This window comes from Amycolatopsis sp. NPDC104587 (assembly GCF_055583645.1).
Window position 1 is genome coordinate 81,732 of sequence record NZ_JBVJNO010000005.1, and the last position, 114,229, is coordinate 195,960.

Below are 114,229 nucleotides of genomic sequence, written 5' to 3' on the forward strand. Positions count from 1 at the left end.
GCGCCGCAAGCTAGAAGCCGACGGCGAGCCACGACTGCTACACCCCCCCCCCCCCCCCCCTCACCCCCCCCCCCCCCCCCCCCCCCCCCCCCCCCCGAAGCGGGGTCAGCGGGGGGCCAGGCCCCGCACCTGCTCGAACGGATCCCCGCCGGTCGGGAGCAGCGCGATGACCGGCGTCGTCAGCCCGTTGTCCACATAGGACTGGACCTGCTCGCGGCACGACTCCACGCTGCCGTGGATCACCAGCTCGTCCACCACCGAGTCCGGGATCACCTGGTTGGCCTTCTGCCGGTCACCCGCGGCCCACGCCTCGTGCATCGGGGCCAGGGCCTCGCCGCGGCCGAGCCAGTCGTGGAACGCCGCGTACACCGGAACCGTCAGGTAGCTCGAGATCAGCATCCGGCCCAGGCCGCGCGCCGCCTCGGCGTCTTCGGTGGGGCAGACGAAGATCCGGGCCGCCAGCTCGACGTCCGGGCCGACCACCGACCGCACCTGGGGCACGTCCGTGGCCGCCAGCCAGTTCGTGATCGCGCCGTCGGCTTCGCGCGCGGCCAGGCGAAGCATGCCCGGCCGCAACGCCGCCAGCATGATCGACGGCGGCGGGTCGGCCGGGCGCTCCAGCCGGAACTTCGAGACGGCGAACGTGTCGTACTTCTCGCTGACCTTCTCCCCCGCCAGCGCGGACCGCAGGAACCGCAGCGTGTCCCGCGAGCGCGCGAACGGCTCCTCGAAGGGCGCCGCGTTCCAGTTCGAGACGATCACCGGGGACGACGCGCCGATGCCGAGCACGAACCGGCCCGGGGCGAGCTCGGCCACCGTCGCCGCCTGCATCGCCAGCAGACCCGGCCCGCGGGTGTACACCGGGACGATCGCCGTGCCCAGCCGCAGCTGCGGCGCCCACTGCGACGCCAGCACCAGCGGCGTGAACGCGTCCGTGCCCGCCGTCTCGGCGGTCCACGCGTCGGTGTAGCCCAGGTCCGGCAGCTGCTCGACCAGCTCGCGGTGCGCCGTCAGCGGCACCCCGGTCAACGGGATCGTGAGGCCCCAGCGGCTCATGCGCGGCCTCCGCTGACGCTCGGCCCGGCCTGAGCCGGAAGCGCAGTGTTCAATGGTTCGTTCGCAGGCTCACTCACGCGGTCTCCTTCTCGACGGCGGAAAGCTCGCGCAGCAGCCAGTCCACCTGCGTGCGCATCAGGTTCTCCGCGACCTCTTCGGCCTGCGGCGTCATGTGGGTCGCCCCCGCCAGCGGCAGGAAGACGTGCGGCCGGCCCTTCGCCAGCAGCGCCGACGACAGCCGCAGCGCGTGCGCGACGAACACGTTGTCGTCGGCCAGCCCGTGCACGATCAGCAGCGCCCGGCTCAGCTCCGCCGCGCTCTCGATCAGCGAGTTGTGCGCGTAGCTCTCCACCTCGTCCTGCGGCTTGCCCAGGTACCGCTCGGTGTAGTGCGTGTCGTACAGCGACCAGTCGGTGACCGGCGCGCCCGCGACCGCCGCGTGGAAGACGTCCGGGCGGCGCAGCACCGCCAGCGCGGACAGGTACCCGCCGTAGGACCAGCCGCGGATCGCGACGCGTTCCGGATCCAGTTCGGGATAAGACGCGGCCGCCGCCTGGAGCGCGTCCACCTGGTCCTGCAGGGTGACGTCGGCGAGGCGGCCGTGGATCTCGCGCTCCCACACCGCGCCGCGCCCGGGCGTGCCGCGGCCGTCCGCGACGAGCACCGCGAAACCCTGGTCGGCGAGCCACTGCGAGGTCAGGAACGCGTTGCGGCTCTGCAGCACGCGCTGGGCGTGCGGGCCGCCGTACGGGTCGAGCAGCACCGGCAGCTTGCCTTCGCTCGGCTCGTACCCGCGCGGCAGGAGCAGCGCCGCGCGCAGGCCGCGCTCCCCCAGCGTCAGCCAGGTCAGGTTGGGCACGATGTCCGGGTCCACAGTGGACGTCGCGATCGACGCGACCGCCGAGCCGTCTCGCAGCACCGACACGCGCGGCCCGCTGTACTCCAGGCTCCACGAGGAAAGCACGGTGACCGCCGCGGATCCGGCGCCGAGGTGCACACCGTCCACAGTGGACAAGCGCCGCACGGAACCACCCTCGGTCCGGAACACGTGGATCTGCGTCGGGTCGTCCTCGGACGCGCTGAAGAGGATCTCGTCGCCGACGTCGAGCACGGCCCGCAGCTGCACCCCGGGCGGCGTGACGGCCTCGCCGCCGACGAAGAGCCGGTGGTCACCGTCGACCATGCCTTCGGTGACCAGGCGGCCGTCGGGCGTCCAGGCCGGGACGCCACCGACGATGTCGATCCAGTGCTGGTCGGTGGCGGTGTGCACGACCGACGTCGAGCCGTCGGTGACGTCGACCGTGAGCACGTCCATCCGCGTCTGGTCGCGCGGCTCCACGGCCAGCAGGGGCGCGCCGCCGGCCGACCAGTGCACCGAGGCGAGGTACTCCCAGTCGCCGTCCGCGACGTCGACGCGGGAGCCGTCCAGGCCCAGCACGGAAAGGGACACGAGCGCGTTCGTGGTGCCCGCGGCCGGGTAGGCGACGACGTTCGCCGGGTGCTGCGGGTTGGCGGGGTCGGCGATGGTCCAGCGCGGGACGGGGCCGCGGTCGGAGCGCTCGGCGAGGATGCTGCGGCCGTCGGGGGCCCACCAGTAGCCGCGGGTGCGGTCCATCTCCTCGGCGGCGATGAACTCGGCGAGGCCCCAGGCGATGTCTTCGCCGTCCTCCTCGACCAGCACGCGGTCGTCGCCGGTGGCCAGCTCCATCACGTGCAGCCGCCGGTTCTGCACGTACGCGACGTGCGTGCCGGTCGGGTTCGGGCGCGGGTCGACGACCGAGCCGTCGACGCGCAGGGTCACCTCGCCGGTCGCGAGGTCGAGCGTGTAGAGCTTCCCCGAGAGGGAGAACGCCGCGACGGTGAAGCCCGCGTCGACGCCGTAGTGCACCACGCCGCCGCCGGTCTCGCGGGCGCGTTCCCGCCGCGCCCGCTCCTCGGCCGGCAGCTCCTCCTCGCCCGGCAGCAGCTCGACGGCGTCGACGAGCTTCGTCTCGGCGCCGCTCGCCAGGTCGGCCGACCAGAGGCTGTGCCGGGGGTCGGTGCCCGACTCCGCGCGCAGGAACAGCACGCGCGAGGCGTCCGGCGCGACCCGGAACTCCTTCGGCGCGCCGAGGGTGAAGCGCTGGGTGCGGGCCTGCTTGCGGAGGAACGGGAGGTCGTCGACATCGGTCACGCCCGCACTCTTTCAGACGATCACGCGGGTACGCCAACACCCTTCAGCTTCGCCAGCTCCTCGGCGACGTCGAAGCCCGGTTCGGGGAACGCGGGGTCCAGTTCGGCGAGCGTCTCGATCAGCAGCTCGGCGACGGCCCAGTTCCGGTACCACTTGTGGTCGGCGGGCACGACGTGCCAGGGCGCGTGGTCCGTCGAGGTCTTCTTGAAGATGTCGGCGTAGGCCTCGGCGTAGGCCGGCCAGTGCGAGCGGGCTTCGAGGTCGCCCGGGTTGTACTTCCAGTGCTTCTCGGGGGTCTCCAGCCGGGCCTTCAGCCGTTTGAGCTGCTCCTCCGGCGAGATGTGCAGGAACACCTTGACGACGGTCGTGCCCGCGTCGGCCAGCTCCTTCTCGAAGGCGTTGATCTCGGTGTAGCGGCGGCGGCGCTCGGCCGCGGTCAGCAGGCCGGTCACGCGCGGGACCAGGATGTCCTCGTAGTGCGAGCGGTCGAACACGCCGATCTGGCCGGCCGAGGGCAGCTGCTTGCGGATGCGCCAGAGGTAGGGGTGCCGCCGCTCGGCGGCCGTCGGCGCCTTGAACCCGGCGTAGCGGACGCCCATCGGGTTGACCAGGCCGAGCACGTGCGAGACCGTGCCGCCCTTGCCCGAGGTGTCCATGCCCTGGAGCACCAGTAGCACGCTGCGCCGCCCGCCGCCGACGCCCTCGGCGTAGAGGGCTTCCTGCAGCCCGGACAACCGCGAGGCGGCGTCGTCGAGCTTCGCGACGGCCTTCGGCTTCTTGCCGGGCCCCACCGGGGTCGAGCCCGGGTCCGGCAGTTCCGCGCCGACGCGCAGCGCGTCCCGGACCCGGCTTCCTGTGTCCTTCTTGGCCATCCGCTGACGATAACGACTCAGGCGGCGGCTTTCTCGGCGAACAGTTCCAGCAGCCCGCCGTGTCCTCCCTCAGTGGAGACGCCGTCACGGACCTTCCGCGCGGTTTCGCCGTGCCGCTCGAAGTGCCGGTGCTCCAGCTCGACGCGCGTGCTGCGCGGCCCCTCCTCGACGAATCTGACCTCGATCTCGCTGGCGTGCGCGGGATCGGGGTCGACCTTCCAGTCTCCGTCGATCCGCCACGACAGGACCACCCGGGCGGGTGGCTCCCAGACGAGCACCTCGCCCCACTGGCACTCGGTGCCTTCGGAGGTGCGCTCGTACCAGCGCCCGCCCTGCTTCGGCTCGAGGACGGCTTCGGCGAGGTCGCCCGCGCCGATGTGGTGCTCGCGCGGCCACCAGCTGTCGAAGGCCTCGGTGTAGGTCTTGAACGCGTGCTCGCGCGAGCACGCGACGGTGATCGTCCGGCGGATCGGCTCCAGCGTCATTCCCGCTCCTCTTCGGTGGACTCCGCCCGGTCGGCGAAGGACTTCAGCGCGTCGGACCACATCCGGTCGAGGTAGGCGCGCACCGCGGCGATGCCGTCGGGCTCGAGGCGGTACAGCCGCTTCGTGCCCTCGGCCCGGTCGGCGACCAGCCCGGCCGCCTTGAGCACCTTGAGGTGCTGCGACACGGCCGGGCGGCTGATCGGCAGGTCCGCGGCCAGCTCGCCGACCGCGCGCGGCCCGGCGCGCAGCGCTTCGACGATCGCGCGCCGCGACGGGTCGGCGAGGGCGGCCAGCTGATCGCTTCCGTAAGTCGCCACGAACCGTAAGTTACGGCTTACCGATGGTCGCGTCAACCGCCTCGCAGCATTTCGGGGGTCGGAGCCGCGCATTGCGCAACGAACAACGGGTGAAAGCAACGATTCCCGGCTGAACTCTGCGTCTTCTGCCTCTAACCTGAACAGATGACGACGTTCGCCGGCCGGGAGACCGCCGCCAGCTTCATCGAGCTCGACGAGCAATGGAGCACGCACAACTACCACCCGCTGCCCGTCGTGATCGCCGAGGCCGAAGGCGCCACGGTGACCGACGTCGAGGGCAAGTCCTACCTCGACTTCCTCTCCGGGTACTCGGCGCTGAACTTCGGGCACCGCCACCCGGACCTGGTCGACGCCGCGGTGGCGCAGCTCGGGCGCGTCACGCTGACGTCGCGGGCGTTCCACCACGACCAGCTGGGCCTCTTCTGCCGCGAGCTCGCCGAGCTGACCGGCACCGAGCTCGTCCTGCCGATGAACTCCGGCGCCGAAGCCGTCGAGTCGGCGGTCAAGATCGCCCGCAAGTGGGCGCACCGGGTCAAGGGCGTGCCGGACGGCACCGCCGAGATCATCGTTGGCGCTGAGAATTTCCACGGCCGGACGACCACGATCGTGTCGTTCTCGACCGACGAGACCGCGCGCGCCGACTTCGGCCCGTTCACCCCGGGCTTCGTCACCGTGAAGTACGGCGACGCCGCCGCGCTGCGCGACGCGATCACCCCGCGCACCGCCGCCGTGCTCCTGGAGCCGGTGCAGGGGGAAGCCGGCGTCATCGTGCCGCCGGAGGGCTACTTCGCCGACGTCCGCGCCGCGTGCGACGAGCACGGCGTGCTGCTGATCGCCGACGAGATCCAGTCCGGCCTGGCCCGCACCGGCACCGTGCTGGCGCTGGACCACGAAGGCGTCCGCGCCGACGTCTACACCCTCGGCAAGGCGCTCGGCGGCGGCATCCTGCCGGTGTCGGCGGTCGCCGGCCGCCGTGACGTGCTGGGGGTGCTGAAGCCGGGCGAGCACGGCTCGACCTTCGGCGGCAACCCGGTCGCGTGCGCGGTCGGGCGCGCGGTCGTCCGCCTGCTGAACACCGGCGAGTTCCAGCAGCGCTCGACGGAGCTGGGCGCCCACCTGCACGAACGGCTGACCGCGCTGATCGGGAACGGCCTGTCCGAGGTCCGCGGCCGCGGCCTGTGGGCCGGGCTCGACATCGCCCCCGGCGGGCCGTCGGGCCGCGAGGCGTCCGAGGCGCTGGCGAAGCGCGGCGTGCTGTGCAAGGAGACGCACGAGCGCACCCTGCGCGTGGCGCCGCCGCTGGTGATCACCCGCGAGGAGCTGGACCGCGGCCTCGACGCGATCGCCGAGGTCGTCCGCCCCTGAACCACCGGATGCCGCCGGGTGAGCCTCCCGCCCCGGCGGCATCCGGAGCACAACGGGCCCCGGCCGGGTGACGTCCGGGAGCAGAACGTCCCCTTCGGTCGTTGTGCCGGGTATGGGATCAGGGGAATGGGTGGAGCGGCCGCTGGCGGGCACGGACAGTGTCACCCCGGCCGAGTTGTACGACCAGGGGAAGCGGCTCCGGGAGAAGACGCCCGCCGCCGCGCACGACCACGAGGCCGCCGCGAAGGACCGGCCGAGCCCGAAGCGGTACTTCGAGACCAGCACCACCGGGCGGCTGCCGGAGCTGGTCGAGCTGCGCCGGGAACGCATGCTCGCCTCGCCGTTCACCTTCTTCCGCGGGGCCGCCGGGCTGATGGGCGCCGACCTCGCGGGCACGCCGGACGCCGGGCTCACCGCGCAGCTCTGCGGCGACGCGCACGCGGCCAACTTCGGGCTCTACGGCACGCCCGAAGGCAAGATCGTGATGGACATCAACGACTTCGACGAGACCGTGCCGGGGCCGTGGGAGTGGGACCTCAAGCGCCTCGCGGCCAGCCTGGTGCTCGCCGGCCGGGAGGGCGGCATCGGCGAGTCCGGCTGCCGCGAAGCCGCCGAAGACGCCGTGAAGTCGTACCGCCGGACCATCCGGGCGCTGGCCGATCTGCCCTTCCTGCGGTCGTGGAACGCGCTGCCGGACTCGTCGGTGCTCTCGAAGGCGCGGGCGGACGAGCTGATCGACGACTTCGCCGACGCCGCCGAGAAGGCGCGCAAGAACGACAGCGCGAAGGTCGCGGCGAAGTGGACCGAGCGGGTCGACGACCACCGGACCGGCCTGGCGCGCCACCGGTTCGTCGAGGATCCGCCGGTGCTCACGCACGTCGACGAGCGGACGGCCGAAGCCGTCGCCACCGGGCTGACGTCCTATGTGGACACCCTGCGCGAGTCGCGGCGCACGCTCATTTCGCGCTACCGCATCGCCGACGTCGCGTTCCGCGTGGTCGGCACCGGCAGCGTCGGGCTGCGCAGCTACGTCGTCCTGCTGCACGGAAACGACGAGGAAGACCTGGTGCTGCAGGTGAAACAGGCGCAGCCGCCCGCGCTCGCGCCGTACCTCGACCTGCCCGAGGTGGCGCACGAAGGCCAGCGGATCGTCGACGGCGCCCGGCTCGTGCAGGCCGAGACGGACATCCTGCTCGGCTGGACCACGATCGACGGGGTGCCGTTCATCGTCCGCCAGTTCCGCAACCTCAAGGGCGACATCGACCCGGCGGAGCTGGAGAAGGACCACCTCGACGACTACGGCCGCCTGGCCGGGGCTCTGCTCGCCCGGGCCCACACGCGGTCCCTGCACCCGAAGCTGCTGGCCGGCTACTTCGCCGACGACTCCGAGCTGGACGAAGCGATGGGCGCGTACGCCGTGCGGTACGCCGACCGGACCGAAGCCGACCACGCCGAGTTCTCAGCCGGCTGAGCCGACCAGCTCGGCGACGTCGGCCGCGCAGCCCCAGGCGAGGGTGATGCCCGAGCCGCCGTGGCCGTAGCAGTGCACGATCGCGCCCGCCCGTTCCAGCCGCACGATGGGCCGGAACGGGCGCAGGCCGACCACCGACCGCAGGACCTGCGCGCCCGCCAGCGCCGGGACCAGCTCGCGACAGCGCCGGACGATGTCCGCCGTCACGCCCGGGTTCGGCTCGACGTCGCCGCGGCCCGGCTCTTCGGTGCCGCCGCAGACCACGTGGCCGCCGTGCGGGATGACGTACGTGACGCCCGGGCCTGTCTCGTCGACCACGAACTCAGGCAGGCCCGGGTCGGCCAGGTGCACCACCTGCCCGCCGACCGGGACCATCGAGCCGTCGCCCGCCAGGCGGCCCGCGCCGAGACCCGCCGCGTTGACCACGACGTCGGCGTCGACGTCCGCAAGGGACGTCAGCGACCGGTACTCGAAGCGCACGCCGAGCGCCTCGACGCGCGTGAGCAGCCAGGCCAGGTACACCGGAGTGTCGACCAGGGCCGTCGTGAACTCCAGCCGGTCGCCGGCGCGCACGGGGTCGATCATCGCCGGCAGCCACTGCGGCTCCGGCTCCCCCTGGGCTAGCAGGACCCGGCCGCGGCGGAACCGCACGCCCGGCGCGTCCTGCTCCCGCAGCTGCGCGAGCGTCGCCGCGGTCCAGCGCACGATCCGCTTGTCCGGGCGGCGCACCGGCGGGTACAGCACCCCGCCGGCCACCGCCGAGGTCGACTCCCCCGGGCCGGCCGCCGCGACGACCGTCACGTCGTGTCCCGCACCGGCCAGCCGGTGGGCGCAGCTCAGGCCGATGATCCCGGCCCCCGCCACTGTGATCCGCATCCGTTCCTCCCTCCCCGCATGGTGGCAGACGGAGCCGTCACGAGATCGCGGCTACCCTCGCGCGGGTGAGGACGATGTGGGTGCCGGCCGCGGTGTGCGGCGTGCTCGCGCTGCTGCTCGGGCTGCCGTTCGCCGGCGAGCGCGCGCCCGGCGCCGTGGACACGACGGCCGCGGGCTGGACGGCACACCTGAGCCCCGGTGTGCTGCGGGCGCTGGTCTTCCCGACCGAGCCCGTCGTCGTGATCGCGCTGGGTGTCCTGGCCGTCGTCCTCTGCCTGCGCGCCGGGAAACGGGTCGAGGCCGCGCTCGCGCTCGGCGCGCCGCTGCTCGCGATCCTGCTGACGAGCTGGCTGCTGAAGCCGCTCTACGACCGGTGGAAGAACGACACCCTGGTCTACCCCAGCGGCCACACCGTGAGCCTCGTCGCGGTGCTGACGGTGCTGGTGCTGGTCACCCGGCGCGTGGTCGTCGTCGTGCTCGCCGCGCTGGCCCTGCTCGCGGCGGCCGCGGGGCTGGTCGGCCTCGGCTACCACTACCTGACCGACGTCGCCGGCGGGACGCTGTTCGCGGTCGCCGTGGTGCTGCTCACGTGGCCGGTGCCGCGTCCCGCGCCAGCGCGGTCAGCCGGCTGACCGCGCGCAGGTACTTCTTGCGGTAGCCGCCGTTCACCATCTCCTCGGTGAACAGCGACGGCAGCGGCTCGCCGGAGACGACCACCGGGATGGCGCGGTCGTAGAGCCGGTCGGCGAAGGCGACCAGCCGCAGGGCCACGTTCTGGTCCGGCGCCGGGTGGACCCCGCGCAGGTGCACGCGCGTGACGCCGTCGAGCAGCCGCCCGTACCGCGACGGGTGCAGGGAGGCCAGGTGCTCGCACAGCGCGTCGAAGTCGTCCACAGTGGACCTTTCGTGCGCGGCGACGGACTCCTCCAGCACCTCCGGGGACACCGGTGGCGGCGCGTCCGGCAGGCCGCGGTGGCGGTAGTCCGGGCCGTCTACGCGCACCACGCCGAACCGGGCCGACAGCGACTGGATCTCGCGCAGGAAGTCCTCGGCGGCGAAGCGCCCTTCGCCGAGCTTCTCCGGCAGGGTGTTGGACGTCGCCGCGATGTGCACACCCGCGTCCATCAGCTCCTGCAGCAGCCGGGTGACCAGGGTCGTGTCGCCCGGGTCGTCCAGCTCGAACTCGTCGATGGCCAGGATCCGGTGCTCCGCGAGGCGCCGCACGGCCTCGGCGAAGCCCAGCGCGCCGACGAGGTGGGTCAGCTCGACGAACGTCCCGTACGCCTTGGGCGACGGCGAAGCGTGCCACGTCGAGGCGAGCAGGTGGGTCTTGCCGACCCCGAACCCGCCGTCGAGGTAGAGCCCCATCGGCCCGGCCGGCTCGGGTGAACCCCCGAAGAGCTTGAAGCGCTTCTTCTTCGGCTGGGCGCCGACCCTTTCGGCGAACGCCGAACACGCCTCGACCGCGGCGGCCTGGCTGGGCTCGTCCGGGTTCGGGAGGTAGGTCCCGAACCGGACGGCGTCGAAGCGCGGCGGCGGCACCAGCGCGCCGATCAGCTCGTCGGCGCCGAGCTCGGGGCGGCGGTCGGTCAGGTGCGCGGGCATGGTCGCAGAGCCTAGCCACGCCCGCGCCCCGGCCGGGTGGCCCTGTCCCCCGGTGGAGACGTGGTTCACGCCCGTGCTGGGATTGTCCCGTGCGGAGCGTGTGGCCCCTTTCGACGGGCGAACTGACCGGGGCAGACCTCGAGGAGATCTACGCCTACCCGGACGGCTTGACCGGCCCCTGGGTGCAGGTCAACTTCGTCGCGTCCGCCGACGGCGCCGCCGAGGTCGACACGACGTCGGCGGGGCTCTCGCACGCCGCCGACCGCCAGGTCTTCCTGCTCGGGCGCGACCTCGCCGACGTGATCCTGGTCGGCGCCGGGACCGTCCGCGCCGAGAACTACCGCGGGGTCGTCCCGAGCGCGAAGCGGCTGGAACGCCGTCACCGCCTCGGGTTCGGCGGGGTCCCGCCGATCGCCGTCGTGACGCGCACCGCCGGCCTGGACCCCGCTTCGCGGCTGTTCACCGAAACCGCCGTGCCCCCGATCGTGGTCACCACCGAGACCGCGCCGACCGGCCCCCTCGAAGCCGCCGGGGCGGAGATCCTGCGCGCCGGCGACGACGACGTCGACGTGCCGCGGGCTCTCGACCTGCTCGCGGCCCGCGGTCTGCGCCGGATCGCCTGCGAAGGCGGGCCGGCGCTGTTCGGGCAGCTCGTCGCCGCCGACCGCGTCGACCAGCTCTGCCTCACCGTCGCGCCGCTGCTCGTGGCCGGGCCCGCCGTCCGGATCGCCACCGGTCCCGAGGCCGTGCCGCGGCGGCTCGCCCTGGCGTCGATCCTGGTCGAGGACGGCTTCACGCTCCTGCGCTACCGCAGAGCCGCCGGATGAGCGACGACGCCGACCTCGTCGCGCGGGCCGCGGACGGCGACGAGGCCGCGTTCGGCGCGCTCGTGCGGCGGCACACGCCCCGGATGTACCGCGTCGCGCTGCGAATCACCGGCAGCGCGGGCGAAGCCGAGGACGTCGTGCAGGAGTCGTGGCTGGCCGCGTGGCGCGCCCTCGCCGGCTTCCGGAACGAGTCCGCGGTGTCGACGTGGCTCTACCGCGTCGTCACCAACAGCGCGCTCGCCCTGCTGCGCCGGCGCCGGCCCACGATCTCCCTCGACTCGCCGGAACCCGACGGCCAGTCCACTGTGGACAGCGCGTTGCTCGCCGGGGCCGACCCGGGCCCCGAAGGCCGCGTGGTGCGGGCCGAGGAGGTCGACGCGGTGCTGCGCGCGATCGGCCGGCTGGAGCTGTCCCAGCGGGTGCCGCTCGTGCTGCGCGAGCTGGAGGGGCTGAGCTACGACGAGGTCGCCGAAGTGCTCGACGTGAACGTCGGCGCCTTGCGCTCACGGCTGCACCGGGCCAGGGTGGCGCTGCTCGCCGAATTGAGGGAGCGGTGATGACCGAGCCGCAGGACCCCGAGGGGGACCCCCGCTGGGACGCCGTGCGCCGGGTGGCGGCCCGCCGGGTGCCGACCCCGCCCGGCCTGGTCGAACGGGTGCTGCGGGCGGTCGCGCGCAGCCGCCGGACGGCCGTGGAGGTGCCCGGCGACGCGGGCAGCCTGCGCGTCACCGAAGCCGTCGTGGGGCGGCTGGCCCACACGATCGCCGCCAAGCGCGCGCCCGGCGGGGTGCGGGTTTCCGCCGTCGCGGTCGAACACGACGTCGTGCAGGTGCTGGTGTCGGTCCGCTTCGGCGTCGCGGCCGAGGAAGCGGCCGAAGCGCTCCGGCGCGCGATCACCGCCGAGCTGTCCCGCCAGCTCGGGGTCGCCACGACGGTGAACGTGCACGTCGTCGACGTCCACCCCGGTTAAGGTTCCCCCGATCGGGGGATCTTGCGTGAGGGTCCGGCGTCGCCGGGCATCGTAAGGGCGAGAGACCCCGCGAGAGGAGCCTTCAGGCATGCATCCGGAACGGACCGAAAGCCCGGGCACGGTGACCCCGCTCAACGAGGAGGGCGCCGCCGGCCGCACCACGATCTCGTCAGTGGTCGTGCAGAAGGTCGCCGGCCTGGCCACCCGTGAGGTCCCCGGCGTGCACACGCTGGGCGGCGGCGGGGTCTCGCGGGCGCTCGGCGCGCTGCGCGAGCGGATCCCCGGGTCCGGCACGGTCACCACGGCCGGTGTCTCGGTGGAGGTCGGCGAGAAGCAGACCGCGATCGACCTCGACGTCGTCGTCGAGTACGGCGCGCGCATCACCGACGTCGCCCGCGCGGTGCGGCGCAACGTGATCACCGCGGTGGAGCAGATCACCGGCCTCGAGGTGATCGAGGTGAACATCGCCGTCAACGACATCCACCTGCCCGGCGAGGAGGAGCCCGAATCGACGCGGGTGGAGTGACCGGGCGCGACGACCCGGAAGGCCGAGCGGCCTTCCGGGCTTTTGTGCGCGCCCACCACCCCGACGCCGGCGGCGACCCGGCGGAGTTCGCGGCCGGGCTGGCGCGGTTCCGCGCCAAGCAGTCCGATGCGGACTCCCGCTTCGACGCCCCGGTGAGCTTCTCCGTCCGCCGCCGCGGGTTCGCCGCGCTGGTGGCCCGGTTCCGGCGCCGCCGCCGGCCGCCCCGGGTGCGCTGACCGCGCCGCCGGGGCAAGCTCTCTTCCGTCCAAGCCGTCCTAGCCGTCCCAGGAGGACATGTGAACGCAACGCAGACCGGGCTGCTGGCCGGGCTCATCCTCGGCCTGGCCGCGACCCAGGGGTTCACCGCATTCCTGGTGACCCTGGCCGTCGGGATCATCGGCCTGGTCGCCGGCCGGGTCCTCGACGGCGAGCTCGACCTCGGCGAGCTCTTCGGCAAGGGCCGCGACAAGTGAGCCGCGCCCTCGACGTGCCGCGCGAGCTCGCCGAACCGGCCGAGCGCGGCACCCTCACCATCGGGCATTCGGTGGTGCGCAAGGTCGCCCAGCACGCCGCCGATCAGGTGCCCGGCACCAACCGGGACGGCAGGAAAGGCGCGAAGGCGAAGGTCGGCGGCCTCGACAACGACGTCGACCTCGCGCTGGACCTCGCCCTGAACTACCCGGCCGCGGTGAAGGCGGTCGTCGGTGACGTGCGCGCGAAGGTCGTCGAAGAGGTGGAGCTGCTCACCGGCTACCACGTGCGGACGCTGGCGGTCACGGTGTCGGCGCTGCTGCCGGACGTGCCGCCGAGGGTGCGGTAGCCGTGCGCCCGTTCGTCCGCGTCCTGTCCACCCTGCTCGGCCTGGCCTTCGCCGCCGCCGGGGCGCTGCTCGCGCTCGAGGTCGGCTGGCACTGGTGGCGGCCCGGGGCCGGGCCGCTGGTGGTGCCGTGGCCGCGCTGGCAGGCGGAGCTGACGGCGCTGGGCTGGGACGCCTACACCGTGCGGGTCGCCGCCGGGGTGCTCGCCGCGGCGGGCCTGGTGCTGCTGCTGTGCGCGCTGGCCGCCCGCAGCCGCGCAGTCCGGCTGACCGACCCGGCCGGCGCGGTGAGCGTCTCGACGTCACCGCGGTCGCTGGCCCGGCTGGTCGGGCTCACCGTGCGCGCGCAGGACAACGTCGCGGCCGCGACGGTCACCGCGAGCGCCCGGCGGGTCCGCGTCCGCGCGAAGTCCACGCTCGAAACCGAGGGCGAGCTGCGGCCGCGGCTGCTGGCGACGGTGTCGGAGCTGCTCGACGAAGTCCCGCTCGTGCGGCGGCCGAAGGTGTCGGTCGTCGTCGACTCGCCGAAGGACCGCCGATGACCAAGTCCGTCTCCGCGAAGGCGCTTTCCCGCTCGTACGCGGGTGAACGCACCCTGACGTTCCTCGTCGGGCTGTTCGCCCTGCTCGGCGGGGCGCTCGCCCTGGTGGTGGGGTTCGGGGTGCTCGGCGAGTTCCGCGGCCGCCGCCCGCTGCTCGACCCGATCGCCGTCGGCTGGCTCGGCGGGCACGCGACGCCGGCCCGGATCGTCGCGATCGTGCTCGGTGTCCTGCTGTTCGTGCTCGGGCTGCGCTGGGCCCTGCGCTCGCTGCGCCCGGAACCGCGCCCGGACCTGGACCTCGACCGCACGGAAGGCGCGGAGCTGGTGGTCACGGCGTCGGCGATCTCCGACGCGATCCAGGCCGACGCGGAGCAGCTGACGGGGGTGAGCCGCGCCCGCGTCCGCGCGGTGGGCTCGCGGACGTCCCCGGCGCTGCGCCTCACGCTGTGGCTGCACGAGGGCACCGACCTCAAGAGCGTCTGGGCGGAGCTGGACTCCCGCGTGCTGACCCGGGCGCGGGAGTCGCTCGGGCTCGACGTGCTCCCGACGGCCGTCCGGCTCGAACTCGACACGAGCGCGGCGAAACGCGTGCGCTGAGCGGCGTCTTTCCGCAGAATGCCCGCATGCCCCTACCGCTGCAGCCGCCGCTGAAGCCGATGCTCGCCAAGCCCGCCAAGGCCATCCCGGACTCCGGGGGCCTGCTGTTCGAACCGAAGTGGGACGGCTTCCGCTGCATCGTCTTCAAGGACGGCGACGAGCTGTACCTGCAGTCGCGCGCGGAAAAACCGTTGAACCGGTACTTCCCGGAGGCGGTCGCGCGGCTGCTGGAGATCCTGCCGCCGCGGGTGGTGCTGGACGGCGAGCTCGTCGTCGCGCGGGACGGGCGGCTGAACTTCGACGCGCTCACCGAGCGGATCCACCCCGCCGAAAGCCGCGTCACGCTGCTGGCCGCCGAGCAGCCCGCCGAGTTCGTCGCCTTCGACGTCCTGGCGCTGGACGACGAGTCCCTGCTGGACGAACCGACGTCGGCCCGCCGCGAGCGGCTCGCCGAGCTGGCCGGCGACCGGTTCCCGCTCACCCCGGCGACCACCGACGCCGCCACCGCGCGGCACTGGTTCGAGCTGTTCGAGGGCGCCGGGCTCGACGGCGTCATCGGCAAACCCCTGGACGAGCCCTACACGCCGGGCAAGCGCGTCCTCCACAAGTACAAGCACCTGCGCACCGCGGACTGCGTGCTCGCCGGGCTGCGCTGGCACGTCGACGGCGGCCCGGGCGACCTGGTCGGCAGCTTTCTCCTGGGCCTGTTCGACGAGGCCGGTGTGCTGCACCACGTCGGCACCGTCGGGTCGTTCCCGAAGGACCGCCGTCGTGAGCTGGCCGAAGAGCTGGCGCCCCTGGTCACCGACGGCGAAGACCACCCGTGGGGCGGCAAGGCGACCGGCGAGGCCCAGCGGATCCCCGGCGGCATCACGCGCTGGCGTGCCACCGAGCACGAATGGGTGCCGCTGAAGCCCGAGCGCGTCGTCGAGGTCGCCTACGAAAACACCGAAGGCGGCATGCCGTCGCGCTTCCGGCACAACGCGCGGTTCGTGCGGTGGCGCCCGGACCGCGAACCCGCGTCGTGCGACTACAGCCAGCTCGAGGAGCCCGCCCGCTACGACCTCGACGCCGTGTTCCGCGGCCAGGTCGTGCGGACCCGCTAACCCGCGTCCCACACCGGCCGTGCGAAGCTCGGTGCCCCGCCCTTGATCGACGTGAGGACTCCGCCCGTGCGCCGCCGCCGTACCCGTCTCCTGGTCGCGCTGCTCGGCCTGGCCGCCGCCGCGGGGTGCGCCGCCGGGCCGTCGGTCCGCCCGGCGCTGGTCGAGAACGACGGGAAGCCGACCGGAAGCACCCCCGCGGGCAGCCCGTCGGTGCCGCTGCCGCCGCTGACCGAGCCGCAGTCGCCGTCGCTGCGGTGGGCCGACTGCGACGACGACACCCGGCAGCGGATCGGCACCCCGGCTGTCCCGGACACGCTGCACTTCACGTGCGCCCGCGTCACCGCGCCGCTCGACGCGCCCGGCGAGGCGCGGCGCTCGGTCGTCCGGCTGCTCGCGGTGAAGGTCGGCAGCGGGCCGATCCCGCTGGTCGTGGTCAACGACATCGACGGCGAGCCGGGCTCGGTGTACGCCGCGCGGCTGGCGGCGACGCTGCCACCGGCGTTCCTGGAGAAGTTCTCGCTGATCGGCCTGGACCGGCGCGGCACCGGGCTCTCGGGCGCCGTCCAGTGCGTGCCCGCCGACGTCCGGCACGACCTGATCGACGCCGACCCGGCCGAGGGTGACCTGCAGGGCGTGCTGGACGCGGCCCGCAAGGCCGGCCAGCAGTGCGCGATCGAGCTCGACGACTCCCAGACGGCGCTGGACAGCTGGCGCGGCGCCGGCGACCTCGAGGAGCTCCGCAAGCAGCTGGGCCTGGAGCGGCTGAACGCGCTCGGCCGCGGGGACGGCTCGAAGGTGCTGTCGCAGTACGCCGTGCGGTTCCCCGGCCAGGTCGGGCGGATGGTGCTCGACGGCGTCCCCGACCCGGGCCCGGACACCGCGGCGGTGCTCGACGCGGTCGCCGCCGGCGCCCAGTCCACCTTGGACGCCTTCGCCACGGACTGCGCGGCCCGCGGCTGCGCGCTCGGCGACCCGAAGGCCGCCCTGACCGCGCTCACCGGGCAGCTGCGGCAGAACATCGCGCCGCTGACCGACGACGGCGTCGCGTTCGGGCCGGGGGTCGCGATGTACGCCGTCTACTCGGGCCTCGCGCAGCGGTCGCGGTGGCCGGAGCTGGCCGACGCGATCGCGGCGGCGCGGTCGGGGAACATCCGCCCGCTGGCGGCCTTCGTCACGCCGGTGCTGCACGACTCGCGCGCCCAGCCGTCGCGGATCGACGCGACCATCGCCACCCGCTGCAACGACAGCCAGTCTCGGCTCTCGGCCGACCAGCTCGACCAGGTCGTCGGCGGGATGCGCACGAAGTACCCGCAGTTCGGCGCGGTCGTCGCGCAGCAGCTGGCCTGGTGCGGGCCGTGGCCGGTGCGGACCGAGCCGCTGCCGCCGGCGGGCGCGTCGGGCGCGCCGCCGATCCTGGTCACGGCGACCGCGGCCGACCCGGTGACCCCCCAGCTGGGCAGCACCCGCGCGGCCGACCAGATGCCGTCCGCGGTGACCATCACCTGGCAGGGCGCCGGCCACGGCGCGGTCGGCGCGTCTCCCTGCGTCACCGACGCGGCCCGCGCCTTCCTCATCGACGGCAAGGTCCCCGCCAACGGCACCCTCTGCCCCGCGTAAAAGGGGCATCACGCGTGATCAGAGGGGCATCACGCGTGATTGGCGGGGCATCGCGCTGAAGCCCCCTCAATCACGGGTGATGCCCCTCCAGACACACGTGATGCCCGCCAGATCACGCGTGATGCCCCTCGGCGCACGCGTCGACCGGGGTTACTGGCGGTAGGACTCGACCTCGGAGATCGGGCGGGCCGCGGCGTCGTCGGGGTTCTCGTGGAACTCCGTTTTCGCGCGGCGCTGCCGGAGCAGGTCCCAGCACTGGTCGAGCTGCTGCTCGACCGCGGTGAGGCGATCCTTGTCGCCGCCGCTCAGCCCCACGCCGACCGAGCGCGACCGGAGCTCGTGCTCCTCCGCGATCAGCTCGTCGATCCGGCCCAGGATTTCGCCGTCGGCCATCGTGTTCCTCCTCTTACGGGTTGCTCGCGTAAGACGCTACCCCGGCCCCGGGAATTCCCGTCGCACCCACGTCGTTGACCTGCTCATGAGCACCGTTGAGCTGACTGCCGAGAACTTCGACCAGACGGTAAACGACAACGAGTTCGTCCTGATCGACTTCTGGGCGAGCTGGTGCGGACCGTGCCGCCAGTTCGCACCGGTCTACGAGAAGGCCTCCGAGAAGCACGAAGACCTCGTGTTCGCGAGCGTCGACACCGAAGCGCAGCAGCAGCTGGCCGCCGCCTTCGACGTCCGCTCCATCCCGACGCTGGCCATCATCCGCGACAAGACGCTGATCTACGCCCAGCCAGGCGCGCTGCCCGAGCCCGCCCTCGAAGAGCTCATCAAGCAGGCTCGCGAGGTCGACATGGCCGAGGTCAAGCGCAAGGCCGCCGAAGCCGAGGCCGACCAGGCCTGACCACCACCGCATGACTGAGGCCGCCCCGCGGGGCGGCCTCAGTCATGTTCAGGAGCGCGTCGCGAGCCCCCGCAGGAAGAACGCCAGGTTCGCCGGCCGCTCGGCCAGGCGGCGCATGAAGTAGCCGTACCACTCGTCGCCGTAGGGCACGTAGACGCGCATGCGCGAGCCCGAAGCCGCGATCCGCGCCTGCTCCTCCGGCCGGATGCCGTAGAGCATCTGGAACTCGTGGTCGTCGTCCGTGCGCCCGTTCTCCTCCGCCAGCGCGGCGGCGATCTCGATCATCCGCGGGTCGTGCGACGCCACCATCGGATAGCCCTGGCCCGCCATCAGGACGCGCAGGCAGCGGACGTAGGACTTGTCCACTTCGGACTTCTCCTGGAACGCCACCGACTCCGGCTCCGCGTACGCACCCTTGCACAGCCGGACCCGCGAGCCCGGGCCCGACAACGAGCGGCAATCCGCCTCGGTCCGGTGCAGGTAGGCCTGCAGCACCGCGCCCACCCACGGGTACTCGCCGCGCAGCTCGCGCAGGATGCCGAGCGTCGAGTCCGTGGTGGTGTGGTCCTCCATGTCGAGCGTCACGGTGGCCCCGACCGCGTCCGCCGCCGCGCAGATCTTCCGCGCGTTCTCCAGCGCGACGTCCTCGCCGTTCGACGGCAGGAACTGCCCCACCGCCGACAGCTTCACCGAGACGTCCGCCCCCGAAGCCAGGCCTTCCGCGGCCAGCGCGGTCAGCACGGCTTCGTAGGCCGCGACGGTCGCCGCCGCCTGCGCGGCGTCGGTGGTGTCCTCACCCAGGTGGTCGAGGGTGATCCGGCGGCCGTCCGCGGCCAGTTCGCGCGCGACGCGCACGGCCTCGGCGGTCTCGGACCCGGCGACGAACCGGCGCACCACGGATCGCGTGGCGGGCACCGCTTCGACGAGCCGCCGGATGCCCTTCGAGCGGGCGGCGGCGAGCAACGGGGCACGCAGCATGACGGTCTCCCTCTCAGCCCTGGTGCGGGTAACGGACGCTGGTCGGCGGCACGAACGTCTCCTTGATGGAGCGCGGGCTCGTCCACCGCTGCAGGTTGAAGATCGACCCGGCCTTGTCGTTGGTGCCCGAGGCCCGCGCGCCGCCGAACGGCTGCTGGCCGACGACGGCGCCGGTCGGCTTGTCGTTGACGTAGAAGTTGCCCGCGGCGAACCGCAGCGCCTCGGACGCCTTCGCCACGGCCGTGCGGTCGTTGGCGATGATCGCGCCGGTCAGCGCGTACGCGGCCGTCTCGTCGACCAGCTTGAGCACGGCGTCGAAGTCGCCGTCTTCGTAGACGTGCACCGACAGGATCGGGCCGAAGTACTCGGTCGAGAAGATCTCGTGCTTCGGGTTGTCCGAGACGAGGATCGTCGGCTGGACGAAGAAGCCGTCGGTGTCGTCGGCCGTGCCGCCGGTGAGGACCTCCACCGAAGCGTCGCCCTTGACGCGGTCGAACAGCTCCGCGTGCTTGGTGAACGCGCGCCGGTCGATCACCGCGCCGCCGAAGTGCGACAGGTCGGTGACGTCGCCGTAGGACAGCGCCTCGGTCTCGGCGACCAGGCCGTCCTTCACCTGGTTCCAGACGCTGCGCGGGACGTACGCGCGCGAAGCGGCGGAGCACTTCTGGCCCTGGTACTCGAAAGCGCCGCGGACCATCGCGGTGCGCAGGACGTCGACGTCGGCGGACGGGTGCGCGACGATGAAGTCCTTGCCGCCGGTCTCGCCGACGAGCCGCGGGTAGGAGCGGTAGCCGGCGATGTTCGCGCCGACCGTGGCCCACAGGTGCTGGAACGTCGCGGTCGAGCCGGTGAAGTGGATGCCGGCCAGGTCGCGGTGGGTCAGGGCGACCTCGGAGACGGCCTTGCCGTCGCCCGGCAGCAGGTTGATGACGCCCGGCGGCATACCCGCCTCTTCCAGCAGCCGCATGGTCAGGTGCGCCGCGAACGACTGCGTCGGCGACGGCTTCCACAGGACCGTGTTGCCCATCAGCGCGGGCGCGGTCGGCAGGTTGCCGGCGATCGCGGTGAAGTTGAACGGCGTGATCGCGTAGACGAAGCCTTCGAGCGGGCGGTGCTCCATCCGGTTCCACACGCCGGCCGAGCTGGCCGGCTGCTCGGTGAGCACGCGGCGGCCGAACTCGACGTTGAAGCGCCAGAAGTCGGCGAGCTCGCAGGCGGAGTCGATCTCGGCCTGGGTCGCGGTCTTGGACTGGCCGAGCATGGTGGCGGCGTTGAGCGTGGCACGCCACGGGCCGGTCAGCAGGTCGGCGGCGCGCAGCAGGATGGCGGCGCGGTCGTCGTAGGACAGCGCGCGCCACTCCGGCGCGGCCTTCGCGGCCGCGGCGATGGCGTCGGTCGTGTCCTGCTGGGTGGCGCTGTGGATGGTGCCCAGCACGTGGCGGTGGTTGTGCGGCTGGACGACGTCGATCTTCTCACCGCCGCCGGGGCGCTGCTCGCCCCCGACGGTGACCGTGAGGTCGACGGGTTCCGCCTGGCCCAGCCGCTTGAGCGCACCCTCGAGCTCGGCACGCTCGCCGCTGCCCGGCGCATACGTCAGCACCGGCTCGTTCTTCGGGGCGGGGGTCTGGGTCACGGCGTCCACGGCGGCTCCTCTGCTTTACGTCCGGATGCCCCGAACGGTAACTCCGGACACGCCTCGGCGGCTTGTTCAACCGGCTAAAATCGATCGGGTGACTTTGGCCGATCCGATAACGTCGTTGCGGCACGTGCTGGCGACCCTGGGCGAACCGCTCGTCGAGGTCGTCGTGGCGCCGCACGGTCTGGGCGTCCCGGTCACCGACGTGGTGATCCTCGACCCCGAAGACCCCCTGGAGGCGTCGCCCGGCGACCTGGTGCTGGTGATCGGCGCGCGCGGCCGGGCGGCGGCGCCCGCGATCCGGGCGGCCGGGCGGGGTGGCGCGGCCGCGGTGGCCGTCAAGGGCGCGACGGGCGCCGACGTCGCGGCCGACGCGGGTGTCGCACTGCTGACCGTCGGCAGCGAAGCCCGCTGGGAGCAGGTCGAGTCGCTGGCCCGCGAAGTCGTCGACGCGGCCCGCGCGGGCGGCGAAGCGGCCAGCGGTGAGGTGCTCGGCGACCTGTTCGCCCTGGCCCAGACCATCGCGACACTCACCGGCGGCCTGGTCAGCATCGAGGACACGGCGAACCGCGTGCTCGCGTATTCGCGGGCGGGCGACGAGGTCGACGAGCTGCGGCGGCTGTCGATCCTCGGCCGCGAAGGCCCGGAACGCTACCTCGCGATGCTCCGCGAATGGGGCGTCTACCAGCGGCTTCGCGCCGGTGAGGGGATCGTCCGGATCGACGAGCGGCCCGAGCTGGGCATCCGCCGCCGGATCGCGGCGGGCATCCACGCGGGCAAGCAGCCGCTCGGCACGATCTGGGTCCAGGAGGGCGCCCAGCCGCTCACCGAACGCGCCGAAACGGCCCTGCTCGGCGCGAGCCGCACCCTCGCGCCGCAGCTGATCCGCGCCCGCACGCTGCCCAGCCCGGAACTGCGGCTGCGGGAGGACCTCCTCGCGAGCCTGCTGGAAGGCCGGCTCGACGCGGAGTCCGTCGCGGACGACATCGGCGCGGACCCGGCCCGGCCGGCGCAGGTGCTCGCGTTTTCGCTGGAGCGCTCGGACAACCGGCAGCTGCGGCGCGCCGAGCTGGTGCACCTGATCGCCGTGCACACCGCGGCCTACCGGCGCAGCGCGCTGGTGAGCGTGATCGGCGGACGTGTCTACGCGCTGCTGCCGGACCTGCCCGAGCACTCGGACGCGGCGGTGCTGGCGCTGGCCCGCGAGATCGCCGCCACGGCGCGGCGGCACCTCGACGTCCCGGTGCGGGCGGCACTCGGCGGCGTGGTGCCGCAGCTGTCGGACGCGGCCGCGTCGCGCGGGGACGCCGACCGCGTCCTGGCGGCGATGGCGCGCGGGCACTGGGCCGCCGACGTCGCCTCGCTGGCCGACGTCCGCGCGGAGGTGCTGCTGTCGGAGGTGCTGGCGTTCCTGGGTTCGCAGCCCCGCATCCGCGACCCGCGCCTGACGTCGCTGGTGGCGCACGACGCCGAGCACGGCAGCATCCTGGTCCCGGCGGTGCTGGCGTGGCTGGACGCGTTCGGCGACGTCCGGGCGGCGGCGCGGGCGCTGAACATCCACCCCAACACGGTCCGGTACCGCGTCCGCCGTGCCGCCGAAGTGTCCGGAGTGGACTTCGACGACGCGGCGCAGCGCATCCTTACTCAGCTGCAGCTGAGGCTCTGACCCTGCTAGCTTCGCCGCGTGGATCTCTTTTCGCGCACGTGGGCGGCGTTGCGTCTTGCGGTGGCCGCTCTCCCCGACGCCGCGTTCGCCGAGCCGTCGGGCTGCCGGGGGTGGCTGGTCCGCGACCTGGTGTGCCACCTGGTGATCGACGCGCAGGACGTGCTGATCACGCTGGTCACCCCGGCTTCCTCGGCAGTGACGCACAACGCCGTGACGTACTGGGCGGTGGCTTCGTCGCCGCCTTCGGGAGACGACCCCCTGGACGCGCTGATCGTCCGCCTGGCGGCGGCGTACGAGGACCCGGCGCTGCTGAAGTTCCACCTCGACGACGTCGGCGCGGCGGCGGGCCGCGCGGCGGACCTGGCCGACCCGGGTCTGCCCGTGTCCACACAGGACATGGTTCTCACGGCGGGCGACTACCTGTCGGCGTACGTGCTGGAGTGGACGTTGCACCACCTCGACCTGGTGGCGCACGTGGCTTCGGTGCCGGGACCGCCCGCGGAGGGACTGGCACGGACGCGGGAGACGCTGGAGAAGATCGCGGGGACGGCGTTCCCGGCGTCGTTCTCGGACGAGGACGTGCTCCTGGTGGCGACGGGCCGCCGTGAGCCGACGGACGCGGAGACCACGGCACTGGGCGACCTCGCCGGGCGGCTGCCGTTCGTGCTCGGATGATCGCCTGGCCCCGGCCGAGCCGCGCCGCCGATCCAGGAAGGTCTCCGATGCCCGAACGGCGAATCATCGCCTTCGAGATCTACCGGGACCGGAAAGGACCGGTCGCCCGCCGCGCGGCGGGCGACCGGCGGGTCACGGCTAGGCCGGGACCAGGCTGAACCGGCGGCGCTCCACGTCGATCCGCTCGATGCGGACGCTCAGCCGCGTCCCCGGCTCGGGGGCGGCGTCGGTCACCAGGAGACCCTGCTGCCCGTCGACCTCGACAAACGCGCCGAACGGGACCACCCGGGACACCACGCCGTCGAGCACCCCGCCCTCGGCGTGGGCCGCGACGAACTCGTGCCATTCGGACATGCGATTTCACCTCCTTCCCGCGCACGTTCCGATGTCGGAAGACGTGCGGGAGGCGGCGGGCCACGGGCCCGCCCGGAGGTCACGGCACAGCCGGGTACCCCGTCTGCTCACGGCTCGAGGCCGACCCGGCAGTCACGCGGAAACCGTACCGCGGCGGCCGGAAAAGGCACCACCGGTAATGATTCGACACGGTGCCGCAGTACTCCGATATTGAATCACCGACCCAGTGCGCGGAGAATTCGCCGATCCCTCACGAAATGGGGACCCGGAGCCCGGCGAGTTCGGCGAGGGCCGCGAAAGAATCGAGCCGCGCGGATTGGTCGAAGGCGGCGGTCGTCGCGAGGACTTCGTCGGCGTCGACGGCCCCGACGAGGTTCCCCAGCCGGTCGGCCACCTCGGCGGGCGTGCCGGAGATCTGGCCGTCCAAGGTGTCCTCGAGCCGGCGTCGTTCGCGGTCGGTCATCGGCCGCGCCAGGACTTCCGCGGGCGGCTCCAGCGGCGGGAAGACGCCGTGGGAGCGCGAATGGACCGTCGCCCAGGCTTCCGAGACGAGCAGCCGCCGCGCGTCCGCGGCCGAGTTCGCCACCGCGATCGCCGTCGACACCACGACGTACGGCTCCCGCGCCCAGCCGCTCGGCCGGAAGCCGTCGCGGTAGCGCGTCACGGCCTCGGCCAGCGCGCGTTCGCCGCGGACCGGCGCGATGACCAGCGGCAGCCCGAGCTCGGCGGCGAGGTCCGCGCCCGAGCCGGTGGCCAGCAGGAACGGCGGCACGCGCAGCCCCTCGGCGGGGTAGGCGTGGACGCCCGGATAACCGTGCTCGCCGGTGAAGAACCCGAGCAGCTCCCGCACCTGCGCGCCGAAGTCGTCGGCGGCCTCCTTGCCGTGCCCGAGCGCCGCGCGGACACCACCGGTGAAGCCGACCGAGCGGCCCAGCCCCATGTCGATCCGGCCCGGATGCAGCGCTTCCAGGACGCCGAACTGCTCGGCGACGACCAGCGGCCGGTGGTTCGGCAGCATCACCCCGCCGGTCCCGACGCGGATGCGCGCGGTCGCCCCGGCGACGGCGGCGGCCAGCACGGTCGGCGCGGACCCGGCGACCCCGGGCACGCCGTGGTGCTCCGAGACCCAGAACCGGTGGTAACCCAGCCGTTCGACGGCGGCCGCGAAGGTGACGGTGTCCCGCAGCGCCCGCGCGGTCCGCTCGGGTCCGCCGTCCCGCCGCACCGGCGAACGGTCGAGCACGGAGAGCTTCACCCCGGGTGCAACGCCCGGCGCGCGCCGGGATTCCCGTCAGGGACGCCAGCGCTCGCTGTAGTCCGGGTGGTCGGTGTAGGGCAGCGCGAGCAGGCGCAGGGTGAGGCACCAGTTGGAGCCGGCCTCGTCGGCGGGCACGTGGCAGGTCTCACACCAGTATTCGCTGCCGTAGAGCGGAAACCCGGGGACCTTCTCGGAGACGGTGGTGCGGTGGGCGAGCAGGATCCGCCGGGTCGCCTCGATCTCGTTGATCATCTGGTTGACCGCGTCGAGGTCGAGGTCGGTCAGCCCGCGGATCCGCTGCTCCACGGCGACCTTCGTCTCCCCGCGGTTCATCGTGTCGCCGGCTTGCGCCTTGTTGACGGCCTGCATGATCAACGCCTGCCGGGCGCCGACGCGCGCGGCGAGGAATGCGATCAGGTCGTCCACGAAGGGCCTTCCTCTCGTCGAACCGCCCCCGGTCGTTGTCCCGGGGAGTCGTCGATTCGGGACCGCACGTTACGCCGTCCGAGACCATGATCGTGACGCCGAACTCGGCCGTGCAACATTTGTGACCCGAAAGGCGACAGCAAGTGGACGCGCGATCACTCCGCGTTCCGAGCCTCCCGTTTGTCCGGCCGGAGCCGGTGAATTCCGGAGATTCGCGTCTCCCGATGCGGTGGGTCACCGGGCGGGGTGCGGGGATTTCGATTGCCGCTCATCGGTACCGCGGGAGTCGCTGCGCGGGCACGCTTCCCGCTGGAACGCCGCATGTCGCCGCGGGTCACGTCGTGCGCGTCGTCTTCCCCGCGCTGACGGTCGGCGTCGGGCAAGGCCGTCGAGCCCAAGCTCCACGCGAGCACCATGCTTTGGGAACGCGCCGTCGCCTGCATCGGCTCGGGCGGCTCCTCCTACCGCGAGCGGCGCGCTCAGCTCTCCGGGCGGGCCTTGCTCGGCTGCACCCGCTTCGGCTCCCCCGGCATCTTCGGATAGTCCGGCGGATACGGCAGCTCCCCCAGCCCGTGGTCCCGCTCGTCACGCTCGTACCACTCCAGCGCCGTCTCCAGCCCGAACGGCTCCTCGTCCATCGGCGCGTGCAGGTCGCCGTGGGAAGCCAGGAACTCCGGGATCGTCAGGACGTCGAAGTCGTCCGCGTCGACCTCGGTCAGCAGGTCCCACGTCAACGGTGTCGACACCGTGGCCCTCGGGGTGCCGCGGACCGACCAGCTCGAGGCCACCGTGCGGTCGCGGGCCGCCTGGTTGTAGTCGAGGAACACGCGGCCGCCGCGTTCCTCCTTCCACCAGGCGATCGTCGCCTTCTCGGGAATCCTGCGCGTCACCTCGCGGCCCAGGGCGATCACCGCGTGGCGGACCTGGATGAAGTCCCACTCCGGGCGGATCCGGACCAGCACGTGCACCCCACGCCCGCCGGAGGTCTTCGGGTAGCCCGTCAGCCCCGCGTCGGCCAGGACGTCGCGGACCACCTGGGCCACCTCGACCGCGTCGGCGAAGCCGGCCCGGTCGGGCGGGTCGACGTCGATGCGGAGCTCGTCCGGGTGGTCGACGTCGGCGCTGCGGACCGGCCACGGGTGGAAGTCGAACGTGCCCAGGTTGGCCGCCCACGCGAACACGGCCGGCTCGGTCGGGCACACCTCCGCCGCCTTCCGGCCGGACGGGAACGTGATCTCGGCCGTCTCGAGCCACTCCGGCGCGCCCTTCGGCACGCGCTTGGCGTAGAACCACTCGCCTTCGACGCCGTCGACGTAGCGCTTCAGCGTCGTCGGCCGCTCGCCGATCGCGCGCAGCAGCGGCGCGCCGACCGTGATGTAGTGCTCGACGACCTGGCGCTTGGTGATGCCGCGCTGGGGGAAGTACACCTTGTCCGGGCTCGAGACGCGGACCGTGCGCCCGCCCACCTCGTACTCGACCGGGTCACCGTGCTTGGGCATGCGGCCACGCTAGCGGTTCACGGACCCGACGGCCGAGCCCGTAGCTTTCCCGTGAAAGCTCCCACCTGGGCCGTAGCTTTCACGTGAAAGCTACGCCGGTACGCTGGACCGGGTGTCCGGCCGCACCAAGCTGATCGTCGCGCTCGCCGTGCTCGCCCTCTTCGCGGCGGCCGCGGTGCTGCTGCCGATCCCCGGTCCGGCCGACCTGCGCGCCTGGGCCGCGGCCACCGGCCCGGCCACGCCGCTCGTGCTGCTCGTCGCGTACTCGCTGCTCACCGTGGCGCCGATCCCGCGCACGGTGTTCAACCTGGCCGCCGGCCTGCTGGTCGGCACCACGGCCGGGATCACGATCGGCCTGGTCGCCACCACCATCGCGGCCGGCCTCGCCTTCGGGCTGGCCCGGCTGCTCGGCCGGGACCTCGTCACGCGCCACCTGCACCGCTCGGCCGTCCGGACGGTCAACGACCGGCTCTCCGGCGGCGGGGTCCTCGCGATCACCTCGCTGCGGCTGATCCCGGTCGTCCCGTTCGCGCCGTTCAGCTACCTCTGCGGCGTGTCGGCCGTGCGACTGGTCCCGTACCTGGCCGGTACGCTGCTGGGCAGCGTGCCCGGCACCGTCGCCGTGGTCGTCCTCGGGGACGCACTGACCGGCGACACGCCGCCGGCGCTGCTCGTCTGTTACGGCGTCTTCGCGCTGGCCGGGGCGATCGGCCTGGTCCGGGTGTTCCGGAAACGGACACCGGTGGCGCCGGCGCCCGAACCGGAGCCCGCCGGACCGGCTGGCTGACGCGAACTGCACCGGGCCGACCGCTACACTCGATCGGGTGCGCGAAGCGGAAACGCGCTGAGCAGGGCCACCACCACCGGGAATTTCGTCAGGAGCAGTCGCCATCGACACCGGTCAGCTGATCGCCGGGCACTACCGCCTCGTCGAGCACATTGGTAGCGGTGCCATGGGAGTCGTGTGGCGCGCGACCGACGTGCGCCTCGAGCGCGACGTCGCGATCAAGCAGATCCTTCCCCAGCCCGGCGTCTCCGAGACCGAGCGCGACAACATGCGCCAGCGCGCCATGCGCGAGGCCAAGAACGCCGCCCGGTTCCAGCACCCGAACGCGATCGTGGTGTTCGACATCGCCGAGCACAACGGCGACCCGTGCCTGGTGATGGAGTACCTGAACGGCCCGAGCCTCTCGACGATCCTGTCCCAGGAGGGCACGCTCCCGCTCGGCCGGGTCGCCCGCCTCGGCGAGCAGGTCGCCTCCGCGCTGGTGGCCGCGCACCGCGCCGGGATCGTCCACCGCGACGTCAAGCCGGGCAACATCCTCATCGACGAGACCGGCACCGCGAAGATCACCGACTTCGGCATCTCGCGCGCGGCCGGCGACATGACGCTGACGGCGACCGGCCTGATCGGCGGCACCCCCGCCTACCTGGCGCCCGAGCTGGCGCGCGGCGCCGACCCGGTGCCCAGCTCCGACGTCTTCGCCCTCGGCGCGACCCTCTACCAGGCGATCGAGGGCACCACGCCGTACGGCAACACGACCAACCAGCTCGCGCTGCTGTACGCGGCGGCGAACGGCCAGATCAACCCGCCGGTGCAGGCCGGCGGCGCCACCGCGCTGCTGATGAGCCTGCTGCGCAGCGAGCCGGGCGAGCGGCCGTCCATGGCCGAGGCCCGCGAACGGCTGGCCGCGCTGGCCCGCACCGAGCCCGGCGGCATGTCGGCGTCCCCGCCGCTGCTCTCCGGCGGCGCGGGCCGCAAGCCGGCCGCGCCCGCCGAGGGCGGCGAGCGGCCGCCGTGGCAGCGGACCGACCAGCCCGCGCCGTCGTCACCGCCGGTCGGCACCCCGGTGCCGACGGCCAAGGCGGCGTCCAGCCCGCCGCGCCCGACGGCGGCGTTCATGCCGATGCGGTCGCCGGCGGCGCCGCCGAACACCCCGCCCAGACCGATGCCCGCGGCGACGCCGTCGGCCCGGGCCCCGCAGTACTCGTCGAGCACCGCGAAGCCGGACAACAAGCGCAAGTACGCGATCTTCGCCGGTGCGGGAGCCGCGGTCGTCGTGGCCGCGGTGATCCTGTTCCTGACGCTCAACTCGGGCGACGGCGGCACGGGCGGCACCCAGGTCGGGCAGTCGCCGGGCTCCCAGCCGAGCACGGGCCAGACCACCCCGAAGAGCAGCAGCTCCGACGACGCCCCCGCGGCGTCGGCCAAGCTGGGCGAGACGCCGTCGGAAGGCAAGATCACCGACTACGGCCAGGCGGGCCGGCTGCTCGCCAACAGCTACTACCCGAACGTCGAGAACGGCTGGGGCCTGCTGACGCCCGCCGCGCAGGCCGTCTACGGCTCGCAGGCCGAGTACCAGTCCTACTGGGCCCAACACAAGGGCGAGCTCGGCGGCTGGAAATCGGCCACGGCGGCGGGCAGCGGCAACGACGGCTCGCTGAACCTCACGATGGAGCTGAACGGCTCCCGCCGGAAGTACCACATCGTGCTCGTCGGCGGGCAGCTGCTGATCGACAGCAACACCAAGCTCGACGCGAACCCCGACACCGGTCTGTAGAGACTTAACGCGCCGCTGGTGGGCTGACGGGCCCGGATGGCCTACCGTGGAGCCATGGCCGACAACGGAGCTTCGCTGCCGGGCCAGAATCCTCGCTTCCACGAGGATCTGGTCGGCCTCGACCCGTACGACCCGGAGGCGCGCGCGTTCGCGGAGCACCTCGACCGGATCGAGCGATCCGGTCCCAACTACACGATCGAAGCCGCGCTCGACGGCGTGTCCGACTTCGCCGACTCCAGCAACCGCCTCGGCGGGCTGCGGTACTGGGTGTCGGCGCTGATCGTGGTCCTCATCGTGCTCGGCGTGATAGTCGCCGCATGGGACATCGTGGTGCACGCCCTGGCGTGGCTCGCGGCGTAACGTGGAACGGGTGAAAGGTATGAAACCCGTTGTCGGCGCCACCCCGCGCGTCGTGAAGTCCGAGCAGGAATGGCGGGCGGAGCTGGGCCCGGAGGAGTACGCGGTGCTCCGCCAGGCCGGCACCGAACGGCCGTTCACCGGTGAGTACACCGACACCAAGACCACCGGTGTCTACGAGTGCCGCGCGTGCGGCGCCGAGCTCTTCCGCAGCGACACGAAGTTCGAGAGCCACTGCGGCTGGCCGTCGTTCTACGACCCCGCCGACTCCGACGCCGTGCTGCTGCGCGAGGACCGGACCATGGGCATGAAGCGCATCGAGGTCCTCTGCGGCTCCTGCCACAGCCACCTCGGGCACGTCTTCGAGGGCGAGGGGTACGCCACCCCGACCGACCAGCGCTACTGCATCAACTCGATTTCGCTGAAGCTGGTGCCGCAGCCGTAGAACCGCCAGCCTAAATCCTCCTTAAGCCGACAACCCACCGCCCTTCCTCGGACGTAACCTCCGCACACGGACGAGGGAGGGCGGAGTCATGACCGACACGTGGGGCATTCCCGGACCGGTTTTCGCGGGCCTCTACCTGGGCCTGCTGCTCGTACCGGCGATCTACGCCGGGTTGCGCACGGTCCAGCTGCGGCGCGGCCGCGCGGGTGACGCGCCGAACCGGGCCGAAGAGCTGGCCCTCCTGACCGGCGGCCGGTCGCGGGGTGGCGAGGTCGTCCTCGCGCGGCTCCTGGACCAGCAGGCCGTCCGGCTCGACGGCACCGGCCGGCTTTCGCGCGTCAAGGGCTCGGCGTCCGACGACCTGGGCCGCGCCGCGTTGCTGAAGATCGGCAAGCACGGCAGCTCGGTCGACCGGGTGCGGGCGACGGTCGCCGACCACCCGGCGATGCGGGCGCTGGAGGACGCGCTGATCGGCCGGGGCCTGCTCGCCGACGCGCGGAAAGCACGGTCGGCCTGGGTGGCCGCCGCGGTGGTGTACTGGCTGCTCGTGGTCTTCGGCGTGGTCCGGCTGATCGCCGGGTCGAGCACCGGGCACCCGGTGGGATACCTGCTCGGCCTGCTCGCGGTCGCGCTGGTCGTGGCGATCGTCGTGACCGTGAAGGCCCGGAACCAGCCGCCGGTCAAGGCCACCGCGGCCGGCCGGGCGGCCGCCGAAGAAGCTCGCCGCGTCGGCACCTTCGTCACGGGGCCCGTCGCGGCGGTCGCGTCGAGCGGCTTCGAGGCCCACCCCGACAAGGACGTCCGCCTGGCGGTGAGCCGCGCGACGCAGCGATCGGTGGCCGGCCACTACCGCGCGACCCGGACGCGCTGGGCGAGCGCCGGGGGCGGCGGCGCGGTCGGGTACTTCGGCGGCAGCTCGTGCGGCGGGGGCGGCAGCTCCTGCGGTGGCGGCGGAGGCGGCTGCGGTGGTGGTGGCGGCGGCGGGGGTTGCGGCGGTTGAAACGCCGACGCGAGCCGCGACGTCTCACAGCTACGGTAAGCGCACTTCACTGAGGGGAGACGGGCGATGGACGACCCGTGGGGCATCTCCGGACCGAATTTCGTGGTCCTCTACATCGCGCTGCTGGGCGCGGTCCTGCTGATCAGGCTCATCGTCGCCGGTGTGGTGGCCAGCCGGGCGCTGCGGTCCGACCAGGCGCAACCCGGGCCGCCGCCGACGGTCTACCAGCTGGCCTTCCTGGCCGGCGGGCCCGACCGGGCGGTCGACACCGCGATCGCCGCCCTGGTCGAACGCGGCCGGCTGCGCGTCAACAGCTACAAGCAGGTCAGCCAGGCCGGGACCCGGCCGGGTGAGCCGCTGGAGCAGGCGATCTTCGACGCGGCGCAGCTGAAGACGACGGCGACGCTGCGGGCCCACGGCCGCCGGTCGGCGGCGATGCGGGCCCTGGAGGACGGGCTCGAGCAGCGCGGGCTGCTGGCGTCGGCCGCGGCGAAGCGGCAGTCCAGGACGTTCGGGCTGGTCCTGCAGCTGGCCGTGCTGGTGCTCGGGATCGCCCGGCTGGTCAACGGCATCTCGCTCGGCCGGCCGGTCGGGGTGCTGGTGTTCCTGGTGCTGGTCGCGGCGGTGCTGACGATCATCGCCGCGGTCCGGCGGTCGAAGACCGGGCCCCGGCAGCCGAACGCCGCCGGGCAGCGGGTCCTCGGCCAGGCGCGCTCGGCGGCGTCCGGGCCGGTGCCGGGCGGGGCGCTGGCCGGCGGGGTGCTGCTGGGCGGCGCCGCGGCGGCGGTCGCGCTCGGCGGCTGGGCGATGTACCCGGACGAGGAGCTGAGCGCGGCGCTGATGCCGCCCGCGGGCTCCTTCGGCGGCGGCGGTTCGTCGGGCGGCTCCTCGTGCAGCAGCGGGTCGTCGTGTTCGAGCTCGTCGTGCAGCAGCGGGTCTTCCTGCGGTGGCGGGTCGTCGTGCGGCGGAGGTGGCTGCGGTGGGTGAGCTCGGCATCGGGATCGGCTGGCGGCACGAGCTCGACCTGTCCATCGCGCGCCTGCCGGGCGTCGACTGGGTCGAGGTCGTCGCCGAGAACCTGCACCACGACCACCTGCCGGAGACGCTCGTGGCGCTGCGCCGGCGCGGGATGCCGGTGCTGCCGCACGCCGTCTCGCTGTCGCTCGGCGGGGCCGAGCCGCTCGACACGGGGCGCGTCCAGCACCTCGCGGAGGTCGCGCGGGCGCTGGACGCGCCGCTGGTCAGCGACCACGTGTGCTTCGTGCGCGCGGGCGGGCTCGACTCGGGGCACCTGATGCCGCTCCCCCGCACGCGCGAGGCGCTGGACGTGCTGGTGGCGAACGTCCGGCTGGCCCAGTCCATCGTGGACGTGCCGTTCGCGCTGGAGAACATCGCGGCGGTGCTGGAGTGGCCTTCTTCGGAGCTCACCGAAGAACAGTTCCTCACCGAGCTGACCGAGCGCACGGACTGCCGGCTGATCATCGACGTCGCGAACCTGTACGCGAACGCGCGCAACATCGGCACGGACCCGGAGGCGTTCCTCGACGGCATCCCGTGGGAGCGCCTGGCGTACGTGCACATGGCGGGTGGCGTCGAGCGCGACGGCGTCTACCACGACACGCACGCGCACCCGGTGCTGCCGGAGGTCCTGGCACTGCTGGCGGAGCTCCGGCGCCGCACGGACCCACCGGGGGTACTGCTGGAACGCGACGACGACTACCCGAGCGACGACGAACTGGCGGCGGAGCTGGCGGCTTTGCGGGCGGCGGTGACGGTGTGAGCCGCTCGGACCTGGCCCGGCAGCAGGCCTCGCTGCTGCGGGCGTTGCTGGCGGGCGGGCCCGCCCCTGACGGTTTCGACCCCGCCCGGCTGCGGGTGGAGGCTTCGGTGCTGCGGCGGAAGCACGGGCGGGTGCTGGCGCATCAGCGGCCCGAGCTGGCGGACGAGCTTGGGGAGCGGTTCGGGCCGCTGTTCCTGGAGTTCAACGCGGGGCGGCCGAAGCGGGACACCGAGCGGTCGGGGGCTTATGCGGATGCGTTTGTGGAGTGGCTGATCGCGGGTGGGCATCTGCCGAAGCCTCGGCGGGGGTTGGTTTCCCGGCTTAGGCGCCGGTAGTCCACAGGGGCGTGGGGGTGTGGACTACCGGGCTCGGACCAGGCCTTTTGTCGGGGGGTGCCGGTAGACTGGGTGCGGGGGCATCCCCCGGGAAGGGCGGGCCGCGCTCGGCTGCGCCGTGTCAGGGGGTCCAGGTCGGTTTGTCGACTCCCGGCAACCGCGTCCCGAAGTCCCAGTGGGGCTCCGCTCCCGGCAGCCCGCCCGCCATCCGGACCCGCGTCAGCCGGCCGTAACCGCTGTCCGTCTCCTCCAGCAGGTCCCCGAAGTCCACTTGAACAGCGCCAGGATCCTTGCGCCCCAAGGAATCCAGCCAATGGCCCGTGCCCGCCAAGGACAGCCGCACCCGCCAGGTGCCGCCTTCGGTGACCTGCCGGCGGAGCGCCGTCATGATCGCTGCTGCCGCGAGCCAGCCTGTTGCGTGGTCCAACGCCTGGAGCGGCAACGGCGCCGGGTCCGGGCCCCACGCGATGCCGTTCGACATCTGGACCAAACTGTCGAACCCGCGTCGGCGGGCCCATGGTCCTTCCCAGCCGTACGCGCTCAAGTCCGCGATCACCAGACCCGGCCGCAACGAGGCCAACTCCTCCGGCCCGAACCCGATCCGGGCCAGTGCGCCCGGGCGGAACGACTGCAGCAGCACGTCCGCGCGGCTGATCAGCTTCTTCAGCCGCGCGCGACCGCCCTCGGTGTCGAGCGCGACGAACGTCGACCGCTTGCCCTGCCCCGTGTCGCGCGCCAACGCTTCGACGCGTGGCAGGTGCGCCGCGCCCACGTGCAGGACGTCGGCGCCGTGTGCGGCCAGGACCCGGCCCGCCACCGGCCCCGCGAGCACGTGGGTCAGCTCCAGGACCCGGACGCCGCCCATCGGGCGGTCCGAGTAGAACAACGTCCGCTTCGGCGCCGCCCCCACCGGCTCCAGCGAAACCAACGGCAGCGAGGCCACCGCTGCCCCTTGCGGGTGCGCCGCCCAGTCCTCGGGAGAGCGCAGCTGGGCCGCCGCTCCCCCGGCCGACACCACCGCGTGCTCGACCTCCCGCGCGCCCCGCCCGGCGACCGCCTTCTCGACGGCTTCGCGGGTTCCGGGCACTCCGAGGCCCCAGCACACCGCCGCTTCGTGGCGCGGGTAGTTGCAGTGCAGGCGCACCCAGCCGTCGGCCGTGCGGTAGTTGCCCGACAACGGGGCCCACACCGGCTCCGGTGAAACGCCCTCGACGTGCCCCAGGCCTTCGCTCGCGAACGCCGCCGCCGCGTGGCGCGTGTCCGCCGTGACGACGCCGGGCTCGATTTCACGCAGCTTCAGCAGTTCTCCGGCGGCCAGGGTCGCCGCCGCGACGGACGCCGTTGCGGCCGCCGCCACCCGGTACGGGCCGGGCAGGACGTCTTCGGCGCCGGTCAGCTCGACCGGTCCCGGCTCTTCCCCGGTGAGGGTGCGCCAGACGCCGTCCAGGATCCCGTCCACTAGGGCAGGGCCGCGACGAGCTCGGCGGGCGGCACGCGGGTGCCGGTGTAGAACGGGATCTCCTCGCGCACGTGCAGGCGGGCCTCGGTGCCGCGCAGGTGGCGCATCAGGTCGACGATCCGGTGCAGCTCGTCGGCCTCGAAGGCGAGGATCCACTCGTAGTCGCCCAGCGCGAACGACGCGACGGTGTTGGCGCGCACGTCAGGGTAGTCGCGGGCCTCCTTGCCGTGGTCGGCGAGCATCTTGCGGCGCTCGGCGTCCGGCAGCAGGTACCACTCGTAGGACCGGACGAACGGGTACACGCAGATGAACTTGCGGGCCTCTTCGCCGGCCAGGAACGCCGGGATGTGGCTCTTGTTGAACTCCGCGGGCCGGTGCAGCGCGGTCTGGCTCCAGACCGGCGTCGACGCGCGCCCGAGCGGAGTGCGGCGGAACCCGGCGTAGGCGGCCTGGACCTGCTCGATCTCCTCGGCGTGCCACCAGATCATGAAGTCGGCGTCGGCACGCAGCGCGGAGAGGTCGTAAACACCGCGGACCGTGACCCCCTTGGCCTCCAGGCCGTCGAGGTACTCGGTGGTCTCGCGCCCGGCCGTTCCCCGGTCCTCGCCCAGCCGCCCCGGCTCGATCTTGAAGACCGACCAGGTCGTGTACCGGATGGTGTCGTTGAGCTCGTTGTAGTTGACCCGCGCCATGCCTCCATCCTGTCACCGCGACGGCCGCCACGGCCGCCAGGGTCGGGTGAGAGCACTCACGCGAAGGAGCGGCTCAAGCCGTCAGGTGCGCCGCGATCCGGTGCGCCGCCGCTTCCGCCGTCGCCACGCACGCCGGCAGCCCCACGCCGTGCAGCGTCGCGCCGGCGACCGCCAGGCCCGGCACGCCTTCGACCGCCTTCTCGATCCGCTCCACGCGCTCCAGGTGCCCGGCGCCGTACTGCGGCAGCCCGCCGCCCCAGCGCGTCACCAGGGTCTCGACCGGGTCGGCCCTGATGCCGGTCAGGCGCGCGAGGTCGGCGCGGACCACGCGGACCAGCTCGACGTCGTCGGCCTGCAGCGCGCCCAGCTCGCCGAAGCGCCCGACCGAGCCGCGGACCAGCACCGGCCCGGAGCCGAAGTGCGCCCACTTGCGCGAAGAGAAGGTGAACGCCTTCGCCGCGTACGGCACTCCGGCGGAGTCTCGCTCGCCCTGGCCGATGAGGATCCCGGACGCCTCGGGCAGCGCCGTGCCCGGTGGGAGCGCCAGCGCGACGACGGCCATCGAGGCCAGCTCGACCTCGCCGAACGCCGCCGACGCGGCCGGCACCAGCTCGGCGAGCAGCCGCCGGGCCGACGGGGCCGGCACCGCGAGCACCACCGCGTCCGCTTCGACGGTGTTGTCCGCGGGCGCGTGCGCGGTGGGCGCCGCGCCGATGCGCAGCCGCCAGCCGGCGCCGTTCCGTTCGACGTCGCAGACCGGCAGCCCGGTGCGCAGCTCGGCGCCGGACAGCTCGGTGAGCCGGTCGATCACCGTGCCCAGGCCGCCGGGGACGGTGCCGAACACCGGCGCCGAAGACGGGTTCGCGGGCAGCTGCGCTTGGGCGGCCGCGGTCAGCGACCCCGCGCCCGCGGCCACTGCGGCGGCCAGGCCCGGCATGGTCGCGCGCAGACCCAGGCCGTCCGCGCCACCGGCGTAGACACCGCCGAGCAGGGGGTCGACGAGCCGGTCGACCAGCTCGTCGCCGAAGCGCTCACGCAGCAGCGGTCCCAGCGGCAGGTCGCCGCCCGGCAGCCGCAGCTCCGGCAGTGTCACCTCGGCTTCGACCGCGCGCCGCCCCGCCTCCGACAGCACGCCGGCCACCGACTCCGCCGACGCCGGAACGCCCATCACGGTGCCCGGCGGCAGGCCGGTGACCCCGCCGCCGGCGTGGATCTTCGCGCGGGCCGCCGTCGGGTGGACGACGTCGAGCCCCAGCTCGCGGACCAGCCCGAGCATCTCGGGCCGGCGGACCAGGAAGGCCTCCGCGCCGACGTCGTAGGGCACGCCGGCCAGCTCGGCCGTGCGCAGCTTCCCGCCCGGCGTCTTCGTCTTTTCGAACACGACGATCTCGACGCCGTCGCCGAGCAGCCGCCGCAGCCGGTACGCCGCGGTCAGCCCGGAAACACCGCCCCCGACGACGGCGACGCGCTTCACAGCTCGTGCACCAGCCCGACCACGCGGGTCAGCACCTCGGGGTCGACGCCCGGCAGCACGCCGTGGCCCAGGTTGAAGATGTGCCCGTCGGCCGCGCGGCCCTCTTCGACGATCCGGCGGACCTCGGCTTCGAGGACCGGCCAGGACGCGTGCAGCAGCGCCGGGTCGAGGTTGCCCTGCACGACAGCGTGTCCGCCGAGCCGCCGGACGGCTTCGTCGAGGGGGATCCGCCAGTCGACGCCGACGACGTCCGCGCCCGCGTCACGCATCGCGGCGAGCAGCTCGCCGGTGCCGACGCCGAAGTGGATCCGCGGCACGCCGTACTCCGCCACGCCGGCGAGAACCTTCGCCGAGTGCGGCAGCACGAACTCGCGGTAGTCCCGCTCGGACAGCGCGCCGGCCCAGGAGTCGAACAGCTGGACCGCGTCGACCCCGGCGTCGAGCTGGGCACGCAGGAAGGTCAGCGCGACGTCGGCCAGGCGGCCGGCCAGCTCGTGCCAGACCTCCGGCGACGAGTGCATCAGCGCCTTGGTGTGCTCGTGGTTGCGGCTCGGCCCGCCCTCGATGAGGTAGCTGGCGAGGGTGAACGGCGCGCCGGCGAAGCCGATCAGCGGGGTGCCGCCGAGCCGCTCGACCAGCAGGCGGACGCCGTCGGCGACCGACGCGACCTGGTCGGGAGCCAGCTCCGGCAGGGCCTTGACGGCGGCGAGGTCGCGGATCGGCGCCGCGGCCACCGGGCCGGTGCCGGGCACGATGTCGATGTCGACCCCGGCGGCCTTCAGCGGCACGACGATGTCGCTGAAGAGGATGGCCGCGTCGACGCCGTGCCGGCGGACCGGCTGCAGCGTGATCTCGGCGAGCATCTCGGGGTCGAAACAGGCGTCGAGCATCGGCACGCCCTCGCGCAGCGCGCGGTACTCGGGCAGCGAGCGGCCGGCCTGGCGCATGAACCAGACCGGCGTGCGGGCCGGGCGGTCACCGCGCGCGGCGGCCAGGAAGGGGGCTTCGGGCAGCTCGCGGCGGCCGGACGGGGCGGCGCGCTGCGGCAGGGGCGTGGTCGGAGACATCGCCGTCAATCGTGCCACGAGCCGGGGGCCGCGGTTCCATCGGCGCGCCTGCGCCCGCAACAGGGCGTGCCCGCCCTAAAGTCGGTGCGTGACCGCGATGACGCCAGTGCCCGAACTCTTCCGTGAAGCAGTTGTGGCGCTGCAGTCCGTCCGGCCCCGCCGGGAGGTGCTGCTGGAGCCGATGCGGGCGCCGCAGCGGCTCGCGCCGTGGTCGTACGCGGTCAGCTGCGAGGTCTCCGGGCCCGCGGACGTGCTGGCCTCCGGCCGACTGGTCCTGCTGCACGACCCGGACGGCCAGGACGGCTGGGACGGCGTGCTGCGTCTCGTCATGTACGTGCGCGCGGAGCTGGACCGCGAGCTCGCGACCGATCCCTTCCTGCCGGCGGTCGGCTGGTCGTGGCTGACCGACGCGCTCGAGGTGTCCGGCGCGAGCTGGAAGGCGCTGGGCGGCACGGTCACCGAGACGTCGTCGGCCCGCTTCGGCGACATCTCCGGCCCGGCCCGCACCGACGACCTCGAGCTGCGGGCGTCGTGGACCCCGACCGACGCCGGGCTGCTGCCCCACGGGCAGGCTTTCTGCCAGGTGATGGCCAGCGTCGTGGGCCTGCCGCCGGTCGGCGTGACGCTCTTCGGGCAGCGCCAGAGCTCCTGAGCCGCGGCGTCCGGGCGATCATCGGTCACGGATCGGCAACGGCGAGTGCCTGGGAGTCGCCTCTCGGGTCACCTCTTGTACGGATGTGAGCAAATTTCACATCCGCTGAACGACGTCCAACATCGGCCGCGCCACTCCGGCGGCGGCCGAGCGCCTCGCTGCGGACGCGAAGTGGTCCGGACAACTACGGACCCCCGAGGACCACCTGCGCTGTTCCTGAGGGTGTTTCACGTCCTCGGCGCGTGCCCCCGTTCGTGAACGCGAGGCCGTCACGCACCGCTACAAGATCAACTTGCGCCGCGCGGCCCGGCACCGGCCCGCGAGCGATACGGACAGTCACCGTTTCCGGTCCGAAAATCGCCGCCGGGACCCTTCGGAAAAGTTGATCATGCCCCGGCCGGGGCCACATTCCGGGCCTCCGGGACCGCCATCCGGACCCTCGTCACTACGCGCACCGGCAGCTGCACACATCATCTGCACGGCCATTTGGTCGCCGGTAACTTCTTTGCATCGTGTTCGCTGGGCTATCCGTTAGCAACCGGCCGTGTACTAGCCCGATCGTGTTACTACGAACCCACTGAGTGACTGTTCGTTTGAGATAGATACCCATTCGATCCCCCCGCGAAGGGCTCCGGGCGGCTACAGTGCCTTCGACGACACCACTTTCGGTCTAAAGCTGGCGCGGCTGAACGGCCGAAGGTCCCGGTGCCGGTCGGGGGGCACGACCGACTCCAGGGAGGTAGTGACGTGGCTACCGTCGGCATTTCTCAGGCCGTCCGATCCACGCCAGCCGGTGCATTGCCGGCGAGCATGGTTCCGCACCCGCGGGAAGAGCTTTTTTCCGTGTTGGTGGTCGATGACCACCCGCTGTTGAGGGAGGCAATCGCAGCAAGACTCGCACAGATGGGTGCGGGTACCGTCCACGAAGCCGCCACGGTGGCCGAAGCGAGGGCGCGAGCACAGGCCACTGGGCCTTGTGACCTGGCGATCCTCGATCTCGGACTGCCGGACGGCAGCGGTATCGAGCTGGTTACGGAACTCCGTAGCCACGGCTGGCCGCGCGTGGTCGTACTCGCATCTTCGGACGACCCGTACGCGGTGCGTTCGGCCTTCCAGGCCGGGGCCCAGGCGTACCTGCTGAAGTCCGCGTCGCCGGTCGTCGTGACCGACGGCGTGCGGCGTGTGCTCGAGGGCGGCGTCTACGCCGACCCGAGCGTGGCTCCGGTGCTCGCCACCGGGACCCGCGTCGCGGGCACCGACAACACCCCGCGCGAGCTTTCCGCTCGTGAGGTGGAGGTGCTCCAGCTGGTCGCCGACGGACAGTCCAACAAGGAGATCGGCGAGGAACTTTCCCTCTCCGCGCTCACCGTCAAGTCCCACCTGTCCCGGATCGGGCGCAAGCTCGGCACGGGCGACCGGGCTCAGATGGTGGCGCTGGCCATGCGGGCCGGCGTCATCCGCTGACACGAGCGACATCCCCGCGGGGCGGGCGCACCAGGCGCGGTACGCCCGTCCCGTAGGGTCGCACACCATGGGAAGCACAGAGGCCGAGGACACCGGGATGGAGATCGAGTCCACGGGCGGCCCGGTGCTGCTACGCGAGCCCGCGGAGGGCACACCCCCGGTGGTCGCCAGTCAGTCCGCGCTGGTCGAAGCCTGCGCGCGGCTGGCCGCGGGCACCGGCGCGGTCGCCGTCGACACCGAACGCGCGTCCGGCTACCGCTACTGGCCCAAGGCCTACCTCGTCCAGCTGCGGCGCGAAGGGTCCGGCACGGTCCTGGTCGACCCGACCGAGCTGGACGACCTCACGCCGTTGAAGAACGTCCTCAACTCCCTGGAGTGGGTGCTGCACGCCGCCTCCCAGGACCTCCCCTGCCTCGCCGAGCTGGACCTGTACCCGGCGGCCCTGTTCGACACCGAGCTGGCCGGCCGCCTGGCGGGCTACGAGCGCGTGGCCCTCGGGACGCTGGTCGAGCTGCTGCTCGGCTACACCCTCGAAAAGGGCCACAGCGCGGCCGACTGGTCCAAGCGGCCGCTGCCGGTCGACTGGCTCAACTACGCCGCTCTCGACGTCGAGCTGCTCATCCAGCTGCGGGAAAAGCTGGAAGCGGAGCTGGGCGCCCAGGGCAAGCTGGAGTGGGCCCGGCAGGAGTTCGAAGCGGTCCGGACGGCCCCGCCGCCCGCGCCGCGGGCCGAGCCGTGGCGCCGGACGTCCGGGGTGCACAAGATCCGCAACCCGCGTGGCCTCGCGGCGGTCCGCGAGCTGTGGCAGGCCCGCGACGAGCTGGCCCGCAAGCGCGACCGGGCGCCGAGCCGCATCCTGCCCGACAGCGCGATCATCAACGCCGTGACGGCGGACCCGAAGACGGTCGAGGAGTTGCAGGCGCTGCCGGTGTTCAGCGGCCGCGTCCAGCGGAAGTACACGGCGAGCTGGCTGCGGCACCTGCAGGCGGCGAAGGCGCTGCCGGCATCGGAGCTGCCGTCGCCGTCCCAGCCGACGGACGGCCCGCCCCCGGTGAACCGCTGGGCGGACAAGGACCCGGACGCGGCGGCGAGGCTGTCGGCGGCCCGCGCGGCCCTGACGGCGATCGCGGAGGACCGCCGGCTCCCGGTGGAGAACCTGCTGCTGCCGGACCTGGTCCGCCGCACGTGCTGGCGCCCTCCGGCCGAGACCGACGAGGACACGGTCGCGGAGGTCCTGAGGGCGGGAGGGGCCCGCCCGTGGCAGGTCGAGCTGACCGTCACGGCGCTGAGCAAGGCTTTGCAGGCGACGGCGGCCGCCTGAGCGAGCCCGGCGGGACTGCGGAGGTCGGCAGAGGTCGGGCGGGCGGCGACAGCCGGGCCCCGAGGTCGGCTCGCGGCGGCCGAACCTGACCGCCGCCTGAACGAGCCCGGCGGGGCCCGCGCCGATCGGCCGAGGCCAGACGGGCGGCGGCTACGCCCGCGCCGATCGGCTCTCAGCGGGTCGCGGCCAGATGCCTGCGGAACCTCGCCGCGTGCTCATCCAACGCCGCGTCGATCCGGGCCGCCACCGGAGGATCGGCCGTGGTCACCACGCCGTGGATGAACACCGGGGCCGCACACCCCGCGATCTCCTCCCGCAAAATCGCCTCGAACTCCTCCGCCGACGCCGTGCTCCGGACCCGCGCGTACCCCGACGCCGACGCCCAGCCGCACAGGTCCGTGCGCGTCGAGGGCACCAGCTGGCCGCCCGTCGACGCGTACCTGCCGTCGTCGAGCAGGACGTGGACCAGCGGGAGGTCGCTCAACGCCCCCGCCGTCACCAGGCCGACCGGGTTCATCAGGAGGGCTCCGTCGCCGTCCACCACCACCGTGGTGCGGCCCGTCTCGCGGGCCACGCCGATGCCGATCGAGGACGCCAGGCCCATCGAGCCCGTCATGTAGAAGTGGCTCGGCCGGTCCGCGATGCCGCGTGCGATGCGGCACGAATAGCCCGTGGTGAAGACGACCGGCTCGTGGGTGGTCGCCGCGATCACGGCGCTGATCGCCGCCGTCTTGTTCATGCTCGCCAGCCGAACACCGCCGGGGGCACCAGCAGGGCCGCGGGGCGGCGGTCCGCCGCCACGATGCGGTGCACCCGCTCCACCTGGGGTCCCCGCGGCCGGTCGCCGTCCAGGGTCAGCGCCTCGATGCCCAGCTGGGCCAGCAGCGGCTCGGTGAGCCGGCCCATCACCAGGTTCTCCTGCGTGGGGTCCAGGTCGGTGCCGCGCATGCTGATCACGAACAGCATCGGGATCCGGTACGGCTCGACGAGCGAGGCGATCGCGTTGATCGACTGCCCGAACCCGGAGTTCTGCATGAGGACCACCGGCAGCCGCCCGGCGAGCGACGCCCCCGCGGCGATCCCCACCGCGTTGTCCTCGCGGGCGACCGTGAGCAGGCCCGCGAGCTCGTCCAGCGCGGTGAACATCGGCGAGAGGATCCCGCACGGCGTGCCGAGGAACGGCCCGAAGCCGGCGGTGACCAGCTCGCCGCACAGGTCCGTGGCGACGTCGACGTCCTGGAAGTAGGCGGTCATCACGCGGCCTCGGCTTCGTCGAGGTCGAAACCGACGGGGGTGGTGACCCGGTCGAGGCCGGCGAGGAACTCGTCGAGGTCGATCACTCGGGACTCTTCGATGCCCGGGCCGGTGCCGACGATCCGGGTGTGCGGGGGCCGGTCGGCGTCGGCGAAGTGGACGGCGGTCAGCTTCCCGGCCTCGTCGACGGCGATCACCGGCGTGAAGACCAGGAAGTCCCGCACCGCGTCGGTGTCGCGCAGCACCCGCAGGTGCAGCCGCTTGTCGCGGAAGTGGTCGGTGGGCAGCTCGGTGAGCGGGTGCAGGCGCCGCTTGAACTGGTAGACACCCTTGCCGGGGAACGGCTCGCCGCCCGACATGTCCATCTGCTGGATCTTCTCGTGGCCGACCGAGCACTCCATGCCGAGGTACCAGAGCGCCTTGACCGCGCCGCTGCGGTAGTGCGTCTCGTCGCCGTCGAGCACGCCGAGCAGCCGCGCGCGCAGGATGCGGCGATCGTCGTCGAGCCGGACCAGAACCCCGGCGACGCGCTTGCCGCCTTCGGTGACGAAGAACAGCGCGCCACGCTGGAACAGGCAGTTCACCGCGGTGTCCCAGTCGGCGCTGCGGGTGGCCTTGCCGTGCCGGAAACCCATGGTGGGCAGGTGCATCCGCTCGTAGAAGAACTCGAGGTCGGCCATCGTGTGGCCGCGTTCCCACGCCCAGTCGTTCTTGGCGCGCAGGTTGGCGAACTGCTTGCGCTCGTTGCGGGAGACCTTCTTCGACATGGCCTCCATGTCCGGCAGCACCTCGAGGATCTGCTGGATCCGGAACGGCAGCACGAGCGAGTTGGCCTGAGGCAGCGCGGCGGCCTGGCGGCTGCCGCAGCCGGTGAACACGATGTCGGCGTCCACTGTAGACAGACGGCGGCCACGCCGCTCGGTCTGGGTGATGTCGTCGCAGGTGCGCTCCAGCTGCTCGCGCAGAAACGGCAGCACGTGCCGCCCGCCCGCGGGGAAGCCCCGGTACCCGACGGCGAGCCGAGGCTCTTCGCGGACCAGCAGGCCGTCCAGCCGCTCGGCGAACGGCGAGGTGTCGGCCAGCTGGCGGGCGGCCGCCCAGGCGCCGGTGCCGTGGTCCCACTTGTAACGCAGCTGCGACACCATGTTCCGCGGCGAAAGAGCGGCCATCAGATCGCCTCGCCCGAAGCGGCGGCGAGGATGACCTTCTTCAGGTCCGCGCCGGTGTCGACGGCGTGGAGCCGGTGTTCGGGGATCGGCGTGAAGTCGTCTTCGGAGTAGCACCCCGAACCGTGCACGACGACTTCGTCGGCGGTCAGCAGGCCGCGGTCGATCGCGTTCAGCACCCCGGTCAGAGCCATCACCAGCGACCACTCCCGCAGCTTCCACGGGTCGGCCGGGAGCCGGACGCCGGAGCCGGCCAGCAGCGTCCGGATCCGCGGGTAGCGCTCGAGGCACTCCTGCCGGGAGACGACGATGCCGCCACCGCCCTGGCGCCGGATGATCTCGTTCATCACCGGGGACGTCGCGGGCGAGCGGGTGTAGAACGTCGGCTCGAGGTTCTCCGCCGGGTCGAACGTCGTCGCCGGGAACCACGGGTCCGCGTCCTGGCGGTACAGCCCGGTGTCCGGATCGTGGTGGTACTCGGGCACTTCCGTGCCGTACAGGCTCGTCACCATGTCCGGGGTCGCCAGGTGCTGGACGAGGAAGTACTGCGACGGGAACTCCGCCGGCGGCAGCATCGACGTGCCGAAGTGGTGGCCCAGCAACCCGAACGCGCTGGACACCGAGTGCGCGTGCGCCCGGGTGGTCCCCGGCGCCTGGGGCAGGAACTCCCGCTCCGCGAACGCGCGGGCGGCGTCGGCGCCGCGGTAGTTGGCGAGGTCGAGGGTGTACCAGAGATTGACGCCGAACCCGGACTTCAGCTCGGCCGCCGCCTCGGGGAACGCCTCGGTCGCGGTCAGCTTGACGTCGGCCGGGACGTCGCAGTGCCGCACGCACATCGGGTTGCGGGCCGCGAGGTCCGGGTCGGCGGTGAGCGCCGAGGACCACAGCTTGCCGCGCGCGACGTCGGGCACCAGCGTGACGATCTGCAGCTCCTCCGGGGTGACCAGCCCGGCCCGGTGCGCGCGCAGGACCGCGTCGCGCAACGCGGTCGCCTTGTTGGCCGACGACGGCGTCAGGATCATCACGCGCTCACCGGTCTCGCGGATGTAGCGGACCGCGCGGGCGACCATGACGAGCGAGCCGAACGTCTTCGTCGTGCGCGTCCGGGGGTTGCGCATCATGTCGAGCAGCACCAGCCGCGAACCGTGGTGCGCGCCCAGCTCGGTGAAGCCGATTTCCGCCACCGAAAAGAAGTCCCGGAGCTTCGAGTCCACCACGGGGAGCTCGAAGCCCGGGTTGAACGCGCCGGAGGGGGCGCTTTCGGCACGGCAGCGGTCCAGGGCCAGCCGGAGCCGGTCTTCGAACGCCGTCAGGGTGTTCACGCCTTCGATGATGTCCGCAGTCATGGCCGTCCCTGGTCGCCAGTCACGAGTCGCCTTCTTCCCAACGGGGGTACGCGGAGCTTCCCGGGCACCGATGGTGTCAGGCGACCGACCGCGTCCGCGTCTCTTCGGCTGCGGCGCCGGTGCGGACGCCGACGAGCAGCCCGCGCCCGGTGAGGCCGCCGGTGTCCCAGGTCGCTTCGACGCCGGCCAGCGCGGCCGCCTCGATGAGCTCTTCACGGGTGAACATCGCGACCTTGTGGCGTTCGGTGCGCGCGGTGATCTCGCCGTCCTGCGCGGCGACGTAGTGCATGATCAGCTCGGTCAGCTGACCGTGCACCCGGAAGATCCGCACCCGGACCAGCTTCATGTCGGGGTCCTCGATGACCACGACCGCGCTGCTGCCGTCGACCCAGTTCTCCTCCTGGTCGACGATCATGTCCGGCTGGATCCACGGCTCGACCACGAGGACGCCGCCGGGTTCGAGGTGCCGGGCGAGGCACCGCATCGCGGCCTGCATGCGTTCGACGGTCTGCACGTACGCGATCGCGCTGTACAGGCAGGTCACGACGTCGAAGCGGCGGCCGAGGTCGAAGTCGGTCATGTCCCCTTCGCTGAACGGGATCCCGGGCAGCCGGTCGCGCGCGACCTCGAGCAGGCCGGGCTCGACGTCGACGCCTTCGCAGGAGTACTGCGCGCCCAGGTGCCGCAGGTGGCCACCGGTGCCACAGGCGACGTCGAGCAGCGTCCGCGCTCCCGGGTGGTTCCGGCGCACGTGCTCGACGATCTGCCGCGACTCCGCGGCGTAGTCCTTGTTACGGTGCAGACGGTCGTACCAGGACGCGGATTCGGTGTACATGCCCCGGAATTGTTCGCCGCCTCCCGCCCGCGGCGCATCTCCCGTCGTGGCAAGGTCGCAGCGCAGTCCGGAAGAACGGCGAGCAGGGCAGAAGACGCCCGTGGATCACCGTGGATCGGAAGATGGTTTCGACTGATGTTCGAGCCGGGTTCAGTCGTCACCGCGATCCGACACCAGGGGACAGAGTGGCTCAAACAGAGCGGACAGCCAAGGGATTCGAGGAGGGCCGCACAGCCGAGGCGGGCTGGTTCGGCGAGCTGACCCGGCGGCGCAGCGCGGGTCCGGTCTCGCCCCAGCACCGGGTCCTGCCCCGGGAGATCTCGCCGGAGACCCTCGCCGTGCACGCCGGGACCTACGAGGACCCGGTCACCGGGAGCGTCGGCACGCCGATCTTCCAGACGAGCACGTTCCTGCTCGACGACGCCAGCTACGGCGCGTTCTCCGACGGCGCGCTGCGCGACGTCCCGATCTACACCCGCTACGGCAACCCGTCGCAGTGGTCGGTGCAGGAGAAGATCGCCGCGCTCGAAAACGCCGAGAGCGCGCTGGTGACCTCGTCCGGGATGAGCGCGATCGCCAGCACCATCTACGCGCTGACGAACTCGGGCAGCCACATCATCTCCGCCTACGACGTCTACGGCGGCACGTACAACCTGCTGCGCGAGGACATGCCCTCGGCCGGGCGCGAGGTGACGTTCGTCGACCCGACCGACGTCGACGCCGTCCGCGCCGCGGTGCGCGAAGAGACCCAGCTGCTGTTCTTCGAGACGCTGACCAACCCGCTGCTCAAGGCGCCCGCGATCCGCGAGATCGCCCAGGTCGCGCGGGAGACCAACGCGTTGCTGGTGGTGGACAACACGTTCCTGACCCCGGTGATGTCGCAGCCGCTGGCGCAGGGGGCGGACATCGTCGTGCACAGCGCGACGAAGTACCTCGCCGGGCACAGCGACCTGACCGCGGGCGCGGTCGTCGGGCGGCGCAAGTTCCTCGACCGGATCTGGGCGCAGGCGCTGCGGTTCGGCGGCACGCTCGAACCGCTCTGCTGCTTCCTGCTGGAGCGCGGGCTCAAGACGTTGCCGCTGCGCATCCGGACCCAGAACGAAAACGCGCGTGAGATCGCGAAGTTCCTGGCCGGCCACGACCGGATCGCCGACGTCCACCACCCGGACCTCGGCGGCGACCGCTACGCGAACCTGCGGCGCGCGGACTACGCGGGCTACGGCGGCATGGTCAGCTTCGAGGTCAAGGGCGGGGACGAAGCCGCGCTGGCCTTCATGAAGAACCTGAAGATCCCGTACGTCGCCACGAGCCTCGGCGGGGTCGAATCGCTCGTGAGCATGCCGAGCAACACCTCGCACAGTTCGCTGACCTCGCGGCAGATGGCGCTGATCGGGATCAACCCGGGACTCGTCCGGCTGTCCGCGGGCATCGAGAACATCCGCGACCTGATCGAGGATCTCGCCCACGCGCTCGACGCGCTGCCCGAGGAAGGTGTGCGATGAGGAACAGCTTCAACACCGCGGGATTCAGCGAGGTCGTCCACGAAACCCGGGAAGACGTCTCGGAAGCCTGGTACTGCTACCGCGGCAAGGCGCGCTACTCCCCCCGCCGGGGCCTCTCGGCGTCGAACGGCGCGGCCGTGCTCGGCAGCGTCAAGTCCACCCGGAAGTTCGCGTTCGAGCTCAGCGACGACGAATGGCGCGACGCGGACGGCCTGCCGCCCACCGGGGCGCCGACGCCGATCGACCTGGCCCTGACCGGGGTCGGCTCGTGCTCGCTGAAGACCATGGTCGGCGGCGGGAGCGCGCAGGGCGTCGTGTTCGACACCCTGGAGCTGCACATCGAGAGCGGCAACGGGATCGACTGCCGGTTCGAGGTCGGCGTCCAGGACCAGGACGCGCTGATCGACCAGCTGCTGCGCAAGGTCGAGAACTTCAGCCCGAACCACAAGACGCTGACCGCGGTCGTCCCGCTCGAAGTGTCCTATGTGGACCCCCAAGGCGGTGTCGAGACGGAGACGATCGCCGGCGCCGAGGCCACCGCCCGGATCCGCCGCCCGGTGGCGGCCCGGCGCGTGCGCTGGATCAGTGGTGTGCAGCTGGAGTCCTACCCCGCCGACGGGGACGGCGTCACCGTGCGGATCGACTCGCCGAAGCAGCTCACCGGCGTCGACTGGGGCCCCAACCCGCAGGAGCACCTGCTGATGGGCCTGGCCGCCGACATCGCGGCCCACCTCGGGCAGCTGTCGCGCGAACGGCTCGGCGAGCAGCTCGAATGGCACGTCGTCACCGACGGCAAGGTCGACATCCGCGGCCTGCTCAACTCCGACCCCGAAGCGATCGTGCACATGCAGGACGTGCAGTGCGCCATCACGGCCCCGGGGATCCTCGACCCGGCGGTGCGGGAGCTCGCCCACGAAGCCGTCGTACGCTCCGAGGTGCGGAGCCTCGTCTGCGACCGCCAGACCGTGGGCGTGACGCTGCAGCCGCCGGTCTACCGAGCCCCGACGTGGCAGCGGGGCAGGAGCGCGTCGTGAGCTCGGCCAGGCACCGCTCGACCGGCGTGCTCGCGGTCGGGGGCGGCCCCGCCAACCTCAGCCTGGCCGCGCTGGCCGAGCCGATCGGCGACTGCGCCGTCTCGGTGCTGGAGTCCCGGACGTCGGTGGCGTGGCACCCGGGCCTGCTCTGGGACAACTCGCGGCTGCAGGTCAGCAGCGTCAAGGACCTCGTCAGCCTGGTCGACCCGCGCAGCCGGTTCAGCTTCCTCAACTTCCTGCACGAGCAGGGGCGGCTGTACCGGCACCTGATCGCGAACCCCCAGTTCGTCAGCCGCAAGGAGTTCGACCAGTACTTCACGTGGGCGGCGCAGCTGCTCGGCACCTACCTCGACGAGACCGTCGAGGCGGTCGAGCACGACGGCGTCCGGTTCGTCGTGCAGACGAGCCGGGGCCGGTGGTCGGCCGACCACCTCGTGCTCGGCGTGGGCCAGGTGCCGTGCTTCCCGCCGTTCACGCGGAAGATCGAGAACCCGGCGCTGTGGCACGCTTCGCGCCACCTCGACCGCGGCCTCCCGGTCGAGGGCAAGGACGTCCTGCTGGTCGGCGGCGGGCAGAGCGGCGCGGAGGTCGCGCTCGACCTGATCTCCGGCCGCACCGGCCTGCCCCGCCGGCTGACCTGGGTGGCCGGCCGCGAAGGCCTCTCGCCGCTGGACGACTCGCCGTTCGCCAACGAGTGGTTCAACCCGAGCTACGTCGAGTACTTCCACGGCCTGTCCGCGGACCAGCGCTCGCACCTGTCGCGCAAGCAGCTGGGCGCGATCCGGGGCATCACGCAGGACCTGCTGGCGCAGGTCTACAAACGGCTGTACGAGATCGACTACCTGCTGCCCGAGCCGTTCGACCACCGGCTGCTGGCGGGCGTGGAGCTGGCGGACCTGGCCGAGAGGCCCGGCGGTTTCCACGGCTCGCTGCGGGACACGGTGACCGGCGCCGAGCAGGAGGTGACCGCCGACCTCGTCGTCCTCGCGACGGGGTTCCGCGCGGAGCTGCCGAGGTTCATGGAGCCGCTGGGCGGCCGTCTTCCGATCCTCGACGGCGCGTACGAGGTGGAGCGGGACTACCGGGTGCGCTGGGACGGCCCCGACACGAACCGCATCTACGTCCAGAACGGGGCCCGGCGCACCCACGGCGTCGGGGATCCCAACCTAAGCCTGGCGTCCTGGCGCAGCGCGACGATCCTCAACAGCCTGCTGGGCCGTGAGGTCTATTCGCTCAAGGACGAGGACATCACGCTGTCGGTCGCCTGAGCCCACGACGGAACCGCCGTCCGGAGATTTCCTCCCGGACGGCGGTTCCGTCGTGGTCAGCGGATGGTCAGGCCCTGGTCGCGCAGCCAGACGTCCAGCTCCACCACCGGGATCAGCATGTGGGCGGTGCCGGCGTGGGTCATCGTCCGCGAGTCGCTCCCGGCCAGTTCGCGCAGCGCGACCGGGTCGAGCAGGTCCCGCAGCGGGGACGTCGGGTCGTCCAGCAACGCCCGCGCGGCGTCGCGGACCGAGACGTCGTGCTCGGGGTCGTGCATCGCCGGGTACGCGCTCTTCGGCCGGTAGAGCACGGGGTCCGGCAGCAGGTCCTGCACCGCCATGCGCAGCAGGCTCTTCTCCCGGCCGTCGGCGACCTTCATCTCCCACGGCACGTTCCAGACGTACTCGAGGAGCCGGTGGTCGCAGAACGGCACCCGCACCTCCAGGCTGACCGCCATGCTCATCCGGTCCTTGCGGTCCAGCAGCATCAGCAACGGCCCGTGCAGGCTGTAGAACAGCACCTCGCGCATGCGGGCGTTCAGGCCGTCCTCGCCGGGCAGGCGGGGCACCTGGGCACGCAGGGTCGCGTAGCGGTCCGCGGTCTGCGCGTCCGGGCGGAGGGCCGCGCGGGCGTCCGCGGTGAGGTACTCCGTCAGCTGTGGCGCGTCGCCGAGCCACGGGAACTTCTCGCGCCAGACCGTGTCCGAGTCGTGGAACCACGGGTAGCCGCCGAAGACCTCGTCGGCCGCCTCACCGGACAGCGCGACGGTGGACCGCTCGCGCAGCGCGGCGAACATCAGGTACATCGACGTGTCGAACTGGCCGATGCTCGGCAGGTCGCGGGCGCGGCGGGCGGCCGGGATCGCCTCGGCGACGTCACGGGCCTTCAGCACGACCTCGACGTGCTCGGAGCCGATGTGCTCGGCGACCATCGCCGCGTAGGGCGCGTCCCGTTCGGGGCGCAGCCGGGTGGAGCGGAAGTGCTCCTCCTCGCCATCGAACCGGACCGAGTAGGTGAGCAGCGGGCCCTCGCCGGACCGCTTGAGGCTGCGGGCCGCCAGCGCCGCGATCGCACTGGAGTCCAGGCCGCCGGAGAGCATCGACGCGCGCGGCACGTCGGCGATCAGCTGGCGCTCGACGATGTCCTCGAGCAGCTCCCGCACGGTGCTCACGGTCGTGCCGAGGTCGTCGGGGTGCTCGTGGCTGACCAGCCGCCAGTACGGGGACTCGTGGCAGCCGCGCCGGTCGATCCGGACGACGTGGCCGGGCTTGACCTCGCGCATGCCGTCGATCGCCGTCTCGCCCGGCAGCGCGAACCGCGGGTTGAACAGGATCGGCAAGGCGGCCAGCGAAACGCCCGCGCTGAACGCCGGGTTCGCCAGGATGCCCTTGGGCTCGGACGCGAACAGCACCCCGCCGGGCGTCGGCGCGTAGTAGAGCGGCTTGATGCCGAGCCGGTCGCGGGCGAGCAGCAGCTCTTCGCGGTCGGCGTCCCAGACGGCGAAGGCGAACATCCCGTTGAACCGCTCGACGCACCCGGCGCCCCACTCCTGGTAGGCCCGCAGCACGACTTCGGTGTCCGAGCGCGTCGCGAAGTGGTGGCCCAGCCCGGTGAGCTGACCGCGCAGCTCCCGGAAGTTGTAGACCTCGCCCGAGTAGACCAGCACCACCGGCGCGTCCCGGCGGCCGGACTCGGCGGTCATCGGCTGGGCGCCGCCCGCCACGTCGATCACGGCCAGCCGCCGGTGCCCGAGCCCGGTGTGCGGGCCCAGCCACGTGCCGCGGTCGTCCGGCCCGCGCAGGGCCATGGTGTCGGTCATCGTGTCGAGCACGTCCTGCTCACCGCGGAGGTCCCGGGTGAAGTCCAGCCAGCCGACAATGCCACACATCAGGTGGTCCCCTTCCTGGTCAAGGTGCCCCAGCGACCTGGGGAACGGCCTTTTCGAACCCGCGGACGTCCCCCGCGAAGACCCCGTCGGCCCGCGGATGAGCCACGACGACGTCGGTGAAGCCCAGTTCGCCGCACCGGCCCACCAGGTCGGCGAGCCGCCCGGGCGAGCTGTACGGGTCGGTGACGACCCGGCTCAGGTTGACCAGCCGGCGCAGCTGTCCGGCCGGGCGGCCGGTTTCCCGGCAGGCACGGTCCAGCAGCGCGGACTGCCGCCGCAGCGTGCCGAACGCGCGTTCCTCGTCCTCGGCGCCGGGCGCGGCGGGCTCGCCGATGGTCACCCAGTAGTCGCCGAGCTCGGCGGCCAGGCGCATCCCCCGCGGCCCGCTCGCCGCGACGGCCAGCGGCACCCGCGGCCGCTGCACGCAGCCCGGCACCATCCGGACGTCGGTGGCGGTGAAGTGCCGGCCGGCGAAGGACGTCTTCGGCTGCCGCAGCAACCGGTCGAGCAGGGTGACGAACTCCTCGAACCGCGCGGTCCGGTCCGCCCGCGTCAGCGCTTCGCCGCCGAGGGCGGTGTCGTCGGGGCCCGCGGCGCCCGCGCCGACGCCGAGCACGAACCGGCCCTCGCTCAGGTGGTCCAGCGCCATCGCCTGCTTCGCGGTGAGCACCGGGTGGCGGAAGTTCGGCGTCGTCACGAGCACGCCGAGCGTGAGCCCGCTCGTGCAGCAGGCCGCGCCGGCCAGCGTGGTCATCGCGTCGAACCACGGCCGGTCGGCCAGCGACCGCCAGGAAAGGTGGTCGAGGGTCCAGGCGTGCCGGAACCCGAGGTCCGCCACCCGGCGCCAGACGTCGTCCGCCGACCGGCCCGGGTGTTCCGGCAGCACCAGGGTGCCGAGCCGGACGGTCATCTCACGCCTCGGCCAGCAGGCAGGCCCGCCCGGCGCCGGGCCCGCCGATCGCCAGCGCCTGGTCGCCGGCCTCGGCGAACCGGACGTAGACGCCGGCCGACTGCCCGCCGAGGCAGAACGGGCTGACGACCGACTCGGCCGTGATCCGCTTGACTTCGCCGTCCTCGGTCACCAGGTCCATCGGGAACGTGTCGGCGTGGACCCGTTCCTGCACGATGTAGTAGCCGGTGCGGACGGCCTCGTCGACCAGCTCCGCCCACCGCTGCGGGGAGGTCGTCCAGCCGAAGAACACCTCCTGGCAGCTCCAGCCGGTGGCGCCCTTGAGCACGAACGACTCCTGGTGCTCGAGCAGCAGCCGGGGCAGGTCGTGCCGCTGCTCGCGCCAGCGGACCTTGCGGTCGCCCACCACGCGGCTCCACGGCACGTACCGCCGCACCAGCTCGGTTTCACGGGGCGTCATCCACGGCTGGCCCTCGGACAGCAGCGCGAGGGTCTTCTTCGAGTGCAGGAACCACGCGCTCTGCGACGGGATCAGGACCAGGCCCGCCTCCTGCGCCACGCGGGCGGGTTCGAGGGAGTAGCCGATCTCGGCCGCGTCCTGCGGGGTGAACGCCGCGATCCCCAGCGGCCAGCGGAGCTTCTCCGGGAGGCCGACGCCGGCGACCAGGTCGTCGAAGTCGAGGTGGATGGCCGGGACGCCGTGCCCGCGCAGCGCGTCGACCTGCACGTCGAACATCCGCGTGCCGACATCGGGACCCCAGTCGCGGGGCGTGCCGACGATGACCGCCGACGGCGGCTGTCCCAGCTCCGCGCTGGTGGCCTCGATCAGCCGGGCCTGCCGCGAGTAGGGGTCGGCCGCGACGAAGGCCGGCCGTCCGGCCTGCTCGCACATCCGCGCCCAGGCCTTCTGGTAGAGCATGAAGTGCACCATGCCGCCGAAGGCGCCGCTGACGTTGAACTCGACGAACTTCGGGCCGTCCGGGCCGATGACGACGTCGGCGCGGGTCATGTCGGCGCTGTGCCGCAGCTCGAAGTCCTCGTCGGGGGTGAACAGCGGGCAGTCGGCGGGGTCGATCCCGAGCGCGTCGATCCGGCCGGAGCGGTCGCCGGCCAGCCCGACGACCGTCCGGCGCAGCAGGGAAAGCAGCTCGGCGGTCGCCGAAAGCAGCTCCCGGTACGACTGCTGCGGCACGACCACCGGGTGCAGCGCGAGCGGGAAGCCGCAGCGCGGCATGCCGCGGAACTCGTGGTTGAGCGTGTCGACGATCTGTTCGGGGGCCAGGCCGATCTCCGGCGGGGCCGTGCGGTCGCCGAACCAGGACTGAGCCGTCATGAGGTCTTCTCCCGTTCTCGCTCGCGGTCACGCAGGGCCCAGCGGCCGGCGAAGAGGGTGCCGAACCCACCGAGGAGGTAGACGCCGGCCAGCACGAACCAGCCGGCCACGCTCCACTCGACCAGCAGCAGGGTCATGATCCCGGGCGCGAGCATCATGGCCGCCGCCTGCCCGGTGCCGAACACACCCTGGTACTCGCCGTGCGCGCCCTCCGGCGTCAGCCCGACCGAGAGGCCGAACCCACTGCCCACGAACAGGAGCTCCCCGACGAGGTAGACCATGGTGGCCACGATCAGGACGCCGACGACCAGCAGGCCGGTGCCGTTGTGGCTGAGGGCGAAGACCAGGCAGGACGCGGCGAGGGCGACCCCGGACCACATCCCGAGGCGCGTCGCGGCGGAAACCGTTGCGCCCCAACGGCTGAAGCGGTTCTGGAACAGCACGGTGCCGCCCGCGGAGATGCCGACCACCACCGCCCAGATCCACAGGGGAGCGTGGGTGTGGGCGGAGATCCACAGCGGGATGCCCGGGTCGACCATGCCCCAGTTGAGGGCGAGCACGCCGTTGAGCCCGGTGATGACGAGGAACGGCCGGTCGCGCAGCACGAGCGTGCGGCGCTTGACCTTGCGGTCGGCCAGCGACGTCACGTGCGGCAGCCGGAAGGCCAGCAGCAGTGCGCAGCAGACGTGCAGCGCGCCGTAGATCCCGAGCAGCGTGACGTACCCGGCCCGGGTGTCCAGCGACAGCACAAAACCACCGACGAGCGCGCCGACGACGGTCCCGACCTGCATCACGACGCGGGCCGTGGAGATGCTGGCGAGCCGGTCCTCACCGGTGGTCAGCCCGGAGATGGCGGCGATCCGGATGCCGGGCGCCGACCGTTCGCCCGCGGTGACCAGGCAGGTGGCGAGCAGGATCAGCCAGAAGTCGTGGAGGAAGGTGTAGGAGAAGATGGCCGCGCCCTGCACGACCCCGATCCCGACGAGGACCTCCCGCGCCCCGACCCGGTCGGAGAGGTAGCCGAGCGGCCCGCCGACGACCATGCCGACGATGCCCGCGGCGGTGACCCCGAACCCGAACTGCGCGGGAGTGAGGCCGACCGAGCGGATGAAGAACATGGCCCAGCAGGTGAACCACGCGCCCCGCCCGAGGGAGAGCACGAGCCCGGCGAGGTAGATGGGACTGACCGGGCCGCGCCACCAGTCGGCGGTGGTCCAGGGCGGACGGCGCGGTTTTCGCGTGCTGACCTGCTGTTCCGCCGTGTCGGTGTCCACGCCACCCCCTCCGCCGAGCATTCCTTGCCTTCGACCTTCCCAGCGGGGCGGGCCGGGGGTCACCTCCATGCGTGCGGTGCCGCGGAGCGCTCCGGACGTGTCCCCACAAAACCGACAGACACCCCCGTGACCACAAGGTCGACACCCGTGATCAGAGGGTCGACACGGCGGTGAGGGGCCGGCGGTGCCGTGTCGACCCTTCAATCACGCGAGTCGACCCCTCAATCACGCGTCAGCCGGCGGCTTCCTTCGCCGCCGCCAACGACTCCGCGGCCTTCAGCGTGTCCGGGTGGGACTCCCCCAGCACGATCTCGCAGCCCTCCAGGGCGTAGCCGTACGCGACCACCGCCTCGGCCCACTCCTCCCGGCGCGCGTGCACGCGGGCCACCGTCGCCTGGGCGGACAGCAGCTCCGGATGTCCCGGCGGCCACGGCGCCGACGCCAGCACGGCCCGCGCGTAGTGGTCCGCGTCCGCGAGACGGTCCGTCTCGGCCAGCGCCCGGGCCAGCAGCAGCCGCGCCTCCCACGTCAGCCGATCCTCCGGCCCGGGAAACACCAGACGCGCCGCCAGCAGCTCCTCGGCCGTCGACGCCGCTTCGGCGAACGAGCCCGCCAGCAGCAGCCCGTAAGCCGGCCTGGCCCGCACCGCGCCCGGCTCGACCTCGGGCTCATCCAGCAGTCCCCGCATCGCCGTGATCATCGGGCCGGGCGCGCCCAGCTCGGCCTGGATCGCCCAGCGGACGAACGGCGCCCGCGGGTCGGCGGACCCGCGCACGGTCTGCTCGGCCTCGTCGAAGCGGCCCAGCTGGACCAGCACGTCCGCCGCCTCGATGAGGAACTCCGGGCCGAGCGCGCGGTAAGCGTCGAGCGCCGCAGTGGAGCACCGCGTCGTGGGACGCGCCCTTGACGTACGTGTACGCCGCCCGCACCGACGCGAACACCGTCAGGGCCTCCTCGACCCGGCCGGTTTCCGAGCAGCGCACCGCGATCAGGTACCACGACGCCAGCGTGTGGTGATGACGCGCGCCGAGCACCCGGGTCTGGTCGGCGGCCAGCGCGCGCAGCCACGCCTCGGCGCCCGGGTCGCGCAGGTCGGCGAGGCGGTCCGCGATCTGCCGGCGCAGCTCGAGCGCCGCCGGGCTGTCGTGCCGGCGGCGTCGCTCCAGCCTTCCGGTCAGCCGGGCGATTTCGCCGCGCAGCCGGTCCGGCTCGACCATCAGTCGGTGAGCGTCGCCAGCAGGGTGTGCGCTTCGGCCCGCAGCGCGTCGGACGGCTCCGCGATCCCGATCAGCCGCACCACGCCGTCCGCGCCCTCACGCACGTGGGCCTCGACGTCCAGCGCCGGGTCGTCACGGCGGATCACCGCGATGCTTTCCACCAGCCCGAACACCAGGTCGGTCCGGATCGCCACCGCGTCCGGCGCGACCCCCGCCGCCGCGACCAGCCTGCCGTACGCCCCCTTCAGCTCCGCGCGCTCGGCGCGAAAGCGGGCGAGGTTGGGCGAGGACACCTCGGGCAGCAGGTACAACGCGCCCAGGTTGTGGCGGGCCCCGCCGAGCAGGCGGATGTCCGCGTAGGCCAGCGCCCAGAGCCGGACCTCGACGGCGGCGGAACCGGCGACGAGCCGGGCGGCCAGGGCCAGCGACGGGCGGACCGTCTCGGCCAGCAGCGCCGCGAGGATGTCCTCCTTGGCCGGGAAGTGGTAGTAGAGCGACGCCTGGCGCAGGCCCGCGCGCTCGGCGATCGCCCGGGTGGTGGTCGCCGCGTACCCGGCTCCGGTGAACAGCTCGCCCGCCGCGTCGAGCACGGCTTGGCGCGCGTCCGGCCGGTTCGCCGCCGCTCCGCTCGCTCGGGGTCTCCCGACCCCCGCCCCTTTGACCACGCCGGTGATCTTGCCAGGTCCACGGCCCGGGCACCCGCACCGAGGTGCGTTACCCCTCCGGCCGGAAGCAGGCCGGACCCCGGAGCGGCCCGCAGCCGTCGCCGCTGTAGCCGGATGGGTGACGAACGGCAGAGCACGCCCGGATGGCGCTGCCCGCGCTCGCGTTCACGCGCCCGAAACCCGGCCGGAACGTGCGGGCCCCCTCGATCCGCTAATTTCTATCATATGACAGAAACGTGGTCCGCGGAGCGGGACGCGCCCCCGTGATCCACATTCCACCCGGTCAGCGCTACCGCCGGGCCCCGTTCTTCCCGATAGAGTCCGGCGGCGGCGCGCTCGTTCCCGCCCTCGAACCCACGACCCCAGAGAGGACGACCATGAGCACCACCGCGACGACCCACGGTGCGCGCGACCACGCCCGCGCCCAGGCCGGCACCGTGGTCGACACGATGCCGTCGATCCCCGCGAGCACGTGGTCGTCACCGCCGGCCGGGGTGGCGCCCGAAGCGCTGACCTGGGCCGAGACCGTGGCCGGCGGCGGGTACACGCACAAGGTGCTGGCCCGCGGCACCCGGCTGCGGCTGGTCGACGTCGACGGCGACGCCTGCGCGCACCTGCTGCTGTTCAACGCCGACCAGCCGTGGGAGCGGCTGAACGTCGCCGACACGGTGAAGGTCCAGTGGAACGCCTACCTGGGTTCGCAGGTGGCGCTGCTGTCGGACCAGGGCCGGGTGCTCGCCACGATCGTCGAAGACGAGAGCGGGCACCACGACGCACTGTGCGGGACGTCCACTGTGGACGGCAACACCGAGCGGTACGGCGACGGCGCCCCGCAGGGCTCCTCCCCCGCCGGGCTGCCGCTGTTCACGCTGGCCGCGGCGAAGCACGGCCTCGGCCCGCGGGACCTGCCCCCGAGCCTCTCCTTCTTCCAGGGCGTGCGGGTCGAGCCGGACGGCGGCCTGGAGTTCACCGGGAACGCCGGGGCGGGCAGCGCGGTCGACCTGCGGATCGAGCTGCCCTCGATCGTGCTGGTCGCCAACGTGCCGCACCCGGTCGACCCGCGGCCGGACTACACCGTGACGAACCTCGAAGTGCTCGCCTGGCGGGACGCACCGACCACTCCGGACAGTCTGGAGTGGACGTACACCCCGGAGACCCAGCGCGCCTTCGAGAACACCGCCGACTACCTGACCGCCCGGGGGATCGCATGAGCGCGGCGTACGAGTCCGAACTGGAGCTGACCTTCGACGTCCCGGCGCGGGCGCCGTTCTCGACGGTGCTGCGCCGGGGACAGGAGCTGACCATCGTGGACCTCGGCGGCAACCAGGCCGTCGACTTCCTGTGCTACGACGCGAACGACACGGCCCAGCGCTACAGCGCGGCCGCGACGATCGCCGCGCAGCGCAACATCTTCCTGACCACGGGCAGCGTCCTGCGCACCCAGCAGGGCGCGCCGCTGCTGACCGTCGTCGCCGACACCTGCGGGCGCCACGACACGCTCGGCGGCGCGTGCAGCAAGGAGTCCAACAGCCTGCGCTACGGCCAGCACACCCGGTTCCAGCACGCCTGCGTCGAGAACTTCCTCCTCGAGGGCGCGAAGTGGGGGCTGGGCAAGCGTGACCTGGTCAGCAACGTCAACTGGTACATGAACGTGCCGGTCGAGGCGGACGGCACGCTCGGCATCGTCGACGGGATCTCCGCGCCGGGCCTCGAAGTCCGGCTGCGCGCCGAGACCGACGTCCTCGTGCTCGTGTCGAACTGCCCGCAGATCAACAACCCCTGCAACGGCTTCGACCCGACGCCGGTGCGGATGGTCGTGACCTCCCCCGGAGGCGGCGAGTGAGACTGCTCGTCGCCAACCGCGGGGAGATCGCCGTCCGGATCCTGCGCACCGCCCGGGAGCTGGGCTGGGAAACCGTCGCGGTGTACTCCGACGCCGACCGCCTCGCCCCACACGTGCGGCTCGCCGACCGGGCCGTCCGGCTCGGCCCGGCGCCCGCCGCGGAGAGCTACCTGCGCGCCGGCACGATCGTCCGGGCCGCGCTCGACACCAGCTGTGACGCCGTCCACCCCGGTTACGGCTTCCTGTCGGAAGACGCCGCGTTCGCGCGGGCCTGCGAGGACGCCGGGCTCGCGTTCGCCGGGCCGTCGCCCGAGCACCTGGAGGTGTTCGGCAGCAAGCACACCGCGCGCGAAGCGGCGATCGCGGCGGGTGTCCCGCTGCTCGCCGGCACCGGCCTGCTGTCCGATGTGGACGAAGCACTCGCCCGCGCGGCGGAAATCGGTTACCCGGTGATGCTCAAGGCCACCGGGGGCGGCGGCGGGATCGGGATGCGCGCGTGTGACACGCCCGAGGAGCTGCGCGCCGCTTGGGAGACCGTGCAGAGCATCGCCGCCAAGAGCTTCGCGAACTCCGGGGTGTTCCTCGAACGGCTCGTGCGGAACGCGCGGCACGTCGAGGTCCAGGTGTTCGGCGACGGCTTCGGCGAGGTCCTGGAGCTGGGCACGCGCGACTGCTCATTGCAGCGGCGCAACCAGAAGGTCGTCGAGGAGTGTCCCGCGCCGGACCTGCCCGACCCCGTCCGGCGGCAGCTCGTCGCCTCCGCCGTCGCGCTGTGCTCGTCGGTGCGCTACCGCTCGGCGGGCACGGTCGAGTACGTCTACGACGCCGAACGCGGCGAGGCGGCGTTCCTCGAGGTCAACACCCGGCTGCAGGTCGAACACCCGGTGACCGAGGCGGTGTACGGCGTCGACCTGGTCGCCTGGATGCTGCGGCTGGCGCAGGGTGACCGCGCGATGTTCCGCGCGGTGCCGGTCGCGCGCGGGCACGCGATCGAGGCACGGGTGTACGCCGAGGACCCGAGTGCCGGCCACCGGCCGAGCGCGGGCCTCGTCACCCGCGTCACGCTCCCCGAGGGCGCCCGCGTGGACACCTGGGTCGAGCCCGGCACCACCGTCACCACGCACTACGACCCGTTGCTGGCCAAGGTGATCTGCACCGGCGCTGACCGCGCCGAAGCCGTGGCGAACCTGCGGGAAGCGCTGGCCGGGACCCGGGTCGACGGCGTGCGGACCAACCTCGGGCAGCTGCGGTCCGCGGCCGGGGACCCGGCGTTCACCGCCGCGACCCACAGCACGTCCACTTTGGACACCGTCGAGGACGGCGAGCCGAGGATCGACGTGGTGCGCGGCGGGACGATGACCACCGTGCAGGACTGGCCGGGCCGCACCGGGTTCTGGCACGTCGGGGTGCCGCCGAGCGGGCCGATGGACGACCGGTCGCTGCGCCTGGGCAACCTCGCGCTGGGCAACCCCGAGGGCGCGCCCGGCCTGGAGTGCACTGTGGACGGCGTGACGCTGCGGTTCTCCCACCCCACCGAGGTGTGTGTCACCGGCGCGCCGGCGACCGTGCTCGTCGACGGCGCCGAGCGTCCCCTGTGGACCCCGCTCGAGGTGCCCGCGGGCGCCACGCTCGACGTCCGGGCCTGCACGGCCGGGTTGCGCAGCTACGTGCTGGTGCGCGGCGGCATCACCGTGCCGGAGTTCCTCGGCAGCGCGGCGACGTTCACCCTGGGCCGCTTCGGCGGGCACGGTGGCCGCGCGCTGGCGGCGGGTGACGTCCTGCACCCGGGCCCGGTGCCCGCGGACCCCGTCGTGGGCCCGGTGACCGACCGTCCGGAGTTCGCGACCCAGTGGACGGTCGGTGCGCTCGAAGGACCGCACGCGGCCCCGGAGTTCTTCACCCCGGAGGACGTCGAGACGTTCTACGCGACCGACTGGCAGGTGCACTTCAACTCCGCGCGCACCGGCGTCCGGCTCGTCGGGCCGCGGCCGAAGTGGGCCCGCGCGGACGGCGGCGAGGCCGGCCTGCACCCGTCGAACATCCACGACACGCCGTACGCGATCGGCGCCGTCGACTACACCGGCGACCTGCCGATCCTGCTCGGCCCGGACGGACCCAGCCTCGGCGGGTTCGTCTGCCCGGCGACGGTCGCCACCGGCGAGCGCTGGAAGCTCGGGCAGCTGCGGCCGGGGGACACCGTGCGGTTCGTGCCGATCGGCACCGACCACGCGGCGGCCCTGCGGACGCGGCCCGCGTCGGCGGTCGAGCCGAGCCGGCCCGCCCGCGCCGACGACGGTGTCCTTTCGCGACTGTCCGCTTCGGACGCCGAGCCGTCGGTGACCTACCGCCGCAGCGGGGACGACAACCTGCTCGTCGAGTACGGCGAGATGAAGCTCGACCTGGCGCTGCGGATGCGCGTCCACGCGCTCGCCGAACGGCTGGCGGCCGAGGGTGTGCCCGGGATCGTCGACCTGACCCCGGGCATCCGCTCGCTGCAGGTGCACGTCGACCCCGACGCGCTGCCGGTCGGCAAGGCCCTCGGCCTGGTGCGGGAGCTGGAGCGGGACCTGCCGCCGACGCACGACCTCGTCGTGCCGAGCCGCAGTGTGCGGTTGCCGCTGTCGTGGGACGACCCGGCGACCCGCGAGGCGATCGAGCGGTACATGACCGGCGTGCGCGACGACGCGCCGTGGTGCCCGTGGAACATCGAGTTCATCCGCCGGGTCAACGGCCTGTCCACTGTGGACGACGTCTACCGGACGGTGTTCGACGCCGAGTACCTGGTCCTGGGCCTCGGCGACGTCTACCTGGGAGCGCCGGTCGCGACCCCGCTGGACCCGCGGCACCGGCTGGTGACGACGAAGTACAACCCGGCCCGGACCTGGACCGCCGAGAACTCCGTCGGCATCGGCGGCGCCTACCTCTGCGTCTACGGCATGGAAGGCCCGGGCGGGTACCAGTTCGTCGGGCGGACCGTGCAGGTGTGGAACAGCTGGCGCGGCGGGAGCCGGCCGTGGCTGCTGCGGTTCTTCGACCGGATCTCCTGGTACCCGGTCTCGGCCGGCGAGCTCCTCGACCTGCGCGCGCGGAGCTCGTCCGGGCAGCTCGACCTGGACGTCAGTGAAGGCACCTTCGTGCTGGCGGACTACCAGAAGTTCCTGGCGGACAACGCCGACAGCATCGCCGGGTTCCGGGCGACGCAGTCCGCGGCGTTCGAGGCCGAGCGGCGGGCGTGGGCCGCGGCGGGTGAGTTCGACCCGAAACCGGAGCCGGTCACGCGGCCGCCGAAGCGGGTCGAGGCGCCCCCGGGCGGGCACGTCGTCGAGGCGCCGTTCGCGGCGACGGTGTGGCGGGTCGACGTCACGGCGGGCGAGCGGGTCGAGGACGCGCAGTCGCTGGTCACGCTGGAAGCGATGAAAACGGAGGCGCGGATCCCCGCGCCGGCGAGCGGTGAGGTGGTCGAGGTGCTCGTGTCCCCCGGTGACCAGGTCGCGCCCGGCACCCCGCTGGTGGTGCTGGCATGAGCTTGCTCGAACGGGTGAAGGCCGCCTACCGGCGGATCGAGCAGGTCGACCGGCCGGAGATCTGGATCGACCTGCGACCGGAAGCCGAGGTCCTGGCCGAAGCGGCTGAACTGGAAGAACGGGGGCTGCCGCTCTACGGCAAGCTCGTGGCGGTCAAGGGCAACATCGACGTCGCCGGCCTGCCGACCACGGCCGGATGCCCGGCGTATGCCTACCGGCCGGAGGCCGACGCGCCGGTGGTCGCGCGGCTGCGGGCGGCCGGGGCGCTCGTCCTCGGCACGACCAACCTCGACCAGTTCGCGACCGGGCTGGTCGGCACGCGCAGCCCGTACGGCGCGGTGCGCAACGCCGTCGACCCGGCGTACGTCTCGGGCGGGTCCAGCTCCGGCTCGGCCGTCGCGGTCGCGCTGGGCATCGCGGACCTGGCGCTGGGCACCGACACCGCGGGCTCGGGACGGGTGCCGGCGGCCTTCAACGGGATCGTCGGCCTCAAGCCGACCCCGGGGCTGCTGCCGACCGGCGGCGTGGTCCCGGCCTGCCGGAGCATCGACTGCGTGACGCTGTTCGCGCGGACGGTCGAGGAAGCGGCGTTCGCGCTGACGTGCCTGGCCGAGCCTGCGCAGGTCCACACGGGACAGTTCCGGCTCGGTATCCCTTCGGACCTCGGCCCTTTGGCCGACGGCTGGGCGGAGGCGTTCGAGGCGACCGTCGCGGGCTACGCGGCCGCGGGCGCCGAAGTGACCACTGTGGACATGTCGCCTTTTCTCGACGCGGCCCAGCTGCTCTACGGCGGCGCGTTCGTCGCCGAGCGGTACACCGCGGTCGGCGAGTTCCTCGACTCGCATCCCGGCGACGTCGACCCGGTGGTGCACGGCATCATCACCGCGGCCCGCGACATCCCCGCCCACCGGCTGTTCGCCGACCGGGAGACCCTGGCCGCCCTGCGGACGCAAGCGCTTGCGGCGCTGGCCGGCGTCGACGCTCTCCTGATGCCGACGACCACCGAGCACCCCACGATCGCCGCGGTGGCGGCGGACCCGGTCGCGGTGAACGCGCGGCTGGGCCGGTTCACCAACTCCACCAACCTGTTCGGCCTGTCGGCCCTGGCGGTCCCGGCGGGGACGGTGGCCGGACGCCCGTTCGGCGTGATGCTCGTCGGCGCGCCCCACGACGACCTCAAGCTGGCCGCGCTCGCGACCCTGCGCGCCGAGCGGATCCCGATCGTGGCGGTCGGCGCGCACCTGCGCGGCCAGCCGCTCAACCACGAGCTGACTTCACGCGGCGGCCGGTTCGTGTCCGAAGTGGACACGGCGGCGGTCTATCGGCTGTACGCATTGGACACTGTGCCGCCGAAGCCGGGCTTGGTGCGCGTCGCGGACGGCGGCGTGTCGGTGACGGCCGAGGTGTGGGAGCTGCCGGCCAAGGGTTTCGGCGAGTTCGTCGCGCGGATCCCGGCGCCGCTGGCGATCGGCAAGGTGGAGCTGGCCGACGGCAGGCAGGTGCCCGGCTTCCTCTGCGAACCGGCGGCGACCGAGCAGGCGAAGGACATCTCCGGCTTCGGCGGCTGGCTGGGTTATCTCGGCTCGCGGTAATTCGGATGCGCGCCCGCGGATACTGAAGGCGTGAAAGTTCTCCAGTGCGGCCATCTCGCTCCGGCCGCCGGGGCGCGCGTCTGCGTCCACCTCACCACCGATGACGGACCGGCCTGCTTCCGCGTGCTCACCGGCGTCGCGACCCATTTCGACCTGCTGTGCGCGGCCTGCGCCGACGCTGAGCCAGCCGATCTGCGAGAGGCCTGCGTCGGCTGCTTCGACCGGGCTGACGGACTGGCCCACCTCGGCTGGCGCGGCACTCCCGAGGTCCGCCTGCGGGACCGGGACCTCCCCGGCGGCTGGACGAGCAGGCCGTGCCCGGTGGCCCCGCTGAACGACCGGTGCCTGGTCCCCGTGCCCGGCGGCTGGCTCGCGCTCACCGACGCGGGTTTCGTCCGGATCGACGACGAGGACCAGTGGCTCCTCGGGCCGGTCGAGCAGACGGAGGAACCCGACGTCGAACGGCTCGACCGCCCGGACCGGCCCCGGGGCCCCGCGCTGCACGCCTCTCCCGACGGCCGGTTCGCGGCCGTCGTCTCGGACTACGGGCAGTACGGGACCGTCGTGGACCTGGCCGAGTGGGTCACCGTCCTCGACCTCGACCGGGACTGGAGCGACAACGAGTGGACGCGCTACCCGTTCGCGTTCCTCGACGGCGGCGAGTTCGTCGCGGCCACCGACGTCGACCGGCTCGACGTCTTCGAAGCGGCCACCGGGCGCCTGCTCACCACCCACGCGACGAGTGATTCCGGCTATTTCTTCGGCGCGGTGCTGCCGAGCCCCTCCGGCCGATCGCTGCTCGTCGACGGCTGGGTCTGGCACCCGGTGGGGATCCCGCTCGTCATCGACCGCGCGGCGTGGCTCGCGGGCGACCGGGACCCGGCCCAGCTGGCCGACCGCGGCTGGGTCTGGGACGAGCCGATGGCCTGGCTGGACGAGGAAACCGTCGCGTTGCAGGGCATCGGCAGCGACCGGCCGCCGATCGACGGCGTCGAGCTCTACCACGTCCCGACCGGCCGCCGGACCGGGATGGTCACCGGGCCGAAGGGCCCGATGTGGGCTCACGGCGGGCACCTCTACGTCCGGGCCGAGGCCGGGCTGGAGGTCTGGGACCCGGCCGAAGGCGCCCGGATCGGGCTGCTGCCCGGGTTCGCCCCCATCGCACACCACGACGGCACGTTCGCCGAGCTGCGTAACGATCAGCTGAGGATTTGGGTGACGGGTCTCCAACCTGGGCACTAACCCGCCGATGACCTTGGTGAGGACTCTCCCCGGAGGCGGCCATGACCACGGCGACCCGAGCCCCGCTCGTCCACTCCTACCTCTACCTGCGGCGCGCGATCGGGCTGATCGGGCTGGCGCTGCCGGTCGTGATCGTCGTCGGCAAGCAGGTCGTGCAGGGCGGCGACCTGATCGGCTCGCTCAGCGGCTACTACTACACCGACCTGCGCGACGTCTTCGTCGGCGCGATGTGCGCCACCGGTGTCTTCCTCCTCGCCTACTACGGCCACGACCACGTCGACAACGTCGCCAGCACCGTCGCCGGGCTCGGCGCGATCGGGCTCGCGCTGTTCCCGACCACCCCGGACCACGACGTGACGCCGTGGCAGCACACCTCCGGTGTCCTGCACTACGTGTTCGCCGCGGTGTTCTTCCTGAGCCTGGCCTACTTCTGCCTGCGCCTGTTCCCGCACGACGGCGAGCAGCCCCCGGGCACCGGGGTCGTCTACCGCGTCTGCGGCGTGGTGATCCTGGCCTGCCTGGTGCTGATCGCGGTGGCGAACTTCCTGAGCCTGGTCCCGGACCTGCACCCGGCGCTCTGGCTGGAGTGCGTCGCGGTGTGGGCGTTCGGTACCGCGTGGATGGTGAAGGGCCAGACGCTCAAGCCGCGACGGCACCCCGTGAGTGTGCCTTAGCCCACTCGACCGGGCCACACCACTGGTTACCCACGGGTAACAAGGGCTACCCTGCGGCTAACAAACGTCTACTTCATGGAGCATTCGTGGCCGCACCAGCAACGCCGCTCGCGCCGACCGCGCGGGGCGTGCGCACCGTCGCCTTCGTCGAGGGGGTACGGACCCCCTTCGGCAAGGCCGGCGACAAGGGCATCTACGCCGGGACCCGCGCCGACGACCTCGTCGTCAACGCCATCCGTGAGCTGCTGCGGCGGCACCCGGAGCTGCCGCCCGAGCGCGTCGACGAGGTGGCCATCGCCGCCACCACCCAGATCGGCGACCAGGGCCTGACCATCGGCCGCACCGCCGCGCTGCTCGCCGGCCTGCCGAAGTCGGTCCCCGGCTTCGCCATCGACCGGATGTGCGCCGGCGCGATGACCGCCGTCACCACCGCCGCGTCCGGCATCGGCTTCGGCGCCTACGACATCGCCATCGCCGGCGGCGTCGAGCACATGGGCCGCCACCCGATGGGCGAAGGCGTCGACCCGAACCCGCGGATCATCGCCGACAAGCTCGTCGACCCGACCGCGCTCGTCATGGGCCAGACCGCCGAGAACCTGCACGACCGCTTCCCCGCGATCACCAAGCAGCGCACCGACGCCTACGCCGCGCGCAGCCAGGAGCGCTACGCCGAAGCCGTCAAGACCGGCAAGATCGGCCCCGAGCTGGTCCCGGTCGCCACCCGGTCGAAGGAGCTGGGCTGGGGTCTGGCCACCGAGGACGAGCCGCCGCGCCCCGGCACCACGCTGGAGACGCTGGCCGGGCTGAAGACGCCGTTCCGCCCGCACGGCCGGATCACCGCGGGCAACGCGGCCGGCCTCAACGACGGCGCGACCGCGTCGCTGCTGGCCGACGAGGACACCGCCCGCGAGCTGGGCCTGCCGGTCGCGATGCGGCTGGTCGGCTACTCCTTCGCCGGCGTCGAGCCGGAGGTCATGGGCATCGGCCCGGTGCCGGCCACCGAGAAGCTGTTCAAGCGCACCGGCCTGTCCATCGACGACATCGGCCTGTTCGAGATCAACGAAGCCTTCGCCGTGCAGGTGCTGGCCTTCCTCGACCACTTCGGCATCGACGACGAAGACCCGCGCGTCAACCAGTGGGGCGGCGCCATCGCGTGCGGCCACCCGCTTGCGTCGTCCGGCGTCCGCCTCATGACGCAGCTGGCGCGCCAGTTCGCCGAGCGGCCCGACGTCCGGTACGGCATGACGACGATGTGCATCGGCATCGGCATGGGCGGCACCGTGATCTGGGAGAACCCGGCGTTCGAGGGGGCGAAGTAATGACGTTCACCGCTGAAGAAGCGAAGGCCGCGTTCCCGGACGAGGTCGTCACTGTTGCGACGACCCGGCTCGTGAAGGTGCCCGGGCTCGAGAAGCCCGTCGCACTGATCACCCTCGACAACGGCCACGACCACACCCGGCCGAACACCTTCGGCCCGCAGGGTCTCGTCTCCCTGAACACCGCGCTGGACAAGGCCTTCGAGGCCGAGCCGGCCGCGATCGCCGTCACCGGCAAGCCGTTCATCTTCGCCGTCGGCGCGGACCTCTCGGGTGTCGAGTCCGTGAGCGACCCGAAGCTGGCGCGCGAGATCGCCCAGACCGGGCACGACGTGTTCCGCCGTCTCACCGAGACGAAGATCCCGACGTTCGGGTTCATCAACGGCGCGGTCATGGGCGGCGGGCTCGAGCTGGCCCTGTCCTGCCACTACCGGACGCTCTCGGAGAACACCGCCGCGATCGCGTTCCCCGAGGTCTTCCTCGGCCTGTTCCCGGGCTGGGGCGGCACGCAGCTGCTGCCGAACCTCATCGGCCCGGACGCCGCCGTCACCGTGATCATCGAGAACGCGCTGGCGCAGAACAAGATGCTCAACGTCAAGAAGACGGCGGAGCTGGGCATCGTCGACGCGGTCTTCGGCAGCGCCGACTACCTCGAGCAGTCGCTGCTGTGGCTGGCTCGCGTGGTGAACGGCGAGGTCACCCCGGAGCGTCGCGAGATCAACCGCGACTCCGAGTGGGACGCCGCGATCGCGCGCGCCAAGTCCCTTGTGGACGGACGCACGCACGGCGCTTCGCCGGGCGCGACCAAGGCCGTCGAGCTGCTGGACCTGGCCCGCGAGAACGACCTCGACCGCGGCTACGCGGCCGAGACCGACGGCCTCGCCGAGCTGCTCATGTCCGACGTCCTGCGCGCCGGGCTGTACTCGTTCAACCTGGTCAACAAGCGCGCCAAGCGCCCGGCCGGCGCGCCGGACAAGAACCTGGCCCGCAAGGTGAACAAGGTCGGCATCGTCGGCGCCGGCCTGATGGCCAGCCAGCTCGCGCTGCTGTTCGTGCGCCGCCTCAAGGTGCCGGTCGTGCTGACCGACGTCGACCAGGCACGCGTCGACAAGGGTGTCGGGTACGTCCACGACGAGATCGACAAGCTCCTGGCCAAGAAGCGCGTCTCCCCGGACGGCGCCAACCGGCTCAAGGCACTCGTCTCCGGTTCGCTCGACAAGGCCGCGTTCTCCGACGCCGACTTCGTCATCGAGGCGGTGTTCGAGGAGCTGGGCGTCAAGCAGCAGGTGTTCGCCGAGCTGGAGCAGCACGTCTCCCCCGAGGCGATCCTCGCGACCAACACCTCGTCGCTGTCGATCACCGCGATGGCGTCGAAGCTGCAGCACCCCGAGCGCGTGGTCGGCTTCCACTTCTTCAACCCGGTGGCCGTGCTGCCGCTGCTGGAGATCGTGCGCGGCGAGAAGACCGACGACGCGTCGCTCGCGACGGCGTTCTCGGTCGGCAAGCAGCTGAAGAAGTCCAGCGTGCTGGTGAAGGACGCGTCGGCGTTCGTCGTCAACCGGCTCCTGCTGCGCTTCCTCGGCGAGGTGCTGGTCACCGTCGACGAGGGCACGCCGTTCGACGTCGCCGACTCCGCACTCGAGCCGCTCGGCCTGCCGATGACCCCGCTGACGCTGATGCAGCTCGTCGGCCCGGCCATCGCGCTGCACGTCGGCGAGACGCTGCACGAGGCGTTCCCGGACCGCTTCACCGTGTCCGACAACCTCGCGAAGTTCGTCAAGGCGGGCAAAAAGGGCGTCTGGGTCTGGGACGCCCAGGGCACCCAGTCCGCCGACCCCGAGGTCGTCGAGCTGTGGACCCAGGGTGACAAGCCGTCCACTTCGGAGCAGGTCCGTGAGCGCGCGCTCGCGGCGATCGCCGAGGAGATCCGGATCATGCTCGACGAGGGTGTGGTCGCCGAGGCGCAGGACATCGACCTGTGCCTGATCCTGGGTGCGGGCTGGCCGTTCTGGAACGGCGGCATCACGCCGTACCTGGACCGCTCGGGCGTGTCCGAGCGCGTGAACGGCAAGCCGTTCCTCGCCCCGGGCGTGGCTTCGGTCCCGGCTTCCTAGTATTCGCCCTCACGCGGGCACTTCGGCGGCGGCGCGGTGACTTTCAGCTGCGCCGCCGTCGCGTCCGTGTCGATGACCGTGACGCGCTCGGCGGTCCGGAAGCGGGCGTGCAGTTCCTGCGCCCAGGCCTTCAGATCGGTGCCCGGGACGGCGAGCAGGGAGATCGACGGCGGGTCCACGAACACCCGCCGCGCCTTGGGGTCGTCGTGGAAGGCGGGCACAGCCGCCGCCATCTCGGCGTCCGTGGAAAAAACCACGACGACCGCCGCGCACAGCGTGTGCCCCGCCAGCGGAGCCGGGCTCGTGTCCACCGGCAGGTCCGGCGGGCGCTTCAGGGCCGCGACGCCGAAAGCCAGCCCCACCCCGGCTGCCAGCGCCAGCGCGAAGACCGGGACGACGACTCGGACCAGCGGTTTTTCCGTCACGCCGAAGATCACAGCACACGTTGGTCACCGGGACACCGCCCGTTCACCCCGGCGGCTTAGCGTCCCGCCCGTGACCACCGACAGACGCCGGTTCCTCAAGGGCGCCGGCCTCGCGGCCGCCGCCGCGGGCCTTCCCCTCCCCGCTCCCGGAAACTTCGACCTGGACCGGCTGTGCGGCCACTACCAGTGGCTGGTCGGCGACCACCACACGCACAGCCAGTACTCCTACGACGCGATGTACCGGATCGACCAGATCGCGTGCGGCGGCCGGGCGCACGGCGCCGACTGGATCGTCTTCACCGACCACGGCCACGCCGAGCACGAGAAGGTGTCGGTCGAGCCGACCGAGGCGGATTTCCTCGCCGCCCGGCGGAAGTACCCGGACCTGCTGCTGTGGCACGGCATGGAGTGGAACGTCCCGGGCGCCGAGCACGCGACGCTGTTCTTCCAGGCCGGCGCGCGGCAGGCGGCGAAGCTGCGTGAGTTCGAGCGCACCTTCGACTGGCGGCTGACGAACTCCGAGGCGTCGAGCCCGGCGAACGAGGCCCTCGCCCTGCGCGCGCTGCGGTGGCTGGCCGACGAGGAACGCGCGAAGCGGATCCACGCGCCGGTCGTACTGGTCAACCACCCGCTGCGCAACGGCCGGATCGCCCCGCACGAGCTGCGTGCCTACCGCGACGCGGCGCCGGACATCGTGATCGGCATGGAGGGCGCGCCCGGCGCGCAGGCCGACGGCTTCCCGAAGCCGGACGGCAACGGCGGCGCGCGCGGCGGTTACGTCAACAACCCGGGTCCGAACTCGTGGCCCGGTTACCCCGCCGAGGCGTACCGGACGCACGGCGGCTGGGACTGGGCGGCGGCGAAGGTCGGCGGCCTGTGGGACTCGATGCTCGCCGAGGGCAAGCCGTGGTGGATCACCACGAACTCGGACTCGCACTACAACCGCGGCGACACGCTGGTCCGGCCGTCGGTGCCGGACAACTGGTACGACACCACGGGCAAGTTCCCCGACCCGGTCGACACCGGCGTCCCGCAGCTGCTGGCGCCCTACGCCGACTTCTACCCGGGCGAGTTCAGCCGCAACCACGTCGGCGTCACGCGGCGCAGCCTCGAAGGGGTGCTGGAAGGCCTGCGGGCCGGGCGGATCTGGCTGTCCCACGGCGGTCTGGTGCAGGACCTGGCGGTCGGCGTGTCCGGCGGCGGCTCGTCGGCGACGCTGGGTGGACGGTTGCGGGTGCGGCGCGGTTCCGACGTCACGCTGGTGGTTTCGGCGCGGCTCGCGGCCCGGCCCAACGGCGGCGGCTCGGTGCCGCGGCTGGCCCGGCTGGACGTCATCGCGGGCCCGGTCACCGGCCGCGTCACCGATCCCGAGACGATGACCGCGCCCGGCACGCGGGTGGTGGAGTCGTTCGAACCGCGCTGGGCGCCGGGACGGCAGGTGGTCTTCCACCACACGTTCCGGAACGTGCGCGAGCCGTTCTACACGCGGGTCCGCGGCTCGAACGGCGACACCGAGCCGACACCGGACGTCATCGGGCAGGCGAACCCGTTCGAAGACCTGTGGCTGTACGCGAACCCGATCTTCGTGGACGTGCGTTAGCGCACCGGCAGGTGGACGGTCACCCCGAGACCGCCGCCCACGATCGGCTCCGCCGTCACGGTGCCGCCGTGAGCCTGGACCGCCGCGCGGACGATCGACAGCCCCAACCCGGCGCCGTGGCGGGCCGTGCGGGCCGTGCCCGCGCGGCGGAACGGCTCGAACAGCTCCGCCACGCCCGCCGGGTCGACCAGCCCGCCCGAGGACCGGACCCGCAGCATCGACCACTGCGGGCCGGCCTGGGTGGTGACGTCCAGCCAGCCGCCTTCGACGTTGTGGCGCACCGCGTTCTCCAGCAGGTTGCCCGCGATCCGTTCCAGCAGCGCGGGATCACCGAACGCGGGGGCGGGCGCCACGGCGAACTTCGCCTGGATGCCGCGGTGCCCGGCCTCGGCGCGGACGGCCCGCCAGGCGCGGTCGACCACCGCCGCGAGGTCGACCGGCTCGCGCACCCCGAGGCCGGCGCCGTCGGTGCGGGCCAGCAGCAGCAGCGAGTTGACCAGCTGCCCGGCGCGCTCGGTGGCGTCCCGGACCACGCCGCCCATCCGCCGCAGCTCGGCCTCGTCGGCCTCGTCGTCGGCGAGGGTGACGTCGAGCTCGGTGCGGATCACCGACAACGGCGTCCGCAGCTCGTGGCTCGCGTTCGCGACGAAGTGGCGTTGCGCGTCGAACGCGGCCTGGAGCCGGTCGAGCATGTCGTCGAACGTGCCGGCCAGCTCGGCGAGCTCGTCACGGGAGCGGACCCCGCCGATCCGCTCCCCCATCGACTCGACCGAGAGCCGCCGGGCCGTGCCGGTGATCTCGCGCAGCGGCAGCAGCACGCGCGAGGTGAACGTCCAGGCGAGGATCGCCGCGGCCGCCACCACCAGCAGGAACGCGATCGAGCCGAAGAGCAGCATCCGGTTGCGGGCGTGCACACGCAGGTGTTCGGCGAGCGTGGACGCGTCGACCTGGACGCCGTCGACGACCACCGTGCTGCCCGGCGGCATCTGCGGGACGGCGTCGAGCGAGTCCCGCACCAGCGTCCAGGCCAGCCAGAGCAGCAGCAGGCTGACGGCGGCGACCAGCACGGTCGCCAGCAGGGTGATCCGGGCGCGGAGGCTGCGGGTGCCCGGCAGGTTCACGCGCGCTGCGGCGCGCCGGGCTCCGGCACCCGGTACCCGGAGCCGACCACGGTCTCGATGATCCCCGGCTCGCCGAGCTTCTTGCGCAGCGTCATGACGGTGACCCGGACGGTCGTGGTGAACGGGTCGGCGTTCTCGTCCCACACCCGCTCGAGCAGCTCCTCGCTGCTGACCACCGAACCGGCGGCCGAGAGCAGCACCTCGAGCACGCCGAACTCCTTGCGCGTCAGCTCGACCGGCCCGCTCGCGCGGCGCACGGTGCGCTTCGCCGGGTCGAGCTCGACGTCCCCGGCCGTCAGCAGCGGCGGCGCGGCCGGCGTGGCCCGCCGGCCCAGCGCCCGCACCCGCGCGACCAGCTCGGGAAAGGCGAACGGCTTCGCGAGGTAGTCGTCGGCGCCGAGCGACAGCCCCTCGACCCGGTCGGAGACCGAGCTGCTGGCGGTCAGCATCAGCACCCGGGTCAGCTCCCCGGACGCGACGATCTCCCGGCACAGCTCGTCCCCGGACATCCCGGGCAGGTCCCGGTCCAGCAACACGACGTCGTACCGCGTGACAGCCGCCTTCTCGTGGCCGTCGTCCCCGGTGAGCGCGACGTCCACCGCCATACCTTCGCGGCGCAGGCCACGGGCGATCGCGTCGGCCAGGGGTTCTTCGTCCTCGACTACCAAAACTCGCACCGCACCACAATCCCATATTTTCCTGAGAGTGCCCTTTAAGGACTGAGGCTTGTTCCGGTCAGGCCCACCGCAGCGCGAACCACAGCCGCATCCGGACCTCCGGGTCCGCCAGATCCACCCCCAGCGCCCGTTCCACCTGCGCGATCCGGTGCCGGACGCTGTTGCGGTGCACGCCCAGCTCGATCGCCGCCGGTTCCCAGCCGCCGTGGTGGGCCAGCCACGTCCGCAGCGTGCGGACCAGCTCGCGGTCGCCCGCGCGGTCCAGCGCCACCAGCGGTTCCAGCGCCTTCGCCGCGAACTCGCGGGAGGCGCCCGGGGGCACCACCGCGTCGAAGTCCAGGGCCCCGCCGCCGGCGAGCACCGGGCGGCCCAGCACCCGGGCCCGCGAAAGCAGCAGCTCCACCTCGGCCAGACCGTCGGCCAGCCGCTCGGCCTCGACCGGCGACCCCACCGCCGTCAGCCAGCCGGCCGCGCGCAGGTCCTCCAGCAGCTCGGGGGACGGCGGCGCCCCCGCGATCGCGACGAACGACGGCCCCGGGCGGACGTCCACCAGCGGCGTGTCGAGGCGGGCGCGCAGCCAGTCCGGGCGTTGGGCCACCTCGCCGGGACCACGGCGGTGCGGCGTCCCGGCGACCAGCCGGCCGACCCCCGAGCCGAGCAGGGCCCGGGCCACCCCGCGGGCCGACGTCCGGCCGAGGAGCAGGCCGGTCGCCGCCGCGCCGAGCTCGGCCGTGTCCGAGCCCGCGCGGCCGACCAGGCCGAGCAGGGCCGCGCCGACCGCGAGGATCGCCCGGTCGGCGCCGTCGAACCGCCGGGCGCGGCCGACCACGACCAAGTGGGACGCCGTCGCCTGCGGATACACCGGCTGCACGACGACGAACCCGCCGTCGACCTCGGTGGTCGCGCTCCGGATCCCGCTGCCCGCGCGCACGGTCGCCACCAGCTCCCGCACCTCGGGCGGCAACGGCGACGGCGCGTCGTGCGCCGACGCCAGCACGTCCCCGGCGCCGACGAGCGCGACCCACGACCGCAGCTGGTCCGCCAGTGACGAGGTCAGCGAACCCAGCCCACCACCGGCGGCGCGGGTCAGCGCCTCGCGCGCCGCGGTGATCCGCCGCTGCTCTCGCTGCCCCGCCTCGGTCAGCGCGACCGACACCGCCCGGTTGACGGCGAGGAACGGCGTCCGCGACGGCACCACCAGCAGCGGCAGCCCGTGCCGCACGCACGCCTCGCGCAGGCCTTCCGGCAGTGTCTCGAACACCGTCGGGGTGAGGCCGAACCCCAGCGCCGTCACCCCGGCGTCCCGCAGGCCGCGGACGTAGGTGTCGACCTCGGCCGGAAGGTTCACCCCGGCGGTGAGGATCAGCTCGGCGCCGACCAGGTACGGCGCGGGGTCGCGCAGCTCGCTGACGTGCGCCCAGCGCACCGGCGCGTCCAGCGCGCCCGGCCGCAGGGTTTCGCGGACGACGTCCAGCGCCAGCTCCCGGTTGCCGACGACGGCCCGTAACGGGACAGTCACCTCACTGGCCGGTGGATCCAAGGTCTGGGTCATTTCATCCTCGCGAGCCTTGACAATGGGATGCATTGTCCCATCCACACCGGCCCGCGCGCGAACCTACGGTGGCCCGAACACCACCAGCACACAGCTGTGTTTTTTACAGCCTAAAAGATGGAATCGGAGGTAAGCCGTGACCGGGGACTACGCCGTGATCGCGCTCTACATCGCGGGCATGCTCGGGGTCGGCTGGTACGGCCTCCGGCTCGCCAAGACGAAGTCCGACTACCTCGTCGCCGGGCGGCGGCTGGGCTGGTTCATGTACTCCGGCACGATGTCGGCCGTCGTGCTCGGCGGCGCGTCCACCGTCGGCGGCGTGAAGCTCGGCTACACCTACGGCCTCTCCGGGATGTGGCTGGTCGTCAGCATCGGCGTCGGCATCCTGGTGCTGCACGCGCTGTTCGCGCGCCGGCTGGTGAAGCTGAAGGTCTACACCGTCGGCGAGATGCTCGACCTGCGCTACGGCGGCCGCACCAGCGCGGTGTCCGGCGTGGTCATGTGGGGCTACACGCTGATGCTGACCGTGACCTCGACGTTGGCGTTCGCGTCCATCTTCAAGGTGCTGTTCGACCTGCCGAACTGGGCCGGGATCGCGATCGGCGGCTCGATCGTGGTGCTCTACTCGGTGCTCGGCGGCATGTGGTCGATCACGCTCACCGACATCGCCCAGTTCGTCATCAAGACCATCGGCATCCTGGCGATCCTGCTGCCGGTCGCGATCAGCTCCGCGGGTGGCTTCGAAGGCATGAGCGAAAAGCTCGACGCGAGCTTCTTCAGCTTCACCTCGATCGGCACCGACACGATCATCACCTACTTCGTCATCTACACCTTCGGCCTGCTGATCGGCCAGGACATCTGGCAGCGCGTCTTCACCGCCCGCACCCCCGCGATCGCGACGTCCGGCGGCATCACCTCCGGCGTCTACTGCCTGGTCTACGGCCTGGCCGGCGCGCTGATCGGCACCGCGGCGCACACGCTGTACCCGGACCTCGCCAGCGCGCAGGACGCGTTCGCGACGATCGTCGAACGGCTGCTGCCGACCGGCGTCCGCGGCCTGGTGCTGGCCGCCGCGCTGTCGGCGATGATGTCGACGGCCAGCGGCGCGCTCATCGCGTGCTCGACGACCACGACGTCGGACCTGCTGACGAAGGTGGGCCTGAAGAAGGGCGGCGAGCTCAGCCGGAACCGGATCGCCACGCTGGTCCTCGGGCTGCTCGCGATCGGCATCGCGATGATCGTCGACGACGTCGTCAACGCGCTCACCATCGCCTACGACATCCTGGTCGGCGGCCTGCTGGTGGCGATCGTCGGCGCGCTGTTCTGGAAGCGCGGCACCCGGCAGGGCGCGTACGCGTCGATGGTCGCCGGCACCGTGTTCGTGGTCGCCTTCATGATCATCGACGGCGTCGACGCCAACACGCCGATCTACTGGGGACTCGGCGCGAGCCTGGTGGTCTACCTGGCCGTCAGCTTCGCCACGCCCCGCACGGCCGACTCGATCCTCGGCATCTGGACCCGCCGCCTGGCCGGCGAAGACACCCCGACCCCGACCCGGGAACAGGAGCCCACCAGTGCCTAACATCGGACCCCTCGATTCGTCACGGGTTCCCCGCTTCGCCGGCTTCGCGACCTTCGCGCGGCTGCCCCGGCTCGACCAGGTCGAGCACGCCGACGTCGCCGTGGTCGGGGTGCCCTTCGACTCCGGGGTCTCCTACCGGCCCGGCGCGCGGTTCGGCCCGGCCGCGGTCCGCGAGGCGAGCCGCCTGCTGCGGCCGTACCACCCCGAGCTGGACGTCTCGCCGTTCGCCGAACGCCAGGTGGTCGACGCCGGCGACGTCGCGGTCAACCCGTTCGACATCGGGGAGGCGATCGAAACGCTCCAGCAGGAAGCCGAAGCGCTGCAGGCGAACGGGACGCGGCTGGTGACCGTCGGCGGTGACCACACGATCGCGCTGCCGCTGCTGCGGGCCGCGGCGAAGCGGCACGGACCCGTTGCCCTGCTGCACTTCGACGCGCACCTCGACACCTGGGACACCTACTTCGGCGAGCCGTACACCCACGGCACCCCGTTCCGGCGCGCGTCGGAGGAAGGGATCCTCGACACGAGCGCGCTTTCACACGTCGGGACGCGCGGGCCGCTGTACGGCAAGCGGGACCTCGAAGAGGACCGCCGCCTCGGCTTCGGCATCGTCACCTCCGGCGACGTCATGCGGCGCGGCGTCACCGAGACCGTCGACGCGCTGCGGCAGCGGATCGGCGACCGGCCGCTGTACGTCTCGGTCGACATCGACGTCCTCGACCCGGCCCACGCGCCGGGCACCGGCACCCCGGAAGCCGGCGGGATGACCAGCCGCGAGCTGCTGGAGATCCTGCGCGGCCTGCGCGACCTGAACCTCGTCGGGGCCGACGTCGTCGAGCTGGCGCCCGCTTACGACCACGCCGAGATCACCGCCATCGCGGCCTCCCACGTCGCCTACGACCTGGTGAGCCTGCTGACCTTGGGGAAGAGCGCATGACGGACACCGAACGCATCGGCGGCGACGTCGTCGTCGAAACCCTGCGCGCCCTGGGCGCCGACACGGTCTTCGGCCTGCCGGGCCAGCACGCGCTGGGCCTGTTCGAGGCGCTGCGGCGCGCCGACGACGTGCGCGTGGTCAGCTCACGCGTCGAGAACAACCTGGCTTTCGCCGCCGATGGGCACGCCCGCGCGCGGCTCGCGGCCAACCCGGACGGCCCGGTGCCGGTGACGCCGCTGATCGTCTCCACCGGCCCGGGCGCGCTGCTGACGCTGGCTTCCCTGCAGGAGTCCCGCGCGGCGTCGGTGCCGGTGCTCGGGATCTCCAGCCAGATCCCGGTCGCCGGGCTCGGCGGCGGCCGCCACGGGTACCTGCACGAGCTGCCCGACCAGCAGGCGAGCTTCTCGGGCGTCGTGAAGTCGGTGCACGTCGTGCGCCGCGCGAGCCAGATCCCGTCCGCGCTGCGTGAAGCCTGGACGTCGGCCGCGACCGCGCCGTACGGCCCGGTGTGGGTCGAGATCCCCCAGGACGTCCTGCTCGGCCCGGCCGGGCTTCCGCCGATCACGTCGGTGTCGGCCGCTCCCCCGGTCTTGGAGCCGCTGCCGGAGCTGGTCACCGAAGCGGCTCAGCTGCTGGGCGCGGCGGCGAACCCGGTCATCCTCGCCGGCGGTGGCGCGCTGCGGTCCGGCGCGCACGCCGAGCTGAAGGCGCTGGCCGAGGCCCTGCGCGCCCCGGTGATCTCGACCTTCGGCGGCAAGGGTGTCTTCGGCTGGGACCACGAGCTGTCCGGGCGGTCGTGGCTGGAGGACTGGCACACCACGGAGTTCCTGGCGAACGCCGACGTCCTGCTGGTGCTGGGGTCCGGGCTCGGCGAGCTCTCCAGCAACTACCGCGAGTTCGCCCCACGTGGCCGCGTCATCCAGGTCGAGGCCGACCTCGGCAAGCTGGAGTCGAACTACCCCGGCCTGGGCATCCACGCCGACGTCCGGCTCACGCTGCAGGCGCTGCTGGAGTGGGTGCCGATGCGCCCGTCCGACGGCCGTGCGGAAGCCGCCGTCGCCGGCCTTCTGGACCGGGTCGAGTCGCGGTTGGACGGCCAGGACCTGGCCGTGGAGCGGAAGTTCGTCGACGACGTCCGCGCAGCCGTCCCGCCGGGCACGCACACGTACTGGGACATGACGATCGCCGCGTACTGGGCCTGGTCGGCCTGGAACCCCGAGGGCGCGCCGATCCACACCGCACAGGGCGCGGGCGGCCTCGGGTACGGCCTGCCCGGCGCGCTCGGCGGCGCGGCCGCCGGCGGCCCGGCGCTCGCCGTGTCCGGCGACGGCGGCGCGATGTACGGCGTCGCCGAGCTGGCCACCGCGGTGCAGCACAACCTGGACGTCACGTGGCTGATCGTCGACGACGGCGGTTACGGCATCCTGCGCGAGTACCTCACCGACACGTTCGGCCAGTCGACGGCCACCGAGCTGGCGCGCCCCGACTTCGTGGCGCTGGCCGGTTCGTTCGGCGTTCCGGCCACGCTGTCCACTTTGGACACAGTTGGCGCCGACGTCGCCGCCGCGCTGCGCACGCCGGGGCCGTCCGTGGTGGTCCTGCCCGCCCTGCTGAAGATGTTCGCGCCGACCCACCTGGAGAAGGCATGACGCTCGACCTGACCAACCCGGCGACCGGCGAGGTGTTCGGCACCCGCGCGATCGCCTCGCAGTCCGATGTGGACGCGGCGATGAAGGCAGCCGAGAAGGCGTTCCGCGAATGGCGTCGCAGCACTCCGGCCCAGCGGCAGCTCGCGCTGCTGAAGATCGCCGACGCACTCGAGGCGCGTGCCGGGGAGTTCGCCGACCTGGAAGTCCGCGAAACCGGCAAGATCCGGTCGGTTGTCCTGGACGAGGAGATCCCGGAGTGCGTCAGCGCGCTGCGGTTCTTCGCGGGGGCGGCGCGGCAGCTGGAGGGCACCGCGGCCGGGGAGTACCTGCCCGGCCACACGTCGGTGATCCGCCGCGAGCCGGTCGGCGTCTGCGCGCAGATCGCGCCGTGGAACTACCCGCTGATGATGGCGGTCTGGAAGATCGCGCCGGCCCTGGCCGCGGGCAACACGGTGGTGCTCAAGCCCGCCGAGACCACGCCGTCGACGGCCGTGCTGCTGGCCGAGGTCGCCGCGGAGTTCCTGCCGGAGGGCGCGTTCACGGTCCTGTGCGGCGACCGCGACACCGGCCGTGCCCTGGTCCGCCACCCGGTCACCGAGCTGGTCTCGATCACGGGGTCCACCCGCGCGGGCATCGACGTCGCAACGGTCGCGGCGGCCGACCTCAAGCGCACCCACCTGGAGCTGGGCGGCAACGCACCTCTGCTGGTCTTCCCCGACGTCGACCTGGCGTCGACGGCGGAGGGCATCGTGGGCGCGGCGTTCTACAACGCCGGCCAGGACTGCACGGCGGGCAGCCGGGTCCTGGTCCACCGGTCGATCCACGACGACTTCGTCCGCGAGCTGACCAAGGTGGCGGCGGCGCAGACACCGGCCGTCGACTTCGGCCCGCTCAACAGCGCGGCGCAGTTCTCCCGCGTCCAGGGCCTGATCGAGCGCCTCCCGGCCCACGCACGCATCGAGACGGGCGGAAACCGGCACGGCGACGCCGGGTTCTACTTCGCCCCCACCGTGGTTTCGGGCCTGCGCCAGGACGACGAGATCGTCCAGGAGGAAATCTTCGGCCCGGTGATCACGGTCCAGTCCTTTTCGGACGAAGACGAGGGTGTCGCGCTGGCCAACGGCGTCCCGTACGGCCTGGCGTCCTCGATCTGGACCCGGGACCTCGCGATCGCCGCCCGCGTGTCGGCGGAGCTGGACTTCGGCTGCGTGTGGGTCAACACGCACGGGCCATTGGCCGCCGAGATGCCCCACGGCGGCTTCGGCCATTCCGGCCACGGAAAGGACCTTTCGGCGTACGCCTTCGCCGAGTACACGCGCGTCAAGCACGTGATGACGAGGTTCGCATGACCGATCGTGTGACGAAGGTCGAGCACCACGGAATAGCACCGATCCCCCCAGCCGACCAGACATCCCGCCCCCGCGACCTGTTCCGGCTCGCATTCGGCGGAGCGAACACGTTCGCCACGATCATCCTGGGAACACTCCCGATCGCCTACGGCCTGAGCTTCCGCGACGCACTCCTGGCAACGGCCCTCGGCGTGGTCGTCGGCGGCCTGGTCCTGGCCCCGATGGCTCTGTTCGGCCCCCGCACGAGGACGAACAACGCGGTCTCGTCCGGCGCCCACTTCGGGGTGGTCGGGCGCTGCGTCGGATCGTTCCTCTCGCTCCTGACAGCGATAACGTTCTTCGCGATCTCGGTCTGGGTAAGCGGCGACGCGGTGGCAGGAGCAGCACAGCGACTGTTCGGCTTCGACGGCGGCGCGGCACTGCGAGCGGTCGCCTACGGCCTGATCGCGCTGGCAACACTGGTGGTCTGCATCTACGGCTACCGTTTCATGCTGCTGGTGAACCGGATAGCGGTGGTCCTCGGCACGGTGATCATGGTGCTGGGAATCCTCGCGTACGGCGGCTCGTTCGACCCGGGTTACGCGGGCACGGGCACGTACGCGCTGGGCACGTTCTGGCCGACGTTCACCTTGGCGGCCCTGACGGCGTTGGCCAACCCGATCTCGTTCGGAGCATTCCTCGGCGACTGGTCCCGCTACATCCCGAACAGCTACCGAAAGCGCGCCCTGCTGACGGCGCCGTTCCTGGCCCAGGTGGCAACGCTCCTCCCGTTCGGCTTCGGCATCGCAACGGCAACCCTGGTAGCCGACCCGGCGGACTACATCACGGGCCTGACGGCGATTTCCCCGCTCTGGTACGCAATCCCCCTGATAGTGGTGGCCCTGATCGGCGGCCTGTCCACGGGAACAACATCGTTGTACGGAACGGGCCTCGACTTCAGCTCGATCTTCCCCCGGCTCTCACGGGTACAGGCGACCTTGGTGATCGGCACCCTGAGCGTGGCATTCATCTTCGTCGGCAACTTCGCACTGGACATGGTGTCGAGCATCAACACGTTCGCCACGCTGATCGTGCTGTGCACGTCCCCGTGGATGGTGATCATGATGATCGGTTTCGTCCAGCGCCGTGGGTTCTACGACGTAGCGGACTTGCAGGTGTTCAACGAGGGCCGCCAAGGCGGCCGCTACTGGTTCACCCGAGGGGTGAACTGGCGGGCAATGGCAGCCTGGATCCCAGCAACAACACTGGGGTTGCTCTGCGCGAACACCCCGATGATCACAGGACCACTACGAGACATAGCCGGAGGAGTGGACATCAGCCTGCTGGTGACATTGACAACGGCAGCAGTGGCCTACCCGGCACTGGTAAAGCTGTTCCCGGAGCCCCCGGAGGTCTTCGCCGAGGCACGACGAACAGCCGCGGAAGCAGAGGCCCTGCCCACGAAGGCCTGAGCTGGTGGTCATCCCGTCGCCTGAGGCCGCAAAAATCACTTTGAGCCAGGCCCGCAACCCACAACAAAAAGGCGAGAGAACAACCCAAGCTTGCGGGCCTGGCTCAAAGTGATAGGCCTCAATCAGGCGACGGGATGACCACCAGCGAGAAGAGAGAGGTCATCCCAGAGCCTGCCGGTCCGGCGAGGACAATCGTTAAACCGCGGCAGAAGCCTCAGCCGCGGTTCGCGTCCTTCTTCTCGGGTTCCGAAACCGAGCCCAGCCGCGAAGCCCATTCAGTAACCCGCCGAGCGACATCCTGAGCCGTCAGCCCGATGCGCCCCAAGACCTCGTCCCGGCTCCCCAGATCATGGAAAGCCTGCGGCACAGCCAAGTCCCGCAAGGGCACATCACACTCGGCATCCCGGAACATCGCGGCCAGAGCGGAACCGAACCCCCCGTGCCGGCCACTGTCCTCCACAGTCACGACAAGCTTGTGCTGGGACGCCAGCGCCACCAGCTCGGCCGGCACCGGCAGCACCCACCGCGGGTCGACGACGGTGACCCCGATCCCCTGGTCGGCGAGCCGATCGGCGGCAGCCAGCCCGAGCGTCGCGAACGGACCGACCGTCACCAGCAGCACGTCGGCCGCATCGACGGGACGGCGCAGCACGTCGACCGTGCCCAGCCGCTCGACGGCAGCGACATCCGCACCGACCTTGCCCTTGGAGAACCGCAGCGCGGAAGGACCGTCCGAGATGGCCACGGCCTCCCGCAGCTCTTCCCGCAACGAAGCAGGATCCCGCGGCGCGGCAACCCGCATCCCCGGAACCATGCCCAGCAGCGACAGGTCCCACATGCCGTGGTGGCTCGGCCCGTCCGGCCCGGTGATCCCGGCCCGGTCCAGCACCAACGTCACGGGCAGGCGGTGCAGCGCGACATCCATCAGCACCTGGTCAAAAGCCCGGTTGAGAAAAGTCGAGTAGATCGCCACAACCGGATGCAACCCACCCATGGCCAACCCGGCAGCCGACGTCACCGCGTGCTGCTCGGCGATACCCACGTCATACCACCGCTCGGGAAAAGCCTCCGCGAACTTGTCCAACCCGGTCGACCGCAACATCGCCGCGGTGATCGCGACGACGTCTTCCCGCTCGGCACCGATCTTCGCCAGCTCGTCACCGAAAACACCGGTCCAGCTCGGCCCCTTCACCGGCGGCAGCCCGGTCTCCGGGTCGATCGGGTCGGTCTGGTGCATCTGGTCGTGCTCGTTGTTGACCGCGGGCGCGTACCCGTGCCCCTTCTCGGTGACGACGTGCACGATCACCGCGCCGCCGAACGTCTTCGCGCTCAGCAGGGCCTTCTCCAGCGCGACCTGGTCGTGGCCGTCGACCGGGCCGAGGTACTTCAGGCCGAGGTCGGAGAACATCGCCTGCGGGCTCAGGGCGTCCTTCAGCCCGGCCTTCGCGGCGTGCAGCGCGGCGTAGATCGGCCGGCCGACGACCGGGGTGTGCCGGAGGATCTCGCGGCCGCCGTCGAGCAGCCGCTCGTACCCCGGCTGCAGGCGCAGCGCCGCGAGGTGGTCGGCCAGGCCGCCGATGGTCGGCGAATAGGAGCGGCCGTTGTCGTTGATGACGATGACGACCGGGCGGTCGCGGTGCGCGGCGATGTTGTTGAGCGCCTCCCAGCACATGCCGCCGGTGAGCGCGCCGTCCCCGACGACGGCGACGGCGTGCCGCTCGCCGCCGTCCAGCGCGAACGCCTTCGCCAGGCCGTCCACATAGGACAGCGCGGACGAGGCGTGGCTGCTCTCGACCCAGTCGTGCTCGCTTTCGGCGCGCGACGGGTACCCGGTGACCCCGCCGGTCTGGCGCAGCAGGCTGAAGCCGTCGGCGCGGCCGGTGACGATCTTGTGCACGTAGGCCTGGTGCCCGACGTCCCAGACGATCGCGTCGCGTGGCGAGTCGAACACGCGGTGCAGGGCCAGCGTCAGCTCGACCACACCGAGGTTCGGCCCCAGGTGCCCGCCGGCGCGGCGGACCTTGTCGACGAGGAAGTCCCGAATCTCGGCGGCCAGTTCGCCGAGGTCCTCGACACTCATGCGCTTCAGATCCGCCGGTCCGGCGACGGACTTCAGCATCGTCACTCGTCTCCACCTCACTCGTTCGGGCCCACCCACGTTCCGGCCAGTCTACGGAGACCCGCCAGGGTGGTTCCGCCCGCCGCGTCCGGCGTCACAGGCGGAGCGCGACCACCCGTCATCACGCGGGGTGAACTCCGTCTCCCCGCCGTGCTGTGGCGGTCACGCGGCGTGGCCACGAGAATGGGGCGCATGGCGGACTTCTGCATCGGCGGCGAATGGGTGGACGCGCTCGGCGGCGGGCGCCGCGAGATCCGCTGCCCGGCCGACGGCTCCCTGGTCGCGACGGTCGCCGAGGGCACCGCGAAGGACACCGAGGCCGCCATCGCGGCCGCGCGGCGGGCGTTCGACACCGGCCCGTGGCCCGGCACGCCCGCGCACCTGCGCGGTGACCTGCTGCTGCGCACCGCGGACCTGCTCGACCGCGACGCGGAGGCGTTCGCCCGCGCCGAGTCGCTCGACACCGGCAAGCGCCTGGTCGAGAGCCGCTACGACATGGCCGACATCGCGGCCTGCCTGCGCTACTTCGGCAAGCTCGCGGCGCAGGACGCCGGCCGCGTCGTCGACACCGGCAACCCGGACGCCTTCAGCCGGATCGTGCACGAGCCGGTCGGCGTCTGCGGGCTGATCACGCCGTGGAACTACCCGCTGTTGCAGACCGTGTGGAAGATCGCACCGGCGCTGGCCGCGGGCAACACGTTCGTGCTCAAGCCGAGCGAGCTGACCCCGCACACGGCGATCCTGTTCCTCAAGCTGCTGACCGAGGCGGGCCTGCCGCCGGGCGTCGCGAACCTGGTGCTCGGCGCGGGCGCCGAGGCCGGGGCGCCGCTGGCCGCGCACCCGGACGTCGACCTCGTGTCGTTCACCGGCGGGCTGGCGACCGGGAAGGTGATCGCCGCCTCGGCGGCCGCGACGGTCAAAAAAGTGGCCCTGGAGCTGGGCGGGAAGAACCCGAACGTGGTCTTCGCCGACGCCGATTTCGAGACGGCGGTCGACTACGCGCTGACGGCGGTGTTCCTGCACTCGGGCCAGGTGTGCTCGGCGGGCACGCGGCTGATCGTGCAGCGCGAGTGGCACGACGAGTTCGTCGACGAGCTGGTGCGCCGGGCCGAGCGGATCCGGCTGGGCGGGCCGTTCGACGAGCGCGCCGAGACCGGGCCGCTGATCTCGGCGGCGCACCGGGCGAAGGTCGAGGACTACGTGGCCACGGCGCTGGCCGAGGGCGCGGTGCTCCGGACGGGCGGCCGCCGGCCGGACGACCCGGCGCTGGCCGACGGCTTCTACTACCTGCCGACCATCCTGGACCAGGTGCAACAGGGGTCGTCGGCGGTGCGCGAAGAGTCGTTCGGGCCGGTCCTGACGGTCGAGACCTTCACCGATGAGGACGACGCCGTCCGCATCGCCAACGACACCCACTACGGCCTGGCCGGAGCGGTGTTCACGCAGGACGCGGGGCGCGCCCAGCGCGTGGCCGGGCGGCTGCGCCACGGCACGGTGTGGATCAACGACTTCCACCCGTACCTGCCGCAGGCCGAGTGGGGCGGGTACAAGCAGTCCGGGTTCGGCCGCGAGCTGGGGCCGTCGGGGCTGGCCGAGTACACCGAGACGAAGCACGTCTACCAGAACCTCCGCCCGGGGCCGCAGCACTGGTTCGCCGGCTGAGCGTGTCCCCCGATCGGGATCGACCGAACGGCCCAACGCGGAAAAGGTGATCGGAAAGCCGTTTCCCGCGTCCTATGCTGCCTGGCGTGACGCACTTCCGGGGGCCGCGGGCGGTGGTGGTGGGCGCGGCCGCGCTCGGGGTGATCGCGGGCCTCACGCTGCGCACGGCCGAGTACCCGGGTGTGCTGCCCCCGGGCACCCCCGACCCGGAGCTGGCGCTGGGCCTGCGCCTGGTCTGCGCGGCGGCGGTCCTGATCGCGGCGACGCTGGCGTACCTGACGTTCGCCCGCCACCAGGACGAGCCGCTGGCGCTGGCGTGCCTGCCGGGCCTGGTGGTGACGGGCGTGGTGCTGCGCCACCTGGTGGTGACGCTCCCGGGGGTGACCCGCATCCAGCCGGCGGCCCGCATCGTCCCGGGCGCGGGCGCGTGGGTGCTGCTGGTGTCCGGGGTGGCGATGACGGCCACGGGCCTGGCGGCCGCCTTCGCGGCGAAACGGGCCACCTGACGCGCGGGGCGGGGTTGCGGCAGCGCGCGGCGGTCAGGCCGGCGCGAGCACGCCGAGCAAGGCACGCCCGGCCTGCCGATCCCCGCAGGCTCGATACCGCGCGGGCACGCCAGCAAGGCACGCCCGGCCCGCCGATCCCCGCAGGCTCGATACCGCGCGGGCACGCCAGCAAGGCACGCCCGGCCTGCCGACCCCCGCAGGCCCGAAGCGGCGCGGGCAGCCAAGGCAAGCACCGGAGCCCAAGCCGCCGTACACGCGGGCGCCAGGCAGCCGCGCCCGCTCGGCCGAGGTGCGCAGCAGTCTGGCGCGCCACCACCGGCGACCTCAGGACAGCAGCGCCACGCACTCCACGTGGTGGGTCATCGGGAAGGCGTCGAACGCGCGGAGGTCGGTCAGCGCGTACCCGTGCGCGCCGAAGAACGCCACGTCGCGGGCCAAAGCCGCCGGGTCGCAGGCCACGTACACGATCCGGTCCGGCTGGCCGGCCACGATGGACTCCACCACCGCCTTGCCCGCACCCTTGCGCGGCGGGTCCAGCACCACGACGTCCACCGGCTTCGCCGCCGACGCCAGCACGTGCTCGACGCGCCCGGCCTGCCACGACACCTGCGGGAGGTCCGCCAGGTTCCGCTCGCCGTCGGCGACCGCGCGGCGGCCGGACTCCACCGCCAGGACCCGGCCGGCCGGGCCGACCTGCCCGGCCAGCACCGACGCGAACAGCCCGACCCCGGCGTAGAGGTCCCACGCCGAGCCGCCGGCAGGCGCCTCCGCCCACTTCGCCACGACGGAGGCCAGCGTCGACGCCGCCGCCGGGTGGACCTGCCAGAAGCCGTGCGCGTCGAGGCGCCAGTCGCGGCCCGCCGCGTGCTGCACGGCCACGCCGCCGGCCAGCTGGCGGGCGCGGACCTTGCCGCGCACCGTCGACAGCTCCCGCACGTGGACCCCGCCGTCACCGTCGCTGGTGACCTCCAGCTCGCTGCCCGGCCGCCAGCGCCGCGCGAGGACGTCGTCGAGCTCGCCCGGCACCGCGATCGGGCAGTCCTCCAACGCCACCACGCGGTGGCTGTGGTGCGCGCGCAGTCCGGCGCGCCCGTCGCCGTCGGCGACCAGGCGGACGCGGCTGCGCCAGTCCAGCGGGCCGCCGTCCAGCTCCTCCACGACGACGTCACGCTCGATGCCGGCCAGCCGCCGGAGCTGCTCCGCCACCACCGATGCCTTCAGTGAACGCTGGTGCGCCGGGGCCGCGTGCTGCCAGTCGCAGCCGCCGCAGCCGCCCGGCACGGCGAGCGGGCACGGCGGCTCCACCCGGAACTCCGAGGCCGAAAGCACCTCGATCGCGTCGCCGCGGCAGAAGGAACCGCCGTTGTCCTCGGTCACCTCGACGCGGACCTGCTCGCCCGGCAGCGCGTGCCGGACGAACACGACCCGGCCCTCCGCGCGGGCCACGCAGTGGCCGCCGTGCGCCACCGCGCCGACCTCCACCTCGAGGACGCGTCCCAGCCAGCTGGTCATTCGGCCGGCTCCTTGGGCTTGGGGGTGGCCACGGACTTCCCGTTGGGCGAGAAGCCCCGGCGGACGTCGCCCGCCGCGGGCCGTTCGTTGCGCACGCGCGCGGCCGCCTTGGCCGAGGACTCCAGCTGCCACGGCACGCTCGCCACGATGACACCCGGCTGGAACAGCAGGCGGCCCTTGAGCCGCAGCGCGCTCTGGTTGTGCAGCACCTGCTCCCACCAGTGACCGACCACATACTCCGGGATGAACACCGTCACGACGTTGCGCGGGTTGTCACCACGCACGCGCTTCACGTAGTCCAGGACCGGCTTCGTGATTTCGCGGTAGGGCGATTCGACGACCTTCAGCGGCACCTTGAACTTGTGCGCCTCCCACTCGGCGGTGAGCCGGCGGGTGTCCGCGTCGTCCACATTGACCGTCACGGCCTCGAGGACGTCCGGGCGCATCGCCTTGGCGTAGGCCAGCGCGCGCAGGGTCGGCCGGTGCAGTTTGGACACCAGCACGATCGCGTGGTTGCGCGAGGGCAGCACGGTCGGGGTGTCGCCGAGCTCCTTCAGCTCGTCGGCGACGCGGTCGTAGTGCTTCCGGATCGCCGTCATCAGCACGAAGATCGCGATCATCGCCGCGATCGCGATCCACGCGCCGAGCAGGAACTTGGTGATCAGCACGATCACCAGCACGACGCCGGTCATGGTCAGGCCGACCGCGTTGACCGTCTGCGAGCGCCGCATCCGCCGCCGCTTGGCCGGGTCGGTTTCCTTGCTCAGCAACCGGTTCCAGTGCCGGATCATGCCGGCCTGGCTCACCGTGAACGACACGAACACGCCCACGATGTAGAGCTGGATCAGCCGGGTGACCTCGGCGTCGAACGCGATGATCAGCACCAGCGCGAAGGCCGAGAGGAACAGGATCCCGTTGGAGAACGCCAGCCGGTCGCCGCGCGTGTGCAGCTGCCGCGGCAGGTAGCGATCCTGCGCCAGGATCGAGCCCAGCACCGGGAAGCCGTTGAACGCGGTGTTCGCGGCCAGCAGCAGGATGATGCCGGTGGAGAAGGAGATGTAGTAGAACGCCGGCGGGAAGTCGGCGAACACCGCGTGCGCGATCTGCGCGACGATCGTCTTCTGCTCGTAGCCGGCGGGCGCGCCGGCGAGCTGCTCCGCCGGGTCCTCGGCGAACTTGACGTCGGTGATCGTGGCGAGCGTGATGATGCCGACCAGCATGGTGACTGCCAGCAGGCCCATCATCAGCAGCGTCGTCGCCGCGTTCTTCGACTTGGGTTTCTGGAACGCCGGGACGCCGTTGCTGATCGCCTCGACCCCGGTCAGCGCCGCCGCGCCGGAGGAGAACGCGCGCAACACCAGGAACGCGTACGCGACTCCCGCGAAGGTGCCCTCCGCGTTCAAGGTGAACCCGGCGCTCTCGGCCTTCATCTCGGTGCCGGTGGCCGCCTGCACCAGGCCCCACACGACCATGACCAGGATGCCCAGGATGAACCCGTATGTCGGGATCGCGAAGGCCTTCCCCGACTCCCGGATGCCGCGCAGGTTCAGCGACGTCAGCACGACCACGATGACGATCGAGGCGAGCACCTTGTGCTGCGCCACCCACGGCACCGCGGACCCGATGTTGGCCACACCGGACGAAGTGGACACTGCGACGGTGAGCACGTAGTCGACGAGCAGCGCGCTCGCCACGGTCAGCCCGAACTTCCCGCCCAGGTTCGTGTTGGCGACCTCGTAGTCGCCGCCGCCGCTCGGGTACGCGTGCACGTTCTGCCGGTAGGACGCGACGACGACCAGCATGACCAGGGCGACCATGATGCCGATCCACGGCGCCAGCGCGTAGGCGGAGAGACCGGCGACGCTCAGCGTCAGGAAGATCTCTTCGGGCGCGTACGCCACGCTCGAGAGCGCGTCGGACGCGAAGATAGGCAGCGCGATGCGCTTCGGCAGGAGCGTGTGAGCGAGCCTGTCACTGCGGAACGGACGTCCGAGGACCAGGCGTTTCAGCACGGTCGGGAACTTCGACACCACGGAAGCCTAACCGGCGGGGGGCACGGTAGGTTCGGCGCTGGCATGTCGGGGTAGGTACGGACGGGTTAACCGCCGAAGAGGAGGCAGGGCGTGCACGTGGTGATCATGGGATGCGGCCGGGTAGGCGCGTCCCTGGCCGCTGCGCTGGAGCGGCTCGGCCACGAGGTGGCCGTCATCGACAAGAGCCAGCAGGCGTTCCGCCGGCTCGGCAGCGACTTCCACGGCCAGCAGGTCGTCGGGGTCGGGTTCGACCGCAAGGTGCTGATCGAAGCGGGCATCGAACGGGCCGGCGCGTTCGCGGCGGTGTCCAGCGGCGACAACTCGAACATCATCTCGGCGCGGGTCGCCCGCGAGAACTTCGGGATCGAGCACGTCGTGGCGCGCATCTACGACCACAAGCGGGCGGCCGTGTACGAGCGGCTGGGCATCCCGACGGTGGCGACCGTGCCGTGGACCACCGACCGGTTCCTGCGCACCCTGCTGCCGGACGGCGTGGCGTCGGCGTGGCGCGACCCGTCGGGCAACGTCGCGCTGCTGCAGCTGCCGCTGCACGAGAGCTGGGTCGGGCACTCCGTGCGGTCCCTGCAGGAGGCCAGCGGCGCGCGGGTGGCGTTCATCATGCGCTTCGGCACCGCCGTGCTGCCCGACACCAAGACCGTGCTCCAGGCCGACGACGGCGTGTGGGTCGCCGCGCGCTCGGGCACCGTCAGCGACGTCACGAGCGTGGCGCAGCGCGAACCGGAGGACGAGGACTGATGCGGGTCGCGATTGCCGGGGCGGGCGCCGTCGGCCGTTCCATCGCCGCCGAGCTGATCGACGGACGGCACCAGGTGATGCTCATCGAGCGGGAGGCCGACCAGTTCGAGCCGCACACCGTCGAGCAGGCCGACTGGGTGCTGGGCGACGCCTGCGAGGTGTCGATCCTGGAGGAGTCCGGGATCGAGCAGTGCGACGTCGTCATCGCCGCCACCGGCGACGACAAGGCGAACCTGGTGGTCTCGCTGCTCGCGAAGACGGAGTTCGCGGTCCGGCGCGTGGTGGCGCGGGTGAACAACCCGGCCAACGAGTGGCTGTTCACCGACGCCTGGGGCGTCGACGTCGCCGTCTCGACACCGCGGATGCTCGCGGCGATGGTCGAGGAGGCGGTCAGCGTCGGCGACCTCGTGCGGCTGATGACGTTCCGGCAGAGCAACGCGAACCTCGTCGAGCTGACGCTGCCGGCCGAGACCCCGCTGGCCGGCAAGCCGGTGAGCGCGGTGTCCCTGCCGCGTGACGCCGCACTGGTGACCATCCTGCGCGGCGACCGCGTGATCGTGCCGCAGCCGGAGGACCCGCTGGAGCCGGGCGACGAGCTGCTGTTCGTGGCCACCGCGGACGTCGAGCCGGAGATCCGGACGGCCCTGGGCTACTAGCGCCCCAATGTGGCCTTCGGTGCGTTGAACGCACCGAAGGCCACATTGGGGGCGTACTAGGCTTCGGGAGCGGCGTACTTCTGGCGCAGCCGGGCTTCGACCTCGGCGTCGGTCTCCGGTTCCGGCTCGTCCTCGGCCATCGCCTTGAGGCGCTTGTCCGACCGGCGCACCGCCCAGACGACCACCAGCAGGCCCAGCGCGTAGAGCGGGTAACCCATCGCGATCTTCGCGAAGGCCAGCCAGCCGGTGTAGTCCTCCTGGTAGAGCCACCGCTGCACGACGAACCGGGCGGCGAAGATCAGCGCCATCGCCAGCGTGGCGATGTCGTAGCCGTAGCGGGACGGCTTGTCCTTGCGCCACGCCTGGCCGGTGCCGTTGAGCATGTTCCAGACGACACCCGCGATCGGCCAGCGGACCACCACCGACAGCACGAAGACGCCGCAGTAGACCAGGCTGGCGTAGATCCCGAAGAGGAAGAACCCCTTCGCCGACCCCGTGCGGTAGGCGATGAACGCCGCGATCGCGACGCCGAAGAACCCGGAGATCGCCGGCTGCAGCGGCTCCTTGCGGACCACGCGCAGCACGGTGATCGCCACCGCGCTGCCGATCGAGGTCCAGATGGCCGCCGTCAGCCCGAAGAACGAGTTGGCCAGCACGAACACGATCACCGGCAGGGACGAGTAGACCAGGCCGGACACGCCGCCCATCTGCTCGAGCAGGGTCGGCTGCGGCCCTTCTTCGTCGTCGGTCTTCTTCTCGCTCGGGGCGGGATCAGTCACGATAGGTGATCAACTCACTGGGCTCTGGAGCTCGTAATAGGGGTTGTACAGCACCTTCTGGCCGGCACGCTCGGCCATCCGGCCGCGCACCTTGATCGTCCGGCCAGGCTCGATGCCCGGGATCCGGCGGCGGCCGAGCCAGATTAGCGTCACGCCCTGCGTCCCGTCGAACAGCTCCGCCTCCAGGGTGGCGGCCTCGTCGGTCGGGCACAGCTCCACGCTGCGGAGTCTCCCCATCACGGTGACCTCTTCGCCGGACCGGCAGTCACAGGCCCGCTGCGCGCCCTCGGCGCCGGACCTCATCGACATCTCGTCGGCGTCGAGATCCTCGACGTCGCTGGTCAGCTTGCGAACCAACCGGCTGAAGTAGCCGCCGTCTTTGGCGGACATAGGTGCTCCTGTGCTCCGGGGCCCCCGACGTGGTGTTTGCGGCCCGAACGTTTCCAGCGTAGCTGCGGTCCCCGCCAGGAGAACGCCTTTGCGCAAAGATCGCAACGTGACGTCCGCAATCCGAGTTCCCGCCGCGGTGCTGCTGCCCGGCACCGGCTCCGACGAGGTGTTCGTCCGCGCGGTCTTCGGCGGCCCGCTGCGCGCCCTCGGCGTCCCGCTCATCGCGCCGGCGCCGCCCCCGGGCGCGGCGCTCGCCGAGGGCTACCTGGCGGCCCTGGACGCGCTGGCGGACGAACACGGCGAACTGCTCGTCGGCGGCATTTCGTTCGGCGCGCACCTGGCCGCGGAGTGGGCCGTGCGCAACCGGGGCCGTTGCGGGGGCCTGCTGGCCGCGCTCCCGGCCTGGAACGGCGATCCCGGCTCAGCACCCGCGTCGCTGGCCGCGACGCTGTCCGCGGATCTGGTGGCCGGTTCCGGGGTCGACGGGGCGCTGGCGCAGACGGCCGGGTCGCCGGACTGGCTGCGGGCCGAGCTGGCCCGGGCCTGGCGCCGCCACGGCGACGGGCTCGCCGACGGCCTGCGCGTCGCGGCGGGCCGCCCGGCGCCGACGCTCGCTGAGCTCGCGGCGCTGGCCGTCCCGGCGGGGGTCGGCACGTGCACCGACGACCCGATCCACCCGACGAAAGTCGCATCGGAGTGGGCCACGGCACTCCCCCGCGCGGCCCTCGGGGAGACGACGCTCACGGCGCTCGGCGCCGATCGCGAGTCCCTCGGCCGGGCGACCGTGCTCGCCTTCCTGAAGGCCCGCCGCGACCCGGCGGCACCCCCCGCAAAGCCGTGAAGGCCGCCTCGAGCGGACTCGAGGCGGCCTTCACGAACCCGGGCGTCAGCCCTGCTGCTGCTGGGCGATGTGCTCGGCGACGGCGTCGGGCAGCGTGATGGTCAGCGGCGTGCGGACCGGCATCGGCGCGTCCCCGCGGTCGACGATCGTGCGGCGGACGATCTCCCGCAGCACCTCCACCGCGGCCGCGGCCTCCGACTGCGGCCCGGCGATGACCCCGCGCAGCATCCAGCGCGGCCGGTCGATGCCGACGAAGCGCAGCGAGACGTCCCCGACGATGGCCGAGATCTCCAGGCCCCACACGCCGCGGCCGATGTTCACCTTCGCGCCGTCGGCCCGCAGCTGGTCGGCCAGCTCGGTGCTGACCTCCCGCCACAGCCCGCCCGTGCGCGGCGCGGCGTACGCGCTGACCGTGATCTGACCCTGCTCGGTGACGACGTGCACGGCGCGCACGCCCCCGGTCTCCGGGTCCATCTCGACCTGCACCTGGGACCCGTCCGGCACCGGCACCTTCACCGAGCCGAGGTCGATCCGCGGGACGCCGTCGTCCTCGAAGTCCGCGACGTCGAACGGGCCGTCGGAGACGTCCGACAGCTCGCCGTCCTCGTCCTCGTACGCCTCGTCCTCGATCGTGTTGTCGGTCTCGGGCGCGGTGTGCCGTCCGGCGGGCCCGCCCTCGGTCCGCCGCTTGCGTCCGAAAATCCCCACTACTTCTCCGTTCCTTCCCCAGCCCCGGCGCTCGCGGCGAGCGCGTCTGCTCCCAGTGTGGCGTGTCCGCCCGTGGAGCCGTAGCCGGCGGCGCCCCGTTCGGTGGCGTCGAGCTCGGCGACCTCGACGAACTCGGCGTGCTCGACCCGCTGCACGACCAGCTGGGCGATGCGGTCGCCGCGCGCGAGCTTCACCGGGTGCACCGGATCGTGGTTGATCAGGCAGACCTTGATCTCCCCGCGGTACCCCGCGTCGATCGTGCCCGGCGTGTTCACCACCGAGAGGCCGGCCCGGGCCGCGAGGCCCGACCGCGGGTGGACGAACCCCGCGTACCCCGGGGGGAGCGCGATCGCGACACCGGTGCCGACCACCGCGCGTTCCCCGGGTTCGAGGACGATATCCGAGGTCGTGACGAGATCGGCGCCCGCGTCGCCCGGTCGGGCGTAGGCGGGCAGCGGGACATCCGGGTCGAGCCGGGAGAGGAGTACCTGAACGCTGGACACGGGCGGCGAGATTACTCTCTACCCGTGGGTGAATCAGCGAAGACGGCCGCGAGTGCCGCGGTCCGGCACTCCGAGCGGCTCTACGTCCCCTGGTGGGGCTGGCCGCTGCCGGTGCTGGGCGCGATCCTGCTGGCGGCCGAGATCGACCTCGGGTACCCCGGGATCCGGGCGTGGCTGCCGTACGTGATCGCGTTGCCGGTCGTGGTGGCGCTGCTGCTGTCACTCGGCCGGGCCAAGGTCCGCGTCACCGGCGGTGACGAGCCGGAGCTGTGGGTCGGCGACGCGCACCTGCCGCTGCGCTATGCCGGCGAAGTGGAGATCTTCGACAAGGACGCCAAGCGCAAGGCGCTCGGCCGGGACGGCGACCCCGCCGCCTACGTGCTGCACCGCGGCTGGGTCGGCCCGGTCGTGCGGGTCCGCGTCGCCGACGCGGCCGACCCGACGCCGTACTGGCTGTTCAGCACCCGCCACCCCGAGCGGATCGCCGAGCTGCTCAAGGGCGCCTGAACACCCCGGACATGTGGAAGGGGGCCGGCCTGCCGGCCGGCCCCCTTGTCCCCAGCGCGCTTCGAGCCCTCCCCTGTCCCTCAGGGCTCTCCGTCGCGTCTGTTCGTCCCCTGAACCCCGGTCCGAGATCCCGCGCGCTCAGGCGCAGTCGCGGCAGATCAGGCGTCCGCCGCTCTCCTCGGCCAGCCGGCTGCGGTGGTGCACCAGGAAGCACACGGAGCAGGTGAACTCGTCAGCCTGCTTCGGCACCACCTTCACGGTCATGTCCTCACCGGAAAGCCCGGAGAGGTCGGCACCCGGCAGCTCGAAGTTCTCGGCGGTCGCGTCCTCGTCGACGTCGACGACGCCGGACTGGTTCTCGTTCCGCCGGGCCTTGAGCTCCTCCAACGAGTCTTCGGCCAGCTCGTCGGCTTCGCTGCGGCGCGGAGCGTCGTAGTCGGTAGCCATGTGTCCCTCACCCCTGCGATCAGCTTGTGTAGTCGTTTTCCCGGACCCCCGGGTGCGCCCGTGAGTCCGCCGTGCCGCTGGTCAACGTTCCAGGGCCGCTGTTTGTGCCCGACGGCCGGAGTGACCGAGGTCTCTCTCGTTTTGGGCCTCGTCCTGCGGCCGGAGCCCGGGAAGGGTAGCTCACGCCCGCGACGGTTCTGCAACGAGTCAGACATTGCCCGGCAATCGTCACCCGACAGGGGGAACCCGCAGGTAAGACGCGTTGTCGTCCATTCGGGTTGCCCGCGGGTGGAGAACTTCACGCGCGGCCCGTGTCCGCTTGCTCCGGCGGTCCCCGCCGTGGTGCGATCGCCGCACGGGGCCACGGGCGGGCACGGGGGTGACCCGGAGGGCCGCGCGGCGGTCGCAGCGCCTAGGCTCATCGGCCACGACGGTGCCGTGCGCACCGGTCGGTTTCGGGTTCGGGAAGGGACGGGCAGGTGGCGTCGGGGAACGGCATCGGGGACCGTGGGGCGCGGCCGTATCGCAAGCACAAGCCGCTGCCGGCGCTGATCGTGATCGGCGTGCTGGCCCTCGGCGCGATCGTCGTGTGGATCAACGCGGCGGTCGGCAAGGGCGACGTCGACGAGGCCGTCCGCTGCGACCCGCCGGCCAGCCCGCCACCGGGCGTCACGCTGAACACCCTCCCCCACACCGCGCTCGACGACCGCGCCCCAGTGCCGCCGGACAAGGTCGCGGTGAAGGTGCTCAACGCGTCCGGCAGCCGCGGCCAGGGCGGCATCGCCACGACGGCGCTCAAGGAGCTGGGCTTCACGGGCGCGGGCGAACCGGCCAACGACCCGGCGTACGAGGGCCGCGAGGCCAAGTGCCGCGGCCAGATCCGCTTCGGCGAGAACGGCGTCACGGCGGCCCGGACGATCAGCCTGGTGGTGCCGTGCGCCGAGCTGGTCCAGGACAACCGCAAGGACGCGAGCGTCGACCTGGTGACGGGCACCCTCTTCGGCGACCTGCGGCCCCGTGCGGAAGCCCGCCAGATCCTGACTCAGCTCGCCGACTGGTCGAAGGCCCACCAGGGCGGCGGCGGCAACGAGCAGTCGGCCGGCGGGCAGGCCCCGGTGATCGACCAGACCCTGCTGGCCTCGGCCCGCGACGTCGCCTGCTGACCCGGAGCGGGCCTCAGACGTCGGCCGCGCCGCAGTCGGCCAGCACCTTCCGCAGCGGGTCCGCGATCGCCGGAGACGCCGCGTACGTCGCGTCCGCGCCCAGCTCCGGCGCCGAACCCGGCAGCCACACCCGCGCGCCCGCCTCCGCCGCGATCAGCGCTCCCGCGGCCCAGTCCCAGCGGTGCAGCCCGTGCTCGACGTACGCGTCCAGCCAGCCCGCCGCCACCGCGCACAGGTCGAGCGACGCCGCCCCGTTGCGGCGGATGTCCCGGACCCGCCCGAGCAGCTCCGCCGCGAACCGCGACTGCCGCCTCCGCCGCTCGGCCGAGTACGCGAACCCCGTCCCGACCAACGTCAGCTCGAGCCGCGAAGGCGCCGACACCGCCAGCCGGCGGCCGTCCAGGAACGCGCCCTGGCCGCGCGCCGCCGACCACACCCGGCCGCTCGCCGGCTCGACCACCGCGCCGGCCACGGACTCGCCGCCGACCTGGGCCGCCACCGACACCGCGAACCAGGGCAGGCCGTAGAGGAAGTTCACCGTGCCGTCGATCGGGTCGACGACCCAGGTGACGCCGGCACCGGCCTCGCCGCCGCCCTCCTCTCCCAGCACCGGCTCCCCCGGCCGCAGCTCGGCCAGCCTCGCCCGCACGAGCCGTTCCGACTCGTGGTCCACCGCGGTCACCACGTCGGTGGCCGCGGACTTGGTGTCCACGGCGACCGCGCGACCGCCCGCCATCCCCTCCCAGGCCTCGCGGACCAGCTCGGCGGCTTCCGTCGCGACCTGCTCCGCGACGCTTTTCAGCAACGACTCGTCAACTCCCACGTCCGCCATGTCACCACATCCGGTTAAAGTCTCCGAGGCAGGCTTCTGAATCGTGCGAGAAGGGACCACGTCCGTGGTGGAGGCGACCCGCCGAGGTTTCGGCATCGACATCGGCGGCAGCGGGATCAAGGGCGCCTTGGTCGACCTGGAAAAGGGCCAGCTCATCGGCGACCGGATCCGGATCGAGACGCCCAAGCCGTCCACCCCGTCGGCGGTGGCCGACGTCGTGCACGACATCGTCACGCAGGCGGCGTGGGACGGCCCGGTCGGCGTGACGCTGCCGGCCGTCGTGAAGAAGGGCGTCGCGCACACCGCGGCCAACATCGACAAGCAGTGGATCGGCACCGACGCGGACGCGCTGTTCGCCAAGCGGATCGGCCGCGGCGTCGACCAGATCGCGATGCTGAACGACGCCGATGCGGCCGGCATGGCCGAGATCCGCTTCGGCGACCCGGTCGCGCGCAAGGGCGTCACCGCGCTGCTGACCTTCGGCACCGGGATCGGCAGCGCGGTGTTCCAGGACGGCAAGCTCGTCCCGAACACCGAGTTCGGCCACCTGGAGATCGACGGGCACGACGCGGAGAAGCGCGCGGCGGCCTCGGTGAAGGACAACGAGGGCCTGTCCTACCCCGATTGGGCCAAGCGGGTGCACCGTTATCTGACCGTGCTCGAAAACCTCATCTGGCCCGATCTGTTCATCGTCGGCGGCGGGGTCAGCAAGAAGGCCGAGAAATGGGTGCCGCTGCTGGACATCCGCACTCCGGTGCTGGTCGCGACGCTGCAGAACAACGCCGGGATCGTCGGCGCGGCGGCCGCCGCGGCCGAGGGCATCGAGCACTAGAACGGCCGCCGCCGGCCCGCCCCGGCGGGCCGGAAGGTGATCGCTTCGCGACGCATGCGCGTACCGTCGTTACAATGGAACACGGCCCACGGCTGCGGAGGCCAAAACCGCAGGCCGAGGCGTGATCCCCGAATGTGAGGCAGCAGTGGCCCCGTGCCGTTGCTCGTCATGATCGACCGCTGCGAAAGGGCGTAAGTGGCAGCCGCAAGAACCGCAACCCGAGGCGGGACGAAGACAGCGACCGCAGCCGGCGAGCCGGCCGAAGAGGCAGCCACCGGGACGGCGAAGCCAGCGGCCCGCAAGACCACCACCGCGAAGAAGGCTCCGGCCAAGAAGGCTCCGGCGAAGAAGCCCGCGACCAAGGGCGCCAAGGGCGAGGACGGCGAGCCCGAAGGCCCCGAGGGTCTCGAAGAAGGCGAACTCGACTCGCCCGACCTGTCGGACCTGGAAGAGGTCGAGGTCGACGTTGTCGACGAGACCGTCAACGACGAGCCGGACGCCGGCTCGGCGGATGACGACGACGATGACGACGACGAGTCGGACGAGGAGACCCCGGCGCAGCGCCGTCGCGGCGCGGCCGCGGACAAGGCGGCCGCCGCCAAGAGCTCCGACAACCCCGACTTCGTCTGGGACGAGGAGGAGTCGGAGGCCCTGCGCCAGGCGCGCAAGGACGCCGAGCTCACCGCGTCGGCCGACTCCGTGCGGGCCTACCTCAAGCAGATCGGCAAGGTCGCGCTGCTGAACGCGGAGGAGGAGGTGGAGCTGGCCAAGCGGATCGAGGCCGGGCTCTACGCCGCCGAGCGCGTGCGCACCGCCGAGGAGGAGGGCGAGAAGCTCGTCACCCAGATGCGCCGCGATCTCAAGTGGATCGTGCGTGACGGCGAGCGCGCCAAGAACCACCTGCTCGAGGCGAACCTCCGGCTCGTCGTTTCGCTGGCCAAGCGCTACACCGGCCGCGGCATGGCGTTCCTGGACCTCATCCAGGAGGGCAACCTCGGCCTGATCCGCGCGGTGGAGAAGTTCGACTACACCAAGGGCTACAAGTTCTCGACGTACGCCACGTGGTGGATCCGCCAGGCGATCACCCGCGCGATGGCCGACCAGGCCCGCACCATCCGCATCCCGGTGCACATGGTCGAGGTCATCAACAAGCTCGGCCGTATACAGCGCGAACTCCTGCAGGACCTCGGCCGCGAGCCGACGCCCGAGGAGCTCGCCAAGGAGATGGACATCTCCCCGGAGAAGGTCCTGGAGATCCAGCAGTACGCGCGTGAGCCGATCTCGCTCGACCAGACGATCGGCGACGAGGGCGACTCGCAGCTCGGTGACTTCATCGAGGACTCCGAAGCGGTCGTCGCGGTCGACGCGGTGTCGTTCACGCTGCTGCAGGACCAGCTCCAGTCGGTGCTGCAGACGCTGTCCGAGCGCGAGGCGGGCGTGGTCCGGCTGCGCTTCGGCCTCACGGACGGCCAGCCGCGCACGCTCGACGAGATCGGCCAGGTGTACGGGGTGACCCGTGAGCGCATCCGGCAGATCGAGTCGAAGACGATGTCGAAGCTGCGTCACCCGTCGCGGTCGCAGGTGCTGCGGGACTACCTGGACTGATTTTCCTTACAGGACAACGAAGAACCCCGCCACCTCGGGTGGCGGGGTTCTTCCGCGTTCAGGCCCGGCCGGTGAGCGTCGTCCACGGCACGTGCACCGTGACGCGTTCGCGCAGCTGCTCGTTCAGCAGCCACAGCTCACCCGTCGCCGGCCAGTACGAGAGGTTCTGGCTGTTCACCGGCGCCTGGCCGGCCAGCCGCGACGTCGACACGCCGCCGACCCCGCCGTGCAGGCACGACGGGTGGTCGCCCGCCACTCCGGCGTACTCCGGGCAGACACCGGTCAGCACGAAGTAGCCGTTGCGCGCCACCGCGCCCTGCATCCCCCAGACCGGTGACGAAAACCCTTCGATCGCGTGCACCAGCCCGTCGGACGACGTCGCGAGCCGGCCCGAAGCGGTGTCGAACGGCCAGCGCAGGATCCGGCCGCCCGCCGCGGCCGGGACGTGCTCGGCCGTCACGAACGTGGAATCGGTGTGGTCGAACGAAAGGGTCGACAGGCAGGGCAGCGCGCCGGTCGCCGTCGTGCAGGCGCCGCCGCCGGGGTACCAGTAGGCGCCCACCTGCGGCATCGCGTAGTCGTAGTACGCGGCGTGGTACTTGCCGTCGCTGCCGAGGCCGACCGTCGCCGCGCTCGCGTCGACCTTCCAGAAGTGCGTCGTGTCGAAGACGCGGACCAGGCCGCCGGTGGTGGCGACGTAGAGCAGGTTCCCGGACCACGTGATGCCGTGCCCGTGGCCGGCCACAACCGCAAAGTCGTTGTCGGAAGTGGGTTCCACGAGCAGGACGTGCCGGTAGCCGAGCCCGTTGGCGTCCACAAAGGACAGTCGGACCATCGTGTCGCCCGGGGTGTGCCACGACGTCACGACGACGCGCTTGCCACCGGCCGTCCCCGTCGACGGCGAGGCGTCGCCCGAGCCGGTGAGGCCCTGCGGGACCCAGTCGTTGGTCTTGTCGTCGTTCGCGTCCTCCCAGCAGAACCCGGCGGGCTTCAGCGCGGCGGCGAGGTACGTGCCGTGGCACAGCGGGCGGGCCTTGCGGTTGGTGTCGCCGAGCAGCGCCGGGAGCGCGCGCGGCGGCAGCTTCTTGTCCAGCGCGGTGATGCGGCTGCCGTAGGTGGCGAAGGTGTCCCCCGCGGTGAGCCGATAGCTGTCGACGGTCGCCGCGTCGAGGCGGGGGAAGTTCGCGGCCGCCTGGGCCGTCGACGGCAGCCCGAGCAGCACCAGCACCACAAGACCGAGCACGAATCGCATGCCCGCAGCGTCCCCGAGCCGCGTACACGGCCCGTACAACTCAGGGGACGGCCAGGCCGCGCTCCCGCAGCGACTGCTCGACGCGCAGCCGTTCGATCTCGCGGTCCATCCCCTCGGGCAGCTCCTCGAGCCGGTGCGGGACGCCGACCTGGCGGCACGCCTGGGTGAGGAGCTCGTCGTACGCCTGCCGCGTGCCGAAGCGCCGCGCGGCGGGAGTGCCGGAGGGGTAGCCGGCGAGGAGGCGGTGCACGCGACGCAGGTCCGCGGCGACCCGTTCGATCGGCGGGCCCTGGGGCTGGGGCTTCACGCGCTTCTCGCGGATCCACCGCAGGATCGCGGGGAAGCGCAGCGCGCACCAGAAGAGCACCGTGGGAGCGATGCAGACCACGGCGAACAGGATCAGGTTCGCGAGGACGCCGCCGGCGCCGGCCATGACCTCATGGTAAGGCCGCGAGGCCGGTTCGGGGACCCCTCCCGGGCGGTCGACGGTAGAACCGTTCCACCACGACCGCCTGTGCCGTGCGCGGTGGCGCTCGCCCTCGGCCTGGGCGCGGCGGCGCTGGCCTGCGCCATCTCCGTCCTGGGTGACGGCGCCTGGCTGCTGGGCGTCGCCACCGCGGTGGCGCTCGTCGTGGAGACGGCCCACGCCACGGCCCGGGCCCGCGGAGTGCTGCCGCGGCTGCGGCTGGCGCGGGTGCGCCGCCGGCTCCACGCGGCCGGACGTCACCCGGAGCACGTCTACGCCGGGCACGACCGGGGCCGGACCAGGGCGAAGCACCTCGTGTTCCTGGTGCACGAGCCGCACACCCGCTCACTCGAGCTGCTGGCCTGGGCGCGCGGCGGGCTCGAGCCGCGCTGGCGGGCCCGGCTCGCCGAGATCACCGAGGCCAAGGTCGCCCTCGGCGGCACGAGCGGCCGGTGGACCGACCAGCCCGCCGAGCTGATCCTCCGCCTCGGCGAAGACGACCCGGTGGTGCTGTGGATCCCGGGTGACCAGCCCGGACTCCTGCACTTCGCCTGGTTCCTCGACGCCCCGGCCCGCCGCCGACGCCGCCGCGGCCCGCCGAGCCCGCGAAACGGCCCGTGATCAGAGCGCCGACACGTGTGATTGAAGAGGCATCACCCGTGATCAGGAGGGCATCACGCGTGATTGGCGGGGCATCACGTCCGATGCCCCGCCAATCACGTGTGATGCCTCTCGGCACACGGGTGATGCCCCTTTCGTCACGCGAGTTCGGGGGTCTCCGGGGGTTCTTCGGTGAGCCAGAGGACTCCGGCCGGGGGGAGCTGGAGGACGGCCGAGGCCGGTTGGCCGTGCCACGGGGACTCCACCGCCTCGACCTCGCCCAGGTTGCCGACGCCGGAGCCGCCGTAGGCCTCGGCGTCGGTGTTGACGACCTCGCGCCAGCGGCCCGCGGACGGCAGGCCGACGCGGTAGTCGTGGTGCGGGACTCCGGCGAAGTTGGCCACGCAGGCCAGCTTCGAGCCGTCCGCGCCGATGCGCAGGAAGCTCAGCACGTTGCCGCTGGAGTCGTTCGCGTCGATCCAGCGGAAGCCGTCCGGGGACGTGTCCTGGCTGAACAACGCCGGTGTCGACTTGTACACCGAGTTGAGCGACCGCAGCAGGTCCTGGACGCCGCGGTGCAGCGGCTCCTCCAGCAGGTGCCAGTCCAGCGAACGCTGCTCCGACCACTCCGACGGCTGCCCGAACTCGCCGCCCATGAACAGCAGCTGCTTGCCCGGGTGCGCCCACATGAACGCCAGCAGCGAGCGCAGCCCGGCCGCCTTGTTCCAGGCGTCACCCGGCATGCGGCCCCACAGGGATCCCTTGCCGTGCACCACTTCGTCGTGCGACAGCGGGAGCACGAAGTTCTCGCTCCACGCGTACACGAGCGAGAACGTCATCTCGTTGTGGTGGTAGGCCCGGTGGATCGGCTCGTGCGACAGGTACCGGAGCGTGTCGTGCATCCAGCCCATGTTCCACTTGAAGCCGAACCCGAGCCCGCCCAGGTGCGTTGGGCGCGTGACACCCGGCCACGCCGTCGACTCCTCGGCCACCATCACGATGCCCGGGTGTCGCTTGTAAACGGTCGCGTTCAGCTCCTGCAGGAACTTCACCGCGTCCAGGTTTTCGCGGCCGCCGTACTGGTTCGGCAGCCACTCCCCTTCGTTGCGGGAGTAGTCGAGGTAGAGCATCGAGGCGACGGCGTCGACGCGCAGGCCGTCGAGGTGGAACTCCTCGATCCAGTACAGCGCGTTGGCGACGAGGAAGTTGCGGACCTCGTTGCGGCCGAAGTCGAACACGAGCGTGCCCCAGTCGGGCTGCTCGCCGCGGCGCGGGTCCGCGTGCTCGTACAGCGCGGTGCCGTCGAACTTCGCCAGCGCCCAGCTGTCCTTCGGGAAGTGCGCGGGCACCCAGTCGACGAGCACGCCGATCCCCCGCTGGTGCAGGCGGTCGACGAAGTAGCGGAAGTCGTCCGGCGAGCCGAAGCGGGACGTCGGCGCGTAGTACGACGTCACCTGGTAGCCCCACGAGCCGCCGAACGGGTGCTCCGACACCGGCAGCAGCTCGACGTGCGTGAAGCCGGTCTCGAGCACGTAGTCGCCGAGCTGGTCGGCCAGCTCGCGGTAGTCCAGGCCGGGCCGCCACGACCCGAGGTGGACCTCGTAGACGCTCATCGGCGCCGCGGCCCACTGGGTCGCCTCGCGCTGGGCCACCCACTCGTCGTCTTCCCACGTGTGCGCGCCGGTGGTGACGACCGACGCCGTCGCCGGCGGCTGCTCGGTGCCGAACGCCATCGGGTCGGCCTTCTCGCGCCAGTTGCCGTCGGCGCCGAGGATGCGGAACTTGTAACAGGTCCCCGCGCCGACGCCGGGGACGAACAGCTCCCAGATCCCGGACGAGCCGAGCGAGCGCATCGCGTGCCCGCGCCCGTCCCAGCCGTTGAAGTCGCCGATCACGCGGATGCCGCGGGCGTTCGGCGCCCACACCGCGAACGACGTGCCCTCGACGTCGCCGTTCGGCGTCTCGTACGACCGGACGTGCGCGCCGAGCGCCTCCCAGAGCCGCTCGTGCCGGCCTTCGCCGATCAGGTGCAGGTCCAGCTCGCCGACCGTGGGCAGCCAGCGGTACGGGTCGTCGGCGGTGACGGTGTGCCCGTCGTACTCGACCTCCAGCCGGTAGTCACCGGGGTGCTCGGGCACGGCGGCGGCGAACAGCGCGTCGATCACCGGCTCCATCGGGTACCGGCGCTCCCCCGCGCGCAGCGTCACGGCCTTGGCGCCGGGCAGCAGCGCACGAGCCGCGAAGCCCGTGCCGACGGCGTGCACGCCCAGCACCGAGTGCGGGTCGTGGTGGGACCCGGCGAGCAGCCGGTCGATGTCCGCGGCCGGCGGGGCCGCGGCCGGGAAGCCTTCCGGAACCGCGTTCACGGTGTCATCCCTCTCCGCTAGTGATCCGGGCGATCGAAGCGAGCGGCACACCCAGCCAGTCCGGCCGGTTGGCGTGCTCGTAACCCACTTCGTAGACCGCCTTGTCCAGTTCGAAGGCGCGCAGCAGCTCGCCCTGGTCGCGCGGGTCGGCCGCGACCGCGGCGTAGCCCTCGCAGAACGCGGCCCGGTTGCGGTCGGACCACTCCTGGGCCCGCTCGGCCAGCGCCGGCTCGTCCGGCTGCCCGACCAGCAGCTGCTGGGCCGCGTAGTCGAACGACCTCAGCATGCCCGCCACGTCGCGCAACGGCGACCGCAGCGCGTGCCGCTCCTCCACCGGGGCCGCCGGCTCACCCTCGAAGTCGATCAGCAGCCAGCCGCCGACCGTCCGCAGCACCTGGCCGAGGTGCAGGTCGCCGTGGATGTACTGCATGGTCACCGAGTCCGCGGGCAGGGTGCGCAGCGTCTCGAACGCCGCCCGCAGCCCCGGGGCGTGCTCCGCCAGCTCCGGCACGCGCGCGGCGAGGGTGTCCAGCCGGGCGACCATCGCCTTCATCGTGCGTTCCAGCTCGTCGGCGTCGACCGCCTCGGTGCCGAGCGCTTCGGCCAGGTCCGCGTGCACCTCGGCGACCGCGCGCCCGAGCCGCTCGGCCTCGCCGGCGAAGTCGCCGCCGACCTCCTCGGCGTGCAGCTCCGGCGCGGCCATCAGGTCGCGGACGCTGGTGGTGGCCATCGCCCAGCCGTCGACGGCGTCCGGGACGAACTGCTGGAGCATGCCGACCGTGGTCGGTTCGCCGCCGAGGTCGCCGGTGATCGAGCCGAGCACCTGCGCGATGTGCTTGCTGCCGACACCCTGCAGCGCCCGGTGCAGCAGCAGGTCCTTGTTCTTGCCCGGGGTGAGCTTGCGGAACAGCTTGAGGATGTACTGGCCGCCGTAGACCAGCGACGTGTTGCTCTGCTCCGACGTGATCGGCCGCGCCCGCAGGCCGGTCTCCAGCTCGACCCCCGGCTCGTGCTCGAACACGAGCGAGCCCACCCGGCCCTCCCGCGCCATCAGGTCCAGCAGGACACCGGTGACGTCGAGGTCGCCGGACGCCTCGTAGGCGTTGAGGTCGCCGCCGGCGCCGATCCAGCTGCCCGAGGAGATCTCCGGCGGGTGCGTCCGCCGGCCCAGGAGCAGCTGGTAGGGCTCCCGCCGGTCGTCCTGGGCGACCTCGATCACCACGTGCAGCAGCTGGGGGTCGCCGCCGACCAGCTCGGTCACGCCGAGCGGCCGGACGCCGGTCACCGGCCGGTCCTTTCCGGCGAACCAGCGCTGCTCGGGCAGCCAGCGCTTCAGGTCACCGGTCAGTTCGTCGACCAGCTCGCGCGGGTCGGACAAGGGACTCACCTCGTTTCGCCTTCGTCTCCCGGGCTCGTCAGCTGGAACCAGTAGAAGCCGTGCCCCGGCAGCGTCAGCAGGTACGACAGGTCCCCGATGCTGGGGAACCGCACGCCACCGGTGAGCTCCACCGGCGTGCACCCGCGGTGCGCGGACAGGTCCAGCTCCACCGGCTGCGGGAACCGGGACAGGTTGTTCACGCAGAGCACGACGTCTTCGCCGCCGTCCGGGCGCCGCCACTGCCGCTTGTAGGCCAGCACGCTCGGGTTCGACCCGCCGAGGTCGACGAACTCGCCTTCGGCGAACGCGTGGTGCTCCTTGCGCACCTCGATCATCCGCCGGGTCCAGTTCAGCAGCGAGGACGCGTTGTTCGACTGCGCCTCGACGTTCAGGCCCTGGTAGCCGTAGACCGGGTCCATGATCACGGGCAGGTAGATCCGGCCCGGGTCGCACGCCGAGAACCCGGCGTTGCGGTCCGGGGTCCACTGCATGGGGGTGCGCACCGCGTCGCGGTCGCCGAGCCAGATGTTGTCTCCCATGCCGATCTCGTCACCGTAGTACAGAACGGGCGAGCCCGGCAGGGACAGCAGCATCGCCGTGAAGAGCTCCTGCTGGTTGCGGTCGTTGTCCAGCAGCGGGGCCAGGCGGCGGCGGATGCCGATGTTGGCCTTCATGCGCGGGTCCTTGGCGTACTCCGCGTACATGTAGTCGCGCTCTTCGTCGGTGACCATCTCGAGGGTCAGCTCGTCGTGGTTGCGCAGGAAGATGCCCCACTGGGTGCCGCTGGGGATCTCCGGGGTCTGGGTGAGGATCTCCGAGATCGGGAACCGCGACTCGCGCCGCACCGCCATGAAGATCCGCGGCATCAGCGGGAAGTGGAACGCCATGTGGCACTCGTCGCCGCCGACCTGCGGGTCGCCGAAGTACTCGACGACGTCCGAGGGCCACTGGTTCGCCTCGGCGAGGAGGATGCGTCCCGGGTACTCGTCGTCGACGACCTTGCGGCAGCGCTTGAGGAACTCGTGCGTGCGCGGCAGGTTCTCGCAGTTGGTGCCCTCCTGCTCGAACAGGTACGGCACGGCGTCGAGGCGGAACCCGTCGATGCCCAGGTCGAGCCAGAACCGCAGGGTGTCGATCATGGCGTTCTGGACGTCGGCGTTCTCGAAGTTCAGGTCGGGCTGGTGCGAGAAGAACCGGTGCCAGTAGAACTGCCCGCGCACCGGGTCGTAGGTCCAGTTCGACGACTCGGTGTCTACGAAGATGATCCGCGCGTCGGCGTAGCGGGAGTCGTCGTCGCTCCACACGTAGTAGTCGCCGTACGGGCCGTCCGGGTCCTGGCGGGACTGCTGGAACCACGGGTGCGCGTCGGAGGTGTGGTTCAGCACCAGGTCCGTGATCACGCGGATGCCGCGCCGGTGCGCCTCGTTCAGCAGGAACACGAAGTCCTCGACACTGCCGAACTCCGGCAGCACCGCCCGGAAGTCGCTGATGTCGTACCCGCCGTCGCGCAGCGGCGACGCGTAGAACGGCGGCAGCCACAGGCAGTCGATGCCGAGCCACGCCAGGTAGTCCAGCCGGCCGGCCAGGCCTCTCAGGTCGCCGGTGCCGTCGCCGTTCGAGTCGGCGAACGCGCGCACCAGCACTTCGTAGAACACCGCGCCTTTGAACCACTCCGGGTTGCTGGGCGCCTGTTGCGCCGAGCGGAAGTCCCCGGCCTGGGGTTCCACCAGCATGCCATCGGCGGTCATCGCCTCACCGGTGTGCGGGACACCGTCGAGCCCGAGCGCCGCGTCGGGGCGGGCCTCCTCCGCCATGTGCTCCACCTCAGTCCTTCGATCCGTTCCTTCCCTGCTAACCGGCCAGCCGCCGGCGGAGCGACACCACGTGCGCCACGGCCCGCCAGGGCTCGAGCCGCACGAAGTTCGCCGGGCCCCAGTCCCACGTGTCACCGGTGACCTCGTCGTGCGCGATCAGCCGCTCGTGCGCCTCGAACCCGAGCGCGGCCGTGTCGAGCCACAACGTGCCCTCCTGCGGCGCGTACGGGTCGAGGGTGACGACGGTGACCACCGTGTCCCCGGTGGCCGGGTCCTGTTTGGAGTAGGCCAGCAGCGCGTCGTTGTCGACGTGGTGGAAGTGCAGGGTGCGCATCTGCTGCAGCGCCGGGTGCGCGCGGCGGACGGCGTTCAGCTTCGTCAGCCACGGCTCGAGCGAGCGGCCCTCGGCCAGCGCGCGCTCGAAGTCGCGCGGGCGCAGCTGGTACTTCTCGGAGTCGAGGTACTCCTCGCTGCCCTCGCGGACCGGGACGTGCTCGAACAGCTCGTAGCCGGAGTAGACGCCCCACGTCGGCGAGATCGTCGCGGCCAGCGCGGCCCGCAGCGCGAACATGCCGGGCCCGCCGCGCTGCAGCGACTCGTGGAGGATGTCCGGGGTGTTGACGAACAGGTTCGGCCGGCCCTCGTGCCAGTGCTCCCGCAGGTCGATCGCGAAGTCGATCAGCTCCTGCTTGCCGGTGCGCCAGGTGAAGTAGGTGTAGCTCTGCGTGAAGCCGAGCCGGGCCAGGCCCCACAGCCGCGCCGGGCGGGTGAACGCCTCGGCGAGGAAGACGACGTCCGGATGGGCGTCCTTCACCGACTGGATCAGCCAGGCCCAGAAGTCCGGCGGCTTCGTGTGCGGGTTGTCGACCCGGAAGATCTTGACCCCGTGGTCGACCCAGACCGTGATGACCCGCAGCATCTCTTCGTAGACGCCCTTGGGGTCGTTGTCGAAGTTGATCGGGTAGATGTCCTGGTACTTCTTCGGCGGGTTCTCCGCGTAGGCGATCGAGCCGTCCGGGCGGGTCGTGAAGAACTCCTGGTTCTTCAGCACCCACGGGTGGTCGGGCGCGGCCTGCAGCGCGAAGTCGAGCGCCACCTCCATGCCCAGCTCCGCGGACCGCGCGACGAACGCGTCGAAGTCGTCGAAGGTGCCGAGGTCCGGGTGGATGGCGTCGTGGCCGCCCTCGTCGGAGCCGATGGCCCACGGCGAGCCGACGTCGTCCGGGGACGCGTCGAGCGTGTTGTTGGGGCCCTTGCGGTTGACCCGGCCGATCGGGTGGACCGGCGGCAGGTAGACGACGTCGAAGCCCATCTTGGCGACGCGGTCGAGCGCGGCCGCGGCGGTGGTGAAGGTGCCGTGCACCGCCTTGCCCTCGGCGTCGAGCCCGCCGGTGGACCGGGGGAACAGCTCGTACCAGGAACCGTAGGCGGCGCGCGTGCGGTCGACCCACACCTTGTGCGGCTTGCCCTTGGTGATCAGCTCGCGCACCGGGAACTCGCGCATGAGCTGGCGGATCTCGGGCGAGAGCGCGGGCCCGACCCGCTCGGCGAGGCCGCGTTCTTCGTCGCGCAACGCGGTCAGCGCGCCGACGAGGAGCGCTTTCTCCGCGCGGCGGTCCGGGCGGCGGGAGACGCGCTCCAGCAGCCGGGCGCCGTTCTCGAGGTCGTTGGCGAGGTCTTCGGGCCCCTGCCCGGCGGCGACCTTCACCTCGACGGCGTGCTCCCACGTCGCCCAGGGGTCGCCCCACGCGTCGATGCGGTAGGTCCACATCCCCGTGGTGTCCGGGACGATCACCGCGGCGAACTCGTCCGGATGGTCGGCGCCGCGGGGCGCCATCCGGGTCTGGCGGGTCAGCCGGTCGCCCGGACCGCGCCAGGCGACGGTGGCCGCGACGGCGTCGTGGCCCTCTCGCCAGACGGTCGCGGTGACCGGGATGTGTTCCCCCACAACGGCTTTGGCCGGATACCGGCCGCAGCTCACGCTGGGGGAGACGTCGTCGATGCCGAGCCGGCCGGTCATGGGCAACGCCCCTCGGTGTGTCGGTTGGACGCAGGCGACGCCAGTCTGCCCGACTCGATCAAGCGCCCAGGAGGCAGGGTTCTTTAGTCGAGTACCCAAGCCGGTGCGGCCGAAACGCTTCCGCCGCAACGAATTTCCGGCGCATGTCCGGGAGGTTACGTCCGGGCCGCCCCCCGGCGACGCATCGCGACGACCGACACGCGCACTCGAACGGCCAACACCCGTACCCGAATGGACGACACGGTCACGTGGCTGAAGGGTCGACACGCGTGCTTGAGGAGTCGACTCGCCCTCCTGATCACGCGTGTCGACCCTTCACGCACGGCCGGGGGCGGGGGCGGGGTCAAGGGCCTTCGGTGGGGTGGTCGGCGGCCAGGCGGGGGGCGCGGAGCAGGAGGAGGGAGCGGGACTGGAGGGTCACCCGGCTCTTGGGCTCCAGCGCGCCCGGGGTGGCCGGGCTGCCGTCGGCGGTGCTGGTGTCGAGCGTCGGCTTGAACGTCTCGCCGTACTCGCGGCCCGGCAGCACCACCTCGGCCGGCGCGTCGTCGGCGTGCAGCCACAGCAGCCACGAGTGGTCGGGCACCAGCGCGCCCTCGCGGTTGCGGGCTTGGCTGTTCGAGCCGTCGATCCACATGCCCAGCGTGCGGCGGTCCTCGAACCAGTCGTTCTCGCCGAACTCCTCGCCGTCCGGGCGGAACCAGACCAGGTCCGGCTGGCCGGTCGGCGTCGTCCGGCCTTCGAAGAACTCCGGCTGCCGCAGCGCGGGGCTGTTCGCGCGCAACCGCACGACCCGGCGGGCGAAGGCGAGCATGGCCTCGGCCTCGGGGTCGTCCGGGGTCCAGTCGAACCACGACGTCTCGTCGTCGAGGCAGTACGCGTTGTTGTTGCCCCGCTGGGTCCGCCAGAACTCGTCACCCGCGGTGAGCATCGGGGTGCCGGTCGAGAGCAGCAGGGTGGCGAAGAGGTTGCGCGCCTGCCGCGTCCGCAGCGCCCGGATCGCCGGGTCGGCGGTGTCGCCCTCGGCGCCGTGGTTCCACGAGCGGTTGTCGTTGGTGCCGTCGCGGTTGTCCTCGCCGTTGCCCTCGTTGTGCTTTTCGTTGTAGGACACCAGGTCCCGCAGCGTGAAGCCGTCGTGGGCGGTGACGAAGTTGATCGACTGCCACGGCCGGCGCAGGTTGTGGTCGTAGAGGTCCGACGAACCGGACAGCCGGTAGGCGAGGTCGCGCACGCCGGTCGCGCCGCGCCAGAAGTCGCGGATCGTGTCGCGGTAGCGGCCGTTCCACTCCGCCCACTGGGCGCCGAAGCCGCCGACGCGGTAGCCCTCGCCGGTCGCGTCCCACGGCTCGGCGATCAGCTTGCAGCGCGAGAGCACCGGGTCGGTGGTGATCGCGGTGAGCAACGTCGAGGCGTCGTCGAACGCGCCGCCGCGCGGCCGGCCGAGGGTGCTGGCCAGGTCGAACCGGAAGCCGTCGACGCCCAGCTCCTGCGTCCAGTACCGCAGCGAGTCGGTCACCAGCCGCACCACGGTCGGCGAGCCGGCCTCGAGGGTGTTGCCGCAGCCGGTGATGTCGGCCATGTGGCCGCGCTCGGTGTGCAGGTAGTACGCCGGCGCGTTCAGCCCGCGGAAGCTCAGCGTCGGCCCGTCCGGCCCGCCCTCGCAGGTGTGGTTGAACACGACGTCGACGATCACCTCGATGCCGGCCGCGTGCAGCGCCGCCACCATCAGCCGGAACTCCTCGACCTCGTGGCCGGGCTCGCTGGCGTAGGCCGCGTGCGGCGCGAAGAAGCCGAGCGGCGAGTACCCCCAGTAGTTGTGCCGCCCCTCCCGGACCAGCGACGGCTCGTCGAGGAAGGAGTGCACCGGCAGCAGCTCCACCGACGTGACGCCGAGCCGGGTCAGGTACTCGATCGCCACCGGGTGGGCCAGGCCGAGGTAGGTGCCGCGCAGCGCCTCCGGGATGAACGGGTGCTGCTTCGTGAAGCCCTTGACGTGCAGCTCGTAGACGACCGCCTCCTCGAACGGCACCTCGGGCTTGGTCCCGGTGTCCGGGCCGCCGGGCGAGGTGACGACCGAGAGCGGCACGCTGCCCAGGGAGTCCACTGTGGACATCGGGCCGCGGTCCGGGTCGCCGGTGAAGCCCTGCGCCGCGCGCAGGTCGGTGAGCCCGCCGGTGATCTGCCGGGCGTAGGGGTCCAGCAGCAGCTTGTTCGGGTTGCAGCGCAGGCCGCGGGCCGGGTCGTACGGGCCGTGCACCCGGTAGCCGTACCGCTGCCCCGGGGTCACCCCGGGCACCAGGCCGTGCCAGACGCCGAACGTGCGCTCGGTGAGCGCGATCCGGCGTTCGGACCCGTCGGCGTCGATCAGGCACAGCTCGACGGCGTCCGCGACGGCGGACGTGATCGCGAACCGCACGCCGCCGGCCTCCGGGTGGGCGCCGAGCGGAAAGGGGCGGCCGGCGAGGACGTGGTCGGCGGAGGGTCGTGTGGCCATTCCTGAATCGTCCCAGATGCGGGTCACATCCCGCTCGGCATGCTGTCTCGTTACCGGGATTCCACCAGAATGAAGGTCTCCGGCGGCAGCATCGTCGGCGTCGCTCCGCCCCAGGCCAGCAGCACCTCGCCGGCGATGCGCAGGTCCGCCGGCACCGTCCCGAAGTTGACGGCCAGCCGCAGGCCGCCGCGGTCGAGGAGCAGCAGGTCACCGGCGGTCCGGACCCGGAGGTCCGGCAGCCACGGGTCGGCCAGCTCGGGGTGCTCCCGGCGCAGCCGGATCAACGTCCGGTACAGCTCCAGCGTCTCCCGGTGACCGGGCCGCTCGGCCTCGGCCCAGTCGAGCCGCGAACGCTCCACAGTGGCCGGGTCCATCGGGTCGGGGACGTCGGCCTCGCCCCAGCCGTGCCGGGCGAACTCGCGACGGCGGCCCGTGCGCACGGCCTCGGCCAGCTCCGGGTCCGGGAAGGACGCGAAGAACTGCCACGGCGTGCTCGCCGCCCACTCCTCCCCCATGAACACCATCGGCGTGAACGGTGAGCAGAACAGGATCGCCGCACCGCAGGCCAGCCGGCCCGGCGAGACGGTCGCCGACAGCCGGTCGCCGGTCGCGCGGTTGCCGATCTGGTCGTGGTCCTGCAGGTAGGCGAGGAACCGGTGCCCCGGCACGGTCCGGGTGTCGACCGGGCGGCCGTGGGTCCGCTCCCGGAACGACGACCAGGTCCCGGCGTGGAAGAACACGCCGCGCAGCACCCGCTCGACGGCGTCCTGCGCGGCGAAGTCGGTGTAGTAACCCGTGTCCTCGCCGGTGAGCTTGACGTGCAGCGCGTGGTGGAAGTCGTCCGACCACTGCGCGTGCAGGCCGTAGCCGCCGCGCTCGCGGGGCGTGACCAGCCTCGGGTCGTTCAGATCGGACTCGGCGATCAGCGTCAACGGCCGGTTGAGCGCCGCCGACAGCGTGTCGACCTCGAGGGCGAGCTGTTCGAGCAGGTGCGTCGCGCGCCGGTCGAGCAGCGCGTGCACCGCGTCCAGGCGCAGCGCGTCGACGTGGAAGTCGCGGAACCAGCTCAGCGCGTTGTCCACGACGTACCGGCGGACCTCGTCCGAACCGGCGCCGTCGAGGTTGAGGCCCGGCCCCCAGTCGTTCTGCCCGGCGAAGTACGGCCCGAACCGGTCCAGGTAGGCGCCCGAGGGCCCGAGGTGGTTGTAGACGACGTCGAGCACGACGGCCAGGCCGCGCGCGTGGGCCGCGTCGACGAACCGCTTGAAGCCGTCCGGCCCGCCGTAGGGCTCGTGGACCGCGCCCCAGAGGACCCCGTCGTAGCCCCAGCCGGCGGTGCCGTCGAAGGAGTTGACCGGCAGCAGCTCGACGTGCGTGATGCCCAGCTCGACGAGGTGGTCGAGCCGGTCGATCGCCGCGTCGAACGTGCCGCCTTCGGTGAACGTGCCGACGTGCAGCTCGTAGACCACACCGCCGGGCAGCTGACGCCCGTGCCAGGCGTCGTCGGTCCATTCGAACTCGGCGTGGTCGTAGACCCGCGACAGCTGGTGGACGCCGTGGGGCTGCCGGCGCGACCTCGGGTCGGGCAGGGCTTCGGAGGCGTCGTCGAGCAGGAAGCCGTAGTTGACGCCCTCGGCCTCGGCGTGCCACCAGCCACCCGCCCCCGCGGTCATCTCGTGCACGCCGGCGTCGACCTCGACGCGGACCCGCTCGGCCGACGGGGCCCACACGCTGAACCTCATGCGTCTCCTCGCACCAGCAACGCGACGGGGTAACGGTCGAACAGGGTGGCCACGTCCTGGCTCGCTTCGCGGCCGGTCAGGACGTCGATCCAGACGCCGGCGGGCAGCGGCAGCACGGTGTCGCGCCAGCCGCCCGCGCGCTCCAGGCCGACCGGCAGCCGGGTCACCGCGACGGCGAGGCCGGGACTGCGGGTGTAGGCCAGGAGGTGCTCGGCGGCCGCGCCCTCGGCCCGCAGCGGCCGGTAACCGCGGAACAGCGCCGGATGCTCTTGGCGCAGCCTGAGCGCCTTGTGCACGACCAGCATCTTCGCCGCGCCCGAGGCGTCGATCCCTGGCAGTTCGCCGTCGGCGATCCGCTTCAGGAGTTCACCGCGGATCTCGTAGTCGACCGGACGGCGGTTGTCCGGGTCGACCAGGGAGAAGTCCCACAGCTCGGTGCCCTGGTAGACGTCCGGGACGCCGGGCGCGGTCAGCTGGACGAGCTTCTGGCCGAGGGAGTTGGCGTAGCCGGGCTGCTCGATCCGCGCGACGAACCCGGCCACGTCGGGGTCGTTCACGACCGCGTCGGGCCAGGCGGCGACGGCGGCCTCGAACGCCTCGTCGTGCTCGGTCCAGCTGGTCCGGAGCTTGGCCTCCTTGGCCGCCTTGTCGAGGTAGTCCCGCAGCCGGGGCGGCTCGATGGGCCAGGTCGACACCAGCGTCTGCCAGGCCAGGAGGTTCAGCGACGGCTCGTCGATCCCG

Annotated in this window: 106 protein-coding genes (1 of these 106 running past the window's edge); 55 read left to right on the forward strand and 51 right to left on the reverse strand. The window is 72.4% G+C overall.

All coding sequences use genetic code 11. From position 1 onward, the window contains the following. Positions 1–105: 105 nt before the first annotated feature. From ACZ61C_RS15850 to ACZ61C_RS15870, 5 genes are all read right to left on the reverse strand, one after another. Positions 106–1,056: an LLM class F420-dependent oxidoreductase gene (locus tag ACZ61C_RS15850; RefSeq protein WP_465307210.1), complete on the reverse strand. Its 951-nt coding sequence runs from the start codon at positions 1,054–1,056 to the stop codon at positions 106–108. A 73-nt stretch (positions 1,057–1,129) separates the two neighbouring features. Next, entirely contained in the window at positions 1,130–3,229 is a 2,100-nt protein-coding gene (locus ACZ61C_RS15855) for a S9 family peptidase (RefSeq protein WP_465307212.1), read from the reverse strand. Positions 3,230–3,249: 20 nt separating this feature from the next. Continuing rightward, positions 3,250–4,101 carry a PPK2 family polyphosphate kinase gene (locus ACZ61C_RS15860; RefSeq protein ID WP_465307214.1) on the reverse strand — a complete coding sequence of 284 codons (852 nt, stop codon included), beginning with the start codon at positions 4,099–4,101 and terminating at the stop codon, positions 3,250–3,252. A 17-nt stretch (positions 4,102–4,118) separates the two neighbouring features. Continuing rightward, positions 4,119–4,586, reverse strand: a complete 468-nt coding sequence (locus ACZ61C_RS15865; RefSeq protein ID WP_465307216.1) for an SRPBCC family protein — start codon at positions 4,584–4,586, stop codon at positions 4,119–4,121. Continuing rightward, complete coding sequence (locus tag ACZ61C_RS15870; RefSeq protein ID WP_465307218.1) at positions 4,583–4,903, reverse strand: ArsR/SmtB family transcription factor; 321 nt, start codon at positions 4,901–4,903, stop codon at positions 4,583–4,585. The genes ACZ61C_RS15865 and ACZ61C_RS15870 overlap by 4 nt, the downstream gene beginning before the upstream one ends. A gap of 144 nt (positions 4,904–5,047) precedes the next feature. On the opposite strand from ACZ61C_RS15870, the gene rocD reads away from it, so the two are divergent. Further along, entirely contained in the window at positions 5,048–6,268 is a 1,221-nt protein-coding gene (gene rocD / locus ACZ61C_RS15875; RefSeq protein ID WP_465307220.1) for an ornithine--oxo-acid transaminase, read from the forward strand. A 112-nt stretch (positions 6,269–6,380) separates the two neighbouring features. After that, complete coding sequence (locus ACZ61C_RS15880) at positions 6,381–7,739, forward strand: DUF2252 domain-containing protein (RefSeq protein WP_465307222.1); 1,359 nt, start codon at positions 6,381–6,383, stop codon at positions 7,737–7,739. Here ACZ61C_RS15880 and ACZ61C_RS15885 read toward each other — a convergent pair. Continuing rightward, on the reverse strand, positions 7,728–8,615 hold the full coding sequence (locus ACZ61C_RS15885) for an FAD-dependent oxidoreductase (protein ID WP_465307224.1): 888 nt from the start codon (positions 8,613–8,615) through the stop codon (positions 7,728–7,730). The genes ACZ61C_RS15880 and ACZ61C_RS15885 overlap by 12 nt on opposite strands. 80 nt (positions 8,616–8,695) lie before the next feature. Between ACZ61C_RS15885 and ACZ61C_RS15890 the strand changes: the two genes are divergently transcribed. Beyond that, on the forward strand, positions 8,696–9,247 hold the full coding sequence (locus tag ACZ61C_RS15890) for a phosphatase PAP2 family protein (protein WP_465308234.1): 552 nt from the start codon (positions 8,696–8,698) through the stop codon (positions 9,245–9,247). Here the strand turns inward: ACZ61C_RS15890 and zapE are convergent. After that, positions 9,201–10,220 (reverse strand): cell division protein ZapE, encoded by a 1,020-nt coding sequence (zapE, locus tag ACZ61C_RS15895; RefSeq protein WP_465307226.1) that lies wholly within the window; start codon positions 10,218–10,220, stop codon positions 9,201–9,203. The two genes, ACZ61C_RS15890 and zapE, sit on opposite strands and share 47 nt — an antisense overlap. A gap of 89 nt (positions 10,221–10,309) precedes the next feature. On the opposite strand from zapE, the gene ACZ61C_RS15900 reads away from it, so the two are divergent. From ACZ61C_RS15900 to ACZ61C_RS15950, 11 genes are all read left to right on the forward strand, one after another. After that, the gene (locus ACZ61C_RS15900) at positions 10,310–11,047 is read left to right on the forward strand and encodes a pyrimidine reductase family protein (protein ID WP_465307228.1); all 738 of its coding nucleotides are present in this window, start codon (positions 10,310–10,312) and stop codon (positions 11,045–11,047) included. Further along, on the forward strand, positions 11,044–11,604 hold the full coding sequence (locus ACZ61C_RS15905; RefSeq protein ID WP_465307230.1) for an RNA polymerase sigma factor: 561 nt from the start codon (positions 11,044–11,046) through the stop codon (positions 11,602–11,604). Before ACZ61C_RS15900 ends, ACZ61C_RS15905 begins: the two co-directional genes overlap by 4 nt. Further along, a complete protein-coding gene (locus ACZ61C_RS15910) occupies positions 11,604–12,017 on the forward strand; it encodes an Asp23/Gls24 family envelope stress response protein (RefSeq protein ID WP_465307232.1) in 414 nt (137 codons plus the stop codon). The genes ACZ61C_RS15905 and ACZ61C_RS15910 overlap by 1 nt, the downstream gene beginning before the upstream one ends. A gap of 88 nt (positions 12,018–12,105) precedes the next feature. Further along, positions 12,106–12,543, forward strand: a complete 438-nt coding sequence (locus ACZ61C_RS15915) for an Asp23/Gls24 family envelope stress response protein (protein WP_465307234.1) — start codon at positions 12,106–12,108, stop codon at positions 12,541–12,543. Continuing rightward, entirely contained in the window at positions 12,540–12,779 is a 240-nt protein-coding gene (locus ACZ61C_RS15920; RefSeq protein WP_465307236.1) for a hypothetical protein, read from the forward strand. The genes ACZ61C_RS15915 and ACZ61C_RS15920 overlap by 4 nt, the downstream gene beginning before the upstream one ends. Before the next feature lie 60 nt (positions 12,780–12,839). Continuing rightward, positions 12,840–13,016 carry a hypothetical protein gene (locus tag ACZ61C_RS15925; RefSeq protein ID WP_013224542.1) on the forward strand — a complete coding sequence of 59 codons (177 nt, stop codon included), beginning with the start codon at positions 12,840–12,842 and terminating at the stop codon, positions 13,014–13,016. After that, the gene (locus ACZ61C_RS15930) at positions 13,013–13,363 is read left to right on the forward strand and encodes an Asp23/Gls24 family envelope stress response protein (RefSeq protein ID WP_465307238.1); all 351 of its coding nucleotides are present in this window, start codon (positions 13,013–13,015) and stop codon (positions 13,361–13,363) included. The genes ACZ61C_RS15925 and ACZ61C_RS15930 overlap by 4 nt, the downstream gene beginning before the upstream one ends. Before the next feature lie 2 nt (positions 13,364–13,365). Next, positions 13,366–13,902, forward strand: a complete 537-nt coding sequence (locus ACZ61C_RS15935; RefSeq protein WP_465307240.1) for a DUF6286 domain-containing protein — start codon at positions 13,366–13,368, stop codon at positions 13,900–13,902. Further along, positions 13,899–14,498 (forward strand): alkaline shock response membrane anchor protein AmaP, encoded by a 600-nt coding sequence (locus tag ACZ61C_RS15940; RefSeq protein ID WP_465307242.1) that lies wholly within the window; start codon positions 13,899–13,901, stop codon positions 14,496–14,498. The genes ACZ61C_RS15935 and ACZ61C_RS15940 overlap by 4 nt, the downstream gene beginning before the upstream one ends. A gap of 26 nt (positions 14,499–14,524) precedes the next feature. Then, positions 14,525–15,604 carry an ATP-dependent DNA ligase gene (locus ACZ61C_RS15945; RefSeq protein ID WP_465307244.1) on the forward strand — a complete coding sequence of 360 codons (1,080 nt, stop codon included), beginning with the start codon at positions 14,525–14,527 and terminating at the stop codon, positions 15,602–15,604. Positions 15,605–15,670: 66 nt separating this feature from the next. Then, complete coding sequence (locus ACZ61C_RS15950) at positions 15,671–17,221, forward strand: alpha/beta hydrolase (RefSeq protein WP_465307246.1); 1,551 nt, start codon at positions 15,671–15,673, stop codon at positions 17,219–17,221. A gap of 150 nt (positions 17,222–17,371) precedes the next feature. On the opposite strand, the gene ACZ61C_RS15955 is transcribed toward ACZ61C_RS15950, so the two are convergent. After that, complete coding sequence (locus tag ACZ61C_RS15955; protein ID WP_465307248.1) at positions 17,372–17,614, reverse strand: DUF2630 family protein; 243 nt, start codon at positions 17,612–17,614, stop codon at positions 17,372–17,374. Positions 17,615–17,699: 85 nt separating this feature from the next. On the opposite strand from ACZ61C_RS15955, the gene trxA reads away from it, so the two are divergent. Then, a complete protein-coding gene (gene trxA / locus ACZ61C_RS15960) occupies positions 17,700–18,071 on the forward strand; it encodes a thioredoxin (protein ID WP_465307250.1) in 372 nt (123 codons plus the stop codon). Between the two features lie 48 nt (positions 18,072–18,119). Here the strand turns inward: trxA and ACZ61C_RS15965 are convergent, their stop codons facing one another. Continuing rightward, the gene (locus ACZ61C_RS15965; protein WP_465307252.1) at positions 18,120–19,049 is read right to left on the reverse strand and encodes a proline dehydrogenase family protein; all 930 of its coding nucleotides are present in this window, start codon (positions 19,047–19,049) and stop codon (positions 18,120–18,122) included. A gap of 13 nt (positions 19,050–19,062) precedes the next feature. Continuing rightward, on the reverse strand, positions 19,063–20,691 hold the full coding sequence (gene pruA / locus ACZ61C_RS15970; RefSeq protein WP_465307254.1) for an L-glutamate gamma-semialdehyde dehydrogenase: 1,629 nt from the start codon (positions 20,689–20,691) through the stop codon (positions 19,063–19,065). A 106-nt stretch (positions 20,692–20,797) separates the two neighbouring features. Here pruA and ACZ61C_RS15975 point away from each other — a divergent pair, with 106 nt between their 5' ends. Further along, positions 20,798–22,351 (forward strand): PucR family transcriptional regulator, encoded by a 1,554-nt coding sequence (locus tag ACZ61C_RS15975; RefSeq protein ID WP_465308236.1) that lies wholly within the window; start codon positions 20,798–20,800, stop codon positions 22,349–22,351. Positions 22,352–22,369: 18 nt separating this feature from the next. Further along, positions 22,370–23,026, forward strand: coding sequence for a maleylpyruvate isomerase N-terminal domain-containing protein (locus ACZ61C_RS15980; protein ID WP_465307256.1), 657 nt, complete (start codon positions 22,370–22,372; stop codon positions 23,024–23,026). 138 nt (positions 23,027–23,164) lie between these two features. Here ACZ61C_RS15980 and ACZ61C_RS15985 read toward each other — a convergent pair whose 3' ends face one another. The 4 genes from ACZ61C_RS15985 to ACZ61C_RS16000 form a co-directional block, all read right to left on the reverse strand. Continuing rightward, complete coding sequence (locus tag ACZ61C_RS15985; protein WP_465307258.1) at positions 23,165–23,380, reverse strand: S1 RNA-binding domain-containing protein; 216 nt, start codon at positions 23,378–23,380, stop codon at positions 23,165–23,167. A 250-nt stretch (positions 23,381–23,630) separates the two neighbouring features. After that, a complete protein-coding gene (locus tag ACZ61C_RS15990) occupies positions 23,631–24,623 on the reverse strand; it encodes an LLM class flavin-dependent oxidoreductase (RefSeq protein ID WP_465307260.1) in 993 nt (330 codons plus the stop codon). 48 nt (positions 24,624–24,671) lie between these two features. Further along, entirely contained in the window at positions 24,672–25,064 is a 393-nt protein-coding gene (locus ACZ61C_RS15995) for a DUF6221 family protein (protein ID WP_465307262.1), read from the reverse strand. 479 nt (positions 25,065–25,543) lie between these two features. Further along, positions 25,544–26,563, reverse strand: a complete 1,020-nt coding sequence (locus ACZ61C_RS16000) for a DNA polymerase domain-containing protein (protein WP_465307264.1) — start codon at positions 26,561–26,563, stop codon at positions 25,544–25,546. Positions 26,564–26,675: 112 nt separating this feature from the next. On the opposite strand from ACZ61C_RS16000, the gene ACZ61C_RS16005 reads away from it, so the two are divergent. The 8 genes from ACZ61C_RS16005 to ACZ61C_RS16040 all read left to right on the forward strand — a co-directional run bounded on the left by ACZ61C_RS16005 (position 26,676) and on the right by ACZ61C_RS16040 (position 33,041). Further along, entirely contained in the window at positions 26,676–27,350 is a 675-nt protein-coding gene (locus ACZ61C_RS16005; RefSeq protein WP_465307266.1) for a TVP38/TMEM64 family protein, read from the forward strand. A gap of 166 nt (positions 27,351–27,516) precedes the next feature. After that, positions 27,517–29,124 (forward strand): serine/threonine-protein kinase, encoded by a 1,608-nt coding sequence (locus ACZ61C_RS16010; protein WP_465307268.1) that lies wholly within the window; start codon positions 27,517–27,519, stop codon positions 29,122–29,124. A 54-nt stretch (positions 29,125–29,178) separates the two neighbouring features. Next, positions 29,179–29,484 (forward strand): aminotransferase class IV, encoded by a 306-nt coding sequence (locus ACZ61C_RS16015; RefSeq protein ID WP_285483171.1) that lies wholly within the window; start codon positions 29,179–29,181, stop codon positions 29,482–29,484. Positions 29,485–29,503: 19 nt separating this feature from the next. After that, the gene (gene msrB / locus ACZ61C_RS16020) at positions 29,504–29,926 is read left to right on the forward strand and encodes a peptide-methionine (R)-S-oxide reductase MsrB (protein WP_465307270.1); all 423 of its coding nucleotides are present in this window, start codon (positions 29,504–29,506) and stop codon (positions 29,924–29,926) included. A gap of 88 nt (positions 29,927–30,014) precedes the next feature. Continuing rightward, on the forward strand, positions 30,015–30,926 hold the full coding sequence (locus ACZ61C_RS16025; protein ID WP_465307272.1) for a TIGR04222 domain-containing membrane protein: 912 nt from the start codon (positions 30,015–30,017) through the stop codon (positions 30,924–30,926). 66 nt (positions 30,927–30,992) lie between these two features. After that, the gene (locus ACZ61C_RS16030) at positions 30,993–31,913 is read left to right on the forward strand and encodes a TIGR04222 domain-containing membrane protein (protein WP_465307274.1); all 921 of its coding nucleotides are present in this window, start codon (positions 30,993–30,995) and stop codon (positions 31,911–31,913) included. Beyond that, the gene (locus ACZ61C_RS16035; protein ID WP_465307276.1) at positions 31,906–32,706 is read left to right on the forward strand and encodes an MbnB/TglH/ChrH family RiPP precursor modification enzyme; all 801 of its coding nucleotides are present in this window, start codon (positions 31,906–31,908) and stop codon (positions 32,704–32,706) included. The genes ACZ61C_RS16030 and ACZ61C_RS16035 overlap by 8 nt, the downstream gene beginning before the upstream one ends. After that, entirely contained in the window at positions 32,703–33,041 is a 339-nt protein-coding gene (locus ACZ61C_RS16040) for an SCO6045 C-terminal-like domain-containing protein (protein WP_465307278.1), read from the forward strand. Before ACZ61C_RS16035 ends, ACZ61C_RS16040 begins: the two co-directional genes overlap by 4 nt. A 121-nt stretch (positions 33,042–33,162) precedes the next feature. Here ACZ61C_RS16040 and ACZ61C_RS16045 read toward each other — a convergent pair whose 3' ends face one another. From ACZ61C_RS16045 to hemE, 4 genes are all read right to left on the reverse strand, one after another. Beyond that, on the reverse strand, positions 33,163–34,491 hold the full coding sequence (locus tag ACZ61C_RS16045) for a CoA transferase (RefSeq protein ID WP_465308238.1): 1,329 nt from the start codon (positions 34,489–34,491) through the stop codon (positions 33,163–33,165). An 8-nt stretch (positions 34,492–34,499) separates the two neighbouring features. Beyond that, entirely contained in the window at positions 34,500–35,192 is a 693-nt protein-coding gene (gene hemQ, locus ACZ61C_RS16050) for a hydrogen peroxide-dependent heme synthase (RefSeq protein ID WP_465307280.1), read from the reverse strand. 73 nt (positions 35,193–35,265) lie between these two features. After that, complete coding sequence (hemG, locus tag ACZ61C_RS16055; protein WP_465307282.1) at positions 35,266–36,666, reverse strand: protoporphyrinogen oxidase; 1,401 nt, start codon at positions 36,664–36,666, stop codon at positions 35,266–35,268. Then, a complete protein-coding gene (gene hemE, locus ACZ61C_RS16060; protein ID WP_465307283.1) occupies positions 36,663–37,733 on the reverse strand; it encodes a uroporphyrinogen decarboxylase in 1,071 nt (356 codons plus the stop codon). Before hemE ends, hemG begins: the two co-directional genes overlap by 4 nt. Before the next feature lie 88 nt (positions 37,734–37,821). On the opposite strand from hemE, the gene ACZ61C_RS16065 reads away from it, so the two are divergent. The 3 genes from ACZ61C_RS16065 (at position 37,822) to ACZ61C_RS16075 (ending at position 41,170) form a co-directional block, all read left to right on the forward strand. Then, positions 37,822–38,385, forward strand: coding sequence for a DUF3000 domain-containing protein (locus tag ACZ61C_RS16065; protein WP_465307285.1), 564 nt, complete (start codon positions 37,822–37,824; stop codon positions 38,383–38,385). A 747-nt stretch (positions 38,386–39,132) separates the two neighbouring features. Beyond that, the gene (locus ACZ61C_RS16070; RefSeq protein ID WP_033261886.1) at positions 39,133–39,849 is read left to right on the forward strand and encodes a response regulator; all 717 of its coding nucleotides are present in this window, start codon (positions 39,133–39,135) and stop codon (positions 39,847–39,849) included. 97 nt (positions 39,850–39,946) lie between these two features. Further along, a complete protein-coding gene (locus ACZ61C_RS16075) occupies positions 39,947–41,170 on the forward strand; it encodes an HRDC domain-containing protein (protein WP_465308240.1) in 1,224 nt (407 codons plus the stop codon). A gap of 172 nt (positions 41,171–41,342) precedes the next feature. Here ACZ61C_RS16075 and ACZ61C_RS16080 read toward each other — a convergent pair whose 3' ends face one another. The 5 genes from ACZ61C_RS16080 to ACZ61C_RS16100 form a co-directional block, all read right to left on the reverse strand. Next, entirely contained in the window at positions 41,343–41,909 is a 567-nt protein-coding gene (locus ACZ61C_RS16080) for a thiamine pyrophosphate-dependent enzyme (protein WP_465307287.1), read from the reverse strand. Next, complete coding sequence (locus tag ACZ61C_RS16085) at positions 41,906–42,424, reverse strand: hypothetical protein (protein ID WP_465307289.1); 519 nt, start codon at positions 42,422–42,424, stop codon at positions 41,906–41,908. Before ACZ61C_RS16085 ends, ACZ61C_RS16080 begins: the two co-directional genes overlap by 4 nt. Continuing rightward, a complete protein-coding gene (locus ACZ61C_RS16090) occupies positions 42,424–43,593 on the reverse strand; it encodes a hypothetical protein (RefSeq protein WP_465307291.1) in 1,170 nt (389 codons plus the stop codon). Before ACZ61C_RS16090 ends, ACZ61C_RS16085 begins: the two co-directional genes overlap by 1 nt. Next, the gene (locus ACZ61C_RS16095; RefSeq protein WP_465307293.1) at positions 43,593–44,936 is read right to left on the reverse strand and encodes a DUF6002 family protein; all 1,344 of its coding nucleotides are present in this window, start codon (positions 44,934–44,936) and stop codon (positions 43,593–43,595) included. Before ACZ61C_RS16095 ends, ACZ61C_RS16090 begins: the two co-directional genes overlap by 1 nt. 76 nt (positions 44,937–45,012) lie before the next feature. Continuing rightward, positions 45,013–45,771: a class I SAM-dependent methyltransferase gene (locus ACZ61C_RS16100; protein WP_465307295.1), complete on the reverse strand. Its 759-nt coding sequence runs from the start codon at positions 45,769–45,771 to the stop codon at positions 45,013–45,015. Between the two features lie 185 nt (positions 45,772–45,956). Here ACZ61C_RS16100 and ACZ61C_RS16105 point away from each other — a divergent pair, with 185 nt between their 5' ends. Genes ACZ61C_RS16105 through ACZ61C_RS16115 form a run of 3 tightly spaced genes read left to right on the forward strand, consistent with a single transcriptional unit; the run spans position 45,957 to position 49,575 of the window. After that, positions 45,957–47,273 carry a trans-sulfuration enzyme family protein gene (locus ACZ61C_RS16105; RefSeq protein WP_465307297.1) on the forward strand — a complete coding sequence of 439 codons (1,317 nt, stop codon included), beginning with the start codon at positions 45,957–45,959 and terminating at the stop codon, positions 47,271–47,273. After that, positions 47,270–48,307 carry an OsmC family protein gene (locus ACZ61C_RS16110; RefSeq protein WP_465307299.1) on the forward strand — a complete coding sequence of 346 codons (1,038 nt, stop codon included), beginning with the start codon at positions 47,270–47,272 and terminating at the stop codon, positions 48,305–48,307. Before ACZ61C_RS16105 ends, ACZ61C_RS16110 begins: the two co-directional genes overlap by 4 nt. After that, entirely contained in the window at positions 48,304–49,575 is a 1,272-nt protein-coding gene (locus tag ACZ61C_RS16115; RefSeq protein WP_465307301.1) for a lysine N(6)-hydroxylase/L-ornithine N(5)-oxygenase family protein, read from the forward strand. Before ACZ61C_RS16110 ends, ACZ61C_RS16115 begins: the two co-directional genes overlap by 4 nt. A 56-nt stretch (positions 49,576–49,631) precedes the next feature. Here the strand turns inward: ACZ61C_RS16115 and asnB are convergent, their stop codons facing one another. From asnB to ACZ61C_RS16145, 6 genes are all read right to left on the reverse strand, one after another. After that, positions 49,632–51,461 carry an asparagine synthase (glutamine-hydrolyzing) gene (gene asnB / locus ACZ61C_RS16120; RefSeq protein WP_465307303.1) on the reverse strand — a complete coding sequence of 610 codons (1,830 nt, stop codon included), beginning with the start codon at positions 51,459–51,461 and terminating at the stop codon, positions 49,632–49,634. Between the two features lie 19 nt (positions 51,462–51,480). After that, positions 51,481–52,371 carry an LLM class flavin-dependent oxidoreductase gene (locus ACZ61C_RS16125; RefSeq protein ID WP_465307305.1) on the reverse strand — a complete coding sequence of 297 codons (891 nt, stop codon included), beginning with the start codon at positions 52,369–52,371 and terminating at the stop codon, positions 51,481–51,483. 1 nt (position 52,372) lies between these two features. Then, positions 52,373–53,704 carry a hypothetical protein gene (locus ACZ61C_RS16130; RefSeq protein ID WP_465307307.1) on the reverse strand — a complete coding sequence of 444 codons (1,332 nt, stop codon included), beginning with the start codon at positions 53,702–53,704 and terminating at the stop codon, positions 52,373–52,375. After that, positions 53,701–54,978: an MFS transporter gene (locus ACZ61C_RS16135; protein WP_465307309.1), complete on the reverse strand. Its 1,278-nt coding sequence runs from the start codon at positions 54,976–54,978 to the stop codon at positions 53,701–53,703. Before ACZ61C_RS16135 ends, ACZ61C_RS16130 begins: the two co-directional genes overlap by 4 nt. 232 nt (positions 54,979–55,210) lie before the next feature. Continuing rightward, the gene (locus ACZ61C_RS16140; protein ID WP_465307311.1) at positions 55,211–55,795 is read right to left on the reverse strand and encodes a tetratricopeptide repeat protein; all 585 of its coding nucleotides are present in this window, start codon (positions 55,793–55,795) and stop codon (positions 55,211–55,213) included. Between the two features lie 399 nt (positions 55,796–56,194). Then, the gene (locus tag ACZ61C_RS16145; protein WP_465307313.1) at positions 56,195–56,860 is read right to left on the reverse strand and encodes a TetR/AcrR family transcriptional regulator; all 666 of its coding nucleotides are present in this window, start codon (positions 56,858–56,860) and stop codon (positions 56,195–56,197) included. Positions 56,861–57,237: 377 nt separating this feature from the next. On the opposite strand from ACZ61C_RS16145, the gene ACZ61C_RS16150 reads away from it, so the two are divergent. From ACZ61C_RS16150 to ACZ61C_RS16185, 8 genes are all read left to right on the forward strand, one after another. Next, positions 57,238–58,071, forward strand: coding sequence for an urea amidolyase associated protein UAAP1 (locus ACZ61C_RS16150; protein WP_465307315.1), 834 nt, complete (start codon positions 57,238–57,240; stop codon positions 58,069–58,071). Then, on the forward strand, positions 58,068–58,703 hold the full coding sequence (locus ACZ61C_RS16155) for an urea amidolyase associated protein UAAP2 (RefSeq protein WP_465307317.1): 636 nt from the start codon (positions 58,068–58,070) through the stop codon (positions 58,701–58,703). Before ACZ61C_RS16150 ends, ACZ61C_RS16155 begins: the two co-directional genes overlap by 4 nt. Next, positions 58,700–62,227 carry an urea carboxylase gene (gene uca / locus ACZ61C_RS16160; protein ID WP_465307319.1) on the forward strand — a complete coding sequence of 1,176 codons (3,528 nt, stop codon included), beginning with the start codon at positions 58,700–58,702 and terminating at the stop codon, positions 62,225–62,227. The genes ACZ61C_RS16155 and uca overlap by 4 nt, the downstream gene beginning before the upstream one ends. After that, positions 62,224–63,819 carry an allophanate hydrolase gene (locus ACZ61C_RS16165; RefSeq protein WP_465307321.1) on the forward strand — a complete coding sequence of 532 codons (1,596 nt, stop codon included), beginning with the start codon at positions 62,224–62,226 and terminating at the stop codon, positions 63,817–63,819. Before uca ends, ACZ61C_RS16165 begins: the two co-directional genes overlap by 4 nt. A 30-nt stretch (positions 63,820–63,849) precedes the next feature. Further along, positions 63,850–65,061, forward strand: coding sequence for a hypothetical protein (locus ACZ61C_RS16170; RefSeq protein ID WP_465307323.1), 1,212 nt, complete (start codon positions 63,850–63,852; stop codon positions 65,059–65,061). 41 nt (positions 65,062–65,102) lie between these two features. Then, positions 65,103–65,735, forward strand: coding sequence for a DUF998 domain-containing protein (locus ACZ61C_RS16175; protein WP_465307325.1), 633 nt, complete (start codon positions 65,103–65,105; stop codon positions 65,733–65,735). Positions 65,736–65,863: 128 nt separating this feature from the next. After that, on the forward strand, positions 65,864–67,054 hold the full coding sequence (locus tag ACZ61C_RS16180) for a thiolase family protein (protein WP_465308242.1): 1,191 nt from the start codon (positions 65,864–65,866) through the stop codon (positions 67,052–67,054). Next, positions 67,054–69,165: a 3-hydroxyacyl-CoA dehydrogenase NAD-binding domain-containing protein gene (locus ACZ61C_RS16185; protein WP_465307327.1), complete on the forward strand. Its 2,112-nt coding sequence runs from the start codon at positions 67,054–67,056 to the stop codon at positions 69,163–69,165. The genes ACZ61C_RS16180 and ACZ61C_RS16185 overlap by 1 nt, the downstream gene beginning before the upstream one ends. Here the strand turns inward: ACZ61C_RS16185 and ACZ61C_RS16190 are convergent. Beyond that, positions 69,162–69,590 (reverse strand): hypothetical protein, encoded by a 429-nt coding sequence (locus ACZ61C_RS16190; RefSeq protein ID WP_465307329.1) that lies wholly within the window; start codon positions 69,588–69,590, stop codon positions 69,162–69,164. The two genes, ACZ61C_RS16185 and ACZ61C_RS16190, sit on opposite strands and share 4 nt — an antisense overlap. A 70-nt stretch (positions 69,591–69,660) precedes the next feature. Between ACZ61C_RS16190 and ACZ61C_RS16195 the strand changes: the two genes are divergently transcribed. Then, on the forward strand, positions 69,661–71,190 hold the full coding sequence (locus tag ACZ61C_RS16195; protein ID WP_465307331.1) for a twin-arginine translocation signal domain-containing protein: 1,530 nt from the start codon (positions 69,661–69,663) through the stop codon (positions 71,188–71,190). On the opposite strand, the gene ACZ61C_RS16200 is transcribed toward ACZ61C_RS16195, so the two are convergent. Genes ACZ61C_RS16200 through ACZ61C_RS16210 form a run of 3 tightly spaced genes read right to left on the reverse strand, consistent with a single transcriptional unit; the run spans position 71,187 to position 74,507 of the window. Beyond that, on the reverse strand, positions 71,187–72,311 hold the full coding sequence (locus ACZ61C_RS16200; protein WP_465307333.1) for a sensor histidine kinase: 1,125 nt from the start codon (positions 72,309–72,311) through the stop codon (positions 71,187–71,189). The genes ACZ61C_RS16195 and ACZ61C_RS16200 overlap by 4 nt on opposite strands. Continuing rightward, positions 72,308–72,988: a response regulator transcription factor gene (locus ACZ61C_RS16205; RefSeq protein WP_465307335.1), complete on the reverse strand. Its 681-nt coding sequence runs from the start codon at positions 72,986–72,988 to the stop codon at positions 72,308–72,310. Before ACZ61C_RS16205 ends, ACZ61C_RS16200 begins: the two co-directional genes overlap by 4 nt. A 58-nt stretch (positions 72,989–73,046) precedes the next feature. Then, positions 73,047–74,507, reverse strand: coding sequence for a PucR family transcriptional regulator (locus ACZ61C_RS16210; RefSeq protein ID WP_465307337.1), 1,461 nt, complete (start codon positions 74,505–74,507; stop codon positions 73,047–73,049). A 169-nt stretch (positions 74,508–74,676) separates the two neighbouring features. Between ACZ61C_RS16210 and ACZ61C_RS16215 the strand changes: the two genes are divergently transcribed. Genes ACZ61C_RS16215 through ACZ61C_RS16235 form a run of 5 tightly spaced genes read left to right on the forward strand, consistent with a single transcriptional unit; the run spans position 74,677 to position 81,508 of the window. Beyond that, positions 74,677–76,122, forward strand: a complete 1,446-nt coding sequence (locus tag ACZ61C_RS16215) for a sodium:solute symporter family protein (RefSeq protein WP_465307339.1) — start codon at positions 74,677–74,679, stop codon at positions 76,120–76,122. After that, positions 76,115–77,059 (forward strand): agmatinase, encoded by a 945-nt coding sequence (speB, locus tag ACZ61C_RS16220; protein WP_465307341.1) that lies wholly within the window; start codon positions 76,115–76,117, stop codon positions 77,057–77,059. Before ACZ61C_RS16215 ends, speB begins: the two co-directional genes overlap by 8 nt. Continuing rightward, positions 77,056–78,708: a thiamine pyrophosphate-binding protein gene (locus ACZ61C_RS16225; protein ID WP_465307343.1), complete on the forward strand. Its 1,653-nt coding sequence runs from the start codon at positions 77,056–77,058 to the stop codon at positions 78,706–78,708. The genes speB and ACZ61C_RS16225 overlap by 4 nt, the downstream gene beginning before the upstream one ends. Then, on the forward strand, positions 78,705–80,057 hold the full coding sequence (locus ACZ61C_RS16230; RefSeq protein ID WP_465307345.1) for an aminobutyraldehyde dehydrogenase: 1,353 nt from the start codon (positions 78,705–78,707) through the stop codon (positions 80,055–80,057). The genes ACZ61C_RS16225 and ACZ61C_RS16230 overlap by 4 nt, the downstream gene beginning before the upstream one ends. Then, positions 80,054–81,508, forward strand: coding sequence for a purine-cytosine permease family protein (locus ACZ61C_RS16235; RefSeq protein ID WP_465307347.1), 1,455 nt, complete (start codon positions 80,054–80,056; stop codon positions 81,506–81,508). The genes ACZ61C_RS16230 and ACZ61C_RS16235 overlap by 4 nt, the downstream gene beginning before the upstream one ends. Positions 81,509–81,722: 214 nt before the next feature. Here ACZ61C_RS16235 and dxs read toward each other — a convergent pair whose 3' ends face one another. Continuing rightward, a complete protein-coding gene (gene dxs, locus ACZ61C_RS16240; protein WP_465307349.1) occupies positions 81,723–83,633 on the reverse strand; it encodes a 1-deoxy-D-xylulose-5-phosphate synthase in 1,911 nt (636 codons plus the stop codon). 186 nt (positions 83,634–83,819) lie between these two features. Between dxs and ACZ61C_RS16245 the strand changes: the two genes are divergently transcribed. Together ACZ61C_RS16245 and ACZ61C_RS16250 are read left to right on the forward strand one after the other, a co-directional pair. After that, a complete protein-coding gene (locus tag ACZ61C_RS16245; protein WP_465307351.1) occupies positions 83,820–85,289 on the forward strand; it encodes an aldehyde dehydrogenase family protein in 1,470 nt (489 codons plus the stop codon). Between the two features lie 86 nt (positions 85,290–85,375). Continuing rightward, the gene (locus ACZ61C_RS16250; RefSeq protein WP_465307353.1) at positions 85,376–85,795 is read left to right on the forward strand and encodes a hypothetical protein; all 420 of its coding nucleotides are present in this window, start codon (positions 85,376–85,378) and stop codon (positions 85,793–85,795) included. 324 nt (positions 85,796–86,119) lie between these two features. Here the strand turns inward: ACZ61C_RS16250 and ACZ61C_RS16255 are convergent, their stop codons facing one another. Together ACZ61C_RS16255 and ACZ61C_RS16260 are read right to left on the reverse strand one after the other, a co-directional pair. After that, a complete protein-coding gene (locus ACZ61C_RS16255; RefSeq protein WP_465307355.1) occupies positions 86,120–87,307 on the reverse strand; it encodes a class I SAM-dependent RNA methyltransferase in 1,188 nt (395 codons plus the stop codon). Next, entirely contained in the window at positions 87,304–89,337 is a 2,034-nt protein-coding gene (locus ACZ61C_RS16260; RefSeq protein WP_465307357.1) for an APC family permease, read from the reverse strand. Before ACZ61C_RS16260 ends, ACZ61C_RS16255 begins: the two co-directional genes overlap by 4 nt. 93 nt (positions 89,338–89,430) lie before the next feature. Here ACZ61C_RS16260 and ACZ61C_RS16265 point away from each other — a divergent pair, with 93 nt between their 5' ends. Beyond that, the gene (locus ACZ61C_RS16265) at positions 89,431–90,096 is read left to right on the forward strand and encodes a potassium channel family protein (RefSeq protein ID WP_465307359.1); all 666 of its coding nucleotides are present in this window, start codon (positions 89,431–89,433) and stop codon (positions 90,094–90,096) included. Continuing rightward, on the forward strand, positions 90,096–90,752 hold the full coding sequence (locus tag ACZ61C_RS16270) for a potassium channel family protein (protein WP_465307361.1): 657 nt from the start codon (positions 90,096–90,098) through the stop codon (positions 90,750–90,752). Before ACZ61C_RS16265 ends, ACZ61C_RS16270 begins: the two co-directional genes overlap by 1 nt. Positions 90,753–90,808: 56 nt before the next feature. On the opposite strand, the gene ACZ61C_RS16275 is transcribed toward ACZ61C_RS16270, so the two are convergent. Together ACZ61C_RS16275 and ACZ61C_RS16280 are read right to left on the reverse strand one after the other, a co-directional pair. Further along, positions 90,809–91,531, reverse strand: coding sequence for a DUF3159 domain-containing protein (locus ACZ61C_RS16275; protein ID WP_465307363.1), 723 nt, complete (start codon positions 91,529–91,531; stop codon positions 90,809–90,811). A 9-nt stretch (positions 91,532–91,540) separates the two neighbouring features. Next, positions 91,541–91,921, reverse strand: a complete 381-nt coding sequence (locus tag ACZ61C_RS16280) for an OB-fold nucleic acid binding domain-containing protein (protein WP_465307365.1) — start codon at positions 91,919–91,921, stop codon at positions 91,541–91,543. A gap of 136 nt (positions 91,922–92,057) precedes the next feature. On the opposite strand from ACZ61C_RS16280, the gene ACZ61C_RS16285 reads away from it, so the two are divergent. Next, positions 92,058–92,762 (forward strand): alpha/beta hydrolase, encoded by a 705-nt coding sequence (locus tag ACZ61C_RS16285; RefSeq protein WP_465308244.1) that lies wholly within the window; start codon positions 92,058–92,060, stop codon positions 92,760–92,762. A 45-nt stretch (positions 92,763–92,807) separates the two neighbouring features. Here ACZ61C_RS16285 and ACZ61C_RS16290 read toward each other — a convergent pair whose 3' ends face one another. Beyond that, positions 92,808–93,470, reverse strand: a complete 663-nt coding sequence (locus ACZ61C_RS16290) for a DUF3710 domain-containing protein (protein ID WP_465307367.1) — start codon at positions 93,468–93,470, stop codon at positions 92,808–92,810. After that, entirely contained in the window at positions 93,470–93,973 is a 504-nt protein-coding gene (dut, locus tag ACZ61C_RS16295; RefSeq protein WP_465307369.1) for a dUTP diphosphatase, read from the reverse strand. The genes ACZ61C_RS16290 and dut overlap by 1 nt, the downstream gene beginning before the upstream one ends. 24 nt (positions 93,974–93,997) lie before the next feature. Here dut and ACZ61C_RS16300 point away from each other — a divergent pair, with 24 nt between their 5' ends. Beyond that, positions 93,998–94,480: a DUF3093 domain-containing protein gene (locus ACZ61C_RS16300; RefSeq protein WP_465307371.1), complete on the forward strand. Its 483-nt coding sequence runs from the start codon at positions 93,998–94,000 to the stop codon at positions 94,478–94,480. A gap of 138 nt (positions 94,481–94,618) precedes the next feature. On the opposite strand, the gene ACZ61C_RS16305 is transcribed toward ACZ61C_RS16300, so the two are convergent. Next, positions 94,619–94,927 (reverse strand): DUF4193 domain-containing protein, encoded by a 309-nt coding sequence (locus tag ACZ61C_RS16305; RefSeq protein WP_086676737.1) that lies wholly within the window; start codon positions 94,925–94,927, stop codon positions 94,619–94,621. A gap of 479 nt (positions 94,928–95,406) precedes the next feature. On the opposite strand from ACZ61C_RS16305, the gene cei reads away from it, so the two are divergent. Next, a complete protein-coding gene (cei, locus tag ACZ61C_RS16310) occupies positions 95,407–96,090 on the forward strand; it encodes an envelope integrity protein Cei (RefSeq protein WP_465307373.1) in 684 nt (227 codons plus the stop codon). A gap of 13 nt (positions 96,091–96,103) precedes the next feature. Here cei and ACZ61C_RS16315 read toward each other — a convergent pair whose 3' ends face one another. After that, on the reverse strand, positions 96,104–96,922 hold the full coding sequence (locus ACZ61C_RS16315) for an inositol monophosphatase family protein (RefSeq protein ID WP_465307375.1): 819 nt from the start codon (positions 96,920–96,922) through the stop codon (positions 96,104–96,106). Positions 96,923–96,986: 64 nt separating this feature from the next. On the opposite strand from ACZ61C_RS16315, the gene ppgK reads away from it, so the two are divergent. Beyond that, positions 96,987–97,754 carry a polyphosphate--glucose phosphotransferase gene (gene ppgK, locus ACZ61C_RS16320; RefSeq protein WP_465308246.1) on the forward strand — a complete coding sequence of 256 codons (768 nt, stop codon included), beginning with the start codon at positions 96,987–96,989 and terminating at the stop codon, positions 97,752–97,754. 195 nt (positions 97,755–97,949) lie between these two features. After that, a complete protein-coding gene (locus ACZ61C_RS16325; protein ID WP_465307377.1) occupies positions 97,950–99,359 on the forward strand; it encodes an RNA polymerase sigma factor in 1,410 nt (469 codons plus the stop codon). A gap of 58 nt (positions 99,360–99,417) precedes the next feature. Here the strand turns inward: ACZ61C_RS16325 and ACZ61C_RS16330 are convergent, their stop codons facing one another. Next, positions 99,418–100,611, reverse strand: a complete 1,194-nt coding sequence (locus ACZ61C_RS16330) for a hypothetical protein (RefSeq protein ID WP_465307379.1) — start codon at positions 100,609–100,611, stop codon at positions 99,418–99,420. 40 nt (positions 100,612–100,651) lie between these two features. Further along, positions 100,652–101,044: a hypothetical protein gene (locus tag ACZ61C_RS16335; protein WP_465307381.1), complete on the reverse strand. Its 393-nt coding sequence runs from the start codon at positions 101,042–101,044 to the stop codon at positions 100,652–100,654. 81 nt (positions 101,045–101,125) lie between these two features. Here ACZ61C_RS16335 and ACZ61C_RS16340 point away from each other — a divergent pair, with 81 nt between their 5' ends. Beyond that, on the forward strand, positions 101,126–101,698 hold the full coding sequence (locus ACZ61C_RS16340; protein ID WP_465307383.1) for a hypothetical protein: 573 nt from the start codon (positions 101,126–101,128) through the stop codon (positions 101,696–101,698). A gap of 137 nt (positions 101,699–101,835) precedes the next feature. Here the strand turns inward: ACZ61C_RS16340 and glgB are convergent, their stop codons facing one another. The 7 genes from glgB to treY form a co-directional block, all read right to left on the reverse strand. Further along, complete coding sequence (glgB, locus tag ACZ61C_RS16345; protein WP_465307385.1) at positions 101,836–104,043, reverse strand: 1,4-alpha-glucan branching protein GlgB; 2,208 nt, start codon at positions 104,041–104,043, stop codon at positions 101,836–101,838. Positions 104,044–104,047: 4 nt separating this feature from the next. Further along, complete coding sequence (locus ACZ61C_RS16350) at positions 104,048–105,421, reverse strand: maltokinase N-terminal cap-like domain-containing protein (protein WP_465307386.1); 1,374 nt, start codon at positions 105,419–105,421, stop codon at positions 104,048–104,050. A gap of 5 nt (positions 105,422–105,426) precedes the next feature. Next, complete coding sequence (gene treS / locus ACZ61C_RS16355) at positions 105,427–107,235, reverse strand: maltose alpha-D-glucosyltransferase (protein ID WP_465307388.1); 1,809 nt, start codon at positions 107,233–107,235, stop codon at positions 105,427–105,429. Positions 107,236–107,272: 37 nt separating this feature from the next. Then, positions 107,273–109,255: a maltotransferase domain-containing protein gene (locus ACZ61C_RS16360; RefSeq protein ID WP_465307390.1), complete on the reverse strand. Its 1,983-nt coding sequence runs from the start codon at positions 109,253–109,255 to the stop codon at positions 107,273–107,275. Between the two features lie 343 nt (positions 109,256–109,598). Beyond that, the gene (gene glgX, locus ACZ61C_RS16365) at positions 109,599–111,746 is read right to left on the reverse strand and encodes a glycogen debranching protein GlgX (protein ID WP_465307392.1); all 2,148 of its coding nucleotides are present in this window, start codon (positions 111,744–111,746) and stop codon (positions 109,599–109,601) included. 50 nt (positions 111,747–111,796) lie between these two features. Continuing rightward, the gene (treZ, locus tag ACZ61C_RS16370; RefSeq protein ID WP_465307394.1) at positions 111,797–113,488 is read right to left on the reverse strand and encodes a malto-oligosyltrehalose trehalohydrolase; all 1,692 of its coding nucleotides are present in this window, start codon (positions 113,486–113,488) and stop codon (positions 111,797–111,799) included. Then, positions 113,485–114,229 carry the final stretch of a malto-oligosyltrehalose synthase gene (treY, locus tag ACZ61C_RS16375; protein WP_465307396.1) on the reverse strand. It continues 1,520 nt past the right edge of the window, so 745 of the gene's 2,265 nt are visible here — the last part of the coding sequence; its start codon lies off the right edge, out of view; it ends in the stop codon at positions 113,485–113,487. Before treY ends, treZ begins: the two co-directional genes overlap by 4 nt.

Excerpts from the sequence above, each read along its gene's own strand:
- ACZ61C_RS16305 (WP_086676737.1), bottom strand. The coding sequence starts at position 94,927 with ATGGCTACCGACTACGACGCTCCGCGCCGCAGCGAAGCCGACGAGCTG.
- ACZ61C_RS16280 (WP_465307365.1), bottom strand. The coding sequence starts at position 91,921 with ATGTCCGCCAAAGACGGCGGCTACTTCAGCCGGTTGGTTCGCAAGCTG.
- ACZ61C_RS15985 (WP_465307258.1), bottom strand. The coding sequence starts at position 23,380 with ATGTCCGAATGGCACGAGTTCGTCGCGGCCCACGCCGAGGGCGGGGTG.
- ACZ61C_RS16085 (WP_465307289.1), bottom strand. The coding sequence starts at position 42,424 with ATGACCGCCTACTTCCAGGACGTCGACGTCGCCACGGACCTGTGCGGC.
- ACZ61C_RS15885 (WP_465307224.1), bottom strand. The coding sequence starts at position 8,615 with ATGCGGATCACAGTGGCGGGGGCCGGGATCATCGGCCTGAGCTGCGCC.
- ACZ61C_RS16230 (WP_465307345.1), top strand. The coding sequence starts at position 78,705 with ATGACGCTCGACCTGACCAACCCGGCGACCGGCGAGGTGTTCGGCACC.
- ACZ61C_RS16335 (WP_465307381.1), bottom strand. The coding sequence starts at position 101,044 with ATGGCCGGCGCCGGCGGCGTCCTCGCGAACCTGATCCTGTTCGCCGTG.
- ACZ61C_RS16095 (WP_465307293.1), bottom strand. The coding sequence starts at position 44,936 with ATGACTGCGGACATCATCGAAGGCGTGAACACCCTGACGGCGTTCGAA.
- ACZ61C_RS15865 (WP_465307216.1), bottom strand. The coding sequence starts at position 4,586 with ATGACGCTGGAGCCGATCCGCCGGACGATCACCGTCGCGTGCTCGCGC.
- ACZ61C_RS16330 (WP_465307379.1), bottom strand. The coding sequence starts at position 100,611 with ATGCGATTCGTGCTCGGTCTTGTGGTGCTGGTGCTGCTCGGGCTGCCG.
- ACZ61C_RS16015 (WP_285483171.1), top strand. The coding sequence starts at position 29,179 with ATGGCCGACAACGGAGCTTCGCTGCCGGGCCAGAATCCTCGCTTCCAC.
- rocD (WP_465307220.1), top strand. The coding sequence starts at position 5,048 with ATGACGACGTTCGCCGGCCGGGAGACCGCCGCCAGCTTCATCGAGCTC.
- ACZ61C_RS16090 (WP_465307291.1), bottom strand. The coding sequence starts at position 43,593 with ATGGCCGCTCTTTCGCCGCGGAACATGGTGTCGCAGCTGCGTTACAAG.
- ACZ61C_RS16080 (WP_465307287.1), bottom strand. The coding sequence starts at position 41,909 with ATGAACAAGACGGCGGCGATCAGCGCCGTGATCGCGGCGACCACCCAC.
- ACZ61C_RS16010 (WP_465307268.1), top strand. The coding sequence starts at position 27,517 with ATGGGAGTCGTGTGGCGCGCGACCGACGTGCGCCTCGAGCGCGACGTC.
- treZ (WP_465307394.1), bottom strand. The coding sequence starts at position 113,488 with ATGAGGTTCAGCGTGTGGGCCCCGTCGGCCGAGCGGGTCCGCGTCGAG.
- ACZ61C_RS15850 (WP_465307210.1), bottom strand. The coding sequence starts at position 1,056 with ATGAGCCGCTGGGGCCTCACGATCCCGTTGACCGGGGTGCCGCTGACG.
- ACZ61C_RS16075 (WP_465308240.1), top strand. The coding sequence starts at position 39,947 with ATGGAGATCGAGTCCACGGGCGGCCCGGTGCTGCTACGCGAGCCCGCG.
- ACZ61C_RS15940 (WP_465307242.1), top strand. The coding sequence starts at position 13,899 with ATGACCAAGTCCGTCTCCGCGAAGGCGCTTTCCCGCTCGTACGCGGGT.
- ACZ61C_RS16225 (WP_465307343.1), top strand. The coding sequence starts at position 77,056 with ATGACGGACACCGAACGCATCGGCGGCGACGTCGTCGTCGAAACCCTG.
- ACZ61C_RS15965 (WP_465307252.1), bottom strand. The coding sequence starts at position 19,049 with ATGCTGCGTGCCCCGTTGCTCGCCGCCGCCCGCTCGAAGGGCATCCGG.
- ACZ61C_RS16125 (WP_465307305.1), bottom strand. The coding sequence starts at position 52,371 with ATGACCGTCCGGCTCGGCACCCTGGTGCTGCCGGAACACCCGGGCCGG.
- msrB (WP_465307270.1), top strand. The coding sequence starts at position 29,504 with ATGAAACCCGTTGTCGGCGCCACCCCGCGCGTCGTGAAGTCCGAGCAG.
- ACZ61C_RS16110 (WP_465307299.1), top strand. The coding sequence starts at position 47,270 with ATGAGGAACAGCTTCAACACCGCGGGATTCAGCGAGGTCGTCCACGAA.
- ACZ61C_RS15905 (WP_465307230.1), top strand. The coding sequence starts at position 11,044 with ATGAGCGACGACGCCGACCTCGTCGCGCGGGCCGCGGACGGCGACGAG.
- ACZ61C_RS16175 (WP_465307325.1), top strand. The coding sequence starts at position 65,103 with ATGACCACGGCGACCCGAGCCCCGCTCGTCCACTCCTACCTCTACCTG.
- ACZ61C_RS15880 (WP_465307222.1), top strand. The coding sequence starts at position 6,381 with ATGGGATCAGGGGAATGGGTGGAGCGGCCGCTGGCGGGCACGGACAGT.
- ACZ61C_RS15915 (WP_465307234.1), top strand. The coding sequence starts at position 12,106 with ATGCATCCGGAACGGACCGAAAGCCCGGGCACGGTGACCCCGCTCAAC.
- asnB (WP_465307303.1), bottom strand. The coding sequence starts at position 51,461 with ATGTGTGGCATTGTCGGCTGGCTGGACTTCACCCGGGACCTCCGCGGT.
- ACZ61C_RS16000 (WP_465307264.1), bottom strand. The coding sequence starts at position 26,563 with ATGCCCAAGCACGGTGACCCGGTCGAGTACGAGGTGGGCGGGCGCACG.
- ACZ61C_RS16165 (WP_465307321.1), top strand. The coding sequence starts at position 62,224 with ATGAGCTTGCTCGAACGGGTGAAGGCCGCCTACCGGCGGATCGAGCAG.
- ACZ61C_RS16025 (WP_465307272.1), top strand. The coding sequence starts at position 30,015 with ATGACCGACACGTGGGGCATTCCCGGACCGGTTTTCGCGGGCCTCTAC.
- ACZ61C_RS16315 (WP_465307375.1), bottom strand. The coding sequence starts at position 96,922 with ATGGCGGACGTGGGAGTTGACGAGTCGTTGCTGAAAAGCGTCGCGGAG.
- ACZ61C_RS16150 (WP_465307315.1), top strand. The coding sequence starts at position 57,238 with ATGAGCACCACCGCGACGACCCACGGTGCGCGCGACCACGCCCGCGCC.
- ACZ61C_RS16255 (WP_465307355.1), bottom strand. The coding sequence starts at position 87,307 with ATGACCAGCTGGCTGGGACGCGTCCTCGAGGTGGAGGTCGGCGCGGTG.
- ACZ61C_RS16030 (WP_465307274.1), top strand. The coding sequence starts at position 30,993 with ATGGACGACCCGTGGGGCATCTCCGGACCGAATTTCGTGGTCCTCTAC.
- ACZ61C_RS15910 (WP_465307232.1), top strand. The coding sequence starts at position 11,604 with ATGACCGAGCCGCAGGACCCCGAGGGGGACCCCCGCTGGGACGCCGTG.
- hemQ (WP_465307280.1), bottom strand. The coding sequence starts at position 35,192 with ATGGCGCGGGTCAACTACAACGAGCTCAACGACACCATCCGGTACACG.
- ACZ61C_RS15945 (WP_465307244.1), top strand. The coding sequence starts at position 14,525 with ATGCCCCTACCGCTGCAGCCGCCGCTGAAGCCGATGCTCGCCAAGCCC.
- ACZ61C_RS16235 (WP_465307347.1), top strand. The coding sequence starts at position 80,054 with ATGACCGATCGTGTGACGAAGGTCGAGCACCACGGAATAGCACCGATC.
- ACZ61C_RS16100 (WP_465307295.1), bottom strand. The coding sequence starts at position 45,771 with ATGTACACCGAATCCGCGTCCTGGTACGACCGTCTGCACCGTAACAAG.
- hemE (WP_465307283.1), bottom strand. The coding sequence starts at position 37,733 with ATGTCTCCGACCACGCCCCTGCCGCAGCGCGCCGCCCCGTCCGGCCGC.
- ACZ61C_RS16270 (WP_465307361.1), top strand. The coding sequence starts at position 90,096 with ATGCGGGTCGCGATTGCCGGGGCGGGCGCCGTCGGCCGTTCCATCGCC.
- glgX (WP_465307392.1), bottom strand. The coding sequence starts at position 111,746 with ATGGCCACACGACCCTCCGCCGACCACGTCCTCGCCGGCCGCCCCTTT.
- ACZ61C_RS15955 (WP_465307248.1), bottom strand. The coding sequence starts at position 17,614 with ATGGCCGACGGCGAAATCCTGGGCCGGATCGACGAGCTGATCGCGGAG.
- ACZ61C_RS16360 (WP_465307390.1), bottom strand. The coding sequence starts at position 109,255 with ATGACCGGCCGGCTCGGCATCGACGACGTCTCCCCCAGCGTGAGCTGC.
- ACZ61C_RS16245 (WP_465307351.1), top strand. The coding sequence starts at position 83,820 with ATGGCGGACTTCTGCATCGGCGGCGAATGGGTGGACGCGCTCGGCGGC.
- trxA (WP_465307250.1), top strand. The coding sequence starts at position 17,700 with ATGAGCACCGTTGAGCTGACTGCCGAGAACTTCGACCAGACGGTAAAC.
- zapE (WP_465307226.1), bottom strand. The coding sequence starts at position 10,220 with ATGCCCGCGCACCTGACCGACCGCCGCCCCGAGCTCGGCGCCGACGAG.
- ACZ61C_RS16185 (WP_465307327.1), top strand. The coding sequence starts at position 67,054 with ATGACGTTCACCGCTGAAGAAGCGAAGGCCGCGTTCCCGGACGAGGTC.
- treS (WP_465307388.1), bottom strand. The coding sequence starts at position 107,235 with ATGGCGGAGGAGGCCCGCCCCGACGCGGCGCTCGGGCTCGACGGTGTC.
- ACZ61C_RS15860 (WP_465307214.1), bottom strand. The coding sequence starts at position 4,101 with ATGGCCAAGAAGGACACAGGAAGCCGGGTCCGGGACGCGCTGCGCGTC.
- ACZ61C_RS16155 (WP_465307317.1), top strand. The coding sequence starts at position 58,068 with ATGAGCGCGGCGTACGAGTCCGAACTGGAGCTGACCTTCGACGTCCCG.
- ACZ61C_RS16130 (WP_465307307.1), bottom strand. The coding sequence starts at position 53,704 with ATGACGGCTCAGTCCTGGTTCGGCGACCGCACGGCCCCGCCGGAGATC.